Origin of the sequence: Winogradskyella vincentii (assembly GCF_020166345.1) — a bacterium.
Classification (GTDB): domain Bacteria; phylum Bacteroidota; class Bacteroidia; order Flavobacteriales; family Flavobacteriaceae; genus Winogradskyella; species Winogradskyella vincentii.
The window spans coordinates 230,686-346,028 of record NZ_JAIUJS010000001.1 but is presented as its reverse complement, the minus strand read 5'-3'; the positions used below and the strand labels follow the sequence as shown (position 1 = coordinate 346,028).

General features: G+C 33.3%; 112 protein-coding genes and 1 tRNA gene (2 of these 113 only partly in view). 63 read left to right on the top strand and 50 right to left on the bottom strand.

Features of this window, described 5'->3' with window-relative positions; translation table 11 throughout:
- Positions 1-841 carry the 5' portion of a lipid-A-disaccharide synthase gene (lpxB, locus tag LBV24_RS01670; protein WP_224476872.1) on the bottom strand. Its footprint begins 269 nt before the window's first position, so only the first 841 of its 1,110 coding nucleotides appear in the window; it begins with the start codon at positions 839-841; its stop codon lies beyond the left edge, outside the window.
- 12 nt (positions 842-853) lie between these two features.
- Positions 854-1,636 (bottom strand): 5'/3'-nucleotidase SurE, encoded by a 783-nt coding sequence (gene surE, locus LBV24_RS01665; RefSeq protein ID WP_224476871.1) that lies wholly within the window; start codon positions 1,634-1,636, stop codon positions 854-856.
- A 170-nt stretch (positions 1,637-1,806) separates the two neighbouring features.
- Between surE and LBV24_RS01660 the strand changes: the two genes are divergently transcribed.
- Both LBV24_RS01660 and LBV24_RS01655 read left to right on the top strand, forming a co-directional pair.
- Positions 1,807-3,984 carry a carboxy terminal-processing peptidase gene (locus LBV24_RS01660; RefSeq protein ID WP_224476870.1) on the top strand — a complete coding sequence of 726 codons (2,178 nt, stop codon included), beginning with the start codon at positions 1,807-1,809 and terminating at the stop codon, positions 3,982-3,984.
- An 8-nt stretch (positions 3,985-3,992) separates the two neighbouring features.
- Positions 3,993-5,087, top strand: coding sequence for an ABC transporter permease (locus tag LBV24_RS01655; protein WP_224476869.1), 1,095 nt, complete (start codon positions 3,993-3,995; stop codon positions 5,085-5,087).
- Here the strand turns inward: LBV24_RS01655 and yihA are convergent, their stop codons facing one another.
- Positions 5,088-5,705 carry a ribosome biogenesis GTP-binding protein YihA/YsxC gene (yihA, locus tag LBV24_RS01650; RefSeq protein WP_224476868.1) on the bottom strand — a complete coding sequence of 206 codons (618 nt, stop codon included), beginning with the start codon at positions 5,703-5,705 and terminating at the stop codon, positions 5,088-5,090.
- A gap of 39 nt (positions 5,706-5,744) precedes the next feature.
- Positions 5,745-6,509, bottom strand: a complete 765-nt coding sequence (locus LBV24_RS01645) for an alpha/beta fold hydrolase (protein WP_224476867.1) — start codon at positions 6,507-6,509, stop codon at positions 5,745-5,747.
- A gap of 286 nt (positions 6,510-6,795) precedes the next feature.
- Here LBV24_RS01645 and mraZ point away from each other — a divergent pair, with 286 nt between their 5' ends.
- The 16 genes from mraZ to LBV24_RS01565 all read left to right on the top strand — a co-directional run bounded on the left by mraZ (position 6,796) and on the right by LBV24_RS01565 (position 24,089).
- Positions 6,796-7,266, top strand: a complete 471-nt coding sequence (mraZ, locus tag LBV24_RS01640; RefSeq protein ID WP_224476866.1) for a division/cell wall cluster transcriptional repressor MraZ — start codon at positions 6,796-6,798, stop codon at positions 7,264-7,266.
- Positions 7,241-8,149, top strand: coding sequence for a 16S rRNA (cytosine(1402)-N(4))-methyltransferase RsmH (gene rsmH / locus LBV24_RS01635; RefSeq protein ID WP_224476865.1), 909 nt, complete (start codon positions 7,241-7,243; stop codon positions 8,147-8,149). Before mraZ ends, rsmH begins: the two co-directional genes overlap by 26 nt.
- Positions 8,146-8,466 (top strand): FtsL-like putative cell division protein, encoded by a 321-nt coding sequence (locus tag LBV24_RS01630; RefSeq protein ID WP_224476864.1) that lies wholly within the window; start codon positions 8,146-8,148, stop codon positions 8,464-8,466. The genes rsmH and LBV24_RS01630 overlap by 4 nt, the downstream gene beginning before the upstream one ends.
- A 7-nt stretch (positions 8,467-8,473) precedes the next feature.
- Positions 8,474-10,489: a penicillin-binding protein gene (locus tag LBV24_RS01625; protein ID WP_224476863.1), complete on the top strand. Its 2,016-nt coding sequence runs from the start codon at positions 8,474-8,476 to the stop codon at positions 10,487-10,489.
- Positions 10,486-11,949: a UDP-N-acetylmuramoyl-L-alanyl-D-glutamate--2,6-diaminopimelate ligase gene (locus LBV24_RS01620; RefSeq protein WP_224476862.1), complete on the top strand. Its 1,464-nt coding sequence runs from the start codon at positions 10,486-10,488 to the stop codon at positions 11,947-11,949. The genes LBV24_RS01625 and LBV24_RS01620 overlap by 4 nt, the downstream gene beginning before the upstream one ends.
- On the top strand, positions 11,950-13,191 hold the full coding sequence (gene mraY / locus LBV24_RS01615) for a phospho-N-acetylmuramoyl-pentapeptide-transferase (RefSeq protein ID WP_224476861.1): 1,242 nt from the start codon (positions 11,950-11,952) through the stop codon (positions 13,189-13,191).
- Entirely contained in the window at positions 13,191-14,522 is a 1,332-nt protein-coding gene (gene murD / locus LBV24_RS01610; RefSeq protein WP_224476860.1) for a UDP-N-acetylmuramoyl-L-alanine--D-glutamate ligase, read from the top strand. Before mraY ends, murD begins: the two co-directional genes overlap by 1 nt.
- Positions 14,523-14,573: 51 nt before the next feature.
- A complete protein-coding gene (locus LBV24_RS01605) occupies positions 14,574-15,770 on the top strand; it encodes an FtsW/RodA/SpoVE family cell cycle protein (protein WP_224476859.1) in 1,197 nt (398 codons plus the stop codon).
- Positions 15,770-16,867 (top strand): undecaprenyldiphospho-muramoylpentapeptide beta-N-acetylglucosaminyltransferase, encoded by a 1,098-nt coding sequence (gene murG / locus LBV24_RS01600; protein WP_224476858.1) that lies wholly within the window; start codon positions 15,770-15,772, stop codon positions 16,865-16,867. The genes LBV24_RS01605 and murG overlap by 1 nt, the downstream gene beginning before the upstream one ends.
- Positions 16,864-18,216, top strand: coding sequence for a UDP-N-acetylmuramate--L-alanine ligase (gene murC / locus LBV24_RS01595; RefSeq protein WP_224476857.1), 1,353 nt, complete (start codon positions 16,864-16,866; stop codon positions 18,214-18,216). The genes murG and murC overlap by 4 nt, the downstream gene beginning before the upstream one ends.
- A gap of 37 nt (positions 18,217-18,253) precedes the next feature.
- On the top strand, positions 18,254-18,925 hold the full coding sequence (locus LBV24_RS01590) for a cell division protein FtsQ/DivIB (RefSeq protein ID WP_224476856.1): 672 nt from the start codon (positions 18,254-18,256) through the stop codon (positions 18,923-18,925).
- A gap of 3 nt (positions 18,926-18,928) precedes the next feature.
- A complete protein-coding gene (gene ftsA, locus LBV24_RS01585) occupies positions 18,929-20,263 on the top strand; it encodes a cell division protein FtsA (RefSeq protein ID WP_224476855.1) in 1,335 nt (444 codons plus the stop codon).
- Positions 20,264-20,306: 43 nt separating this feature from the next.
- The gene (gene ftsZ / locus LBV24_RS01580; protein WP_224476854.1) at positions 20,307-22,241 is read left to right on the top strand and encodes a cell division protein FtsZ; all 1,935 of its coding nucleotides are present in this window, start codon (positions 20,307-20,309) and stop codon (positions 22,239-22,241) included.
- Positions 22,242-22,391: 150 nt separating this feature from the next.
- A complete protein-coding gene (locus LBV24_RS01575) occupies positions 22,392-22,844 on the top strand; it encodes a GatB/YqeY domain-containing protein (protein WP_224476853.1) in 453 nt (150 codons plus the stop codon).
- A gap of 10 nt (positions 22,845-22,854) precedes the next feature.
- Positions 22,855-22,928: transfer RNA gene (locus LBV24_RS01570), tRNA-Arg, on the top strand.
- 213 nt (positions 22,929-23,141) lie between these two features.
- Positions 23,142-24,089 (top strand): UDP-glucuronic acid decarboxylase family protein, encoded by a 948-nt coding sequence (locus LBV24_RS01565; protein ID WP_224476852.1) that lies wholly within the window; start codon positions 23,142-23,144, stop codon positions 24,087-24,089.
- 67 nt (positions 24,090-24,156) lie between these two features.
- Here the strand turns inward: LBV24_RS01565 and LBV24_RS01560 are convergent, their stop codons facing one another.
- The 4 genes from LBV24_RS01560 to LBV24_RS01545 all read right to left on the bottom strand — a co-directional run bounded on the left by LBV24_RS01560 (position 24,157) and on the right by LBV24_RS01545 (position 27,228).
- Entirely contained in the window at positions 24,157-24,729 is a 573-nt protein-coding gene (locus tag LBV24_RS01560) for a hypothetical protein (RefSeq protein ID WP_224476851.1), read from the bottom strand.
- Between the two features lie 94 nt (positions 24,730-24,823).
- On the bottom strand, positions 24,824-25,888 hold the full coding sequence (locus LBV24_RS01555; RefSeq protein WP_224476850.1) for a nucleotidyltransferase family protein: 1,065 nt from the start codon (positions 25,886-25,888) through the stop codon (positions 24,824-24,826).
- A 43-nt stretch (positions 25,889-25,931) separates the two neighbouring features.
- The gene (locus LBV24_RS01550) at positions 25,932-27,053 is read right to left on the bottom strand and encodes a phosphoenolpyruvate carboxykinase (ATP) (RefSeq protein WP_224476849.1); all 1,122 of its coding nucleotides are present in this window, start codon (positions 27,051-27,053) and stop codon (positions 25,932-25,934) included.
- A 16-nt stretch (positions 27,054-27,069) separates the two neighbouring features.
- Complete coding sequence (locus LBV24_RS01545; protein WP_224476848.1) at positions 27,070-27,228, bottom strand: hypothetical protein; 159 nt, start codon at positions 27,226-27,228, stop codon at positions 27,070-27,072.
- Between the two features lie 198 nt (positions 27,229-27,426).
- Here LBV24_RS01545 and gmd point away from each other — a divergent pair, with 198 nt between their 5' ends.
- From gmd to LBV24_RS01455, 18 genes are all read left to right on the top strand, one after another.
- Positions 27,427-28,542, top strand: a complete 1,116-nt coding sequence (gmd, locus tag LBV24_RS01540; protein WP_224476847.1) for a GDP-mannose 4,6-dehydratase — start codon at positions 27,427-27,429, stop codon at positions 28,540-28,542.
- A gap of 105 nt (positions 28,543-28,647) precedes the next feature.
- On the top strand, positions 28,648-29,583 hold the full coding sequence (locus LBV24_RS01535) for a GDP-L-fucose synthase family protein (RefSeq protein WP_224476846.1): 936 nt from the start codon (positions 28,648-28,650) through the stop codon (positions 29,581-29,583).
- Between the two features lie 69 nt (positions 29,584-29,652).
- A complete protein-coding gene (locus LBV24_RS01530) occupies positions 29,653-30,504 on the top strand; it encodes a class I SAM-dependent methyltransferase (protein ID WP_224476845.1) in 852 nt (283 codons plus the stop codon).
- A gap of 58 nt (positions 30,505-30,562) precedes the next feature.
- On the top strand, positions 30,563-32,002 hold the full coding sequence (locus LBV24_RS01525; RefSeq protein WP_224476844.1) for a lipopolysaccharide biosynthesis protein: 1,440 nt from the start codon (positions 30,563-30,565) through the stop codon (positions 32,000-32,002).
- Positions 31,995-33,110, top strand: coding sequence for a glycosyltransferase family 4 protein (locus LBV24_RS01520; RefSeq protein WP_224476843.1), 1,116 nt, complete (start codon positions 31,995-31,997; stop codon positions 33,108-33,110). The genes LBV24_RS01525 and LBV24_RS01520 overlap by 8 nt, the downstream gene beginning before the upstream one ends.
- A complete protein-coding gene (locus tag LBV24_RS01515; RefSeq protein ID WP_224476842.1) occupies positions 33,091-33,945 on the top strand; it encodes a sulfotransferase in 855 nt (284 codons plus the stop codon). The genes LBV24_RS01520 and LBV24_RS01515 overlap by 20 nt, the downstream gene beginning before the upstream one ends.
- Before the next feature lie 25 nt (positions 33,946-33,970).
- On the top strand, positions 33,971-35,026 hold the full coding sequence (locus LBV24_RS01510) for a glycosyltransferase family protein (protein WP_224476841.1): 1,056 nt from the start codon (positions 33,971-33,973) through the stop codon (positions 35,024-35,026).
- Positions 35,027-35,134: 108 nt separating this feature from the next.
- Positions 35,135-36,304, top strand: coding sequence for a glycosyltransferase family 4 protein (locus LBV24_RS01505; RefSeq protein WP_224476840.1), 1,170 nt, complete (start codon positions 35,135-35,137; stop codon positions 36,302-36,304).
- A gap of 3 nt (positions 36,305-36,307) precedes the next feature.
- Complete coding sequence (locus tag LBV24_RS01500) at positions 36,308-37,582, top strand: hypothetical protein (protein ID WP_224476839.1); 1,275 nt, start codon at positions 36,308-36,310, stop codon at positions 37,580-37,582.
- Positions 37,566-38,609, top strand: a complete 1,044-nt coding sequence (locus LBV24_RS01495) for a glycosyltransferase family 4 protein (RefSeq protein ID WP_224476838.1) — start codon at positions 37,566-37,568, stop codon at positions 38,607-38,609. The genes LBV24_RS01500 and LBV24_RS01495 overlap by 17 nt, the downstream gene beginning before the upstream one ends.
- A 95-nt stretch (positions 38,610-38,704) precedes the next feature.
- Positions 38,705-39,670: a class I SAM-dependent methyltransferase gene (locus LBV24_RS01490; RefSeq protein WP_224476837.1), complete on the top strand. Its 966-nt coding sequence runs from the start codon at positions 38,705-38,707 to the stop codon at positions 39,668-39,670.
- A 40-nt stretch (positions 39,671-39,710) separates the two neighbouring features.
- On the top strand, positions 39,711-40,901 hold the full coding sequence (locus tag LBV24_RS01485) for a delta-aminolevulinic acid dehydratase (RefSeq protein WP_224476836.1): 1,191 nt from the start codon (positions 39,711-39,713) through the stop codon (positions 40,899-40,901).
- A complete protein-coding gene (locus LBV24_RS01480; RefSeq protein ID WP_224476835.1) occupies positions 40,891-41,589 on the top strand; it encodes a WecB/TagA/CpsF family glycosyltransferase in 699 nt (232 codons plus the stop codon). Before LBV24_RS01485 ends, LBV24_RS01480 begins: the two co-directional genes overlap by 11 nt.
- Positions 41,590-41,598: 9 nt before the next feature.
- A complete protein-coding gene (gene wecB, locus LBV24_RS01475) occupies positions 41,599-42,708 on the top strand; it encodes a non-hydrolyzing UDP-N-acetylglucosamine 2-epimerase (protein ID WP_224476834.1) in 1,110 nt (369 codons plus the stop codon).
- Between the two features lie 62 nt (positions 42,709-42,770).
- The gene (locus LBV24_RS01470) at positions 42,771-43,862 is read left to right on the top strand and encodes an MraY family glycosyltransferase (protein WP_224476833.1); all 1,092 of its coding nucleotides are present in this window, start codon (positions 42,771-42,773) and stop codon (positions 43,860-43,862) included.
- Between the two features lie 72 nt (positions 43,863-43,934).
- Complete coding sequence (locus LBV24_RS01465; RefSeq protein WP_224476832.1) at positions 43,935-44,696, top strand: polysaccharide biosynthesis/export family protein; 762 nt, start codon at positions 43,935-43,937, stop codon at positions 44,694-44,696.
- Positions 44,697-44,699: 3 nt separating this feature from the next.
- The gene (locus LBV24_RS01460; RefSeq protein ID WP_224476831.1) at positions 44,700-47,036 is read left to right on the top strand and encodes a GumC family protein; all 2,337 of its coding nucleotides are present in this window, start codon (positions 44,700-44,702) and stop codon (positions 47,034-47,036) included.
- A 99-nt stretch (positions 47,037-47,135) separates the two neighbouring features.
- Positions 47,136-47,555: a CBS domain-containing protein gene (locus LBV24_RS01455; RefSeq protein ID WP_224476830.1), complete on the top strand. Its 420-nt coding sequence runs from the start codon at positions 47,136-47,138 to the stop codon at positions 47,553-47,555.
- A gap of 27 nt (positions 47,556-47,582) precedes the next feature.
- Here LBV24_RS01455 and rpe read toward each other — a convergent pair whose 3' ends face one another.
- From rpe to LBV24_RS01440, 3 genes are all read right to left on the bottom strand, one after another.
- Positions 47,583-48,245 carry a ribulose-phosphate 3-epimerase gene (gene rpe / locus LBV24_RS01450; RefSeq protein WP_224476829.1) on the bottom strand — a complete coding sequence of 221 codons (663 nt, stop codon included), beginning with the start codon at positions 48,243-48,245 and terminating at the stop codon, positions 47,583-47,585.
- A 193-nt stretch (positions 48,246-48,438) separates the two neighbouring features.
- Positions 48,439-49,302, bottom strand: coding sequence for a sigma-70 family RNA polymerase sigma factor (locus LBV24_RS01445; protein ID WP_114300575.1), 864 nt, complete (start codon positions 49,300-49,302; stop codon positions 48,439-48,441).
- Between the two features lie 96 nt (positions 49,303-49,398).
- Positions 49,399-49,773 carry a hypothetical protein gene (locus LBV24_RS01440; protein ID WP_224476828.1) on the bottom strand — a complete coding sequence of 125 codons (375 nt, stop codon included), beginning with the start codon at positions 49,771-49,773 and terminating at the stop codon, positions 49,399-49,401.
- A 196-nt stretch (positions 49,774-49,969) separates the two neighbouring features.
- Here LBV24_RS01440 and LBV24_RS01435 point away from each other — a divergent pair, with 196 nt between their 5' ends.
- Positions 49,970-50,494, top strand: coding sequence for a hypothetical protein (locus LBV24_RS01435; RefSeq protein WP_224476827.1), 525 nt, complete (start codon positions 49,970-49,972; stop codon positions 50,492-50,494).
- Positions 50,495-50,561: 67 nt separating this feature from the next.
- Here the strand turns inward: LBV24_RS01435 and LBV24_RS01430 are convergent, their stop codons facing one another.
- A complete protein-coding gene (locus LBV24_RS01430; RefSeq protein ID WP_224476826.1) occupies positions 50,562-52,823 on the bottom strand; it encodes a polyribonucleotide nucleotidyltransferase in 2,262 nt (753 codons plus the stop codon).
- Between the two features lie 199 nt (positions 52,824-53,022).
- Positions 53,023-53,292: a 30S ribosomal protein S15 gene (gene rpsO, locus LBV24_RS01425; protein WP_224476825.1), complete on the bottom strand. Its 270-nt coding sequence runs from the start codon at positions 53,290-53,292 to the stop codon at positions 53,023-53,025.
- A 182-nt stretch (positions 53,293-53,474) separates the two neighbouring features.
- On the opposite strand from rpsO, the gene LBV24_RS01420 reads away from it, so the two are divergent.
- Both LBV24_RS01420 and LBV24_RS01415 read left to right on the top strand, forming a co-directional pair.
- Positions 53,475-54,581: a sensor histidine kinase gene (locus tag LBV24_RS01420; protein WP_224476824.1), complete on the top strand. Its 1,107-nt coding sequence runs from the start codon at positions 53,475-53,477 to the stop codon at positions 54,579-54,581.
- Between the two features lie 70 nt (positions 54,582-54,651).
- Complete coding sequence (locus tag LBV24_RS01415; protein ID WP_224476823.1) at positions 54,652-55,497, top strand: hypothetical protein; 846 nt, start codon at positions 54,652-54,654, stop codon at positions 55,495-55,497.
- Between the two features lie 56 nt (positions 55,498-55,553).
- Here LBV24_RS01415 and LBV24_RS01410 read toward each other — a convergent pair whose 3' ends face one another.
- The 4 genes from LBV24_RS01410 to tamL all read right to left on the bottom strand — a co-directional run bounded on the left by LBV24_RS01410 (position 55,554) and on the right by tamL (position 61,494).
- On the bottom strand, positions 55,554-56,588 hold the full coding sequence (locus tag LBV24_RS01410) for a T9SS type A sorting domain-containing protein (protein ID WP_224476822.1): 1,035 nt from the start codon (positions 56,586-56,588) through the stop codon (positions 55,554-55,556).
- An 85-nt stretch (positions 56,589-56,673) separates the two neighbouring features.
- Positions 56,674-57,531, bottom strand: coding sequence for an acetyl-CoA carboxylase, carboxyltransferase subunit beta (gene accD, locus LBV24_RS01405; protein WP_224476821.1), 858 nt, complete (start codon positions 57,529-57,531; stop codon positions 56,674-56,676).
- 219 nt (positions 57,532-57,750) lie between these two features.
- On the bottom strand, positions 57,751-58,818 hold the full coding sequence (gene fbaA, locus LBV24_RS01400; RefSeq protein ID WP_224476820.1) for a class II fructose-bisphosphate aldolase: 1,068 nt from the start codon (positions 58,816-58,818) through the stop codon (positions 57,751-57,753).
- Between the two features lie 117 nt (positions 58,819-58,935).
- Entirely contained in the window at positions 58,936-61,494 is a 2,559-nt protein-coding gene (gene tamL, locus LBV24_RS01395; RefSeq protein WP_224476819.1) for a translocation and assembly module lipoprotein TamL, read from the bottom strand.
- A 125-nt stretch (positions 61,495-61,619) separates the two neighbouring features.
- Between tamL and LBV24_RS01390 the strand changes: the two genes are divergently transcribed.
- A complete protein-coding gene (locus tag LBV24_RS01390; protein ID WP_224476818.1) occupies positions 61,620-62,354 on the top strand; it encodes a TrmH family RNA methyltransferase in 735 nt (244 codons plus the stop codon).
- Here the strand turns inward: LBV24_RS01390 and porT are convergent.
- Positions 62,341-63,057 carry a type IX secretion/gliding motility protein PorT/SprT gene (porT, locus tag LBV24_RS01385; protein ID WP_224476817.1) on the bottom strand — a complete coding sequence of 239 codons (717 nt, stop codon included), beginning with the start codon at positions 63,055-63,057 and terminating at the stop codon, positions 62,341-62,343. The genes LBV24_RS01390 and porT overlap by 14 nt on opposite strands.
- 1 nt (position 63,058) lies before the next feature.
- A complete protein-coding gene (gene ubiE / locus LBV24_RS01380) occupies positions 63,059-63,790 on the bottom strand; it encodes a bifunctional demethylmenaquinone methyltransferase/2-methoxy-6-polyprenyl-1,4-benzoquinol methylase UbiE (RefSeq protein ID WP_224476816.1) in 732 nt (243 codons plus the stop codon).
- Positions 63,791-63,920: 130 nt separating this feature from the next.
- Between ubiE and trkA the strand changes: the two genes are divergently transcribed.
- From trkA to LBV24_RS01365, 3 genes are all read left to right on the top strand, one after another.
- Complete coding sequence (gene trkA / locus LBV24_RS01375) at positions 63,921-65,270, top strand: Trk system potassium transporter TrkA (protein ID WP_224476815.1); 1,350 nt, start codon at positions 63,921-63,923, stop codon at positions 65,268-65,270.
- Positions 65,271-65,272: 2 nt separating this feature from the next.
- Positions 65,273-66,775, top strand: coding sequence for a TrkH family potassium uptake protein (locus tag LBV24_RS01370; protein WP_224476814.1), 1,503 nt, complete (start codon positions 65,273-65,275; stop codon positions 66,773-66,775).
- A 162-nt stretch (positions 66,776-66,937) separates the two neighbouring features.
- Complete coding sequence (locus tag LBV24_RS01365) at positions 66,938-67,186, top strand: hypothetical protein (RefSeq protein ID WP_224476813.1); 249 nt, start codon at positions 66,938-66,940, stop codon at positions 67,184-67,186.
- Between the two features lie 75 nt (positions 67,187-67,261).
- Here the strand turns inward: LBV24_RS01365 and LBV24_RS01360 are convergent, their stop codons facing one another.
- Complete coding sequence (locus tag LBV24_RS01360; RefSeq protein WP_224476812.1) at positions 67,262-68,446, bottom strand: pyridoxal phosphate-dependent aminotransferase; 1,185 nt, start codon at positions 68,444-68,446, stop codon at positions 67,262-67,264.
- 18 nt (positions 68,447-68,464) lie between these two features.
- Positions 68,465-69,565, bottom strand: a complete 1,101-nt coding sequence (locus tag LBV24_RS01355; RefSeq protein WP_224476811.1) for a fatty acid desaturase family protein — start codon at positions 69,563-69,565, stop codon at positions 68,465-68,467.
- Between the two features lie 145 nt (positions 69,566-69,710).
- On the opposite strand from LBV24_RS01355, the gene rsmG reads away from it, so the two are divergent.
- Positions 69,711-70,337, top strand: coding sequence for a 16S rRNA (guanine(527)-N(7))-methyltransferase RsmG (rsmG, locus tag LBV24_RS01350; protein WP_224477149.1), 627 nt, complete (start codon positions 69,711-69,713; stop codon positions 70,335-70,337).
- Positions 70,338-70,346: 9 nt separating this feature from the next.
- Here rsmG and LBV24_RS01345 read toward each other — a convergent pair whose 3' ends face one another.
- Both LBV24_RS01345 and LBV24_RS01340 read right to left on the bottom strand, forming a co-directional pair.
- The gene (locus LBV24_RS01345) at positions 70,347-72,029 is read right to left on the bottom strand and encodes a DUF6029 family protein (RefSeq protein ID WP_224476810.1); all 1,683 of its coding nucleotides are present in this window, start codon (positions 72,027-72,029) and stop codon (positions 70,347-70,349) included.
- Between the two features lie 37 nt (positions 72,030-72,066).
- On the bottom strand, positions 72,067-72,549 hold the full coding sequence (locus LBV24_RS01340; RefSeq protein ID WP_224476809.1) for a TlpA family protein disulfide reductase: 483 nt from the start codon (positions 72,547-72,549) through the stop codon (positions 72,067-72,069).
- Between the two features lie 106 nt (positions 72,550-72,655).
- Here LBV24_RS01340 and LBV24_RS01335 point away from each other — a divergent pair, with 106 nt between their 5' ends.
- A complete protein-coding gene (locus tag LBV24_RS01335; RefSeq protein ID WP_224476808.1) occupies positions 72,656-73,738 on the top strand; it encodes an Omp28-related outer membrane protein in 1,083 nt (360 codons plus the stop codon).
- Between the two features lie 98 nt (positions 73,739-73,836).
- Here the strand turns inward: LBV24_RS01335 and pruA are convergent, their stop codons facing one another.
- Positions 73,837-75,462 (bottom strand): L-glutamate gamma-semialdehyde dehydrogenase, encoded by a 1,626-nt coding sequence (pruA, locus tag LBV24_RS01330; protein ID WP_224476807.1) that lies wholly within the window; start codon positions 75,460-75,462, stop codon positions 73,837-73,839.
- A 145-nt stretch (positions 75,463-75,607) separates the two neighbouring features.
- On the opposite strand from pruA, the gene LBV24_RS01325 reads away from it, so the two are divergent.
- On the top strand, positions 75,608-76,618 hold the full coding sequence (locus tag LBV24_RS01325; protein ID WP_224476806.1) for a DUF6695 family protein: 1,011 nt from the start codon (positions 75,608-75,610) through the stop codon (positions 76,616-76,618).
- Here the strand turns inward: LBV24_RS01325 and apaG are convergent.
- The 3 genes from apaG to LBV24_RS01310 all read right to left on the bottom strand — a co-directional run bounded on the left by apaG (position 76,615) and on the right by LBV24_RS01310 (position 79,761).
- A complete protein-coding gene (gene apaG, locus LBV24_RS01320; protein WP_224476805.1) occupies positions 76,615-77,001 on the bottom strand; it encodes a Co2+/Mg2+ efflux protein ApaG in 387 nt (128 codons plus the stop codon). The two genes, LBV24_RS01325 and apaG, sit on opposite strands and share 4 nt — an antisense overlap.
- 61 nt (positions 77,002-77,062) lie before the next feature.
- Positions 77,063-78,439 carry a pyridoxal phosphate-dependent decarboxylase family protein gene (locus tag LBV24_RS01315; RefSeq protein ID WP_224476804.1) on the bottom strand — a complete coding sequence of 459 codons (1,377 nt, stop codon included), beginning with the start codon at positions 78,437-78,439 and terminating at the stop codon, positions 77,063-77,065.
- A 71-nt stretch (positions 78,440-78,510) separates the two neighbouring features.
- Positions 78,511-79,761: a type IX secretion system plug protein gene (locus LBV24_RS01310; RefSeq protein ID WP_224476803.1), complete on the bottom strand. Its 1,251-nt coding sequence runs from the start codon at positions 79,759-79,761 to the stop codon at positions 78,511-78,513.
- Between the two features lie 163 nt (positions 79,762-79,924).
- On the opposite strand from LBV24_RS01310, the gene LBV24_RS01305 reads away from it, so the two are divergent.
- From LBV24_RS01305 to nqrF, 6 genes are read left to right on the top strand one after another with little or no spacing between them, the layout of a single operon-like run.
- Positions 79,925-81,277, top strand: coding sequence for a Na(+)-translocating NADH-quinone reductase subunit A (locus LBV24_RS01305; RefSeq protein WP_224476802.1), 1,353 nt, complete (start codon positions 79,925-79,927; stop codon positions 81,275-81,277).
- Complete coding sequence (locus tag LBV24_RS01300; protein ID WP_224476801.1) at positions 81,277-82,485, top strand: NADH:ubiquinone reductase (Na(+)-transporting) subunit B; 1,209 nt, start codon at positions 81,277-81,279, stop codon at positions 82,483-82,485. Before LBV24_RS01305 ends, LBV24_RS01300 begins: the two co-directional genes overlap by 1 nt.
- A gap of 2 nt (positions 82,486-82,487) precedes the next feature.
- Complete coding sequence (locus LBV24_RS01295; RefSeq protein ID WP_224476800.1) at positions 82,488-83,231, top strand: Na(+)-translocating NADH-quinone reductase subunit C; 744 nt, start codon at positions 82,488-82,490, stop codon at positions 83,229-83,231.
- 2 nt (positions 83,232-83,233) lie between these two features.
- Positions 83,234-83,878: an NADH:ubiquinone reductase (Na(+)-transporting) subunit D gene (locus LBV24_RS01290; RefSeq protein ID WP_224476799.1), complete on the top strand. Its 645-nt coding sequence runs from the start codon at positions 83,234-83,236 to the stop codon at positions 83,876-83,878.
- 47 nt (positions 83,879-83,925) lie between these two features.
- Positions 83,926-84,651: an NADH:ubiquinone reductase (Na(+)-transporting) subunit E gene (gene nqrE / locus LBV24_RS01285; RefSeq protein ID WP_224476798.1), complete on the top strand. Its 726-nt coding sequence runs from the start codon at positions 83,926-83,928 to the stop codon at positions 84,649-84,651.
- A gap of 1 nt (position 84,652) precedes the next feature.
- Positions 84,653-85,960, top strand: coding sequence for an NADH:ubiquinone reductase (Na(+)-transporting) subunit F (gene nqrF / locus LBV24_RS01280; protein ID WP_224476797.1), 1,308 nt, complete (start codon positions 84,653-84,655; stop codon positions 85,958-85,960).
- Between the two features lie 60 nt (positions 85,961-86,020).
- Here nqrF and LBV24_RS01275 read toward each other — a convergent pair whose 3' ends face one another.
- From LBV24_RS01275 to LBV24_RS01255, 5 genes are all read right to left on the bottom strand, one after another.
- Positions 86,021-86,470 (bottom strand): Na(+)-translocating NADH-quinone reductase subunit F, encoded by a 450-nt coding sequence (locus tag LBV24_RS01275; protein ID WP_224476796.1) that lies wholly within the window; start codon positions 86,468-86,470, stop codon positions 86,021-86,023.
- Between the two features lie 59 nt (positions 86,471-86,529).
- Positions 86,530-86,907 carry a cupin domain-containing protein gene (locus LBV24_RS01270; RefSeq protein ID WP_224476795.1) on the bottom strand — a complete coding sequence of 126 codons (378 nt, stop codon included), beginning with the start codon at positions 86,905-86,907 and terminating at the stop codon, positions 86,530-86,532.
- Positions 86,908-86,909: 2 nt separating this feature from the next.
- Positions 86,910-88,361 (bottom strand): SLC13 family permease, encoded by a 1,452-nt coding sequence (locus LBV24_RS01265; protein WP_224476794.1) that lies wholly within the window; start codon positions 88,359-88,361, stop codon positions 86,910-86,912.
- Positions 88,362-88,369: 8 nt separating this feature from the next.
- The gene (locus LBV24_RS01260) at positions 88,370-89,089 is read right to left on the bottom strand and encodes a DUF6090 family protein (protein ID WP_224476793.1); all 720 of its coding nucleotides are present in this window, start codon (positions 89,087-89,089) and stop codon (positions 88,370-88,372) included.
- A 77-nt stretch (positions 89,090-89,166) separates the two neighbouring features.
- Positions 89,167-89,502, bottom strand: a complete 336-nt coding sequence (locus tag LBV24_RS01255; protein WP_224476792.1) for a hypothetical protein — start codon at positions 89,500-89,502, stop codon at positions 89,167-89,169.
- Positions 89,503-89,816: 314 nt separating this feature from the next.
- On the opposite strand from LBV24_RS01255, the gene LBV24_RS01250 reads away from it, so the two are divergent.
- Positions 89,817-90,191, top strand: coding sequence for a Na(+)-translocating NADH-quinone reductase subunit F (locus LBV24_RS01250; RefSeq protein ID WP_224476791.1), 375 nt, complete (start codon positions 89,817-89,819; stop codon positions 90,189-90,191).
- 32 nt (positions 90,192-90,223) lie between these two features.
- A complete protein-coding gene (locus LBV24_RS01245) occupies positions 90,224-91,204 on the top strand; it encodes an FAD:protein FMN transferase (RefSeq protein ID WP_224476790.1) in 981 nt (326 codons plus the stop codon).
- Here the strand turns inward: LBV24_RS01245 and LBV24_RS01240 are convergent, their stop codons facing one another.
- From LBV24_RS01240 to map, 3 genes are read right to left on the bottom strand one after another with little or no spacing between them, the layout of a single operon-like run.
- The gene (locus LBV24_RS01240; protein ID WP_224476789.1) at positions 91,205-91,969 is read right to left on the bottom strand and encodes a class I SAM-dependent methyltransferase; all 765 of its coding nucleotides are present in this window, start codon (positions 91,967-91,969) and stop codon (positions 91,205-91,207) included. It lies immediately after the preceding gene.
- A gap of 6 nt (positions 91,970-91,975) precedes the next feature.
- Positions 91,976-92,299: a cupin domain-containing protein gene (locus LBV24_RS01235; RefSeq protein ID WP_224476788.1), complete on the bottom strand. Its 324-nt coding sequence runs from the start codon at positions 92,297-92,299 to the stop codon at positions 91,976-91,978.
- The gene (gene map / locus LBV24_RS01230; protein WP_224476787.1) at positions 92,296-93,114 is read right to left on the bottom strand and encodes a type I methionyl aminopeptidase; all 819 of its coding nucleotides are present in this window, start codon (positions 93,112-93,114) and stop codon (positions 92,296-92,298) included. Before map ends, LBV24_RS01235 begins: the two co-directional genes overlap by 4 nt.
- Positions 93,115-93,239: 125 nt before the next feature.
- On the opposite strand from map, the gene LBV24_RS01225 reads away from it, so the two are divergent.
- The gene (locus LBV24_RS01225; RefSeq protein ID WP_224476786.1) at positions 93,240-94,505 is read left to right on the top strand and encodes an acetyl-CoA hydrolase/transferase family protein; all 1,266 of its coding nucleotides are present in this window, start codon (positions 93,240-93,242) and stop codon (positions 94,503-94,505) included.
- Here the strand turns inward: LBV24_RS01225 and LBV24_RS01220 are convergent, their stop codons facing one another.
- From LBV24_RS01220 to LBV24_RS01210, 3 genes are all read right to left on the bottom strand, one after another.
- A complete protein-coding gene (locus tag LBV24_RS01220; RefSeq protein WP_224476785.1) occupies positions 94,506-94,916 on the bottom strand; it encodes a BT0820 family HAD-type phosphatase in 411 nt (136 codons plus the stop codon).
- Positions 94,917-94,957: 41 nt separating this feature from the next.
- On the bottom strand, positions 94,958-96,475 hold the full coding sequence (gene gpmI / locus LBV24_RS01215) for a 2,3-bisphosphoglycerate-independent phosphoglycerate mutase (protein WP_224476784.1): 1,518 nt from the start codon (positions 96,473-96,475) through the stop codon (positions 94,958-94,960).
- Positions 96,476-96,839: 364 nt separating this feature from the next.
- Entirely contained in the window at positions 96,840-97,607 is a 768-nt protein-coding gene (locus LBV24_RS01210; RefSeq protein ID WP_224476783.1) for a M48 family metalloprotease, read from the bottom strand.
- 136 nt (positions 97,608-97,743) lie between these two features.
- On the opposite strand from LBV24_RS01210, the gene LBV24_RS01205 reads away from it, so the two are divergent.
- Positions 97,744-98,169, top strand: coding sequence for a GNAT family N-acetyltransferase (locus LBV24_RS01205; RefSeq protein ID WP_224476782.1), 426 nt, complete (start codon positions 97,744-97,746; stop codon positions 98,167-98,169).
- 2 nt (positions 98,170-98,171) lie between these two features.
- Here LBV24_RS01205 and pepE read toward each other — a convergent pair whose 3' ends face one another.
- Positions 98,172-98,879 carry a dipeptidase PepE gene (gene pepE, locus LBV24_RS01200; RefSeq protein WP_224476781.1) on the bottom strand — a complete coding sequence of 236 codons (708 nt, stop codon included), beginning with the start codon at positions 98,877-98,879 and terminating at the stop codon, positions 98,172-98,174.
- A 136-nt stretch (positions 98,880-99,015) separates the two neighbouring features.
- Here pepE and LBV24_RS01195 point away from each other — a divergent pair, with 136 nt between their 5' ends.
- From LBV24_RS01195 to LBV24_RS01175, 5 genes are all read left to right on the top strand, one after another.
- Positions 99,016-99,831, top strand: coding sequence for a carboxypeptidase-like regulatory domain-containing protein (locus LBV24_RS01195; protein WP_224476780.1), 816 nt, complete (start codon positions 99,016-99,018; stop codon positions 99,829-99,831).
- A complete protein-coding gene (locus tag LBV24_RS01190) occupies positions 99,818-100,615 on the top strand; it encodes a carboxypeptidase-like regulatory domain-containing protein (RefSeq protein ID WP_224476779.1) in 798 nt (265 codons plus the stop codon). The genes LBV24_RS01195 and LBV24_RS01190 overlap by 14 nt, the downstream gene beginning before the upstream one ends.
- A 43-nt stretch (positions 100,616-100,658) precedes the next feature.
- Positions 100,659-101,165 (top strand): DUF6702 family protein, encoded by a 507-nt coding sequence (locus LBV24_RS01185; RefSeq protein WP_224476778.1) that lies wholly within the window; start codon positions 100,659-100,661, stop codon positions 101,163-101,165.
- Between the two features lie 66 nt (positions 101,166-101,231).
- Positions 101,232-103,526, top strand: a complete 2,295-nt coding sequence (locus LBV24_RS01180) for a M1 family metallopeptidase (protein WP_224476777.1) — start codon at positions 101,232-101,234, stop codon at positions 103,524-103,526.
- Between the two features lie 76 nt (positions 103,527-103,602).
- The gene (locus tag LBV24_RS01175) at positions 103,603-103,893 is read left to right on the top strand and encodes a Sec-independent protein translocase subunit TatA/TatB (RefSeq protein WP_114300617.1); all 291 of its coding nucleotides are present in this window, start codon (positions 103,603-103,605) and stop codon (positions 103,891-103,893) included.
- Here the strand turns inward: LBV24_RS01175 and LBV24_RS01170 are convergent, their stop codons facing one another.
- The 9 genes from LBV24_RS01170 to kynU all read right to left on the bottom strand — a co-directional run bounded on the left by LBV24_RS01170 (position 103,894) and on the right by kynU (position 113,127).
- Entirely contained in the window at positions 103,894-104,535 is a 642-nt protein-coding gene (locus tag LBV24_RS01170; protein WP_224476776.1) for an O-methyltransferase, read from the bottom strand. It abuts the gene before it with no gap.
- Positions 104,535-105,620, bottom strand: a complete 1,086-nt coding sequence (locus tag LBV24_RS01165) for an amidohydrolase family protein (protein WP_224476775.1) — start codon at positions 105,618-105,620, stop codon at positions 104,535-104,537. Before LBV24_RS01165 ends, LBV24_RS01170 begins: the two co-directional genes overlap by 1 nt.
- Complete coding sequence (locus LBV24_RS01160) at positions 105,613-106,149, bottom strand: 3-hydroxyanthranilate 3,4-dioxygenase (protein WP_224476774.1); 537 nt, start codon at positions 106,147-106,149, stop codon at positions 105,613-105,615. Before LBV24_RS01160 ends, LBV24_RS01165 begins: the two co-directional genes overlap by 8 nt.
- 33 nt (positions 106,150-106,182) lie before the next feature.
- Positions 106,183-106,965: an SDR family oxidoreductase gene (locus LBV24_RS01155; protein ID WP_224476773.1), complete on the bottom strand. Its 783-nt coding sequence runs from the start codon at positions 106,963-106,965 to the stop codon at positions 106,183-106,185.
- Between the two features lie 81 nt (positions 106,966-107,046).
- Positions 107,047-108,489: an aldehyde dehydrogenase gene (locus LBV24_RS01150; protein WP_224476772.1), complete on the bottom strand. Its 1,443-nt coding sequence runs from the start codon at positions 108,487-108,489 to the stop codon at positions 107,047-107,049.
- Between the two features lie 16 nt (positions 108,490-108,505).
- Positions 108,506-110,014 (bottom strand): M20/M25/M40 family metallo-hydrolase, encoded by a 1,509-nt coding sequence (locus LBV24_RS01145; RefSeq protein ID WP_224476771.1) that lies wholly within the window; start codon positions 110,012-110,014, stop codon positions 108,506-108,508.
- A gap of 20 nt (positions 110,015-110,034) precedes the next feature.
- Positions 110,035-110,439, bottom strand: a complete 405-nt coding sequence (locus tag LBV24_RS01140; protein WP_224476770.1) for a RidA family protein — start codon at positions 110,437-110,439, stop codon at positions 110,035-110,037.
- A 5-nt stretch (positions 110,440-110,444) separates the two neighbouring features.
- A complete protein-coding gene (locus LBV24_RS01135; RefSeq protein ID WP_224476769.1) occupies positions 110,445-111,863 on the bottom strand; it encodes an FAD-dependent oxidoreductase in 1,419 nt (472 codons plus the stop codon).
- Entirely contained in the window at positions 111,853-113,127 is a 1,275-nt protein-coding gene (kynU, locus tag LBV24_RS01130; RefSeq protein WP_224476768.1) for a kynureninase, read from the bottom strand. Before kynU ends, LBV24_RS01135 begins: the two co-directional genes overlap by 11 nt.
- Before the next feature lie 107 nt (positions 113,128-113,234).
- Between kynU and LBV24_RS01125 the strand changes: the two genes are divergently transcribed.
- Complete coding sequence (locus LBV24_RS01125; RefSeq protein WP_224476767.1) at positions 113,235-113,654, top strand: (4Fe-4S)-binding protein; 420 nt, start codon at positions 113,235-113,237, stop codon at positions 113,652-113,654.
- 143 nt (positions 113,655-113,797) lie between these two features.
- On the opposite strand, the gene LBV24_RS01120 is transcribed toward LBV24_RS01125, so the two are convergent.
- Entirely contained in the window at positions 113,798-114,475 is a 678-nt protein-coding gene (locus tag LBV24_RS01120; RefSeq protein WP_224476766.1) for a hypothetical protein, read from the bottom strand.
- Between the two features lie 22 nt (positions 114,476-114,497).
- On the opposite strand from LBV24_RS01120, the gene LBV24_RS01115 reads away from it, so the two are divergent.
- Positions 114,498-115,316, top strand: a complete 819-nt coding sequence (locus tag LBV24_RS01115; RefSeq protein WP_394371106.1) for a class I SAM-dependent methyltransferase — start codon at positions 114,498-114,500, stop codon at positions 115,314-115,316.
- Between the two features lie 26 nt (positions 115,317-115,342).
- Here the strand turns inward: LBV24_RS01115 and msrA are convergent, their stop codons facing one another.
- Position 115,343, bottom strand: partial view of a peptide-methionine (S)-S-oxide reductase MsrA gene (gene msrA / locus LBV24_RS01110; protein WP_224476765.1) — a 1-nt sliver only. It continues 662 nt past the right edge of the window; only 1 of the gene's 663 nt is visible here; its start codon lies beyond the right edge, outside the window — the gene reads right to left on this strand; only part of the stop codon is in view: it crosses the right edge, with 1 base visible at position 115,343.

Genomic DNA, 115,343 nt, shown 5'->3' with positions numbered 1-115,343 from the left:
TATAACAAACTACTTGTGGCACCTTATACAATGCTGTTTCTAATGTGGCAGTACCAGATGTTACAAGTGCAGCATTGGATATGCTTAACAGATCATATGTTTTATTAGATATAAAACTAACATTATCCTGTTTTATGAACTGCTTGTAAAATTCATAATCCTGACTTGGTGCACCTGCTATAACAAATTGATAATCTTCAAAGTCATTAACCAAACTTAACATCACTCCAAGCATTTTGGTAATTTCTTGTTTTCTGCTACCAGGTAACAATGCAATAATTGGTTTGCTACTTAGATTATTTGATGTTCTAAACTCGTTTTCGTCTACCTGTGGTCTATCGGTTATTCCATCTATTAAGGGGTGCCCAACAAAATTAACTTTATAGTTGTGCCTTTCGTAAAACTCCTTTTCAAATGGAAGGATGCAGTACATGGCATCTACATCTCTTTTAATTTTTTCAACTCGTTTGGCTCTAGATGCCCAAACTTGAGGAGAAATATAATAATGCGTTTTAAATCCTTGTTGCTTTGCCCATTTTGCTATACGTAGATTAAAACCAGAATTATCAATGAATACTATTACATCAGGTTTAAATGAAGCTATATCTGTTTTGCAAAACTTTATAAGACCTAGAATTTTTCTGAGATTAATAATCACTTCGGCAAAACCCATAAATTGACGTTCCTTATAATGCTTAACCAAAGTTCCACCAGCTGCTTGCATTAAATCGCCACCCCAAAATCTTATGTCTGCTTTTTCATCTTGCTCATAGAGTGCTTTCATGAGATTAGATCCGTGTAAATCTCCTGAGGCTTCACCTGCAACTATATAGTACTTCATGCTAAAAACTTATTAGTTGTCTTCTTTATTGAGTTGCCATGTATTTAAGCTCTGAATGGTATGATGTGCTGTAAGATCAAATTGAACTGGTACAACTGAAATATATCCATTTGCTAAAGCCCATTCATCCGTATCCTCACCATGATCCATGTTTACAAATTTTCCCGTTAGCCAATAGTATTCGCGTCCCATAGGATTTGTGCGTTTGTCAAATTCTTCCTTCCAATTTGCACGTGCTTGCCTACATACTTTAATTCCTTTTATTTCCTTTTTTTGAAGTTTTGGAATATTCACATTTAAGACAACACCATCTGGTAGTCCGTGTTTTAAGACCTCTCTCGTAATAGTTTCAATAAATGATTCGCTTGGCTCAAAATTGGCGCTCCAATTGTAATCTAGAAGTGAAAAACCAATGGCAGGTATACTTTCTATTCCGGCTTCTAAGGCTGCACTCATTGTGCCAGAATATATTACATTGATTGAAGAATTAGAGCCATGGTTAATACCAGATACACAAATATCTGGTCTTCGGTCTAAAATTTCATTTACAGCTAATTTCACACAGTCTGCAGGTGTGCCAGAGCAACTATATTCAGGTTGGATTCCATCAATCGTAACCTTTTCAATATGTAATGTAGAATTAATAGTAATTGCATGTCCCATTGCACTTTGAGGGCTGTCTGGTGCAACAACAACAACATCTCCGATTCCATTCATAATTTTAATTAAAGTACGCAATCCAGGTGCAGTGATACCATCATCATTTGTAACTAAAATTAAAGGGCGTTGAGACATTGTAATCCTTGTTTTTATTATTGATGTAAAAATACTAAAAAGGTTTACAATCCTTCACGGTATGCATCTTTAACAAAAAATTAGTGCATTGTTTTTTTATGGCACGATTTTTTCTCACTATTTTAGTGAACTTTTGATAAAGTAATTAATAGCAAAAAAATAAAGAGATTATGAGAGGGAATTATAAGTTTTTTCTGTTAGCACTATTAATAGCATTTGCATCTTGTAGCTTCACTAGCAAGACATTTGATAATCCTGATAAAGACAAATTATTAATTCAGTTAATAACCTACGTTTTAGATCAAGGACATTTTGATCCTCAGGAGTTAAATGACGATTTTTCGGCCAATGTATTTGAAGACTATCTATCGCAATTAGATCCATTCAAACGTTATTTCTATGCTTCAGATATTGAAGAATTTGAAGTTTATAAAGATCAAATAGATGATCAATTAAGAAACTATGATGTTTCGTTTTTCAATATAACTCATCAAAGATTACTTGAACGTATCGAAGATTCTAAAAAGTTATATGCAGAGATTTTAGAGGTTCCTTTTGATTTTAGCAAAGACGAAACGTATACTTCTGAATACGAAACATTATCGTACGTTAAGAACAAAAAGGAAATGAAGGAACGTTGGAGACAACAACTTAAGTTTTCCACAATTGCAAATTATGATGAAGCCGTTTCTCAACGTGATTCTGAAATTACAACGGTGGAATTACCTGAAAGCGTTTTTTCGGCTGCAAATGAAAAATCGCAATCGAAAGAAAAAAAATCAATGGCAGAGCTTGAAAAAGATGCCCGTGAGACGACTAAGCGTTCTTTAGATGAATTATACGACTTTATTGATGATAGACAGCGTAAAGATTGGTTTGCTGTTTACATTAATGCAATTGTTGAAGAATTTGATCCACATACATTTTATTTTGCACCAGAAGATAAAGATCGTTTTGATGTGGCCATGTCAGGTAACTTTGAAGGTATAGGTGCAAGACTGCAAAAAAAGATGGATGCTATAGTAGTGAATGAAATCATTAGTGGTGGTCCAGCATGGAGAGCAAATGAATTAGAAGTTGGAGATCATATACTTAAAGTGAAGCAAGAAGATGAAGAGGAGGGAGTGAATGTGGTTGGCATGAGATTAGACGATGCTATCAAATTTATTAAAGGCCCAAAAGGTACAGTTGTTACACTAACTCTTAAAAAGGTTGATGGTACAATAGAAGATATTTCTATAACAAGAGATATTGTGGAATTAGAGGAAACTTATGCAAAATCTTCAACCGTTGAGAAAGATGGCAAAACATTTGGTGTAATTAATTTACCTAAATTTTATGTTGATTTTCAAAGTTATGACAATCGCAATGCAGCTTCAGATATTAAACAAGAGATTATTCGTCTTAAGGAAGCTGGGATGGAAGGTTTGGTATTAGATCTAAGAAATAATGGAGGTGGATCATTGCAAACCGTTGTTGATATCGTGGGATTGTTTATTGAGGATGGGCCAGTAGTTCAAGTTAAAACTACCGGAGAGCCAAAAGAGGTACTTAGAGATAGAGATAGAGCAATTGTTTGGGATGGACCATTAGTAGTTTTAGTAAATGAGCTTTCAGCATCGGCTTCTGAGATATTAGCCGCTGCTATGCAAGATTATAAGCGTGGTATTGTAATTGGAAGCAAGCAGACTTATGGGAAAGGAACCGTTCAAAATGTATTAGATTTAAATAGAATGGTGCGCAATAATTCTAATGGAGATATGGGTGCACTAAAATTTACTACACAGAAATTCTATAGAATTAATGGAGGTTCAACCCAATTAGAAGGTGTTAAAAGTGATGTAGTTGTTCCAGATCGTTATAGCTATATTAATATTGGTGAGAAGGATCAAGAGAACCCATTACCATGGGATAAGATTGATGCAGTTGATTACGAAGTTTGGGGTAATTACTTTGACTACGATACAACAATAAGTAAAAGTAAAGCTAGAATGGCGGCGAATGAGCAGCTTAAACTAATTGATGCTAATGCTCAATGGGTTAAAAAAATTAGGGATCGCGAAATCTATTCTTTGAATTATGAAAAGTATAGAGAGGAGATGGAGCTCAATGAGCAAGAAGCTAAGCGTTTTGAACAATTGTCTGAATATAAAACTGACCTTACTTTTAACTCGTTGCCATATGAGCTAAAATTAATGGAACAAGACACAATTTTGAAGGAAAAACGTAAACGTTGGCATACAAATTTGTCTAGAGATGTTTATATCGAAGAGGCATTAAATGTTTTGAATGATTTAAAGATGACTTACGCTATTAAGAATAAAGTTGCCACTTCTGTGAAGAATTAAATCACTAAATGAAAATAGAAAACAATTCACTAACAAGTTTAGCGCTTCAAAAGTTTAAAAGAAACTTTTGGGGCGTTTTTAGTATAGTGCTAATTGGATTAATAGGCCTTGTATCTGTTTTCGCCTATGTATTTGCACCTGATGCTTCTAAAAATGCAAATCAGATGCATTTATCTATTCATTCTAAGACACCTGGTTTTCAAGTTCAAATGCTAACTATTCCTTCTAGACAAACATCCAATCAAAGTTTCTTTTCAAAACTGTTTTTTGGTGTTGATAATTTAGATACCGAAATCCCCATATCATCATATAGTATAAAAGAAGGTATGTTATCCTATATGGAATATGCTGTTAATGGAGGGGAAGGTATTGAAAAGCAAATAAGTTTAAGTAATTTTCCAAATAATGATTATCAAAAATATATCGATACAAGAACATTTATTTTTGGTACTGACAAGTATGGTAGAGATTATTTGAGTAGGATTCTGATTGGTTCTAGGATCTCCTTTTTCATTGGATTTGTAGCAGTCTTTATTTCTTTAATTGTAGGCTTAATTATGGGTAGTCTGGCGGGTTATTATGGAGGAAAAATTGATGCTGTCATAATGTGGATAATAAATGTAACATGGTCTATACCCACCCTTTTATTAGTTATAGCCATTACTTTGGCACTAGGTAAAGGTTTCTGGCAAGTTTTTATTGCTGTAGGATTGACAATGTGGGTTGAGGTTGCAAGAGTGGTAAGAGGGCAAATTATAAGTGCTAAGGAAATGCAATACGTTACAGCGGCAAGGGCTTTGGGATACAAGGATTATCGAATTATCACCAAACATATATTGCCCAATATTTTTGGCCCTTTAATTGTTATTTCAGCAGCTAATTTCGCAGCAGCTATTTTAATTGAAAGTGGGTTGAGTTTTTTAGGTATTGGTGCACAACCACCAATGGCTAGTTGGGGAGCTATGATTAAAGATCATTATAATTATATAATTCTAGGGCAACCTTATTTAGCTCTTATACCAGGAATATGCATTATGCTTTTGGTTATGGCATTTATGTTGGTTGGAAACGCTTTCAGAGATGCTTTAGATGTTAAGACCTAATCATTTATTGTTTCTTAAGGCCTCAATTTCATTATTTGTTTCTTCAATAAAACTTAGAACCTCTTCTTGACCAATTTTTTTACTTGATGATGTTATAAAATAAGGAGGTAATTCTTCCCAGGTTTTTAAAAGTTCCTCACAATATTCTTGTACGTGCCTATCGATAGCCTTTGGTTTCAATTTGTCTACTTTGGTAAAAATAATTCCAAATGGGATACCACTTTCGCCTAAATATTGCATAAATTCTAGGTCTATAGGCTGTGGTTTATGTCTTATATCAACCAATACAAATGCGGAGACAAGTTGTGTCCTTTGTTCAAAATAATTGGTAATAAACTTTTGAAATTTCTTCTTTGAAGTTTTTGAAACTCTTGCATAGCCATAGCCAGGAAGATCTACCAAAAACCAATTATTGTTTATTATAAAATGATTAATAAGTTGAGTTTTTCCGGGACGCCCAGAAGTTTTGGCTAAACTCTTACGGTTAGTCAACATATTAATTAATGAGGATTTCCCAACATTACTTCGTCCTATAAAGGCATATTCTGGTAATGGCTGTTTTGGACATTTAGCCACGTCAGAATTACTCACTACAAAATCAGCTGATTTTATTTTCATCTTTAGTTCCTTGTAGATAGGAATATTTATAGTTAAATTTTAGAATTGGCGGCTTTCTAACCAGTTGTTTAGGATTTTGTTGAACTCTTCTGGATGCTCCATCATGGCGGCATGCCCGCATTTATCAATCCAATATAGATCAGAATTTGGTAGGAGGTGATGAAACTCTACCGCCACATCAGGAGGTGTAACCGTGTCGTTTTTACCCCAAATTATACATGTTGGAGTGTGCATTTTTGGAAGATCACCAGCCATATTATGTCTTATGGCACTTTTAGCGATAGCCAAGGTTTTAACCAATTTATTTCTATCATTTACAGTTGCATAAACCTCATCAACAATTTCTTTGGTTGCAACTTCTGGGTCGTAAAATACGTCTTGTGCTTTCTTTTTGATGACTTCATAGTCACTACGCTTGGTATACCCACTTCCCATAGCACTTTCGTAAAGCCCTGAACTACCAGTGATTACAAGTCCTTTAACTTTTTCAGGGTACATTTTCGTGTGGTACAATCCTATATGACCGCCAAGGGAATTTCCTAACAAAATGACTTCTTCAAATCCTTTGAAATCGATAAAATCTTTTAGGTAATTAGCAAAACTCTTTACATTGGTTTTAACTAGGGACATGGTATAAATAGGTAATTCTGGTATAATTACTTTGTAGCCATTTGAGCCAAAATAATTAGTTACTGCATCAAAATTACTTAGTCCTCCCATTAATCCATGGAGCACTATAATTGGTGTGCCTTCTCCTACTTCAATATAACTATAATCCTTCTCTTTTTTTAAAAGGTGTGCCATTTATAATGTTAGTGCTTTCGTGTTAAAAACAAATATAACTAAATCCTTTTGAAATTAAAGTTTACGCAGAAAATATCAATTTTTTAGGGAACTTAATCTTTCTCATCTAGTGTTAATAATTACCACATGAAAATTATTACTCGACATGCTGATTTTGCTGTATTCCACGAAATTTTTTATCGATTAAAAATAAAACTTATCAACAAATGTGGGATTATGTGGTAAAATGTGGTGTTTTTTTCAATATATTTGAAATTCAATCGTTAAAATTTGGATTACTAATTAATTGAAATCATTCATAGGAACATACGAGTGTAAAGCAGATGCCAAGGGAAGGTTGATGATACCAGCTGTATTAAAAAAGCAGCTTTCATCTGCATTGCAGGATGGTTTTGTTTTGAAGCGTGCAGTTTTTCAACCATGCTTAGAACTTTATCCAATGGCTGAATGGAATTTGCTAATGGATAAAGTGAACAAGCTAAATCGCTTCAAGAAAAAGAATAATGATTTTATAAGACGATTCACTGCAGGAGTAAAAATGGTAGAGGTGGATAATGCTGGGCGTCTTCTCATCCCTAAAGATTTGATAAACTTTTCTGGTATAACAAAAAATGTGGTACTAGCATCTGCTGTTAACATTATTGAAATTTGGGACAAAGACAAATACGAAACAGCAATCGATGATGCAACATCAGATTTTGCAGATTTAGCTGAAGAGGTAATGGGTCAAGATGAGAATGACAATGGCTTATCATAATGCGGTATTACTGAAAGAAACTGTTGATGGTTTAGATATTAAACCAGATGGAATTTATGTAGATGTCACTTTCGGAGGAGGTGGTCATAGCAAAGAAATACTATCAAGATTAGGTAAAGATGGGAAGTTGTTTGCGTTTGATCAGGATAAGGATGCTTTAGCAAATTCTATTGATGATGACAGGTTCGTTCTCATTAATGAGAACTTCAGGTTTATAAAAAGGTTCTTAAGGTTTTACGGAGTTAAGGAAGTTGATGGTGTGTTAGCCGATTTCGGTGTTTCATCTCATCAGTTTGACGTGGCTGAGCGAGGTTTTTCAACCCGATTTGAAGCTGATTTAGACATGAGAATGAATCAACAGAATACTTTGTCTGCATTTGGGGTGATAAATACCTATGATGAAGAGCAACTAAAGCAAGTTTTTTATCAATACGGTGAATTAAGACAAGCACCTGCAATGGCAAGAGAAATTGTTTCGGAAAGGACTAAAGAGGAGATTAAAACTAGTAAGCAATTAAAAGCTGTTCTAAAACGGTTTTTAAATCACAAAAAAGAAAATAAGGTATTGGCGCAGATTTATCAGGCAATTAGAATTGAAGTCAATCAAGAAATTGAAGCATTAAAAGAACTGCTTCTGCAAATGCCCGAAATATTAAAAAAGGGAGGTCGGCTTGCTTTTATTTCTTATCACTCTTTAGAGGATAGATTGGTTAAAAGATTTATTAGAAATGGTTTGTTTGAGGGAGAACCAGAACGCGATGTGTTCGGAAATTATGAGGTGCCTCTAAAAAAAGTTGGTGGTTTAATAATACCATCACAAGAAGAAATTAAAATTAATAGCAGAGCCAGAAGCGCAAAATTGAGGATAGCTGAAAAAATATGAAGAAAAACATCTATAGCATATTACGTGGCAAATTTCTCATAAGTGATGATTCGTTCAAAAATTGGCGCATTATCATTTTTGTTTCTGTGCTAGCAGTTGTGATGATTGCAAGCTCTCATAGTGCCGATAAGAAAGTACATGACATAGCAAGATTGACAAATGAAGTAAAAGAGTTAAGGTCTGCATTTGTTGATGGTCGTTCCAAATTAATGCGCCTGAAAATGGAATCAACCATAATCAATAAAGTGGTAGATAAGGGTATTGAAATATCCGAAATACCACCAAAAAAAATAAAAGTTAAATCACAAAGTGAGTAATTAGAGATTGGCAACCACAGAAACTAACATATTAAATAGATTATACTTTGTTTCGGGATCGTTATTTGTTTTTGCGCTTGCTGTTGTGTTTAAGTTATGCAGTATTCAGTTTATTCAAGGTGACGCATATAGGGAGTTAGCGGAGAAAAGAACGGTAAAAGATTTTGAGATACCTGCAAATAGAGGTAACGTGTATTCTGCTGATGGTAGTTTATTAGCAACTTCAATTCCGAAATACGATGTTGGGATTGATCCTGTGACTTCATCTAACAAAAATTTCGAGACATATATAAGGCCTTTATGTGATTCTCTCGAGGCGTTTACGGGTAAATCAGCCTCCAGCTTTCAAAACAAATTGAGAAAGGCAAGAGAAACCGACAACCAATATGTTTTGTTGGCAAGAGATTTATCCTATTCTGATTTTATAAGATTCAGGGAATTTCCTTTGTTGAATCTCGGAGCGATCAGAGGTGGATTTGTTTTTAGTCAAAAGACCAAACGTGAGCATCCAATGGGTAGAATCGCCGAACGGTCTATTGGTTATGAAAAAATTGACGAAAATGGTTATGCAACTAGGGTTGGTATTGATGGTGCTTTTGGAATAAAGTATTTAAGAGGTGAAAACGGCAAACGATTAAAGCAGAAGATTGGTAATGGTCAATGGAAACCAATTGCAGATTTTAATCAGATAGAACCAAAAGATGGATACGACGTATATACGACTATTGATGTAAACATTCAAGATATAGCACACCACTCACTATTAGGACAGCTTGAAAAATATGAAGCAGATCATGGTTGCGTGGTAGTTATGGATGTTAAGACAGGTGAAATTAAGGCTATATCAAATTTAGGTAGAAATAAGAATGGTTTCTATTATGAAAGGTTAAACTATGCTGTAGGAGAAAGCCATGAGCCAGGCTCCACTTTTAAGGTGATGGCTGTGATGGCAGCTTTAGAGGATAAGGTTATAGATACGTCTACAATAGTTGATACCAAAAACGGTATTAAATATTTTTATGGAAGAACTATTAGCGATTCACATAGAGGAGGATATGGTAAAATTTCGGCTGCAAAAGCACTTGAGGTGTCTTCAAATATTGGATTGGCCACAATTATAGATGATAATTATTCTAGTAGCCCAAATAAATTTCTGGATAAACTCAATAAATGGCGGCTAGATCAGCCATTGGGAGTCTCAATTATTGGAGAAGGCAAGCCTGATATTGCTAAGCCAGGAGCATCTAATTGGAGTAAAAACGCACTTCCTTCCATGGCATATGGTTACAACCTAACTCTCACGCCTTTGCAAACTCTAGCATTTTACAATGCAATTGCCAACAACGGTGAGCTTATTAAGCCACGATTTATTAAAGCCGTTAAGTCTTTTGATAAGGATATTGAGGTGTTTGAAAAAGAGGTTTTAGTTGATAATATATGTTCAGACAAAACCCTCTTAGAAATTCAGGACATTTTAAAGAATATTGTTATTCGAGGTACTGGACAAAGAATGTATTCTGAAACTTTCTCCATGGCAGGTAAAACAGGAACAGCAAGAACCGATTATGCGAATTTTGAGGAGTGGAAAAAAGACAAGAAATATGTCTCCTCATTTGCTGGCTATTTTCCAGCCGACAATCCTAAGTATTCATGTATTGTAGTCATCCACGAACCTAGTACAGAGGTTGGGTATTATGGTGCAGACGTGTCTGGTCCTGTCTTTAAACGCATTGCACAAAAAATTTATACAGACACTCCAATAATTGAGGAGGTTCAATCTCTAGATTTCAAAAATAATATTGTCAATGAAGATTTTGGCAACTATAACGACATGGCTAATAAGTACAAGCAGTTAATGCCATATGTTGTGGGTATGCCAGCAATGGATGCTATTGCTTTATTAGAGAATCTTCAGGTAAATGTAAATGTAAAATTAAATGGCAGTGGAGTTGTTAGAAAGCAGTCAATCGATAAGCATCAAAAATTAAAGCCAAATCAAACTATTGTTCTCGAGGCATCATGAATGTTTTAAAAGACATATTATACAAGGTCACTTTAAATGCTGTAGTTGGTAGCACTGGTATTGACATTGAAAAGATTGAATTCGATTCACGTCAAATTTCTAGCAAAGATGTATTTGTAGCTATAAAGGGAGTTCTTTCCGATGGACATGATTATATAACGAAAGCTATTGAGCTTGGTGCAATTGCAATTGTTTGCGAAAAATTACCAGATCAATTAAATGAAGGAATCACCTATGTGGAGGTTGCTAATTCAAATCAGGCATTAGCCTTTATGGCAGCAAACTTTTATGAGCATCCTTCTCAAAACTTAAAACTTGTAGGAGTAACGGGTACAAACGGTAAAACAACAGTATCAAGTCTTTTATATCAATTATTTAAAAAAGCTGGTTATAAAGTTGGATTGTTGTCTACAGTTAAGATAATGGTAGATAACAAAGAATATAAAACTACTCATACTACACCAGATTCCTTAAGTATAAATAAGTATTTAAAGTTAATGAATGACGAGGGTGTAGAATATTGCTTTATGGAGGCAAGCTCTCATGGCATTCATCAAAGTAGAATAGAAGGGTTAAGTTTTGCTGGTGGTATTTTCACTAATCTTTCTCATGATCATCTAGATTATCATAAGTCGTTTGCCGAATATAGAGATGTTAAAAAGACGTTTTTTGATTTATTGCCAAAGACTGCATTTGCACTTTCCAATATTGATGACAAGAATGGATTGGTTATGCTTCAAAATACGCAAGCCAAAAAATTCACTTATGCGTTAAAAAACTATGCTGATTACAGAGCTCAAATTCTTGAGAATGATTTTAGCGGTTTGCTACTAAAGCTAAACGATAATGAATTATGGACCAAGTTAATAGGGGATTTTAATGCTTATAACATATTGGCAATATATGGTACAGCTGAACTCCTAGGACTTGAAAATAATGAGATATTAAGACTTATAAGTGAGCTGGAAAATGTAAGCGGTCGTTTTCAGTACTTTATTTCTGAAGATAGAATTACGGCAATTGTGGATTATGCTCATACTCCTGATGCGTTGAAAAACGTGCTTGAAACTATAAACAGTATAAGGACCAAAAATGAGGAGTTAATTACTGTTGTAGGTTGTGGTGGTGATAGGGATAAAACCAAAAGGCCAAAAATGGCTCATATTGCCTCAGCCTTAAGTACCAAGGTGATTTTCACTAGTGACAACCCTAGAAGTGAAGATCCTGATGCCATAATAGCAGATATGGAAAAAGGTGTTGAGCCTCAAAATTTCAAAAAGACTTTATCAATAACCGATAGAAAGCAAGCTATTAAGACAGCTTGCCAGATGGCATCATCAAAAGATATAATCCTGATTGCTGGTAAAGGACATGAAACTTATCAAGAAATAAAAGGCCAACGATTTGATTTTGATGATTATAAAACGGTTCAAGAACTATTAAAACAATTGCAAAAGTAGATGCTGTATTACTTATTTGAATATTTAGAACAACAATTTCAGTTTCCAGGTGCGACCTTGTTTGGGTTCTTGACTTTTAGGGCGGCTATGGCAATTATATTGTCTCTGCTAATATCTACTATATACGGTAAACGGATTATACGGTTTTTACAAAGACAACAAGTTGGTGAGACCATACGAGATTTAGGGTTAGAGGGGCAGGTTGAAAAAGCAGGTACACCAACAATGGGTGGTATTATTATAATTCTCGCCACGCTTATTCCTGTTTTACTATTAGCTAGACTTGAGAATATCTATATCATTTTACTTATAGTTACCACTGTTTGGATGGGAACTATCGGATTTATTGATGATTATATTAAAAAGTTTAAAAACGATAAGGATGGATTGAAGGGTAGATTTAAAGTCTTGGGCCAAATTGGATTGGGAATTATAGTAGGTGTAACACTTTATTTTCATGAAGATGTAACAATAAAGGAAAAACTACCAATTGAGCAACAAAAAGTTCTTTTGGCTGAAAACCCTGACTTACCTGCTGCAAAGCTATTTCAAGCTGAAGATAAATCTACAAAAACAACAATTCCTTTTGTAAAAGGAAATGAATTTGATTATTCGAGTCTTATAACTTGGATAAGTCCGGATTTAAAAAAATACGCATGGATTATATTCATTTTAGTGAGTATTTTCATTATCACAGCAGTCTCAAATGGTGCAAATTTAACCGATGGAATTGATGGATTGGCAGCAGGGTCTTCAGCAATAATAGTTCTGACTCTTGGCATTTTTGCATGGGTTTCTGGTAATATCATATTCTCAGATTACCTCAATATTATGTACATCCCAAATGTTGAGGAGATAACCATTTATATCGCGGCGTTTGTTGGAGCTTTGGTAGGCTTTTTATGGTACAATGCTTATCCAGCTCAGGTTTTTATGGGAGATACTGGAAGTTTAACTATTGGTGGTATAATAGCCGTCATTGCCATTGCAGTTAGAAAGGAATGGTTAATCCCTGTTTTATGTGGCATTTTCCTAGCTGAGAATTTATCTGTTGTAATGCAGGTAAGTTACTTTAAATATACACGGAAAAAATACGGAGAAGGTAGGCGAATATTTAAGATGTCACCTCTGCACCATCACTATCAAAAATCAGGATATCACGAGAGTAAAATTGTAACACGATTTTGGATTATAGGAATACTCTTGGCCATTATTTCTATAGTCACACTGAAGATAAGATAATGAAGAGGTTGGTAATTCTTGGTGGTGGAGAAAGTGGTGTTGGTACAGCGCTTTTGGGAAAGGAAAAAGGATTTGAAGTTTTTGTTTCTGATAAGGGAACAATTAAGAAAAAATATAAGGACGTTCTTTTAAATAATGAGATTGAATTTGAAGATGAGAAGCATACAGAATTAAAAATTCTGAATGCTGATCTTGTAATGAAAAGTCCAGGAATACCAGATAAGGTAGAACTGATTAAAAAAATCAGATCTGCTAATATCCAAGTGGTCTCTGAGATTGAATTTGCTTCAAGATATACTGATGCAACATTGGTAGCTATTACAGGTAGTAATGGTAAAACCACAACTGCAACGTTAACACATCATATTTTAAGCCAAGACCTAGATGTTGGTCTAGCTGGGAATATTGGTGATAGTTTTGCGAAGCAACTGTTAATGGAAAATCATCAAAACTATGTGCTTGAGGTAAGTAGTTTTCAACTTGATGATATTTCGCAATTCCAACCAAAAATTGCGGTTCTAACCAATATAACACCAGATCATCTAGATCGGTACGATTATAAATTCGAAAATTATATCGCATCAAAATTCAGAATAGTAGAAAATCAAACTTCTGAAGATTATTTCATCTATGATGCTGATGATCCAATCATTACTAATTGGTTGCAAGACCATTCAATTCGATCAAAATTATTGCCTTTTTCATTGAAAAATGAGATAAAAGAAGGTGCCTATTACAATAACAACGAGATAACGATAACAATAGATAACAACAAGCTAATTATGCCTACAAAGAACATTACACTAGAGGGGAAACACAACATTAAAAATGCAATGGCAGCATCTACTGTTGCACATTTATTAAAAATCAGAAAACAAACAATCAGGGAAAGCCTAGAAAATTTTCAAGGTGTTGAACACAGATTAGAGCATGTACTAAAAATAAATAAGGTACAATACATCAATGACTCTAAGGCAACAAATGTAAATGCAACATATTTTGCATTAGAGAGTATGGATGCTCCTACGGTTTGGATTGTTGGAGGAGTAGATAAAGGCAACGATTATAAAGAGTTGTTTCCATTTGTGAATGAAAAAGTTAAAGCTATCATTTGTTTAGGTGTAGACAATTCAAAGCTGTTTGAGGCTTTTGGTAATATGGTAGATATAATTGTTGAAACTCAATTTATGAGTGAGGCGGTTAAAATTGCATATAAGGTTTCAGAGGCAGGTGATAATGTTTTATTGTCTCCAGCATGTGCGAGTTTTGATTTGTTTGAAAATTATGAGGATAGAGGACGTCAATTTAAGTACGCAGTACGTAATTTATAAATATTAATGACCATTTGAATTAGGGGCTCATTTGGTTACTGAGGGTTAAGCATGCAGAAATTATTAACACAAATAAAAGGGGATAGAGCAATCTGGGCGATTGCAACGTTGTTGGCTATTTTTTCCTTTTTACCTGTCTATAGTGCAGCCAGTAATTTGGCTTATACTCGTGGTGCAGGTAATACCTTTTCTTTTTTTGTTAAGCATTTTATGCATTTATTTCTTGGATTTTCTATTATGTATGGAGTTCATAAGGTTCCATATAGGTACTTCAGAGGATTGTCAATGATAATGTTGCCAATTGTATTTGTATTGCTTTTGGTAACCTTATTACAGGGAACAACAATAGATGGCGCAAATGCAAGTAGATGGATAAAAATACCCATTGTAAATATGTCATTTCAGACATCTACACTAGCGGCTGTTGTGTTAATGGTTTATGTAGCACGTTACCTGTCTAAAATAAAGGATAAAGTTGTTTCATTTAATGAAACTATTATTCCTCTTTGGGCACCTGTATTTCTAATTTTAATATTAATACTTCCTGCAAATTTTTCAACAACAGCTATCATATTTACAATGATTATGATGTTAGCATTTATAGGTGGTTACCCAGTAAAATACTTATTGATAATAATTGGAACTGGAATTTTGGCGCTGACAATGTTTGTCCTAGTGGCAAAGGCTTTTCCTGAGGCTATGCCAAATCGAGTTGATACTTGGATGAACAGGATTGAGAACTTTGCTAATGGAGAGGATACTGAGGCAGATTATCAAATTGAAAAAGCTAAAATTGCTATTGCTTCAGGAGGTATTCAAGGAGTAGGTCCTGGAAAAAGCAGGCAAAAAAACTTTTTGCCACAATCATCGTCAGATTTCATTTTTGCAATAATCATTGAAGAATACGGCTTATTGGGTGGCCTATTCTTATTGGTACTTTATAGTTGGTTGTTATTCAGAATTGTAATTGTATCTCAAAAAGCTGATACCATTTTTGGTAAACTTTTAGTTCTAGGAGTTGGATTGCCTATTGTATTTCAAGCATTAATTAATATGGCCGTTGCCGTGGAGTTATTTCCAGTAACAGGGCAAACACTTCCTTTAATAAGTAGCGGAGGTACTTCCATTTGGATGACATGTTTGGCAATCGGAATAATTCTAAGCGTTAGCGCTAAAAGACAAGAAATAAAGAGCAAGGAAGAAACAGAAAACGATAATCCTTTAGATATTTTAAGCGAAGCGATATAATGGGAAACTATAAATTCATATTATCAGGTGGAGGCACAGGAGGACATATTTATCCTGCCATTGCTATCGCTAACGAATTAAAGGAGCGCTATCCAGATGCTAAATTATTGTTTGTAGGTGCATCCGATAGAATGGAAATGGATAAAGTGCCACAAGCCGGTTATAAAATTGAAGGACTTTGGATTTCTGGAATCCAAAGAAAACTTTCTCTGAAGAATTTAATCTTTCCTTTTAAGCTTATTGCTAGTTTGCTTCGTTCAAGGAAAATTCTAAAAACTTTTAAACCCGATGTTGTTATTGGCACTGGAGGATTTGCAAGTGGGCCATTATTGAAAGTTGCAACAGCTAAGAAGATACCTAGTCTTATTCAAGAGCAAAACTCTTTTCCTGGAATTACTAATCGACTTTTGGCTAAGAAGGTTGATAAAATATGTGTTGCATATGAAGGGTTAGAGCGATTTTTCCCGAAGGACAAACTAAAACTTACTGGCAACCCAATTAGAAAGGACTTACTAGAACTTCAGAATAATTCAATAGAGGCAAAAGACACCTTTAAATTGAGGCATAATAAGCATACATTGCTTGTCTTGGGTGGTAGTTTGGGCGCACGGAGAATTAATCAACTTATTGAGCATAATATAGAATTTTTTGAAGATCAAAATGTTCAAGTAATATGGCAATGTGGTAAGTTGTATTACGATCAATATAAGATTTACAGCAAATTAGATCATATTCAAGTTCATGCGTTTTTAAACCAAATGGAAATGGCCTATGGTGCGGCGGATGTCATTATTTCTAGAGCTGGTGCTATTTCTGTATCTGAAATGTGCGTGGTAGGTAAACCTGTGATTTTTGTGCCCTCTCCCAATGTAGCAGAAGATCACCAGACAAAAAATGCAAAGGCAATTGAGGAAAAAAATGCAGCAATATTAATTATTGAAAAGGACTTGGATGCTAAATTTCAAGACGAATTTTCAGAATTAATTTCTAATGATAATAGAAGGCTTGAGTTGAGCTCAAATATTAAGAAGTTGGCACATACGAATGCAACTAATGAAATCGTAGATGAAATTGAAAAGCTATTAGAAAAGGCATGAATTTGAGTAACATACATAACGTGTATTTTATAGGGATTGGGGGAATTGGCATGAGCGCCATTGCACGTTATTTTGTAGCAAATGGAAAACAAGTCGCTGGTTATGATAGAACGGAAACGGCATTAACAAAAACACTCCAGGAACTAGGTATTGAGATACACTTCAATGAAGATGTAGGCGCAATAGATAATAAGTATAAAATCAAGGAACAGACTGTTGTTGTTTATACGCCTGCCGTGCCTAAAACACATTCTGAATTGATGTTTTTTAATGATAATGATTTCGAGGTATATAAGAGATCCGAAATCTTAGGAGCAATAACACAACACACTTATTGTTTGGCGGTTGCAGGTACGCATGGTAAGACTACTACAACAAGCATGTTGGGTCATTTACTGAACGATTGTGGAGCTCCAGTTACAGCATTTCTTGGTGGAATAAGTGAAAATTATAATTCAAATCTAATTCTAAACGGAACGGAAATAACCGTTGTTGAGGCAGATGAGTTTGACAGATCGTTTTTGACTTTGTCTCCAGATTTGGCTTGCATCACTTCAATGGATGCTGATCATTTGGATATTTATGGAGATGCAACAGAATTAATAAAGTCATTTAAAGACTTCGCTAATTGTATTAAACCAAATGGTAAACTGTATGTAAAAAATGGTTTACCACTTAATGGAATAACATATGGAATTGAAGACTCATCGGATTATTCCGCACAAAACATAAAAATAAATAACGGGAGTTATGTTTTCGATTTTAAAACACCTCTCGAAACTTATAAAGATTTCAGGCTTAGCCTACCTGGTAGACATAATCTGTCGAATGCAATAATAGCCTTGGCGATGGCTGTCGAATACGGGTGCCCTCTCGATCAGCTCGCCAAGGGTTTAGCATCTTATAAGGGTGTTAAACGCAGATTTACCTACCAAATCAAAACTGATGATTTTGTTTTTATTGATGATTATGCCCATCATCCTGAAGAGATAAATGCAGTTTATGATGCAGTTCGGGAAATGTATCCTGGTAAAGAAGTATTAGCAGTTTTTCAGCCTCACCTTTTTAGCAGAACCAAAGACTTTGCAGATGAGTTTGCGCAGAGTCTTTCAAAATTTGATGAGATTATGTTGTTAGATATTTATCCTGCACGTGAGTTGCCATTGGAAGGCATAAGCTCGAACTGGCTTTTAAGCAAAATTAAGAACCCAAATAAAAGATTGATTCAGAAGTCTGGGTTGATCAATGAAATAAAAAATTCAGATGCTCAAATAGTATTAACAATAGGCGCTGGTGATATAGGCGAAGAAGTAGAACGAATAAAAGAAGCACTTTCAATTGCGAATTAATTATAACTATATAAAAATCATTGGTTTAACCTTATTGGTGGGTTTTCTTTTTGCGTTTTCCAATCAAAGAAATAATGCCAGAAAAGTAGATTTGAAAGCACCTGCATTTATTGGTGAAAATAAATTATTCATCACTGATGAAACTGTTAGTAAATTGTTAATACAAAATCAACGGCCACTTACGGAACAACCTAAAGATATTATAGATTTGAACGAATTAGAAATAGCCCTTAATTCTAATTCGATGATTAAGAAAGCAGAAGTGTTTATGTCAGTAAACGGTGAGCTTTACACGGAAATTGAACAGAAACGACCTATTGCAAGAGTAAGCTCAAATGCATCGTATTACATCGATGATGAGGGTTCTTATATGCCTTTATCAAGTAATTATACGGCTAGAGTTCCTCTAGTTACTGGAAACGTTAACAAAAATAGTCTTGAGACAGTTTATGAATTTGCAAGCGCTGTTGATCAAGATGAATTTTTAAAAAAACATGTCATTGAGATTCGTCAGAATGATGACAACACTATAGATTTTAGAATCCGCAAAAGTGATTTAATTGTTCATTTAGGAACATTGAAAAAACTTGATAAGAAAATAAACAATTTTAAGGCCTTTTACCAGAAGGCATTTAAGAATAAAATATTAGAATCTTATACACGGGTTAATCTAAAATTTGATAAACAGGTGATTTGTACCAAAAAGTAAACTATGGAAAATCATAACATAGCGGTAGGATTAGATATTGGAACTACAAAAATTGTGGCCATGATTGGTCGCAAAAATGAATACGGTAAACTTGAAATCCTCGGTGTAGGAAAATCCAAGAGCCTAGGTGTTCATCGTGGAGTAGTTAACAATATTACACAAACAATACAATCTATACAGCAGGCTGCGCAAGAGGCTGAGGTTGCGGCAGGTGAGAAGATTGCTGATGTAACTGTAGGAATTGCTGGTCAGCATATACGAAGTTTACAACATAGTGATTACATCACACGTGCAAATTCAGAGGTTGTAATTGATGAAGCTGATATTGATCGATTAATAAATCAAGTTCACAAATTGGTAATGTTGCCTGGAGAAGAAATAATTCATGTACTGCCACAAGAATTTAAAGTTGATGGTCAAGCGGAAATAAAGGAGCCTATCGGAATGTATGGAGGGAGATTAGAAGCCAATTTTCATGTAGTTGTTGGTCAGGTTTCATCTATAAGAAACATTGGAAGATGTGTAAAAAGTTCCGGGTTACAATTAGAAGGGATTACTCTTGAACCACTTGCATCGGCAAATGCAGTTTTAAGCCAAGAAGAAAAAGAAGCTGGTGTTGCTTTAATTGATATTGGAGGTGGTACTACAGATCTTGCGGTTTTTAAAGATGGCATAATTAGACATACAGCGGTAATTCCTTTTGGAGGTAATGTAATTACTGAAGATATAAAAGAAGGCTGTTCAATAATCGAAAAGCAGGCCGAACTTTTGAAAATTAAATTCGGTTCCGCATGGCCAGGAGAAAATAAGGATAATGAAATTGTTTCAATTCCAGGATTAAGAGGAAGAGAACCGAAGGAGATAACACTTAAAAATTTGTCTAAAATTATACACGCAAGAGTAGTGGAAATTATAGAACAAGTATATGTTGAAATAAAAAATTACGGTCACGAAGAGCAAAAGAAAAAATTGATTGCAGGTATTGTTTTAACAGGTGGTGGAAGTCAGTTAAAACATTTAAAGCAATTAGTAGAATATATAACCGGTATGGATACCAGAATAGGTTATCCTAACGAACATTTAGCAGGAGATAGTGACGATGATATAGCTAGTCCGTTGTTTGCTACTGCTGTTGGTTTAGTAATGGACGGTATTAAACGGCAGGAGCGTAAGCAAGCAGAAGATAATGAAGAAATTGATATCGTACTATCTGAGGAATCAGAACAAGCAACTGAAAATGAAACATTAGCATCTAAAGAGGGAGTTGTTAAAGAAAGACGTTCGTTTTTAGATAAGTTAACCGAGCGTGTTAAAGAGTTTTTAGATAACGCAGAATAATAATTAATTAATCATCATATAAAATCCCATAATCACAAGTAATATGAGTAATAGCAACGAATTTGGAAACATCTCATTTGATTTACCTAAACATCAATCCAACGTTATTAAAGTAATTGGTGTTGGTGGAGGTGGTAGCAATGCCATAAACCACATGTTTCAGCAAGGTATCAAAGGTGTAGATTTCGTTATCTGTAACACAGATGCACAAGCACTTCAAAATAGTGGTGTACCAAATAAAATCCAACTTGGAGTAAACTTAACCGAAGGATTAGGAGCAGGAGCAAATCCAGATGTAGGAGAACAGGCTGCAGTAGAAAGTCTCGAGGACATTCGTAGAATGTTAGACACAAATACCAAAATGGTATTTATAACGGCCGGAATGGGAGGTGGAACTGGAACTGGTGCCGCACCAATCATCGCAAAAATGGCTAAAGAATTAGATATCTTAACTGTAGGTATTGTTACAATGCCATTTCAGTTTGAAGGTAAAATGCGTAATGAGCAGGCTCAAAGAGGGATTGAAAATTTGAGACAACATGTTGATTCCTTAGTTGTGATAAACAATAATAAGTTACGTGAGGTTTATGGGAATTTAGGTTTCAAAGCTGGTTTCTCTAAAGCTGATGAAGTATTGTCAACTGCTTCAAGAGGTATTGCTGAGGTAATAACTCATCATTATACACAAAATATTGATTTACGTGATGCTAAAACCGTTTTAAGTAATAGTGGTACAGCAATTATGGGATCAGCTGCTGCTTCAGGTCAAACAAGAGCACAAGAAGCCATAATGAAGGCGTTAGATTCTCCACTATTGAATGACAATAAAATTACAGGAGCGAAAAATGTATTATTACTTATTGTGTCTGGATCTCAGGAAATCACAATTGATGAAATAGGAGAGATCAATGACCATATTCAGAACGAAGCTGGGCATGGCGCAAATATTATTATGGGTGTTGGTGAAGACGAATCATTGCAAGAATCTATTTCTGTTACAATAATCGCGACAGGATTTAATATTGATCAACAAAATGAAATTTCTAATACAGAGGCCAAAAAAGTAATTCATGCTCTTGAGGAAACACCTAACGAAGAAATAAGTACATCAGAAAAGGAGCCAGCCATCATAACTCCAGATATAGTTTTAGAGGAAGATGTTACAACTCCAATTGTTCGCCACACACTTGTAGATGAAGATGAAGTAGAAAACAATGCTTTAGGCACTGAAGATGTAAATATGGATATAATTCCAACAACAGATTTGTTAAAAAACATGAATGTTGTGTATGAAGAAGTGTTGGATAAAAAACCGGTTGTAAATGAAGAAGAAGATTTTATCATTACTCCAATAGAAAATATTTCTGAGGAAATAATTGATGAGCAAGAGGAGCAAATAACTTTAACTTTTGATTTACCGTTGTCTTCTAATGAGCCAGAAAAAATTGAAGAACCGGGTTCTCAAGAAGAGACAATTTTATTTAGTTTAGATGATGAAGTTAAGGAAATGGATGTAAACGAACCTGTTGAATTAATTTCAGTAACAGAAGTCAATGAAGATGGTGAAAAACGTTATGCGTTAGATGATTTTGAAACATTTGAGTCTTCTATGAATACTGAAGCTAAAACTGCTGAAGTTAAGGAAGAGGTTGTTTTTGAGAAGAAAGTTTTGCCTGTTGAAGAATCAGAAGAAGTTATAGAGGAGGAGATTGATCCTATGAATAGTCCAATTTCTGAACTTATAAAAGCACGCGCTGATGAACGAAGACGTAAAATGAAGGATTTTAATTATAAGTTCAACAATGCAAAAATAGATGAAATAGAAAAGGAGCCTGCTTATAAAAGACAGGGTGTGAATTTAGAAGATGTACAACATTCTTCTGAAGATAATACTTCTAGAATGTCCATCGGGACAGACGATAACGATGAAATTCAGTTAAGAAGTAATAATTCATTCCTGCACGATAACGTCGATTAATAGCAAATCAGATTAATGTGTTAACGCACCTAAGTCTAGCCCAAAAAGTCCCTCAGCTTTTTGGGTTTTTTCATTTCATTTTTAAATAATATAGTAGCAGAAAAGAAGCTAAATCTTTAGTATCTTCGTATTCCAAAATTTTTTAAAATTATGAGTTTACAAGACGATGTAATGACTGCCATGAAAAAGGCAATGAAAGAGAAAGATCAGACAGCTCTAGCGGCGTTAAGAGCTATTAAATCTGCTATATTATTAGAACAAACATCATCAGGCGGTAGTGAGGAATTAACTGAAGAGCAAGAGTTGAAACTATTGCAAAAGCTTGTGAAACAACGGAAGGATAGTGCGGCAATTTATCTTGAACAAGATAGAAAGGATTTGGCATTGCCAGAAATAGACCAAGCAGAAGTTATAAGTCAATTTTTACCAGAAGCTTTAAGTGAAGAAGAAATAGAGAGAATAGTAGTAATGACTATTGATGAAATTGGAGCGCAAGGAATGAAGGATATGGGTAAAGTAATGGGAATTGTAAATAAAGAATTAGCTGGTCGTGCTGACGGTAAAACCATTTCGACCATTGTAAAAGCTAAACTAACTCAATAATATAAATTTAGGCCACGTAGCTCAGCTGAATAGAGCACTGGATTTCGGCTCCAGCGGTCGTAGGTTTGAATCCTACCGTGGTCACTAATATTTTTAAACATATAAATTTCTAAGCATCCTTGAGAATTTTTCTTTGTTTAAAATGAATACAAATGGTCATTCCATCAATAATTTTGAAAGCAATTAAATAGCTCCGATTTGGGAATTAAATAATTACTTCAATTTATTACAAAAGTTTTTATTTGTTGAAACACATAAAAAATAAATAAAGCTTATTTTTGGGAAAAATCTATTTTAATGAAAAGAATTTTAGTTACAGGAGGTGCCGGATTTGTTGGTTCTCATTTGTGTGAGAGATTGTTAAAAGAGGGTAATGAAGTAATTTGTTTGGATAATTACTTTACTGGCTCTAAACGCAATATAGAACATTTGATGGATCATCACTATTTTGAATTAGTTAGGCACGATGTCACATCACCTTACATGATTGAGGTTGATGAAATTTATAATTTAGCTTGTCCAGCCTCTCCAGTTCATTATCAATATAACCCTATTAAAACAACAAAGACTTCTGTAATGGGAGCGATTAATATGTTAGGTCTTGCTAAACGTGTTAAAGCAAAAATATTGCAAGCGTCTACTAGCGAGGTTTATGGAGATCCAACTGTTCATCCTCAAAAGGAATCGTATTGGGGTAATGTGAATCCAATCGGATTGAGGTCATGCTATGATGAGGGTAAGCGTTGTGCTGAGACTTTATTTATGGATTACCATATTCAAAATCAAGTAAAAATTAAAATTATAAGAATTTTTAACACCTATGGACCAAGGATGCATCCTCAAGACGGAAGGGTGGTTTCCAATTTTATTGTACAGGCGTTAAAAGGTGATGATATTACGATATTTGGTGATGGTTTGCAGACAAGAAGCTTTCAGTATGTAGATGATTTGGTCGAAGGTACTGTGAGGATGATGAATTCTAGAGAAGGATTTTTAGGACCTGTGAACATTGGAAATCCAAATGAATTCACAATGCTTCAATTAGCACAGGAAGTTATTGATTTAACTGGCTCAAAATCAAAACTTACATTTAAGCCATTACCTCAAGATGATCCTATGCAACGTCAACCAGATATTAGTTTAGCCTATAAGGAATTGAATGGTTGGGAACCAAAGGTACAACTAAAGGAAGGACTAAGACATACGATTGAGTATTTTGATAATCTTTTGAAGGAAGGATATTAATAAAACAATTATTTTAAGAATATAATTATAATAAAAGTCTCCTTAATTGGAGACTTTTATTTTTCCTTTATAAAGCAAAGAAAGCTTGTATATGGGTTTGATAATGATTATTATCAATACCACTATCTGAATGATCTAGAGCAAATTTACCAATTACCTGAGCTCTTATCCCAATAGTTTGTCTTCTGTTTAACCAGAATAAAATTCCACCACCTAAATTAAAGGATAGGTTTGTGTTTTCAATACTAAATAGTCCAAAACCAGAATTAGCATAAAAGTCTATCCAATCTGCCTCAGGAAAAATATGTTTACCAAAATAATATTTGACATGGGTATCAAATGATAGATATGAATAATCTTCTAGGAGCAATATTCCGTCTATATCGTCTCCCTCTTCAAATGAATTAATAGTAATAGATTGTTCCACCGCAAGGCCAGAATTCCATTTTAATTCTACAGCAGCAGATACAGGTATGTTAATTGCCCAATCACCCATGCCACCAACAGGAGATTTTGTTCCTTGGCTATTAATAGCATTTAAACCGGCACCTAGAAACCACTCCTTTGTGTTACTTCCTTGTTGAGCGATTATATTAGATGAAATAGTTAGGAGTGCTAATACTATTAAGAACTTTCTCATAAAGACTTTTCAAATAATTATAAGCCAAAGTTAAACTTTAAAAGCTATAAAACAAATAGTTAAACTCATAACTCTTTAGCAAAAAGAAACGTGACTACGTCTTTGATAATAATTTTAATCTTAAATGATTAATTATTCGTTTTCTGTCCTTCCATGTGGCGCCTCTATAATCGCTATTAATTACAAAGAATACAAATCTTGGAATTAATTCACCTAAATATGAATAAACAGATAAAGTTTTATACCAAACTTTATGAAACCACTTATTGTTAAGTTTAAAATTTAAAAACCGAGTAGACTTAATTGTTGTTATATTATTAAAGTCTTTAAAAAATCCATTTGAGCGATAAACATATTGTTTGACTAATTTTGTGTTAAAATAGTTTTTTGTTAGATCAATCTCATATTTTTTGTTTAAGACAAGTGTGTCAAATGATGCTCTAAAATTTAATCCTTTATATAAATGCCCTTTGTCATTAATTTGATAGTTAAGTATATTATGTAGCGACAAGTGTTGTAAGCTAGGTATGTATAAACTTTTGTAAATTACTTTATTATCTATAATATTTGAATTCGTTAGATACTTATGTTGATATGAAATAAATAGTTTCCTATGCAGTTCCACAGCACAAATATGCTTTTTTGTTGTAAGTCTAGGGAGATGCTTGTGCTCAAAAAAATGGTTTCCTAAGGTTTGTTTTAATGGTGTATAGGACTCGTTTTTGAGCAATTCAAATGCCTTTTCTAAATCTGATTCTGCGATAAGTATATCAATATCACCAATCATTCGTTCAGAGATATCATCATAATAATCGCCCACGAGTAGTGCAGCCCCTTTTAAAAAGACATATTCAATATGATGTTCATCTAATAATTGAGCTAAGTTCTTTACTTGTACTATTATAGCTAAATTTCTTTCACGATTTAGTTCTGTAATTTCTTTTAAATAGGCCTCTAATTCTTCCGGAATAACATCTAATAGTTTTTTTGATTTTAGCCTACAGTAAATAGTAGGTAAGACCAAATGGCTACTACCAACTTTTACCAATGAATCCCAATCTAAAGTGTTACTCTTTAATTGCGATTTCAAAGACCCATCCTCAGATTCAAAACTTAAGATGTCTGCTATGAGTCGATATGTATTTAAAAGGCTTCCCATTTATTTAGGATAAATATACTAATGAATTAGAGCTGTATTGTTTTTATGATTCAAATAACTCGTTAACCGTGTCAATCATACTTTTGTTGTCACTGTAAGTTAATTTGTACAGTCTAACTGTTTTTAGCCATTCTAAAAACGCATCAGCATGTTCTGGTAAGGGAGAAAGCCATGACTCTGGAATTAAGGTTTCCAAAATGTCTTTAACGGAAATTTCCAAAAGTTCAGTATTGGTATTTGGTGTGTAGTTAACCAGTACAATAGATTTGCATGGATAATAATTCTTAGGTGGTTTTGGGCTCGGAAAATATCTTAGAGGGCCTTTTGATGTATTAAATTCTGTGATAGGGATATCTTCGAAATTATCAATTAAAGGCTTTAAAACTTCGGTTGCTCCAGACTTTAATGAAATTCCATTAGGATTATGGTAAATAGAGGTATTTTTAGCAAGCATAGGGGAAACATCGTCAGCAAGTAAATAAAATCCATTGGTTACTAAAATACTGCTCAATGTACTTTTACCGCTACCTGATTCTCCTATAAATAAAATGCATGTTTTGTCATCTGTAATTGCGGACCCATGAAATGTCCCTAACCAGTCAGATTCTTCTTTTTCATATATTTCACATAGAATATGCATAGTAAATTTACCTCTAAGGAAATGATAATCTTTCTTAGGTGTTTTTAAAATACAGGATTGATTCTTAAACAATAGTAAATGATCATCTCTAAGAAAAATATCGAATACTGAATCAGCAATTCTATTGGAATCACATTCTAAATGAGCAATAGCAGGATGAATAATTTTTGCGACAAGTTCTGAGTCAAAGTAGACTTTAATTATTTTGCCATTGATTTTATATGTTTTTTGAATTTTTCTATAATCAGCAATAAAAGATTCGTTCAGTGAAGTCTCAGATTCTGACCTCGTATTACAAGCTATTAAGTAGTTTTCAATATCATTAAGGATATTCTCAATTAATTCAGTTGACTTAAGAGATGTAATTTTCTCCTTAAAACTAGATTTTGAGTTCGATTTTAAATAAGTGTCCAAGGTCTTTTTAAACCCCTCATCAACAACACTGTAACTGTTTGAAATAGCATACCACAGCACCCAATTATTGCCATATAAATACTCATATGTTGGTGCTAATTCATTTTTCAAAATTATATTTGTAAGATTAACCTAAAGGATTTCCTCCTGGATCCGGAGGAGTGGAATCCGCCTGCGCCTTGAGTGGATTTAAAATTGAAAATGTACCTACGGCAGTAATAGCGGCATATTTCCCCATTTTTTTTATGGCTTCTTTACGCGTTAGTATTTTTTTTTCTTCGTTCATAGTATGGGATCATATTTATCTCAAAAATAGTAAAATTAATCATTTTAATAAGTAAATTATGTAAAAGGATAAATATATGATACCACTTAATCAAATATTATTCTGTTAATTAGTTTAATTGCCTTTATACGGTAAGTCCCCTAAAATATTTTAGATTTGTGTAGCATCAATAATTTGATGATAATATAAATTTTAATAATGAGCAAAGTCGCATTTATTACTGGCGTTACTGGTCAAGATGGAGCCTATTTAAGTGAGTTTCTTCTTAAGAAAGGATATGTCGTCCATGGTCTAAAAAGACGCTCATCACTTTTTAATACAGATAGAATAGATCATTTATATCAAGATCCGCATGTAGATCACCAAAATTTCTACTTGCATTATGGCGATATGACGGATAGTACTAATCTTATACGTTTAATAAAAGAAATACAGCCAGATGAGATCTACAATTTGGCGGCAATGAGCCACGTAGCCGTGTCTTTTGAAATTCCAGAATATACAGGGAATACTGATGGTTTGGGTACTTTGCGAATTCTGGATGCTGTGCGTTTACTTGGTTTGGAGGAGAAGACTAGAATTTATCAGGCTTCAACCTCAGAATTATATGGTAATGTACAAGAGGTGCCACAATCTGAAAATACGCCATTTTATCCTAGGTCACCTTATGCTGTAGCCAAAATGTATGCCTACTGGATTACTGTTAATTATAGAGAAGCATATAACATGTTTGCTTGTAATGGTATTCTGTTTAATCATGAATCGCCAATTCGTGGAGAAACATTTGTAACTCGAAAAATTACTCGTGCCGTGAGCAGAATAGCATTAGGATTACAAAATAAATTTTACCTGGGTAATTTAGAAGCCCAACGTGATTGGGGCCATGCAAAAGATTATGTTCGTATGATGTGGATGATCCTTCAGGCAGATGAGGCTGAGGATTGGGTTATAGCTACAGGTAAAACAACCAAGGTCAGAGATTTTGTGAAAATGAGTTTTGCGGAGGTTGGGATCGAACTTAAGTTTAAAGGAGAGGGCGCAGAGGAGAAGGCATATGTCTCAAAATGTAATAATCCTGATTATCAATTAGTGATTGGTAAGGAGGTATTGGTTGTAGATCCAAGATATTTTAGACCAACTGAAGTAGATTTGTTGGTTGGTGATGCTTCAAAAGCAAAGCAAAAATTAGGTTGGGAATGTGAATATTCCTTAAAAGATTTAATTAAGGAGATGATGCAGAGTGATTTAAAACTAATGCAAAAGCAACAGTACCTAGAAGATGGTGGCTATACAACGATGAATTATTTTGAATAGGGCCGAGCGTTATAAATGCATCCAGTGGATGTATTTAGCGAAGGAGCCAGCTGGCGCCAGGAATAATACTATTTCGCATCAATCTGAGGTTTTTTATTTTACAGTATGACAATTATTAATAATGATTCAAAAATTTATATCGCTGGCCATAATGGTATGGTTGGTTCTGCAGTTTGGCGAGCGTTAGTAGCTAAAGGCTATAACAATATCATTGGTAATTCGCGTAAGGAATTGGATCTAAGAGATCAAAAGCAGGTTATGGATTTTATGCAATCTGAACAACCACAAGTTGTTGTAGATGCAGCAGCAAAAGTTGGTGGGATTTTGGCCAATAGTGAAAATCCTTACCCATTCTTAATGGAGAATTTGCAAATACAAAATAATCTAATTGATGCGGCCCATAAAAATGCTGTGCCGAAATTCGTCTTTTTGGGCAGTTCTTGTATTTATCCGAAAATGGCACCACAGCCTTTGAAAGAACAGTATTTATTAACAGATAGTTTAGAACCCACTAACGAGTGGTATGCCATTGCAAAAATTGCTGGCGTAAAGGCCTGTGAGGCGATTCGAAAACAATACGGTAAAGATTTTATGAGTCTTATGCCAACAAATTTATATGGACCCAATGATAATTTTGATTTAAAGTCGTCACATGTCCTACCTGCTATGATTAGGAAATTTCATGAAGCAAAACTAAACAATCATACCACTGTTATATTATGGGGAAGTGGTTCTCCCCTGCGCGAATTTTTGCATGTAGATGACTTAGCACAAGCCGTTGTTTTTTCCATAGAAAACAAATTACCAGAACATTTATACAATGTAGGTTATGGTGAAGATTTATCTATTAGAGAATTAGCAACAACTATCCAAAAAATAGTTGGACACAATGGAAAAATTGAATGGGATAGTACTAAACCAGATGGTACACCCCAAAAACTTTTGGATAGCTCCAAATTGCAGGCTTTAGGGTGGAATCCAAAAATAGGTTTAAAACAGGGAATTAAAAAAACTTACGAGTGGTATTTGAGGAGTTATTGATGAATAATATTTTTCAGTTAATTGAGATGATAAGAAAGGGTGAAGGATTTAGTATAAAATTCAGTCTTAATGAGTAGGGTTTATAGTTGTGATTTATGTGATAGTGGTAGTTTTCATACTAAGTTAAAATTAACGCGTAGTTTGGGAATTACTGATGACGCCAAATTTAATGTAGTTAAATGTAAAGCTTGTGGATTGCATTCTCTACATCCAATTCCTGATGATGATGAGTTTAAACTAATATACAAGTATTATGCCCAAAAGGGAAATAGGCTTGATGTAGAGAATAAACGTCTAAAGGAAGTATATCCACGAAAGGTTGAATTTATTCAGAAGTATTTTAAAGATGCTAAGACTGTATTAGATATTGGTGCGGGAAACGGTGGATTTGTCTCTTTGGCCTCGTCAATGGGATATGATGTTATTGGAATAGAACTAGAGAAAAGTCAGGTTGAATTGGCAAAACAAGTCTTTAAGGTTGACTTAATCCACTCTTCAATTGAAGATTTCTCTAAAATTGAACATCGGAAGTTTGATGTAATAAACCTGCATCATGTTTTTGAACATGTTCAAGAACCTTTTAATATTCTCATGATTATTAAGAGGCTTTTAAGTCCAAATGGAATTGTTCTTATTGAAGTACCTAATCAGTTTTTTAGATTTCCAAACAAGTTATATTTTGAGCTTGGATTGAAAGATTATAGAAAACCTTATAATCCATACCATCATTTATATTTTTATTCTAAAAAACATTTGCTAAGTTATTTTAATAAAACTGGTTTTGATGTAGTATTTTTTAACGATAAAATGCCTGCAATTAATGTGAAACATCGCGCAAAAAACTTAATTTCAAAAGCATTTAATCTTTCTCCTTCTCATATTTTTGAGATGGTACTTCAAAATAAATTAAATAATCTATAGATTAATACCTTTAATAAGGTCAATAAAATTGGAATCTTTTTCAGAGGATTGTATATAAATGAGTAGAAGTTTAAAACATTACAGTTGGAGCGCAATACAAAAATTGGGTACTCAAATTATCAGCTTTATTGGGAATGTTTTGATTGCTCGTCAATTATCACCAGATGATTATGGTCTCATTGCCATGCTAGCCATATTTATGAGTATAGCTATGAATTTTACCGAATCTGGATTTGCAGATTATCTTATTCGAGATGCCAACGCAACTTCAAAGGAATTTTCAATTGTTTTTGTTCACAACTTGGTGTTTGGAGTTATGTTTTTTCTTTTACTTTTTAGTTTGGCACCTTTAATTGCCAAATTCTACGAAAGACAGGAAATCATTGAAATTACAAGAGTTCTTGCACTTAATATTATCCTAAAAGCACTTTATCTGTCTGAGTTTACTAGAATGCGAAAGGAGTTGGAGTTTAAAAAGCTAGCCATTATTCAAATAATTTCTGCGGCCCTTTCAGTTTCGATTGGCTTTACTATGGCTTTGGATGGATGGGGTTATTGGGCACTAGTAGCCCAAATTTTAAGTATGAGTTTTGTTTCAATAATAATGATTTTTGTTTTAAACAATTGGAAACCAGAGTTATATTTTGATTGGAATTCGTATAAGGTTATGCGCAGATTTGGGAATAATATGTTGATATCCTATTTTACAAATCAAATAGGAGCAAATCTATATTCGGTCATTATTGGGAAAGTTTACAGCTCTGCGATATTAGGGTTTTACAATCAAGCAGAAAAAATTAATAAGATAGGTTTTCAAAGCATCAATGGTGTTTTACTTACAACGTCTTATTCTTTATTGGCGAAAGAGCAAGACAAAACTAAACGACGTGGCATGTACATTACCCTTCTAAGTCATTTTGTGTTTGTACATTTAACAATAAGCGCCTTACTTATTACTGTAGCTCATCCATTTATTGGATTGGTGTTTGGTGTAAATTGGTTGCCCACTGTGCCTTTCTTAAAATTAATTCTGCTTTCATTTATCATGCAACCTTTAGTTACTGTAAATGCTAATATCATTAAAATAGAAAACAAACCTCAATTGTACCGTAACTTAACATTTTTGAGAAACGGATTAATGTTTATAGCCTTGGTATTTACCTTTAATTATGGTGTTTCTACTATGATTATTGGACAAATTGGTGCAAGGGTTGTATCTGCCTTGGCAGATGTTTTAATTTGTGGTAAATATGTAGGTTTATTTCCTAAGCTTCAATTAAGTATTTTCATAAAACAGCTTGCCGTCCCTTTTATATCATTTGCGTTGGCTTATTTTTCACTTTTACGCCTAGAACCGGATTCATTTTTTATGAAACTTTTTGTTTCAGCGATAGTGTATCTCGTATCTTTGATAATATTAAACTTGGTTTTAAAAAATAATACATTTATTGGAATTTTAGAAAAACTGAATCTTCTAAATCGGAAAATTTATGAGTAAAAAAGTACTCATAGTGCACTTGGGGCATTGGGATCAATTGCAGGGAGGAGCAGAACAACAACTTGAATATTTGACGAAATATTTAATAAGTATTGGTAATGAGGTCCATCGGATTTTTTTAAATGTGAATAATAAGCCAATTAAGAGTTCAGAAGTTAGTCATTATTCAATAACACTTAAGCAGAAACTCTCTATTATTGGAAAAAATTGGTTTATATATAAAGAAGAAATTTATGGAATTGCAAAGCAAATTGATCCGGATTTGCTTATAACGAGGTCATATACATCATGGGCTGGTATAGTCGCAAAATTTGCTGGTCAAAGAAAAAAGAAACATTTACATTTTATTGCGAGCGATATTGAATTAAATTTTTCTCTTAAAACGATTAATTGGTCAAAACCATTGAATTTAATCGAACATTATTACTATAAGAAAGTCTATCATTTTAATTCAAAAATTATAGTTCAAAACGAATTTCAAAAAGAGGCTTTAAGTAGATGGTATTCAAAGAATGGACATAAAATTACTCAAGCTTGTCCGATTAGTGATGAAAGGTTAATAGAAAAAGATACTGATGGACTTAAAATTGTATGGATTGGAAATTTTAAGGCAATCAAAAGACCAGATTTATTTATAACAATTGCGGATTATTTCTCAAACAATTGTAATTACAAGTTTACCATGGTAGGAGGTTTTGTAGAGAAGAGGTATGAAAACCTACTTAAAAGTCATATCAATAATTTGAACTTTGAATATACAGGTGAATTAAGTAATGATCATGTAAATTCTATTCTAAATAAATCTCACATTCTTATCAACACAAGTTTTGTAGAAGGCTTTTCTAATACTTTTTTACAAGCATGGATGCGAAAAAATATTGTGATAAGCTTGAATTCAAATCCTGATGATATTTTAACTAACAATGACTTTGGATTTTTAACTGGAACGGTTGAAAATACTGTAAGAACCTTAAAATATGTTTTCAAAAACAGATCTTCTATTACCCAATTGGGAAATAATGCACGAAATTATACTATTCAAAACCATAGTTTTGAAAAGGTGTATTCTAAGATTTATGAATTATTAAATGAAGAGAACAATCATTAATATTTTAGGTGCAGGAAGGTCTGGTACGACAATGCTGGATCTAATGCTTGGAAATGACCATAAATCCTTTTCTTTAGGAGAAGTCCATGCCTGGTTCAGACCGTTTAGAAAGCATCATTTTTATATTGATTGTAATTGTGGTAACAAGAATTGTGAATTTTGGAAAAAAATCAAAGATTTTAACGAACAAGAATTTCACAAAAAAGCATTTGATTCTCTTGGAGTGAAGTTTTTAGTTGATTCTTCAAAATTTTTACCTTGGGTTATAGATGTTAATTTATATTATGCCAAGTCAGAAATTGAAACGATAAATCTTATTATTTATAAACCAATTATAGACTACGTATATTCAGTCTGGAAAAGAGGTGAGGAAATTGATGTTGCAATTAAACGATTTAAAGCCTACTACCAAAGATTTTTAGAATCAGGGATTGAAGCATACTCCATTAACTATTCCGAATTGGTTGAAAATACAGAAGTAGTTTTAAATAGAGTGGTTACATTAACTAATCAACCAAAAATTGAAAATAGGTCGCATTTTTGGAAAAAAGACCACCACCATTTATTTGGAAGTGGAGGTATTAGAAAACAGGTTAGAAAAGGAACGTTAGTTATTAAAAAAGATGTAAAATATTCTAATGAATTTAATTTAGTCAAGGAAGAAATTATTGGAAAGATTAAGTTAGATCGACAATTGAATTATATTCTTCAGGAATTAAGAAAAATAGATATTAATACCACCTCAAGGGAACTTGGACAAAAAAGATTGAAAAAACCCTTGTGGTATTATCAATTAAAAATGAAGAATAAAATAAAGTCTATTTTACCAGAATAAAGTCTACTTGATTGGATAGTAAAGAATGAAATCAGTCCTAATAGTATCTAAAAGACAATATGGTTATCATACCGATTCTTATGAGTTGGCAAAGTTTCTCGCCAGGGAGTTTGATGTACACTATTTTTGTTTTGACGCGTATCAAGAAAGAATTGAAGGAAATGGAGTAAATGTTATTTACGTGTCGAGTAAAGGCCATTATTTGATAAAAGCACTCAGATTTATAAGATATGCAATCAAAGAAGTTAAAAAAGACTACAGTTTTAGGTTTATGGTTTATTTTAGTTTTTGCTCTTTGGTTAGATTATTCTCAAGAAAAAGAGTAGTTCTTGATATTCGAACAGGCAGTATACAAGAATCAAAAATACAACGTAAGGTAGATAATTGGTTTAGAGGCTTTGAATCTATCTTCTTTAACAGAGTAACGATTATCTCAAAAGGTCTTAGAGAAAAATTAAACATACCTGTTAAGAAAACTTATATTTTACCTTTGGGAGCAAACTCTATTTCTAAGGTGATAAAAAAATTTGACTATCCAAGATTGTTCTACATCGGAACATTTTATAATCGTAACATTCAAGATACAATAATTGGGTTATCTATATTTTTAAAAAAATTCAATCACTTAAAAATAGATGTATCCTATGATATTGTTGGTTCAGGTTCAGGTTCAGAGATTTTGGAACTAAAGAAGTTAGTTAAGAGACTTAATTTAGAGAAAAATGTTGTTTTACATGGAAGATTAAACCACAATCAGGCTCGGCAATTTTTTGATGTATGTAATGTTGGTATTTCATATGTTCCTTTAACTACATATTTTAATCATCAACCACCAACAAAAACCTTTGAGTATATCCTATCTGGTATAGCTTGTTTGGCTACAAAAACGCATGAAAATGAACGCCTTATTGGCAAAATAAATGGTATTCTCCACGAGGATTCGCCAGAGGGATTTGCCTTAGGTTTGGAAGAAATTTATTCTTCGTTTGCAAATTATGATTCTAAGGTTATCGCAAATTCGCTTCCTGAATATAACTGGGAATCAATATTTAAAAGATTTAGAACTGAATTTATGGGTTGATGACTAATAATAAATTTTAGTAATTAGAATAAATCATCAAATAAGACTAATTATGCTATATGATTACCTCCATAATTTTATTTATGGATAATTTAACTTTATTTATTTATGAGATTTAACAAGTATGATTTGGCGGTTATTTCACCCGGATACTCACATTACAATTTTCACTTCATTGATGAGCTTAATAAGCTGTCGGTAAGGGGTTATAACATTAAAGTTGTTTTCATAAGAGGGATTAGGGAGAATACAGATTTTTATAGCTACCATAATATTAATGATAATCTGGTAATTAAATCATGCAATTTTAAAGGTTTAAGAGTTAATCATTACTCACTTTTTCAAGCTTTAAATCTATTTTTAATTTTATTAAAAACCTTAGTTCAAAGTAAATCAATTCTGACATCGACTCAGGCACCATTGCATAGCAAATTTGCTTATATAATTTCAAGATTATTAATCAAAAGACTTGCCATAATAGTAGAACAATGGGAAGATTATGAAACCAAAAGTTTCTTCATGAAATCTTACAAACAATTTGGGTATTATTTGATTAAAACGGCTCATACGGTTTTTGTTCATGGAAAAGCGCAGGAAAATTTTGTGTCTGATTTTTTAAAAAGAAAAAAAAGAGTTGAAATCTTACCATTTCTTTCAAAATCAACGAATACTAATAAGAATTTTGGTAAAAACAGAAATATAATTACCATCTTGTATTTTGGTAGAATAACAGAACAAAAGGGCTTAGATATTTTGATTCAAGCATATAATTTAATTTCAACAAATCAGAAAACGAAACTACTAATTTGTGGTGGAGTTGATGAAAATTTCTTTTGGGAAAGTGAGGAATCTAAAAATTTTCTAAAGTACTGTAAAGAACTGGCTAAAACAAATCAAAGCATTGTTTTTAAAGGTCATGTCAAACCTGAACAAAAAGATGAATTTTTTGGTCAAGCTGATATTTTTGTCCATCCCCACAAACTTTTTAAGAATAAATCTGATGGATGGGGTTTGGTGGTCAATGAGGCATTATCTAATGGCCTACCCATAATAATTACTAATAGGGTTGGTAGTGCAACAACTTTAGTGAAGCATAATAAAAATGGTTATATTATAGAACCTAGTGATATCAATCAATTGAAGAGAAAGTTGGAAGTGCTAATAGAAAATGAGGATTTAAGAAAGAATTTTTCAAATTTCTCCTTAGATATATTCAAAGAATATCACAAGCCAAGTAGGCAAGGTGAACTTATAGAATCATTCATACTAAAGAAGTAAAACTTGGCGGTTTATAGATTAAATACCTTAATAATAAAAATACTAAAAGGATATATTATCATATTCCTTTGTTTAGGCTGGATGATAGATCAAGGAATATTAACTCATAATCAGCTCCTTGTTTTTCAGCTTATGCCTTTGGCCTTGTTTATTATTGTATTGGCCAAAAGAAAGGGGGCAATCAATTCAAAACCTAAATTAATAACTGTTTTTTTTCCATTGATCGTTGTTATTTCTGGCTTAATTAATAATGTCAACACCTTATCAATGTTGCTTGATATCAGATGGTTGATTTTACCACTTTTTGTATACTTAACATTAATTAATCTCAATTTAAAACAACAGGAGTTGAAGGGGTTGATAAAGTTTGTTTTTATCCTGGGCATTCTTCACATACCAATGGCATTTTTGAAATATTTTATTTTAGAATGGCATGGAGAAACAACATTAGGATTAATTTCCCATAGTGGTTCTACGTACTTTGTCACAATAGCTTTTGCATTTATTCTGTCTTTCTCATCAAATAATAGTCTGTTAAGAAATTTGATTCTTTTCTTTGGTTTTATATTAGTTGCAGTTTCAAGTGCAAAAAGAGCAATTATATTCATGCTGCCCATAATTTTTGTTGTGTTCTTGTATTTAAACCGAGATAATTCTAAAAATAGCTTAAGAACTTTTAACTATAGTTTTTTTCTCCTGCCATTATTTGTCTATTTACTCGTTCGGTTAAGCCCTACACTAAATCCTAGCAACAAGATTTGGGGTGTATTTGATTTGGAATTTGCAATTGACTATGCTCTGGAGTATGAATCAATTGATAGAGAAACTTTTAATAACACTACTGCGAATAGGTTAGGAACAACAGCTCTTATTTTAAACCAAACATTCAACTCCCCAATTAATTTTATTTTTGGATATGGAGGAGATAAACTATCAAAAAGTTATATTAGCTCAAGTAGTTCAAAAGATTTCACTAAACAGGTTGAATATGGCTATAATGGACTTACTTGGCTCTTATATCAGTATGGCATCATTGCCTCGTTAATATGGTTTTTATTCTTTTTCAGATTTAAAAAATTGTCAGAAGTGATAATGAAAACAACTAATTCAACTTTTTGGATATCTTATGCTAAAGGAATTTACATTACAGCAATTATTATGTCAGTTTTTCAGTTTGGATATTCTCCTGAGTATAAAAATCTAGAGCTCATTTCACTAGTTTATATATTATTTGCAGTGGCTTATATATATCAAAAAAAATATGCGAATATTAATTAATATACCTAGTCTAAAATTGCTTGGAGGTGTCGCTAATCATTATAAGGGGCTTGAGTCTTTATGGGAGGAGCAAGTAAAATATAATACAGTTGGTAGACGCAAAAACATCCCGGGTGTCATAATGCTAATCTATGATTATATAAAGTTTTGTTTAATTTGCTTTTTGGGAAAATATGACTTAGTACTTTTAAATCCATCACTTGGTAAAACATCTCTAATCAGGGATGCTTTGTTTCTCAGAATAAGTAAATTTTTTAATATTAGAACTATTGTTTTTTTTCATGGTTGGAATAAAATGATAGAAGAAAAAATTAACAAAGACCCAAAGGCTTTCAAGAATAATTTTAATAAGGCGGATTGTTTTTTAGTATTGGCGGAATCATTTAAACATCAGTTGATTAATTGGGGTATTAACAAACCTGTATTTTTAACAACTACGAAAGTAGACGATGTTTTATTAAAGGGATTCTTCATAGATTCCAAGTCATTTGATCCTAATATTCTTTTCTTAGCGAGAATAGAAGAAAATAAAGGTGTATTAATTGTTTTAGAAGCCTTCAGAAATGTACTTGACAACTTTCCAAATGCCACTCTAAAAATAGCCGGTGATGGTCCAGCATTGCTAAAAGCGAAGGATAGAGCCAAGGAATTAATGCTTGAGGATATAGAGTTTTTAGGTAATATAAATGGGGAGTTACTTGTTGATACTTTTATTTCGTCATCAATTTATGTTTTGCCTACTACTCATGGTGAAGGAATGCCGACTTCGGTACTAGAGGCTATGGCGTTTGGATTAGCTGTCATTTCAAGACCTGTTGGAGGCTTAGTTGATTTTTTTGAAAACAGAAAAATGGGATATTTGATTGATAGTTTGGAATCGAATATTTATGCCGATACTATTCTTGAACTATTAAATAACCATGAGAAACTAAAGGCAATGGGAAAACTTAATCATGAGTATGCCAAACAATATTTTTTGGCGAGTAAGGTGACAAAACAATTAGAACGAATACTTACTAAAGATTAATTGTATTTTTTCCAATTAGTATACTTTCAATCTTTAAAGCTATGCATAGATTAAAAAATTGAAAAGATATAAATGAATATTAAAAACTTTCATCTATGAAATTGAGCTACTTGCATCCAATTCATAAAACAGTTGCTTCAACTAATAATGATGGAACTCTATTCTTTGAAGATACTAGAGAAGTTCTTCAATTAGACGATGGGTGCTTAGATTTTATCGTTTTAGGGGATGTTAGTGAAGATAAGATTCACTATGATGAATACTATATTAAGTATTCAAGAAACCACTTTCCTGCCATATCAGAGGAATATTTAAAAAAACTATGGCATAAAAACTCTGCTTATTCAATGTTGTATGAATCTATGGGTGAATTTAAAGATAAAAAGATACTTTTATTAGGTAATGGTGTTTCTTTAAAAGAATTATTATTCATAATTAAAGGGGGAAAAGTAGTCTATACTGATATATCAATTGAAGCTGTTAAGTGTATTAAGGAATTGTTTGCAAAATCGAAATTCTATGAAACCTACAAGTATAATATTGAATTTCAAGCTATTGACGCATTTAATCTTCCTTATAAAGATGAGACTTTTGATATTATTTATGGATGTGCTTTTGTTCATCATCTAAATGACTTACCTCAATTTGTTACGGAAGTATCAAGATGTTTAAAAGCAGACGGAGCTTGTCTTTTTTTAGATGACGCCTATTCAGGTTGGTGGCAATTTTTAAAACGGACAATTTTAAGGCCTATTCAAATTTATTCGCATTGGAAAACAGGAATTTCACCAGAAGATAAGATTGCAACTATAAAAGGTGGATACAAAGAGACAGAGGTTAATCTATTACTTTCAAAATATGGATTTAATTCAATAATTTTTAAGAGAGTTTCTTTATTTGAGCATTTATTTCGAAGAGGAATATTGAAATTAACTAGTAAAAAAGTAAATAGACCATTTGTTTGGTTAGGGAAATTCATTGACAAAAAATTACTGGGTAATAGGTTTATAGAAAAGGTAGGTATGAATTTAGTTTGGGGAGGAAAGAAGTTAAAGGATTGAACCTTATAATAAATAATCATTGAAGATATCAAATTTATTAATGATAGAGAGAAGTTTATCTAGCCTAAAATCCTATTGTGAAAAAGAAGCTTTTAAAGGTTGGGATCCCTATGATGGTATGAATTCCAAGGTATTTCAGGTCATGCCCTTAAAGCATTGGGATTTGGCGCGATTGGCTTGGATACAGGGCTTTAAAAGGAGTCCTATAAATTTTAGACCACTGTTATTGGTGCCCAAGGAGTATAACGCCAAAGGCGTTGCCCTTTTTTTGTTAGGTTATTGCAGATTATTTCAGGCCACGAAACGAGGGCATCAAGATTTTGGTAATCAACAAGACCTATTGGTAAAAATAAAACAATTAACTCAAGTGTTGTTGGATATAAAGGTTGAAGGTTATTCAGGAGCCTGTTGGGGCTACAATTTCGATTGGCAAGCTCGGCGTTTATTTTTGTTTAAAAAAAATACACCAACCGTTGTGGCTACAGGATTTTGTGTTGAAGCTTTGTCGGAGAGTTATGAAATTACAAAAGATAGTAATGTTTTGGAACTTATAGTTTCTTCTGCTGATTTTGTGATCAAAGATTTATCGCGTACACAATATAAAGACGGATTTTTATTTTCTTACAGTGTCATAGATGGCAACAATACTGTCATTAATGCATCACTTTTGGGTGCAAAGATTTTAAGCATTGCGTATAGTTATACAAAGAATGCTACTTATAAAAAATTAGCAACAACAGCCGTAAAAACTGCTTGTGAGCTTCAAGCCAAAGATGGTTCCTGGATCTATGGGTTGTTACCCATGCAATCTTGGATTGATAGTTTTCATACTGGATTTAATTTGGACGCCTTAGAAACCTATAAACACCTAACTGGTGATAAAACCTGTCAAAAGTATATTGATAAAGGTTGGAACTATTATATAGCAAACTTTTTTGAAGCAGATGGTAGACCGAAATATTATCATAACAAAATCTATCCGATAGACATTCATAGTCCAGCACAATTTATAGTAACGGCATCAAAATTGAATCGCTTTAAAAAACATAAAGATTTGTTAGAAAATACTTTACTTTGGACTATCGAGAATATGCAAGACAAAAAAGGATATTTCTACTATCAGATAAAAAAGGGAATTAGTTCCAAAATTTCATACATGCGCTGGAGCAATGCATTTATGTTTAATGCCATGGCACATTATTATATAGAATCAAAAAAGGATGCGATCTGAACGTTTAAATAATATAATGACCTATGCGCCTGAGACGAGGGAGGAGCTTATAGAATATGCTTTTGAGCATCATAAGATTCTAGTTGCGGTAAATGCTGAAAAGATTTTACATGCTACAGAGGAAAGTAGAGCCGTCATTAATAGAAATTTAGGCTATCCTGATGGTTTTGGTGCGGTATGGGCTTTGCGCAAAAAAGGACATAAAACTGCTGTGAAAATACCAGGTTGCGAATTGTGGTTGGATTTGATTTCGGCAAACTATAAAACCAAATCTTTTTATTTGGTAGGTTCTAAAGAATCCGTAATTCTTACAACTGTTAATAAACTAAAAACAGATTATCCGGGAATTACCATTTGTAATTTTAAAAATGGGTATTTAAAAACGGAAAGTGAAGAACATGCGCTTATTCAAGACATTAAACATAAACGCCCAGATGTTGTTTTTGTAGCGATGGGGTCACCAAAACAGGAACTGCTGATGGAACGTATGCAAAAAGAGCACCAAGCCTTATATCAGGGGCTTGGCGGAAGTTTTGACGTCTATGTGGGGCATGTTAAACGTGCACCAAAATGGTGGATTTCCAATAATTTAGAATGGGCTTATCGCCTTCTAAATCAACCGGCTAGAATAAAACGTCAAATACATTTGATACGTTTCTTTATTAATCTAACTTTAGATCGATATTAATAATGCTTTATGAGTTATAAAATAACTATTATTGCTGGTGCTAGACCAAATTTTGTTAAAATTGCACCGATCATTCATGAGTTAGAACAAGTAAAATCCGAAGGAGCTACTATTAATTATCGCTTGGTACATACTGGACAGCATTATGATAAAAACATGTCAGGTAGTTTTTTTAATCAGCTTAAAATACCTCAGCCACATGTAAATTTAAATTGTTATGGTGGTAGTCATGCTACACAAACGGCCTCGATTATGGTGGAATTTGAAAAAGAACTACTATCTAATCCTGCTAATCTAGTCTTGGTTGTTGGAGATGTGACTTCTACTATGGCCTGTGCTATAGTTGCACAGAAATTACACACTAAAGTTGCTCACATCGAGGCAGGTATAAGATCTGATGATTGGTCAATGCCAGAGGAAATTAATAGGTTAATTACGGATAGCATTACGAATTATTTTTTTACAACATCTGAAACTGCAAATAAAAACCTAATTAATAATGGTATTTCTAAAGATTATATATTTTTTGTTGGTAACACCATGATTGATTCATTGTTAAAGCACAGACCTCATTTTTTTGCCCCGCCTATTTGGAATAAACTGAATTTAATAGCTGATAATTATATGGTATTGACATTGCATCGGCCAGCAAATGTTGACGAGGAGAATAGATTAAAATTCACGATTGATTCTATTTTGGCTCATAGCAATAATATACCTATTATATTTCCAGTGCACCCTAGAACTAAAAAAGTCCTAGAACGTTTGGAAATTTCATACCCAAAACTTTATTGTATAGACCCATTGAGTTATTTAGAATTCAATTATTTAGTTGAGAATGCCAAAGCGGTCTTAACAGATTCTGGAGGTATAACTGAAGAAGCATCAATTCAGGACATCCCTTGTATGACATTAAGGGATAATACAGAACGTCCAGAAACAATAACGTTAGGCACAAATGTTTTAGTAGGTATGGATCCAATCAAAATTAAACCTCATTTAGCTAGACTTTTTAAAGGTCAATGGAAGCGAGGGCAACAAATACCAAAGTGGGATGGTAAAGCCTCAAAGCGTATAGTAGATGTGTTTTTGGAATTACAAAAATCAGAGGATTTATAAACGTCTCTACCCCTAATAATTTTGTATATTTCAGAATCTATTTTTTAGAACTAACCCCAATCATGTTTAAAACTTTATTTGAAGATTTTAATCCCGAAAGTATTCCATTTATCTGGCTGATAATAGCGTTTTTGCTGGCTTTTTATATTGCATTTCAGTCGTTTCCTACAATATTATATGTGGCAAAAGAACGGCATTTAATGGATGAACCAGATGGAAGGAGTTTACATGCAAACAAAACACCTACACTTGGAGGAATTGGTATATTTTTAAGTCTTATCGTTGTAATGACTTTAGTTGGTGCATTTTTAAACACCAAAGTTCTTTTATTGGTAATGGGAGGGCTAACTATTTTATTTTTCTTAGGGCTTAAGGATGATTTAACCGTTTTATCTGCAACGAAGAAATTTGCAGGGCAAATATTGGCCTCTGCATTATTAATAATATTTACAGATACTAGAATTATTAGTTTTTCAACGATTTTAGATATTGATGTATTACCATATTGGGTCTCAATTGGTTTCACTCTTTTTGTTTATATATTAATTATTAATGCTTATAATTTAATTGATGGAGTGGATGGGTTAGCTGGCTTATTTGCACTAGTAGTGAGTGGTATATTTGTTTATTTTTTTGTGAGCGCCAATGATTTAAGTTTAGCTACTATTGCAATTGCCTTATGTGGAGCGTTAATAGCTTTTTTAAGGCTTAATTTTTCAAATACCAACAAGATATTTATGGGAGATACAGGATCTCTCATTGTTGGATTCTTGCTGGCATTTTTTACCATTAGTTTTATTAATATGGCCCAGTCAGATGATCAATCTATGTATTATAGTGATGCACCTGCTTTAGCATTCGCCTTGTTATTTTATCCACTTGCTGATACTTTGAGAGTGTTTTTTATTAGAATTTTTATTCATAAATCTAGTCCTTTCAAAGCAGATCAAAATCACATACATCATAGATTTATTGGAATTGGATACAATCATGTAAAGACTACTATTTCGATTGTCTCAACAAACTTTGTTATTATTTTGATAGCTTTTAATTTAACACATCTAGTGTTAAATATTCAGATATTTTTATTGCTTGCCTATGGTTCGGCATTATATCTAGTGCCCTTTGGAATCAGCAAACTGATGAAAAAGTAATGTTTATATAAAACATCACTTTGTTTGTGAATTAAATGCGGTTATATTTGTCTAATATCCAATGAATAATAGATGAAACTTAGATTAATTGGTCTTTTAATGTTGTGTGTTTTTGCTTCTTGTGCTTCAAAAAAACAAGTACTATATCTGCAAGATGCTACTGTTGAAGGGATTGGTAAAATAAATTATCAGTCGGCAAAAATTCAACCTAATGATATATTAAAGATAACGGTAGAAAGTTCAGTGCCGGAAGCTGCCATTCCTTATAATAAGAATATTACTCAAGGCCCTGTTGCTCAGAATATTCAAATATTGCAGTTAGAAGGCTATTTGGTTTCTACTAATAATACAATCAATTTCCCAGTTTTAGGCGAATTATCCACGGCAAATCGTACCACTGAGGAACTTCAGAATCATATTAGTCAAATACTGAAATCAGGTGGTCATTTAGCAAAACCTAACGTGAATGTTAGACTAATAAATGCAAAGGTTACTATTCTTGGAGAAGTTAATAAACCTGGCACCTATAATTTTACAGAACAGAATATTACCTTGTTACAAGCATTGGGTTATGCAGGTGATTTAACAATAAATGGTAAGCGAGAAGATATTTTACTTACTCGCGAAGTGGATGGTGTTAGAAAAATTACTCATATAGATTTGACTTCAGCATCATTTATGAACGGTGATTTTTACTTCATTAAACCTAACGATGTGATTGTTGTAAACCCTAATAATCCAAGAGTTAAAAATGCTGGTTTTATAGGCGATATAAATAATGTTTTAACTATAGCTTCTCTGCTATTAAGCGTTGCTATTTTGGTTTCACGTTAAATTATGGATAATTCAATTAAAAGCATGATGGCTTTTCAAGAGGAGGAAAGTATAGACCTGAAAAAGGAGGTAAACCGTTACCTTAATTTTTGGCCTTGGTTTATTCTAGCGACTATAATTATGGTTTTTAGTGCATATGTATATTTAAGATATGCACCGAAAATTTATCAAACGAATGCCAAAGTTAAAATTTTAGATGAGTCTGACGGATTAGAGTTACCAACTTCAGCATTTATTTTTAAGCGATCAAATATCAATCTAGAAAATGAGATTGAGATTTTAACATCCTATATTATTATTGAGCGTGTGGTTAGAGAATTAAATCTAAACACCAAATTTTTTGAAGTAGGTACAATTCAGACTTCCCCAGTAGCAAATTTGCCCTTTGAATATGAACAATTGGTGCATCAGGATAGTATTATTAAAAGTTCTACATATGAAGTGAATATTGAAAATTCAAAGTTTAGAATTGTCAATAATACTAATGAAAAAGTTTATGAGTTTTCAAATCATAACACCTTTTCATCAGAACATGATTTACCATTTAATATTAGATATAATACTGAAGCTTCAAGTGAGGATGTCATAGGTAAAACATTTTTGATCAATTTTAATACGGTTAAAATGGCAGCACTTTCTCTCAAATCACAAATAGAGGTTGAAGCCATTGGGGAACAGAGTGATCTTTTACAATTGACATTAAGGGGTGAGAGTTTTGAGTTATCTGAGAATATTATTAATACACTACTAGATGTATTTAATAAAGATGGAATTACAGATAGACAATTGGTTTCGCAGAGGACCATTGATTTCATAGATAACCGGTTTGAATTTTTGGCAAGTGAATTGGACGATATTGAGGTTGATCGTCAAGAATTTAAACAGAAAAATAATCTCGTTGATTTAGGGACAGATGCTGAACTTGGTTTAGAACAAAGAACCAAATCAGATGAGGAGGTCTTTAGGATTGAAAATCAACTAGCCTTAGCAGAATTGCTCAATGACGCACTTGTTTCAACTAATGGGTCGAGTCTTTTACCTGCAAATTTTGGTTTAGATAATCAGGGTATTAATAATTTAATTAATGAATACAATACAGCTGTTTTAGAACGTGACAAACTTACCAGTAGTGCTGGTGCTAACAATCCATCGGTAAAATTGGTGGTGAGTACAATCAATGACCTAGAAACAAATATTAAGCGGTCATTGACATCATACATTACCCAACTAAAAATGTCTCAGGGTCAAATAAAATCACGTAATAGACGCTTTATAGGTCAAGTTTCTCAAATACCAGAGAAGGAAAAATTGCTTAGAGCAATAGAGCGCCAGCAAAAAATTAAAGAAAGTCTATACTTGCTTTTATTGCAGAAGAGGGAAGAGGCCGCTATTAATTTGGCAATTACAGAGCCATCAATTAAAGTGGTTGAAAACGCATTGTCGAGTGTTAAACCAATTTCCCCTAAATCGAGTATTATATATGCAGGAGCATTGTTGGCAGGTTTGCTCATACCTTTTGGTTTCTTGTATTTAATGTTTATGCTAGACACTAAATTACATGGTAAGGATGATATTACAAATATTACCACAGATATTCCGGTAATAGCTGAAATACCAGATTTAAAAAAGAAGGAGAATATAATTTTTACAGATCCTAATGATCGTAGTGCGCTTGCAGAGTCTTTTAGGATCTTAAGTTCAAATGTTGACTATATTCTTCCAGTAAAAGACAACAAGAAAAGTAATGTAATATATTGTACGTCTACGATAAAAGGCGAGGGTAAAACACTAGTAAGTTTAAACTTGTCCTTAGCCTTGTCAAGTATTAATAAAAAGGTATTGTTGATTGGTGCGGATTTAAGAAACCCGCAAATTCATTCTTACATTAGTGAAGATAAGCACAAACCAGGATTATCTAATTATCTGCATGAAATTGAATTTAATTGGAAAGATGCAATTATAAATGGATTTGATAAACATCCAAACCACCACATAATTCTATCTGGTAGTATACCGCCAAATCCTGCACATCTATTAACCAATGGCAGATTTAAGGACTTAATTGAGGAGGCTAAGAAAGATTATGATTTTATTATCGTAGATACTGCACCAACTATTCTAGTTACGGATACAATGTTAATCTCACAATTAGCTGATGCTACTATTTATATTGCCAGAGCAAATTATACCGAAAAGAACTTGCTTAACTATTCTAAGGAGTTACATGAATCTGGTAGAATTAAAAATATGGCATACGTTTTAAATAGTGTAGGAGCTAGTAAATCCTACGGTTATGGCTATAATTATGGCTATAACTATGGTTACGGCACCAAATCATAATTTTATACTGTTATCTAATTGGCTTAATACATGATATTTATCATACTATTTTTTTGTTTTATAGGGTACTTTTAATAGTGAATTATAAAACCGATAGTCATGAGATATGTTCCGTTAATTTCCGAAATAATGACCAAAAATATCATCGCTCTTAATAGAGATGATGATCTTGAAACAGCTGAGATGCTTTTTAAGCGCAATAAAATAAGACATATTCCTGTTGTTGCTGAAGAAGTAATAATTGGTATGCTCAGCTATACTGACCTTTTAAGAATCAGCTTTGCTGATGCTGTATATGAAACTGAAGAAGAAGTAGATACTTTAGTTTACAATATGTTTACTATTGACCAAGTGATGGCTAAAAATGTCGTTACCGTACCATCAACAGCAACCATAAAAGAAGTTGCAAAAATTTTAGCAGAAAATGAATTCCATGCTTTACCTGTAGTTGATGACGGCAGACTTGTTGGTATTGCAACCACTACAGATTTAATTAACTATCTCTTGAAACAATTATAAAGTAAAAAAGCGCCATTGGCGCTTTTTTTATGCATTTGATAATGCTTTTAATCTTTTAATTGTTTCAGTGGGATTAGGACTCTTAAAAACATGGCTTCCAGCAACAAAAGTATCAGCACCTGCCTCAACTAGTTTTTCAATATTCTTATCGGTAACACCACCATCTATTTCAATCCGTGTATCTAGCCCTTGTTCATTGATCATTCTCCTTAGCTTTTTAACTCTTTGATACGTTACATTTTCAAATTTTTGACCTCCAAACCCTGGATTTATAGACATTAATAGTATCATGTAACACTCAGGTAAGATATCCTCTAAAACCGAAATAGGTGTGGTGATATTTAATACAATACCAGCCTTACAGCCTGTATCTTTGATTTGTCTTAATGTTCTATGAAGATGTACTGTAGATTCGTAATGTACAGTAATGATATCAGCTCCAACTTTAGCAAATTCTTCAATATAGCGTTCAGGTTTTTCAATCATTAAGTGCACATCTAAAGGTTTTGTGGCATGTTTCTTAATGGCTTGTATAACTGGCATCCCATAAGATATATTTGGTACAAAATGACCGTCCATTACATCAATGTGAAACCAGTCAGCCTCACTATTGTTAACCATTTCTGTATCGCGTTGAAGGTTGCCAAAATCAGCAGCAAGTATTGAAGGAGCAATAATTTTTGAAGCCATTTATTAAGTTGAAATTAAGTTTGACGCAAAGGTAATTAAAAAAGAAATCTCTTCTCTTTATATAGCAATGAGAATATGTAAAAAGTGAACCCACGGTAATCAGCCGTGGGTTCTTTCATCAATCAAAAAACGAACAGTTATGTTTTGTAACTGTTGTTACCTTTATTAGGTTGGTCGTTAAATATACAAAATACTAACCTAAATATGTCTTTAATATCTTACTTCTAGAAGTATGTTTTAACCTTCTAATCGCTTTTTCTTTTATTTGTCTTACGCGTTCACGTGTTAAGTCGAATGTTTCACCAATCTCTTCAAGAGTCATTGGGTGTTGGTTGCCTAAACCAAAATAAAGACGAATTACATCTGCTTCACGTGGTGTAAGCGTTTCTAATGCACGTTCAATTTCAGTTCTAAGAGACTCATGTAATAATTCCTTATCAGGATTTGGTGATTCACCACTACGTAATACATCGTATAAGTTTGAATCTTCACCTTCAACCAATGGAGCATCCATAGATACATGACGACCAGAATTCTTCATAGATTCCTTAACATCATTAATAGTCATATCTAATTCCTTTGCAATTTCTTCAGCAGAAGGAGGGCGTTCATGACTTTGCTCTAAGAAGGCAAACGTTTTATTTATTTTATTAATAGAACCAATCTTATTTAATGGCAGTCTTACAATACGTGATTGTTCAGCCAATGCTTGTAAGATAGATTGTCTAATCCACCAAACAGCATACGAGATAAACTTAAATCCACGGGTTTCATCAAAACGTTGAGCCGCTTTGATCAACCCTAAGTTACCTTCATTAATTAAATCTGGTAATGTTAATCCTTGATTTTGATACTGTTTTGCTACCGAAACAACAAAACGTAAATTGGCCTTTGTCAGTTTTTCTAGTGCGATTTGATCACCTGCTTTGATACGTTGTGCCAATTCAACTTCTTCATCTGCAGTGATAAGATCTACCTTACCAATTTCTTGTAAATATTTATCTAATGAAGCAGTTTCTCTGTTAGTAACCTGCTTGGTGATTTTAAGTTGTCTCATTTATTTAAAAGATTTGTGCAAATTCTAACAACCTTAGGTTGCTTCTTGTTATACGTAACAATATGATGAAATGTTACAAAATAATATAAAAAACTTTTAAATCTTTAATAGCTTTATGGAGTCAAGATTGATATCCTCAATGGTTTCATTGGTGAATTTATAGTGTCCCCTCGTAGTAATTAACCTAAATCTGTATGATTTAATAGTGCTTAAGGTTTTGAGAAACAACCACTTGGATTTCAGTAATCTAGGTTTTTGAGATTTTAAACTTAAATCAAAAATGTGCTTTCGGCCTTCTTTCTCTGCAACAATATCTGGTGTTATGGCTATATTACTTCCCTTTTTTAAATAAGATTTTGGTGTTTCGAAACCTGCAATATCAGCCTTGATATTAGAATACCCTAAATTCTCTAAATAAGAAATGGAATGACTTAACTCTTCTTCGTATTTATCTTTGTCTTGTGTTATCATAGTCAAAGAATATAAGGATTTATAAGAAAAATATCAAGTTTTATTGAGAAGACCTTGTTAAACTTTTTCTTTTTAGGTTTACTCTATATGATTTTACGACTGATTTTTTATTGATACCTGATAAATATCAGTGCGCACTTTTATTGTGCTTCTTACATTTATGGCTGCTATTAATAACACTTTAAATAATTAAATCATGAAAACTTTTATCAGAATTACAATGGCACTTTTACTCATGATAAGTTTCACCTCTTGTGATGAGTTGGATGAACTTACAGAGGTTGATTTTGACACGACATTAAATGAGAATTTAAACGTTTCCGTACCTGTAGGAGATAACTTAGCTCTTAATGAAACTATGGTCGTAAATATGATTAATGATGATACTGAAGATTATATGGATCTACTAGAGAGCGTAAGGATTACTAGTTTTACTTACCAATTAATAAATTTCACAGGTGATGCTGAAGGTACTATTGTAGGTACCTTTGAAGCTGATGGTGTTACGTTATTAAACCATGATATGGTTGTTAAGGATGAGGTAGATGCTGGTACAGTGTTTGAAGTTACAGATGTTTCCTTATTAAATTCTATTGCATCTAAACTTAAAAATGGAAATAATGTATTTATAGGAATTGCAGGAAATTCTACTTGTGAAGAGGAAATGAATTTTACTATAGCCATGACCATTATGCTAGACATTACTGCAGATGCTTTATAATTTCAAAACATCAGAATAAAAAAACCACTTCAATTTTGAAGTGGTTTTTTTATTGGTTTTAAAAGAATTAATCTTCTTTTTTATCCTCTCTTGGTTTTCTATCGTCTCTGCGATTATCTCTATTTCTATTATCACGTCCTCGATTATCTCTACCTCGGTTGTCTCTACCACGATTATTATCTCTTGGTGGTCTAGGTTTCCAACCTTCTGGTTTTGGTAAAATAGCCTTTCGAGATACTTTTTCCTTACGTGTTTTAGGATCTATACCAAAATACTTTACATCAAATACATCTCCCATATTTACCACATCAGTAACGTTTTCCGTTCGTTCCCAAGCAAGTTCACTAACGTGTAAAAGGACTTCGTTTCCAGGTGCTTCAGTGTATTCTACTACGGCACCGAAGTCTAACATTTTAATCACTTTTACTTCATATACACTGCCGACTTCTGGTTTAAATAGTAAAGAATCAATCTTAGCCATTACAGCATCAATACCAGCACTACCAACACCTAAAACTTCAACAATACCTTCTTCGGTAACTGGATCTTCGTTTATAACGATAGTCGTATCGGTTTCTTTTTGTAATTCTTGAATTACTTTACCGCCTGGACCAATCAATGCACCTATAAATTCGTTAGGAATACGTCTAGTTACCATTGTTGGTGCATGATCCTTAACATCTTCATTAGGGGCTGCAATAGTATCTGTAAGTTTACTTAATATGTGTAAACGACCATCACGTGCTTGGTTTAAAGCGTTTACCAAGATTTCATAAGAAAGCCCTTTTACTTTAATGTCCATTTGACATGCTGTGATACCATCTTCTGTACCTGTTACTTTAAAGTCCATATCACCAAGATGATCTTCATCACCTAGGATATCTGATAATACAGCATATTTTCCAGAATCTGCATCAGAAATTAATCCCATTGCAATACCAGAAACAGGTTTTTTAAGTTGAACACCAGCATCCATTAATGCCATTGTACCTGAACAAACTGTTGCCATTGATGATGAACCGTTAGATTCTAATACTTCAGATACAACACGTACTGTGTATGGGCAATCATCTGGTACCATTCCTTTTAAGGCACGTTGTGCTAAATTACCATGACCAACTTCTCTACGAGAAGTCCCACGAATAGGCCTTGCTTCACCTGTTGAAAATGGTGGGAAATTATAGTGTAAATAGAAACGCTCTTCACCTTCGTAAGATGGCATGTCTATTTGGTTAGCTTCTCTAGATGTTCCTAAAGTAACTGTTGCTAAAGCTTGAGTTTCTCCACGAGTAAAAATTGCAGAACCATGTGTTGATGGTAAATAGTCTACCTCACACCAAATTGGTCTTATCTCATCTGTTTTACGCCCATCTAAACGTAAGCCTTCGTTTAAGGTTAAATCTCTTACAGCGGCTTTTTCTGCTTTACTGTAATATTTAGATACTAAACCACCTAAATCTTCTAATTCTTCTTCAGAAAATGAGGCTTTAATTTCTTCTTTTATTTCAGAAAATGCAGCACTTCGTTCATGCTTAGCAGATCCTGCTTTTGCCACAGCATAGACCTTATCATAAGCCATGTCATGTATTTTCTTTGCTAATTCTTCATCTGTTCGTTCAGGATCGTACTCACGTACTTCTTTTTTACCAACAGCTTCAGCTAATGCAACTTGTGCAGCACATTGTACTTTAATAGCTTCATGAGCAAACTTAATTGCTTCAGTCATTTCCTCTTCAGAAATCTCATCCATTTCACCTTCTACCATCATAACTGAATCAGCAGAAGCACCAATCATCATGTCAATGTCAGACTCTTCTAATTGAGAACGTGTTGGGTTAATTACAAATTCACCATTAACGCGCCCAACTCTTGCTTCAGATATAGGACATTCAAATGGAAAATCTGATAATTGAATAGCTGCAGATGCAGCTAAACCTGCCATAGCATCTGGCATTACATCATCATCATGAGACATTAACTGAATCATCACTTGAGTTTCAGAATGATAATCTTTTGGGAATAATGGACGTAATACACGGTCTACTAAACGCATCGTTAATACTTCCCCATCACTTGGTCTTGCTTCTCTTTTAAAGAAGCCGCCTGGATAACGACCGGCAGCAGCAAATTTTTCCCTGTAGTCTACCGTTAAAGGTAAAAAGTCAACATCTGCTTGTTTGTAATTGGAAACTACCGTACATAATAACATACATTTTCCTGATTGAACAACAACGCTACCATGCGCCTGTTTTGCTAGTTTTCCGGTTTCGATAGAAATTTCTCTACCATCACCTAGGTCAATGACCTCTTTGTAAGTCTTTGGAATCATAAAATTTAATTCTTAAAAATTGGGTATAATATTGATTTTTCCAATAGTATACTCGTTAAACAATGGTCGTTGTGTTGTTGTGTAGTTGTTTGTGACCAATGAAAAACTAAAAGTAGCTTCTTCAATTCTAATTTTATTCTCTTTAGATTGAGTGGTGTAAAAATAAAAAAACCACGCAAAAGCGTGGTCTTATATTTAATTATTTTCTTAATCCTAATTCTTTAACTATCGCACGATATCTTAAGATATCTTTCTTAGTTAAATAATCTAGTAGTGCTCTGCGCTTACCTACTAACTTAACAAGAGAACGTTCAGTGTTAAAATCCTTACGATTATTTTTTAAATGCTCTGTTAAGTGATTAATTCTGTGCGTAAACAACGCAATTTGACCTTCTGCAGAACCAGTATTACTTTTGCTTTTACCGTATTTTGCGAAGATTTCTTCTTTCTTTTCTTTTGATAAATACATTCTAATATTATTGTAAATGATTGTTATGTACTGTGAAAGTCTTTCTTTCAGGGCGCAAATATAGTGTTTTTTTGGGATTTGCCATTTTTTTTGTAACTTTTCTATTGATTATTAACAAGTTAATTATCAACCCCTTATTAACTGAACAACGCTTTCAATATTAATCCTTTAAAATCAAATGGATGAAAGCATATCAACTTCAAAATAACTTTGAAGCCAGCAACGATTTATTAGAACGTATTTTCAATAATACATATAACGGTATCGCATTGGTAAGCCTGTCAGGTAATTGGCTTAAAGTGAATGATAGTGTTTGTCATTTATTGGGTTACAGTAGATCTGAACTATTTAATATGGACATAGACAATATTGTCTTTATTGAAGATTTAGGTGTACATGAAGAGAAATATGAAAAACTTGTTTTAGGTGAAATCGATAAATACAGAGTTAAGCAACGATATTTCCATAAAGATGGTTCCTTGATTTGGGTATTGATTTATGTTTCTCTTGTTTATTTCAAAGAGGGTAGGCCTCACATGATTTGGCAATTTAATAATATAACCAAGCAAGAAAAAAATAAGGCTAAACTGAGAGCAATGCTTGAGGTTGCCAAGGAGCAAAATGAAAGGTTAACTTCTTTTGCCAGAATCGTAACACATAATCTTAGGTCTCATTCTGGTAATTTATCTACTATAACCGAATTTTTAGAGGAAGATTTTAAGAATATTAAAACTAATGAAAATTATAAATTACTTAAAAATGCAGTTGAAAGTCTGCAAGAAACAGTTTCTCACCTTACCGAAGTAGCCAAAATAAAGAAGACTGATGAAAGTGAAATGCAGAAATTGAACCTTTATAATTATGTGCAAAAAGCAATGTATAGTATAATAGCAATGGCACAGAATGCCAATGCTATTATTTATAATGAGATTGATGAAGATGAAAATGTATTAGCTGTGCCAGCATATTTGGAGAGTATTATTCTGAATTTTTTGACTAATGCAATTAAATACAGATCTGATAAAAGAGCACCAGTTATAGAATTGAGCTCTAAAATAGTAGAGGATTTTGTTGTATTGAAAATAAAAGATAATGGTCTTGGTATTGACATGAAAAAATATGGAGACAAGATATTTCAGATGTACAAAACTTTTCATCGCAAAAAAGATTCCATTGGCGTAGGTCTTTTTATTACCAAAAACCATATTGAATCCATGGGAGGAAGAGTTGAAGTCATAAGTAAAGTGGATAAAGGAACAGAATTTTTTGTTTACCTACCGAAAGCATAATTTTTTTATTGAATTAAACCTTTTTGAATTACTGTGGTCTTAACAGTATATTAACAATAAAAAAGTAATCATGAAAAATTTTAATGCAATTAGAAAAGGGATTTTAAGCCTTGTGGTTTTAGGTTTAATCTTTACATCGTGTAGTGAAAGCGAAGATATTTCAGAGCCAACAAACCAAGTAGAAGACACATTAGAGGTACAACGCTCAGCTGAAATTGATCAGGTAGACAATATTTTGGGTGATTTGGTTATTGATGCTTATGAAGGGCAAGAGGTAAGCGAAGAAGGTCGTGGTACATATGCTGGTGATATTCCAGAATGTGTTACAATAACTGTTGTAGCACAACAAGGTTATCGACAGGTAACATTAGATTTTGGTACGGATGGTTGTCTTGTTAATGGTCATATTTTGAAAGGACAAATCATTTTTGATTACACTAGAGACCCAGAAGCCCAACAAATTTTCATTAATTATAATTTAGTTGACTTTTATTTTGACAATAAAAATGTAATAGGAAGTCGTTCCATCCTAAAAGAGCTATCTAATGAAAATGGTAATCCACAGTTTACACACAATTTAGATATTACAGTAATTTGGCCTAATGGTGTACAAGCATCTAGAGAAGGTACAAGAATTAGAGAATGGGTAGTAGGATTTGGTAGTGGAATATTTAGTGATAATGTATTTGAAATAACAGGAAATTGGACCGCAACTTTTGTTAATGGTAATACACATACCTATGAGGTATTGGTACCATTACGTAGAGAAGTAATTTGTGCATATTTTGTAAGTGGATCATTTGATGTTCAGCGCACTAATTTTGGTGGTGTGTTTGATTATGGAGAGGGAGATTGTGACAACCAAGCGACATTTACATTTAATAATGGACAAGAAATTGATATAACCTTGAATTAGTGGTTTATTTTAGGTTGATTGGAAAAAGAGCTACAAATGTGTAGCTCTTTTTTATTTTAGTTTTTGAAAAATTTTCTTGAAAAACTACCCTTGTCAGTTTGTATTTGAATGATATATAATCCTGAAACCAATCTAGATACATCAATTGAATTATTGGTTACTGTATTCATGTCGATTCGCCTTCCGTTCAAATCAGAAACTGAAATTTCATTAATTTGAATATCATCTGAAATATTAATATTTAAGACAGCTGAAGTCGGGTTTGGATATAATTTGAGTGTTTTAGCACTGAGGTTAAATTCATCTGTACTCAATAAACTTTGATTCAGGGCTTCATATAGTATTATGGTTTCATTGACCACATTACCCAAAAAATCAATGTCTATGACATTGGTGGAAGTTCTAAATACTAAACTACCATCTGTATCGTCATAATAATAGTAATTTGTTTGATCAACAGTACCAATATTAAAAATTCCAGCAACCACAAGTGAAATACTCAAATCCGTTTTTAGTCTTGTTACATTGCCGCTATATGCACCTAATCCATAAACATTTAGATTTAATGTACCATGAGCATCAACATCAGTATCCATTGTTCCGGAGAATGTGCCATTAACATTTGTGCCATTTGCGTTACCACTAAAATCACCACTTGTAGCGTCTGTATTTGAGAAATTAAAATTTAGTGGGAAAGTACCCAGAGTGGCATTATTACTAAACACTAAGGTTAGGTCACTACCTTGTTCAGCTCCTGTTAATGATATTTCTCCAGAATTATTTCTTATAAATATTTTACTAACTACAGGTGGCATTCCATCAGTTGTAATACTCAATACCTCCGTAGTATTTGGATAAGAGCTTACTTCAGTCGGTGTTGGTGCTGCATTAGTATCAGTGTTTGTTCCAATTTGAGAAAGTGTTGTGAAATTCCAAGTTAAATCAGAGCCAGTAGCACTTTCGTCAATTGGGTTTGTTGAATCTACAATAGCGTATTCCGTTTCTGAGCTATTAACAAATTGGTTAATAGGCGCTTGTGCAATTGATACATGCGTAATGATAATTAATAATGAAAGTAGTTTTAGCTTCATATTCCAGATTTTGGTTAATTGCGGATTACTAAATTAAAGTAAATAAATAAACAAATAAAAAAAGGCCTCAAACGAGACCTTTTAGTTAACTTCTTAATGGTTGATTTTTTATCAAATCAATGTAAAGATTTATTTTATGTTTTAAATCTTTTCTATGAGAGATAAAATCTAGAAAGCCATGCTCTAATAAAAACTCTGAAGTTTGAAAACCATCAGGCAATTCTTGTCCTGTAGTATCTCTTACCACTCTTGGTCCAGCAAATCCAATTAAAGCTCCAGGCTCTGCAATATTTATGTCGCCTAACATTGCAAATGATGCAGTTGTTCCACCCGTTGTTGGGTCAGTACATAATGAGATATAAGGAATTTTGGCTTCCGCCAATTGCGCTAGCTTAGCCGAGGTTTTAGCAAGTTGCATAAGAGAATAGGCAGCTTCCATCATTCTAGCTCCGCCAGATTTACTAATAATCATAAACGGAATTTTTTTCTTTAGAGCGTAATCCGCTGCACGAGCTATCTTTTCACCTACAACACTACCCATTGAACCACCAATAAATGTAAAGTCCATACAAGCTATGACTAAGTCTTTGCCCATAGATTTTCCTACTGCTGTTCTTACCGCATCTTTAAGTTTTGTCTTAGCTTGTGCGGCTTTTAAACGTTCAGGGTATTTTTTGGTATCCTCAAATTTCAGAGGATCTCTTGAACCCAAATTCGCATCTAATTCTCTGAATTTGTTATCGTCAAAAAGTATTTCAAAATACTCCCTACTGCCAATTCTAACATGGTATCCATCTTCAGGACTAACATAGAAGTTTTGCTCTAATTCTTTAGTGTCAATTATTTTACCAGTAGGAGATTTATACCAAAGCCCCTTGGGTGTATCTTTCTTTTCTTCGGTTGAAGTTTGTATTCCTTTGTCTTTTCTTTTAAACCAAGCCATTTGATTTATTTTTTTAGATATTTCAATTTTAGAAATAGAAGCTCTAAAATCGAAGGTTTTAGTTAGTTAGTTTTTTTTGGTATTTCAATACATACAAAATTACCATATTATTATTAACCACAAAAAAATGAATGTTAACATCCATTTTACCTTAAATATAAAAAACCCATTGAAATTCGTATTTTATTTCAATGGGTTTGTTTAATTAAACAGTAGATATTATAAGGTGTCTACATTATTTAAATCTTCAAATGCTTTTTTAAGTCTAGTTACAAATGCTTCTTCGCCTTTGCGCAACCATACTCTAGGGTCATAGTACTTTTTATTTGGAACATCATCACCATCAGGATTACCTATTTGGGTTTGTAAATAGTCTGTTTTTTCTTCTACATAATCTCTAACGCCACTCAGGAAAGCCCACTGCATATCCGTATCGATGTTCATTTTAATAACACCATAGCCAATTGCTTCTCTTATTTCTTCAACAGTTGAACCAGACCCACCATGGAAAACAAAATCTATATGGTTGTGTTCAACACTGTATTTTTCAGTAACATATTCTTGTGAATTCTTTAAAATCTTAGGTGTAAGCTTAACATTTCCTGGTTTATATACACCGTGTACATTACCAAAGGCTGCAGCAACTGTAAATTGATCACTTACCTTACTTAACTCTTCATAGGCATAGGCAACTTCTTCAGGTTGAGTATATAATTTAGAATCGTCAACATCTGTATTATCTACACCATCTTCTTCTCCTCCTGTAATACCAAGCTCAATCTCTAAAGTCATGCCCATTTTACTCATGCGTTCAAGATATTGCTTACAGATTTCAATATTTTCTTCAATTGGTTCTTCAGATAAATCAATCATATGAGAACTGTATAATGGCTTACCAGTTTCTTTAAAGTGAGCTTCACTTGCATCTAGCAAACCATCTATCCATGGCAATAATTTTTTGGCGCAGTGATCCGTATGAAGTATTACTGGTACACCATAAGCTTCAGCCATTTCATGCACGTGTTTTGCTCCAGCAATTGATCCTGCAATTGCGGCTTTTTGACCTTCATTACTTAATCCCTTACCTGCATTAAATTGTGCGCCTCCATTTGAAAACTGTATTATTACAGGTGCATTTAATGCCTTTGCAGTTTCTAGAACACCGTTAATAGTGTTAGAACCAATTACGTTTACAGCTGGTAATGCAAATCCTTTTTCTTTTGCCAAGTTGAAAATATCTTGTACTTCTCTTCCTGTTGCAACGCCAGGTTTTATATTATGACTCATATTATTATGATTGAAAAATTAGACTTCAAAAATACGCAATTTTGAAATTTAATTCATCAGTTTATGAAGATAAATGCAGGATAAAAAGCGAAAACGATGTCGTTAAATGTGGCTTATTTAGAATGGATAGTTGATACCAATATTATATACAGCATTTCTAAAATTGTAATCTCTAAACCATCTGTTATCAATTTCTTGTGCTGGGTCATAAGTTTTAAAACCAACATCAAATCTCAGGACAAAAAAGTCGAAATCATATCTTAAACCAAAACCAGATCCAACAGCAATATTTTTTAATGACTTGAATCCTGTAAAAGTTGCGTCTTCATCTTCAACATTGTCTAAGACATTCCAAATATTTCCGACATCTACAAAAAGTGCACCTCGCAAGTCACCAAATAAACCGAAGCGTTGTTCTGCACTTAAATGGATTTTAAAATTTGCTTCGTTAAATTCATTGGTATTATTTGAGCTACCTGGTCCCAGGTTATAAGCAGTCCATGCTCTATTGTCATTTGGTCCACCACCAAAGAAACTTTCAGCAAACGGAATACTATTAGAATTGCCGTACGGTATAGCAATACCTGCATAACTTCTAAATGCAAATATATTATTACGACCAAAATCAAAGTACTTTACATAATCAATTTCGGTTTTAAAGTATTGTGAAAATGCAACTCCAAATACTTCGTAATTACCATTATCATTTTTTGATGCTCCCAATGCTTCAGAAAGATTGGATAATAAGTTACCCGCTAATTCAATTCGCCATTTAAATACTGAGAAATCGTTATCAAATATATTCTGTCGTTTGTCTTTTTTGTAATCAAAACTGGATGAAAAAATCAAGTTGTTTTCTGTTAAACGCTCTTTACGCTCATCAATATTGCTTACTGCTACATAATCTTCATCTTGAGGTGTTAGTGATGTGCTACCATTTATTACATCATCGATAAATACATCTGCAGGATCAAAATTATTCGCAGGATTCTCCAAACTCTCATTTTGATTGATATAACCAATATCTTGAGCTATGTCATTTAGTCTTTCAAATGAATTGGTGTAGACTCCAAAGTAATTATCTGTGTTTAGATTTTTTACAAATTGAACATTAAATAATTCTACGGTATTTGAAACTGTATTTTTAGGAGACCAGTTATAAGCAACAATACCAGCTAGTGTCTGTTTGTCTAGACCAATGTTTTGCTGGCTAGTAGTAGAGAGGTTAATCACTGTACTAGGTGACATATATTTTGGAATAATCCTGTCCGTATTAAAAGGTGTAAATAACCGTGGAAGAGTAAGTCTTATATTTCCTCCATATTCATTAATATCAAAGAAAGCTGAAGCATCATCAGAGCGATCTTTTGAAGCGCCAATAGCTGCAATCCCTGTGACTTCTAGAGTTTCTGCACCTCTAAAAATATTTCTGATTTTTAAGCCAGTGCTAAATGAAAACCCAATGGTCTGGATATTACTCTGATTTATTTCTGGGTCAAAGCTTAAGGTATATTTTTTTCTGGGTTCTAAGTATATATTGGCAGTCAAAGTAGAATCTTCCTCATTTTCAACATAGTCAATACTAGGGTATCTAAACATTTGTAAATCGTTAAGATATCTCGATGTTCTACTTCTTGCTAAATCACTATAGATATCACCTTTATTCAGAAAAACCGCATCCGTTAAAGCCTTGGGTCTAAACTTTAATTTGTTTTTACTGTATAGGGTATAGTCTTTGTAGATAGTTGTATCAGATATAGCTTTAAATCTATTTTCAAAATTATCATCAGTGAATACGTTTATTTCTTTAATCTTGTATATTTTAAAGGGTCTAGTAATAACAGAATCTTCAGCCCTAATTGACCTGTCCGCAATAACTAATTCAGTATTCACCTTATTATTTGTTCCGATGGTATCAATCACCATACGTATGTAATCTTGGCCAAAATGATAGAAACCAGAATTTCTAAGGTAGGTATTAATGCGCTCTCGTTCACGCTCATAATTATCTTCATCAAATTGATCTCCTTCTTTTAAGTAGGAGGCTTTACTGAAATCACTATACAATGAGTCAATGGCAGGACTGCTGATAAAAGGTTTTATTGAATCTAGTGTATAAGGATTGTTTTTAACTACCTTGTAGGTCACTTTTGCCCTTTTATTGCTGTCTTTGTTTACCTCAAAATCCACTGTATTATTAAACCAACCTCGCTTTGCATAATATTTATTTAGGTTGCTTGCCGTCTTTTCTGTCTTGTCTTGATTGTAGATAACGGGTGCTTCTCCTGTACGTTTTAACCAAGTATTAAAGTCTCTCTTTGATTGTATGTATTTATCAAATTGCTTTTTTGATAAAAGATTTGTTTTACGTCTTACCTTGTTGGGATTGCTTAAGATTTTTGCATCGATTATAGAATCGATATTAGGTCTAGCCAGATTATAGATATGTAATTTTAATGGATAATTAAAAATGCCCTGCATCCCAGAATTAACCTTCTGAATAATAATGTTGTTAATACGTTCTTCTTTGGTTTTCTTATTGTCCTCTAAGATGACATTTTCAGTGACTAGATGCTTACCCGACTTAACCCTTTTGACTATATTACACGAACTTAATAAGGACAAAAAAATAACAAAAGCTATAGCATTAGAAATAGTTCTGTATCTTAATTTCATTAAAGCAATGCAATCTGCTAGTCTCAAAAGTCTTATTGTTAATTTAGATATGAATCTGTTTGAACAAAAATTAGTCCAAAAAAGGTTTTCTTTGTACTTTCTCTAACAAAAGTAAAGACATTTTAATGTTATCAAAGAATCAAATAAAGTTAATTAAAAGTTTAAGCCAAAAAAAACACAGGCAACAAGAAAGATTATTTGTTGTTGAGGGTATTAAGGGCATTAATGAATTTTTAAACTCCGAATTTGAATTAGTTTGTCTTTACACTACTAAACCGATATTTGACGTCATAGATGATAAAGTAATTTTGATTAGTGATACCGAGCTTAATAGAATATCAGCATTAAAAAATCCAAATACAGCATTGGCTATATTTAAAATACCAGCATTCCGTAACAAATTAGATTTTGATTTGGCTATTGTACTAGATGATGTTAGAGATCCTGGTAATTTGGGTACAATTATAAGGCTTTGTGATTGGTATGGAATTAAACAGCTTATCTGCAGTGAAAACACAGTAGATTGTTATAATCCAAAAGTAGTGCAAGCGACAATGGGATCGTTAGCAAGAGTTAGTATTAACTATGTCAATTTATTAGAGTATTTAAAAACAACTAATGTGGAAATATTTGGCACTTTTATGAAGGGTGAAAACATTTATACTGCAGACTTGCCAAAAAAAGGATTAATAATTCTTGGTAACGAGGCTAATGGAATATCTGAAGTAATAGAAGATATGGTTGATAGAAAAATTACCATTCCTCAATTTGGTGATGTAAAAGATACAGAAAGCTTAAACGTTGCAAATGCAACGGCTATCATTTTAAGTGAATTTAAAAGACGGTTTACTGAAAAGTGAAATTTATAAAAATGCCTCTTGTTTGCATTTTTGCAACATTACCAGTCCAAGGGCTGTTCGGATCGGCATCCCTAACAATTTCATCATTAATTGCAAAAACTCCGCGTATAGATGGTGTGAATTTAAAATAGAGTAAGTAAAGATCTATACCAAAACCAATTTCATAAAAGTAGGTTCCTTTTTTCATTCTAAACTCGCCTGAACTGTTATCATCAGGATTATCTTGATTACTAGATAGATTTAGAGCAGCCGAGAACCCTCCAACTATAAAAGGTTTAAAATTATTAATTCGTTTGGTTGATACCTTCAATAGAAGAGGTACATGTACGTAGGTTGATTTTACTTCCCTCAACAAATCAGCATCCGAAAACGTCGTACCGTTAAAGTAACTTTCATCGTACATTATATTTCTAGTAGTAAAGTAAACACCAGGCTCTAACCTTAAATTCATGTAGTCATTTATTCGCATATCACCAATTAAACCTAGGTGAAACCCGAACGATTTGTCTACCAAAATATCCTCAAGATTTTCATTATACTCAAACTTAAAGTCATATTGGTTAAATCCTAAAAAATAACCCCATGTCAAAAATTTCTGATCAATATTGTTAATATTATTCGGTACTTTTTCTTTAGTAAAAAGCTGTGCCGAAGCATCTTGAAATACCAATAGAAATCCTACAATGAATATTATTCGCCTCATATTATGCTTTAGATGCTGTATAAATAGTTGCTACTCCCATAGTTTGTGGTTTGTCTACGACATTAATAAACCCGATTTTTCTCAAAATATTGTTTAATTCTTCGCCATATGGAAATACTGAGGCAGATTCACTTAAATATTTGTAAGCAACTCTATCTTTTGAGAATACTTTACCTATGACTGGCAAAATATATTTTGAATATGTGTTATATCCAAATTTATATATAGGATTTGTTGGCACAGATGTTTCTAGAATTACAAAAATTCCGTTCGGCTTAAGGACTCTCAAAATTTCTGCCAGTCCTTTTTCAAGGTTTTCAAAATTCCGCACTCCAAAAGCGACTGTTATAGCATCAAAAGAATTTTCTTCAAATGGTAGATCTTCTGAATCGCCAATAACCATAGAGATTATGCCATCAAGATTTTTTGAACTAATTTTTTTACGACCTACTTCTAGCATGCCGTCACTTATGTCTAATCCAATAATTTCTTTAGCTTTGGTTTTAGATAAATTAATGGCCAAATCACCAGTACCTGTGGCAATATCTAAAATATTTTCAGGATTAGTTTCAGAAACTAACTTAACAACCTTATTGCGCCATTTAACATCTATTCCGAAGGAGATCACTCTGTTGAGGCCATCGTATTCTTTTGATATGGTATCAAACATTTTCGTGACCTGTGCTTTTTTAGAAGCCTCACTATCCTTATAAGGTTTTACTTTTTCAGCCATTAAAAATTTTTTGCAAATATACGGTAATAAGAGTGTTCTCTATAATTTGTAATTGTAATTATATCATTTTTAAAATTGATACCAGCATTAAATAATATGTATATTTGTACGCCTATTTGAAACAAATTCGATGAAAATAATTATCGCAGGTGCAGGAGAGGTAGGATTTCATTTAGCTAAATTATTATCCTACGAGTCGCAAGAGATAACACTTATTGATACTAGAAAGGACAGCCTTGCCTATGCAGGCGAACATTTAGATATTAAAACAATAAAAGGTGATGCTACTTCCATTTCTATTTTAAGAGAAGCTCGGATTGGCACTGCTGCACTTTTTATTGCAGTTACATCTTCAGAAACAACCAATATTACAGCTAGTGTGCTTGCAAAGCAATTAGGTGCTCAAAAAACTATTGCTAGAATATCAAATACAGAGTTTATTGATGACAAGGAGACGATTGGGTTTTCCAAATTTGGTATTGATGAACTTATTTCCCCAGAGTCTCTAGCCGCTGGTGAAATAGAGTTATTATTAAATCAATATGGATTTAATGACACTTATGAGTTTGAAGAAGGTGCGCTTACCATGTTAAGTTTAAGATTATCAAGAACTGCAACGTTTGTTGGTAAAACTGTACGTGAGGCTGCAGAATTATATTCAGAATTACATTTTATACCTATTGCCATACAAAGATATGGAACACAATATACGATTATACCAAGAGGAGACACTCAGTTTAAAGAAGGCGATACAGTAGTTTTTATGACCTCTAAAGGAGGAGATGAAGAATTATTTGAATTGTCTGGTAAGGTCAAGGTTGGGATAAAAAATGTAATGATTCTTGGAGGAAGTAAAATTGGTTACAAAACGGCTAGGGATTTATGTGCAAGTAAATTCAACGTAAAACTTATAGAGAATAAAAAGACTGTTGCAGAAGATTTAGCTGACCAATTACCAAATGCCTTAGTTATTTATGGTGATGGTAGAAACGTTGAAATACTGCAGGAAGAGAGTATATCTGAAATGGATGCCTTCATTTCTGTAACAGGTAATTCTGAGACCAATATAATGTCGTGTCTTTTAGCCAAATCTAAGGGTGTAAAAAAGACAATTGCTTTAGTTGAAAATATGGACTATTATCAATTATCTCAGTCCATTGGTATTGATACCCTTATAAATAAAAAATTATTAGCAGCAAATAACATATTTAGATATATAAGAAAGGGTGAAGTCGTTGCAATGACTAAACTAACCAACATGAATGCTGAACTTTTGGAGTTTGTTGTTAAACCTGAATCTAAAATTACTAACAATCAAATAAAGGATTTGCAATTTCCTAAATCTGCCATTTTTGGTGGAGTAATTAGAAATGGTGAAGGATTAATTCCTTTAGGAAGTTTTACCATAGAAGCAGGTGATAGGGTAGTTGTTTGTTGTTTGCCTCGCTCTATTTCTGAAGTAGAAGCATTTTTCTCATAATTATGTCGCGACTGCATTTAAATTATAAAATCATTTTTCACTTTTTTGGCTTATTACTGCTATTTAATGGTGGTTTTATGATGATTGCTACATTAATTAGTTTGATCTATGAAGATGGAGTTACAGTGCAACTATTGTTAGCTGGTTTAGCAACTTTATTAATTGGCTCTTTTGCCATGGTCGGTACAAGAAATCATCGTAAGGAAATGAACAAACGCGAAGGATACATAGTTGTAGCCTTTGGTTGGATCGTTATGTCTTTAACAGGTACCTTACCCTATTTAGTTACTGAAGCAATACCTTCGTTTACCGATGCTTTTTTCGAAACTATGTCTGGCTATACAACTACTGGTGCGAGTATACTCAATGATATAGAAATAATACCAAAAGGCGTATTGTTTTGGCGTAGTACCACACACTGGATAGGTGGTATGGGAATAATTGTATTAGCTATTGCAATTCTTCCTTTACTTGGTGTGGGTGGTATGCAGTTATTCGCTGCTGAGGCACCTGGTCCAGGAGGTGATAAATTACACCCAAGAATTACAGATACTGCTAAACGCTTATGGTTAATTTATGTTGGTTATACAGTTGCTGAGACTATATTACTTCAAATTGCTGGTATGTCTTTTTTCGATGCAATTAATCATGCCTTGAGTACATTATCTACAGGTGGTTTTTCAACAAAAAATGCCAGTATTGCCCATTGGAATGATAATCCTGCCATACAATATATCATAATGTTTTTTATGTTTTTAGCAGGAACCAATTTTGTTTTAAGTTACTATCTGTTTAAAGGAAAGGTATCTAAGATTACAAAAGACGATGAGTTTAAATTATATTTTAGATTCATATTGTGTTTTACTCTGGTTGCGGCATTACTCATTTATTTTAGAGCTGATGTCTCTCAATCTTCGGTTGCTCATCCTATGGTATTTGGTGAAGGTGAAAGTGCTATTAGGCATGGATTGTTTCAAGTTTTAGCCATAGTAACTACAACTGGATTTGTTACTGCAGATTATACAATGTGGACACCGTTCTTAACCGTGTTTTTCTTTGGTTTAATGTTTTTAGGAGGTTCTGCTGGTAGTACAGCAGGAGGCGTTAAAGTTGTACGTCATTTAATACTTATTAAGAACGGCTTTTTAGAATTTAAGCGTGCTCTCCATCCTAATGCAATTTTACCTGTCCGCTATAACAAAAAATCTATTTCCGGTGATATTGTATTTAACATACTCGGGTTCTTTATACTTTATATGCTGTCATTTATTATTGGAGCTGCGATATTTTCAATGTTCCAAATGGATTTTGAATCTGCAATTGGACTTTCTGCATCAAGTCTAGGAAATGTTGGACCTGCGCTTGGGGAATTTGGTCCAGTAAATAATTATGCCGCGCTACCAGCGCTCGGTAAATGGTGGGCTTCATTTTTAATGTTATTAGGACGTTTAGAACTCTTTACGATTTTAATTTTGTTAACACCTTTCTTCTGGAGAAATCGATAATTTCAGAGAAATATTTTCTTATTCCAAAATTTTAGCCAGCCTATAATTTTACTGATATATTTTGTGTTTAGCAACTCAATCTGTTGCTATAGTTGAGATACGAGGTGTAACATTTTTGATTATTGTCCGTCATATTTACGTAACCAATTAAAATCATCAATCATGGAATTAGTATTAAATCAAGAATTAGAATTTGTATCAGAACCCATTGAGGTACCTCATTTTACAACACAAGGATTATTAAATTCGAACTATAAATCCTTAGTGAAGAAGAATTTCAGCAAGACTACGACAAAGTCATTGTTTGGAATAAGACGCAGACTTAGATCTTCACAATTGAATGTTGTGAACCATACAGCGACCATTTTAAGAATTTCAATATTTGCAATCATCTTGGTAGCAATTTTCTAAAACTGAATCATAAAAAAAGCTATAACAATACAAAGACTGTTATAGCTTTTTAAAAAAGGCGATTGATGTGTAATATTAACTTAACGCATCTTTTATACGTTTAATTGCCTCTTTAATGTTTTCTTCTGAAGCGGCATATGAAATCCTAATACAATCAGGGTTTCCAAATGCTTCTCCAGTAACCGTTGCAACTAGAGCTTCCTGTAATAAAAACATAGACATGTCAGTTGCGTTATTTATGGTTGTTCCTTTAATTGTTTTTCCGAAATATGCTGAAACATCTGGGAATACATAAAACGCACCTTCTGGCTCATTTGATTTAAACCCGTCAATCTCATTTAGCAAACCCAATATAAGTTTACGTCTTTCCTTAAATTTTTCTACCATATAGGAAATGCTAGAAGGGTCAGTTTCTAAAGCTGTAATTACGGCTCTTTGTGCAATACAGTTAGCACCACTTGTTACTTGTCCTTGCATTTTATTGCAAGCTCTGGCTATCCAATCTGGTGCACCTATATACCCGATTCTCCAACCTGTCATTGCAAATGCTTTCGAGACACCATTTACAGTAATTGTTCTGTCGTACATATGGTCAATATTGGCCATACTAAAGTGTCCGCCTTTAAAATTTATGTGTTCATAAATTTCATCAGAAACCACAAATATATTAGGGTGATTTTCAAGAACTTTGGCTAACGATCTTAGCTCTTGCTCACTATATACTGATCCACTTGGATTACATGGTGAACTATACCAAATCATTTTCGTTTTTGGTGTTATCGCAGCCTCAAGCTGTTCAGCCGTCATTTTAAAGTCTGTCTCTATTGACGTTTTAACTTCTACTGGAATTCCGCCATTTAATTTTACAATGTCACTATAACTTACCCAATATGGACATGGTAGGATAACTTCATCACCTTCATTAATTAAAACTGCAGCTACATTTGACAATGATTGCTTTGCACCTGTAGAAACAACAATTTGAGCAGGTACATAACTAAGATTATTGTCTCTTTTGAATTTAGTGATTATGGCATTTTTAAGATCACCATAACCATCTACAGGAGTATAACTATTATAATTTTGATTAATTGCTTCAATGGCAGCGTCTTTAATAAAATCCGGAGTATTAAAATCTGGTTCTCCTAGGCTTAGTCCAATGATGTCTTTACCCTCTGCTCTGAGTTCTCTGGCTTTTGCTGCCATAGCAAGGGTTGCTGAAGTCGATAGATTATTAATTCTATCTGAAAGTTGGTTCATGATATAATAATAAATGAATTATGCCTGCATTGCTGGTCGCATTCCCATTTCCTTAAGAAACCTAAAGTGCGCGGCAATTGCTTTTCTTGTAGTTTTATATTCTTTATAAGGTAAATTAAATTCTTTAGCTGTATCCTTAACAATCTTGGCAATTTTACCATAGTGGATATGGCTTATGTGAGGAAATATATGATGTTCAACCTGATGGTTTAAGCCACCAGTATACCAGTTAATTAACCAGCTTTTTGCCCCAAAATTTACAGTTGTTTTTAACTGGTGAATTGCCCAAGTATTTTTCATTGTACCATCTTTCTCTGGCATTGGCATTTCTGCTTCGTCCATGACATGGGCCAACTGAAATACAACACTTAAAATGAGACCAGCAACATAGTGCATTATAAAGAAACCTATTAAAATTTTATACCAAGCAATATCAGTTAATACAATTGGTAAAACGATCCACATGGATAAATAAATAAGTTTTGTTATTACCAGTTTACTCCAATTAACAAATGGATTTGGTAATTTCCCATAAGACAACTTACGCTTCATGTAACGATGCATTTGCTGAAAATCAGTAGTGATAGCCCAATTAATTGTTAATAAACCATATAATAAAATTGAATAGTAGTGCTGAAATTTATGGTGTTTGCGCCATTGAGTATGTTTAGAGAATCGGAGTATTCTTCCGGCTTCTAAATCTTCGTCGTGACCATGAATATTTGTGTAGGTATGATGTAGTACGTTATGTTGAACCTTCCAGTTGTATACATTACCAGCTAGGATATAAATACTACTTCCCATTAACCTATTTATCCATTCTTTGTTTGAGAATGAACCATGATTTCCATCATGCATAACATTCATACCAACACCAGCCATTCCTATACCCATTACAATGGTTAAAAGAATCTGAGCCCAAGTGGGAATATCTAAGGTTAGCAATAAAAAATAGGGTGTTAAAAATAAAGCGAACATAACTATGGTTTTTACCCAAAGTTGCCAATTTCCGGTTCGTTTTATATTGTTTTCCTTAAAATAGTTATTCACTCTTTTGTTAAGGGTTCTGAAAAATTTTGCCGAATCGGATCTTGAAAAAGATAGGGTTTGATTTGCCATATAATTCCTAGTTTTTTATTCTAATGATTAGGGTTAAACTGCATTAAAACTCGTCAAAGATAAATAATAATTAAAACCAACCATTATCCTTAAACGTTAATTTTATCCAAAGTAAAAAAATGTATTTTTGCCAAAAATCAATAAAGTGGAATTAATATTAAAATACTTTCCTCATTTATCCGACTCTCAGATTCAACAATTTGAGGCTTTGGAGGCATTATATAAAGACTGGAATTCAAAGATAAATGTTGTTTCGAGAAAGGATATCGATGAATTGTATTTAAAGCATGTTTTGCACTCACTTGGCATTGCAAAAGTTATTGAATTTAAAGATAAAACATCAATTTTAGATGTTGGAACTGGAGGTGGATTTCCTGGTGTACCATTAGCTATTTTATTTCCTAATTGCCAGTTTCATCTTGTAGATAGTATTAATAAGAAACTAAAAGTTATCGATGCGATTGCAGAAGCGATTGAATTAAAAAATATAAGAACCACGCATAGTAGGGTAGAAGCCATTGACGAAACTTATGATTTTATAGTTAGTAGAGCTGTGACCGCAATGCCGGAATTTACCAAATGGGTAAAAGGTAAAATAGCCAAAAAACAAAAGAACAGCTTGAAAAATGGAATTCTCTACTTAAAAGGAGGAGACTTGACTGATGAATTAAAGCAGTATACTAACGTCAAAGCTTATTTATTGTCTGATTATTTTGAAGAAGATTTTTTCAAGACAAAGAAGGTGATTTATTTACCTTTAAAATTTAAATAAGCTTAATCTTTAAAAAGACATTAATAAACTTGCTGACAGACCTGTAGCCTCAGGTACAAAACGGCAAACACCACCAACACATACCAATCCTGCACGTTGCCTTCCGTAATTTAACGAGAAGCGTGTTGTCCCCTTATTATAACTTCCGCCAAAATTGTAGTAATGGTTTTCGGAAGTACTGCTATCCATTCCACTGTTATAAATATCATTGACATAAAACGATAGTCTTGGACTGACGTTATATTCAAAAGTACCTCCAATCCAATCATGATTGTCAGAATTAGACCAGAGCTTTTGAAATTCTAAACGTACTGATTGCCCAATCCTACCAAATTTGTAAATAGTCTCACCAACAACAATATTTGTTTTAATCTGTTCTCCGGAAAAGTTGTCTTCTATGGTTCTTTGATTATAATACTGATTGACATAATAGAAAATGGAATTAACTTTTTTATTCCATTTTTTTCTGATTTCCAAACTTATATCAGAGAAATACTTCTCACCAAAGCCAAAATAATCAACGTCATAAGATAAATTATTATAATCATAATCTCCTTTTAAACCAGCCCAGTAAGATGCATTAAAGGCTAATTTGGTACCGTATTTACCACCTAAGCTAGTCCCTTTTTTAATATTATAGAACAAATCTACTTGCCCACCAATTTCACCAGCTTCCATTAGTTGTGGATCAGCAAAAACAACCTGTGATTGAGCTTGATAAACAAATATATTTGTCAATAAATAATCGTGTTGTTTGGTTAAAGCAGGTGTAAAGTTGATATTGTTTTCTAAAAATACATTTCCTGTCTTTTCACGCTCAGAGTAGAATCCCATATTTTCTAATCTCCTAAAAGTAGCGTCAATACCAAATCCCTTTTGAGAAAAACCAGTATTTAACAATAATGCGTTACCGGGATTAACAAAGTTATCAATGAGCTGACCTGCGATCACAGCCACATCATCAGTTTTTGTGACATATTCTGCATTCGCGTAAAAATTACCTTCAGTAAAATCAATACGGCCAGAAAAAGCATTGGTTAAATCATCAAAATTTGGATCCTCGCTATCTGCTGTTTCATTTCTACCCACATAACTAAAACCTAGATTTAATGATGAGTTTTCAAAATTGAATATGTTAGATAAGTCTAGTTCGGTATTAAATCCAAAAATATCGCTATCTGCTGTTTCAAAACCTACACGTTGTTTACCGTACAAGGCGGTAAGTGCTAAAAAGTCTAGAGGCATATATTTCATTCGTCCACCCAAAAGTGCATTGTTTAATCCTAGTTGCCGATCTTCCCAGTTTCTCAGAATCATTCCGCTACCAAATTGCTCATAGTAATGACCTGCGCTTGCTTCAAGTTTATTGCTTTTATAGTTTAAAGAGTATATACCAAAATTAGTACCTTCAAAGTTTGGTGAATAATTCAATAATGCTAATGGTTCATAAGATTCTATCTGAACTGTAGCAGTGAAATTTTTTAGAAAATCGTAATCTAATTTCAAATAAGAATTTACTCTAACGTGCTCGTCACCATCATTATTTTCTTCATCAAAAAAGGCACCTGTTCTCTTATCATCATTATACCAAGCCATATTAGATTCTAGTCCTAATCTTAAATTATCTAATAACTGAGCAGAAGCTTGATTTAATGACAAACAAAAAATCAATAACAATATTAATTTTCTCATGTGTGAGTTTATTTAATCTGGTTATCGCAATTAGCTTTTATAATTTGGCATTTTCCTTGACAACTTCGTAGAGTTCATCTTCACTACCAGGTGTATATCCTGTTCTGGTGTGAACAATTTCGCCATTTTTTACTACCATTATATAAGGCAAGACATTGATATTTAATGCACGTTTTAGATCTTGGTTATCATCAATTAGTATTTGATATTCCCAATCCTTTCCATTAACAAGCGGAATTACTCTTTTTTTAGTTCTTGCATCATCAGTAGAAATCGCTATAAGTTCTACATTGGTTTCATCTTGCCATTCTTCATAAACATCGGCAATAGCATCTAATTCATTAATACAAGGTACACACCAAGTCGCCCAAAAACTAAAGATTTTTATATCGTTGGAATTTGCCAGTTTTTGAATTGATACTGATTCATTCTCTAAATTTTTTAAGATGACATTTGGAATGTCCTGAGCATATGATAATGAAATAGTAAATAGTAAGATTAGAAGGAAAGTACGCTTCATATTGATTGTAATTTGTTCTTATTTTTGGCAATTATACAATAATAATACCAAAAGATTTAAAATATATTATATTTGGGCTTCAATTAATATAAATAATCTCTAAATCATGAAAATTAATTATCTTTTTAAATCCTTATTTTTTGCATTAGCTTTAGTTTTTACCAGTTGTGGTAGTGATGGAAATGATGACTCTGATGGAGGTGATACCAATGCAATAACAAGTATAACTATATCTTTGAAATTTGATTCAGATGTTTATGCTGGGGATTTGATTTTCTTTGACGTAAAAGGAAACAACAGTGAAGTTGTAACTAACTCAGCAACGATAACTTTAAACGGTGAAGATATAGGTGGAAATATCTATACAACTCAAGCACCAGGTGTTTTAAATTTTGTTGCAACTTATGGTGGAATGACAAGTAATACGCTTCAAGTTACAGTATTAGAACCACCTGTAAAGTTTGCGCAAAATGTATTAATTGAAGACTACACTGGTACGTGGTGCGGTTATTGTCCAAGAGTATCTTACGGTATTGAACAAGTAAATCTAGCAACAGACAGAGCGGTTACAGTAGCAATCCATAGAGGTAACACAGATCCTAACGGTAATAATCATGATCCATACAATTTTAGTGCAGGTGCATTGGAGAATATGATTAATCTATCTGGATATCCAACAGCAATGTTAAACAGAACTACGGAGTGGGCTTATCCAGAACCAAGTAATGTTAGTCAGGTAGTTGGGTTGACTAATTCTGATGCAGATTTGGGACTTGCTTTATCGCCAACATTAGATGGCAATACTATATCAGTTGATGTTGATATTAAGTTTGGTCTTTTATCAACAACAAATGCAAAACTAGTAGTCTATATTTTAGAGGATGATTTAATCTATGATCAGGTTAATTATACAAGTTATTATGGTGGTGGTAGCGTAATTTCAAACTTTGAGCACGATCATGTTTTAAGAGATGTTTTGACAGATTTATTAGGTGATACAATACCTGCTGATCAGGTTGCTGAAGGAAATGTTTATTCTACAAACTTTTCTGTGTCAGTACCGTCTAATGTGTCAAACACTTCTAAAATGACCGTTGTTGCTTTTGTTGTAAACGGTAATACTAATGCAGCATATAATGTGAGATCAGCAAACTTTGGAGATACTCAAACTATAGAAGAATTAGACTAAGAAAGTAAATTTGAATATTAAAAAAGACCTGTAAATTTTTACAGGTCTTTTTTTTGTTGCGTAAAATACTTTGTATTAAGTAATAATGTCTACTTAAGTTACCCTAAAAATGGATACCTGTAGTCCGTTGGTGTTACAAATGTTTCTTTTATCAACCTAGGAGACACCCAACGCAATAAGTTTTGAGCACTACCAGCTTTATCATTAGTGCCTGATGCTCTTGCTCCTCCAAATGGTTGCTGGCCAACCACAGCACCTGTTGGTTTATCATTTATATAGAAATTACCGGCAGAGTTTTGAAGAGCTTTTGTAGCTTCGTCTATAGCATATCTACATGTGGATAATACAGCTCCTGTCAATGCATATTCACTTGTTTCGTCTACAAGTTTTAAAGTAGCGGAATAGGCATCATCTTCATAAATATAAATAGTAATTACAGGTCCAAACAATTCCGTACACATCGTTGTATATTTAGGGTCAGTTGTTACCACTACAGTTGGTTCGATAAAATACCCTTTGGATTTATCACATCCACCACCTGCAATTATTTCAGCATCAGAATCTGCTTTAGCCTGATCTATGTATTTGGCTAATTTGTCAAAAGAACCTTCGTGAATTACCGCAGTAATGAAATTACTCATATCTTCTGGTGAACCCATTTTAAATGATTTTATATCATCTAACAAGTATTGCTTTACATCATTCCATAAACTTTTAGGTATATATGCTCTTGATGCTGCACTACACTTTTGTCCCTGAAATTCAAATGCACCACGAGATATTGCGGTAGCTACTTGTTTTGCATTTGCAGATTTATGTGCAATGATGAAATCTTTACCTCCCGTTTCCCCTACAATTCTTGGGTAAGTCTTATAGTTGTGAATATTCTCTCCAATTTGTTTCCATAATTCTTTGAAGATAAATGTAGATCCAGTAAAATGGAGACCAGAAAAATCTGGATTTGAAAGTACTGTATTTGTAATCATTACAGGATCACCAAAAACAACATTGATAACTCCTTCTGGTACACCAGCCTCTTTAAATACATCCATTATTACTTTAGCCGAATAAACTTGGCTGTCACTTGGTTTCCAAACCACTGCATTACCCATTAATGCCATACATGCCGGTAAATTACCAGCAATTGCCGTAAAGTTAAATGGTGTTACAGCATAGGTAAATCCTTCTAGGGGTCTATATTCAACTCTGTTCCATGCATCACTTGTACTTTCTGGTTGTTCCATGTATATGTCAGTCATAAACTGAACATTGAACCTTAAGAAATCTATAAATTCACAAGCTGCATCAATTTCTGCTTGATGAATTGTTTTTGATTGAGCAATCATAGTCGCTGCATTAATTTTTGCTCGGTATGGTCCAGCAATTAATTCAGCAGCTTTTAGGAAAATCCCAGCACGTTGTTCCCAAGGCATTTGAGACCACGTTTTACGTGCTTCTAAAGCTGTGGAAATCGCATCTTCTACATGCTTTTGTTCTGCTAAATGATACTCTCCAACGACATGTTGATGGTCGTGAGGAGGAGACATTGTTCTGGTATTACCAGTTTTAATATCCTCACCATTAATATATAAAGGAACTTCAACTTTGCTGTTGATCATTGTTTTGTATGCCTTTAAAACAGCATCGCGTTCAGGTGATCCTGGTGCATAAGATTTAACGGGTTCGTTAACTGCAATAGGAACATTAAAGATACCTTTTCCCATGATTTAAATTGATTTTTTGTTTTTGAATTTTTTGAAAGTGCAAAGTTACGATTTTTATCCTTGGTTTTATGATTTGAAACGTTATAGAAATCATAATGAGACATTATTATTTTTTGTAAGTTGCCCATCGAAAAATAAAATCGATTTGGGAGTTAAAAACAATGCCTTTATTTTAACCTTAGCATACCCTGAAACTATTGTTTCTCATGCAGATGAGTGGTATTCTAAGTATTTGCGGTATGCATTTATTGGTAACAAAAACCATGTAAGAGCAGGTCATGCAGCATTAGTTTTAATTGATAAAATCTCCGGTGAGTTAGAATATCATGACTTTGGCCGTTATATAACCTCGGAACCCAATGGTCGAGTAAGAGGTAGGCAAACCGATTTTGAACTTCACTTTCCCCTCAAGGCACAAATTGAAAATGATCAAATTGTTAACTTGGAGGCAATACTAAAGTTTTTGGCAACTAACCCAAAGTTAACACATGGCGAAGGCCATTTGTATGCATCGGTTTGTAATGCTGTAAATTATGAATTAGCAAGAAAGCATATTGATATTATGCAGTCTACAGGTCTAATTAGATATGCTGCTTTTATTAAAGATGCTTGCAATTGTGCTCGTTTTGTGACAGATGCTCTTATTGCATCAGTGACGGATTTAAAAATTAAAAAACGGTTAAAACGGTCTAAATGGTTTACGCCAAGTACAATAGGCAATGTTGTAATTGCCGATACGGAAAATCATATATACCTCTTAAATGAAAGTGGAGATATCAGAGAGTTCCAATCTAGTGTTAGTAAAGAAAATAGACGTCTATTCTTAGATACTTTAAATGGTTACAAGCCAAGTTTGGCAGGTACAATGTTACCACAAAAAAACAATGTTGTTTTAGAACATGCGCAGTGGTTAAGTGGAATTGCTGCTGGAGCGTGGTTTGAGATTTATGATTTGGATCACTATAAAGAATTTAGATATAGAAGGATTTCACCGTATGGTAACATTGATTGTGATGCAATTTATCAAATAGACGACACTTCATTTAATATTAATTCAGAATACCAATTTGTACATTATTCTAATTGTGCTTTCTTTCATATAGAACAAAATGAAAGTCTTTATAAATTTGAATATTTAAAAGATTTTAAATCTTAGTTAAGTGCAAAAGGTGCACTTAACTTAAAGGCAGGGATATATACTTTGAATTTGCTTGCCTTTGTGAAATTTACCATGTTATAGTGTCCTTGCATAGCACCAAATGGAGAGGATAATAAACAACCAGAGTTGTAAGTATGAGATTCTCCAGGCTTAAGTACAGGTTTTTTACCAATTACACCTTCGCCTTCAATAATCTCTTCATTGTTAAGAGCATCAAGTATTTTCCAGTACCTAGAATTTAACTGTACAGAATCTTTACTTTGATTTTCAATAGTCACCTTATAACCAAAGGCAAAGTGCACTTTATAATTTTTATAAAATGTTCCTTCGAAATTAGTTTCGACTGAAATCTTTATGCCACTTGTGACTTGTTGTACCATAGTTCTCGGGAAAAGAATACGCTAAAATAAGATATTTTTTGAATGAAGCCTTTATTTTAGGCTAACTGACAGGTTTTTTTAACAATTTTTCAGAAACATGTCGCTCTAATGTTTCAAAAAAGTTGTCAATATCAGGTTTTTGTAAAGTCGTATTTATAGTAACCATTCTTACAAATTCTACATCATTATGTTTGCCAAACCCAACCATCAAGTCTGAATTTTCGTATAATGAAGTACATAATTCTTTGGCAGATATATCTTTATAATTAAAGCAAACAGAAATGGAGTCCTTAAAGCTATAAAGTTTGTAATTATTATTTCTTAAAATATAGTCTCTTGCATATTGAGCAAGTTCAAATTGTTTATCTACTATTTTTTCTAAACCCAATGTACCAACAGATTTCCAAAGCGTCCATATTTTAAGTGCATCATTTCTTCTGCCGCATTGTAATGATGTTTTGCCCAAATTGAAATCATCACCATCCGTTTGGTATAAGTAATCAGCCTCGTTTGAAAATGAATGATGTAACTGTGCTTTGTTTTGTGTAACAATTATTGAACAACTCAAGGGTGTTCCCAGCATTTTATGTGCATTTACACTAAAAGAATCTGAGTACTCCAATCCACTTATCAAATGTTTATACTTTTTACTGAAAATAACACCTCCGCAATAAGCACCATCTACATGCAACCACAAATTATATTTCTTACATACCTTGCTGATAGTATGAATATCATCAAAAGCACCTAAAACAGTGGTGCCTGCTGTAGCATTTACAAAAAATGGAATGTAATTGTCCTTAAGATCGTTCTTAATTAATTCTTCAAGATGGTCGCTTAGCATTTCACCTTTTTCATTGGTATTGACATACCTGACCTGATTTCTGCCGATACCTGTTAATGCTGCATTTTTTGATATAGAATAATGAGATTCATTGCTTGTGTATAAGGTCATGGATTGTTGTAACCCAAGGGTTCTAATTGATTCGTTTTTGAAGTCTCTGGCCATTATCAAAGCCATCATATTACTCATTGAACCTCCTGGAGCGAACGTGCCGTTGCTGTCTTCGCTATAACCTGCGAGTTTACATATGTTTTTAAGAACTTGTTTTTCAACTCCAACTTGTGGGCCTGCAACCTTATAGGTATACATGCTGTTGTTAAACATAACCGATAATAAATCTCCTAAAGTTGCTTTGCCTATTCTACCACCAAAAAGTTGATTGAAAAAATTTCTTGATGCAGTTTTTGGAGTCTTTGAAATAATATCTTTTAACACTCGCTTTAATTCATCATCAATTACACCCTCTTCATTAAGTGTTAAATCTAGCTCTTTGTAAAGATTAGTTGTAGCAAGATGCTCTGCAACGGGTTGATTTTGTTCTGCATTGAAAAGCTCATCACATAATTCAGAAAATAGGGCAATATCATTTTGCATTTCAAAAGATTATTTGTCGATTTGAAAGATAATTGAAAATTTATCAAATAAAAATTTAGAAGTTTAGACTTCTAATTTGAAATATTAACAGAACTTGCTTCACCATAACCAATTAACTTGTCGTACCTAGCACCTAAATCCCTATAGTAGACTAGTACCTTGTAGTTGTTTTCTGTTTGCCAAAAATTGCCACTTATAAACCCTTCGTCTAACTCGTTGGTTCTCTTATCAAGTGCAACAAATTTGTAATTATAAAACCCTTGTTTTAGCCTAAGCATCCCTTCATATTTGCCACTCTCACGGTTATAGTAAAGCTTAGTTAAAGGTTCTATGGCAAAGGCATTAAAATTTCCATAAACATGAATGTCTTTATCCATTAATTCCTCGTACAACAAGGAAAAGTGAACCATCGTATAATCTGCCTCAACATCAACATCGCTTCGGTCTATTGCAGTAATCTGAAAATTACCATTAATGTCAGGATTGTAAGTGTATGGTCTATCGTACCTGGCAATATTGGTAAATAAATAACTGTGATAGATGTCTTTTAGATCAATAAACTGAACGCCAACATTTGCAGCCCTAGCATCTTTATTCTCAAAAAAGAGATATTCATTTCCTCCCCAAAAGGCCGACTCGTCAACGTATTTATAAATTAGCCTATTGCCTAAAGTATATTGCGGTCTTAATCCTGAGATTGAAGAATTTAAATTATTGTTTTGAATAATTACAGTGTTAATGGTTTCAAGAGGGTTATTAAAATTGATACTATTGGTTGAAATTGTCATATCAACAGATTGCTTTTGTGCAACGTATTTCACATCTCTTGATCGCTTTACATTAACGCCAACATTAACAAGGTCTTCATAAACCATAAATTTTCTGCTAAACATCAATTCGTCATAATCATCATAAATGGAAATCATATAGTTTCCGGTTTTAAGAATAGCACGTGTTTGAATATTGGGAATCTGTAATTTGTAATGTGAATAAACTTGATATGTATTGAAGGAATTGTAATATTCTAAGATTCTTTGATTGTCCAAACCACGCAAATATTCAGCTTTTGCAAGTACTGAAGGGGTCCAGTCATAATTAAAATGTTCAATTACATAATAAAAATCCTCTTCGTTTGCATTAAGTGCATCAAATTCTAATACTAAAGGCTCCCCAAGTTGTAAAATAGGAAGTTGTCCTTGTGTAGTATTACTTTTAAATTTTATGGTTTTTATAAAATCCGGAGGACTAACTTCTTCCACCTGTCCAGTCAATATAAATGGTAAAATCAAAAGAAATAAAAGGGAATATGCCTTATTTATCATGTAAATGTTAATTCAGAGTTTAAAGATAATCAAAATCTGTGCCTATCATATATTTAAGTTATTTATAATCACTATAAATAAAAAAGATGTTTTAGAATGAAATATTTTTAATCATTAATTCGTAAATTTGCACGGATTTTTAGATAACTAATCGTTAATATTTATGTCAAAAGACATCAGAATTAAGAAAGGTTTAGACATAAAGCTGGTAGGCGAAGCCGAAAAAGCTACAGAAAATGCTATAATTAGCAACTTTTACTCAGTCAGACCTGAAGATTTCCACAGTATCATCCCAAAACTTGTTGCAAAAGAAGGAACACGTGTTAAGGCAGGTGAAACCTTATTTTATAATAAGGATATAGAGGCGATGAAATTTGTATCTCCTGTTTCTGGAGAGATAACAGAGGTACAACGTGGACCAAGGAGACGAATTGATGCTATTAAAATAACTGCTGATAAAGAGCAAAGTTATGTAGAGCATGGAAAGTTTGATTTATCTAGTGATGCAGATAAAGTAAAAGCACATTTGCTAGAATCAGGCTGTTGGGCATTTATTAAACAAAGACCTTACGATGTTGTTGCAAATCCAGAGAATTCGCCAAAAGCGATTTTTATTTCTGGTTATGCAAGTGCACCATTGGCTGCTGATCTTGATTTCACATTAAAGGGTAAAGAAGTAGAGCTTCAAGCGGCTGTAGATGCCTTAGCTAAATTGACGGATGGTGGAGTTCATATTTCAATAGGGAAAAATTCAGATTCTCCTTTGGCAGGTTTAAAAAACGTATCTATTTACAAGGTAAGCGGACCACATCCTTCGGGCAATGTAGGTACACTAATTAATAAGGTAAACCCTATTAATAAAGGTGAAGTTGCTTGGACAGTAAATGCACAAGACTTGGTAATTATTGGAGAATTGCTATTAACTGGTAAGTTTAATGCAGAGCGTGTAATTGCATTTGCAGGATCTTCGGTTAAAAAACCAAGATACTTCAAGACTAAAATAGGTGCTGAGGTTTCAACAATGATTTATGATAATGGTGTTGAAAAGGGCGCTAATGACCGTATAATTTCAGGAAATGTATTATCAGGTAAACAGGTTGCTCCAGATGGTAACCTTGATTATTACAGTAACGTTATTACTGTAATTCCAGAAGGAGATGATTATGAATTCTTCGGTTGGAACAAACCTGTATTTAATAAGATTTCTACTTCAAGAGCATTAACTTTTTCATGGTTGAACCCAAAGAAAAAGTACGATTTAAATACAAATACAAATGGTGAGCATCGTGCGTTTGTTACTACAGGTACTTATGAAGAAGTTTTTCCTTTAGACATATACCCAATGCAGATTCTTAAAGCTTGTATGTACAAGGATTTAGATGAAATGGAAGCGCTAGGAATGTACGAGGTGGCACCTGAAGATTTTGCACTTACAGAATTTGTGTGCGTATCTAAACAACCACATCAAAAAATAATAAGAGAAGGATTAGACTTAATGCTTAAAGAGATAGGATAATGGGTTTAAAACAAAATTTACACAATTTTAAAGTAAAGAATAAAGACAAGAAATGGCTTCCTGGTTTTAATGCTCTTTTCACGTTTTTATATATGCCTAATGAGACAACCCATGGAGGAACTCATATTAAGGCAGCCGATGATTTAAAGCGAACAATGAATACCGTTATCATGGCATTAGTTCCATGTTTAATTTTCGGGATGTTTAACGCAGGTTATCAGCATTATTTGGCATTAGGCGAAATTGATGCTGCAAACGGGTTTCTAGGAGCCTCATTTTGGACATGGGATAACCTTGTAATTGGTTTATTGAAAGTTTTACCATTAGTAGCCGTGTCTTACGGAGTTGGTTTAGCTGTAGAATTCATATTCGCTATCATAAAAGGCCACGAAGTAGAAGAAGGTTACTTGGTAACGGGAATGCTTGTGCCATTAATTGTTCCTATAGATATTCCACTTTGGATGTTGGCTGTTGCGGTAATTTTCGGAGTTGTAATTGGTAAAGAGGTATTTGGAGGTACAGGGATGAACATCTTAAACCCTGCATTGACAATACGTGCATTTTTATTCTTTGCTTACCCAACTTGGATGTCTGGTGATAAAGTATGGGTTCACGGTGCTGTTGAACGCGCAGGTACACCAGATGCAATTTCGGGTGAAACACTTTTAGGAGCCTATGCTCAAAACACATCTCTGGCTGGCATTGACTATATGGATATGTTCTGGGGATTAATACCTGGATCAGTCGGTGAAACCTCAAAATTTTTAATAATCGTAGGTGGACTATTCCTAATATTCACAAAAATTGGAAGTTGGAGAATAATGTTAAGTACCTTAGTTGGTGCCTTAGCAATGGGATTAATTTTCAATGGAGTTGTAGATGCAGGTTGGATTGGAGAATCTAGTAAATTTTATGGTTTAATGAGTGTACCATTCTGGCAACATTTAATTATAGGAAGTATACTATTTGGTGCTGTTTATATGGCTACAGATCCTGTGACAGCTTCACAAACAAATAAAGGTAAATGGATTTATGGATTCTTAATTGGATTTATATCAATTATGATTCGTGTTTTTAATCCTGCATATCCAGAAGGAGTATTCCTTGCAATCTTATTAATGAATGTATTTGCGCCAACAATTGATCATTACGTTGTTCAAGGCAATGTTAAGCGCAGAATGAAACGTCTAAAAGCTAAAGTAGCATAGTTATGAGTAACAAGACAGATTCAAATATTTATACAGTTTTATTTGCTATTGGAATGGTGATAGTCGTAGGTGCACTTTTGGCATTTACCGCTTCATCATTAAAAGAGAGAATTACTGAAAACAAAAGGCTAGAGAAGCAACAAAATATTCTCTACGCAATGGGAGTTAACGAAAACTCTGAGAATAGTGCATCGTTCGTGTCAACCGATAAGGCTCCAGAATTATTCAAGGAATATATTAAGCAACAATTGGTTATTACCAATGGTAATGATATCAAGGAAGATGATAATGCTTATCTAATTGATGTAAAAAAGGAGCAGGATAAAGCTAAAAAAGGTGGTGTTAGACAATTGCCATTATTCGTTGGTGTTAAGGATGGGAAATCATACTATATAGCACCTATACGTGGTAAAGGATTATGGGATGCGATATGGGCTTATGTAGCTATGGATGAAAATATGGTAATCCAAGGTGCATATTTTGATCATAAGGGTGAAACTCCAGGATTAGGAGCTAATATCAAAGAACGTTTCTTTATGGACGATTTTATTGGTGAGCATTTAATGACTAGTGGAGAATTTAAAGGTGTTACTGTTTCTAAGAGTAATGCAGATCCAACTAATAAAGATAAAACAGATCACGAGGTTGATGCAATAGCAGGTGCAACTATCACAGGAGATGGTGTTGCAGCTATGATAAAGAAAGATTTAGCATTGTACGTACCTTTTTTTAAATCATTAAATTAATTATGGGTTTACTTTCAAAAAAAGACGCAGCTTTAATAACAGATCCATTAGCGGATAATAACCCTATTACTATACAGGTTTTAGGAATATGTTCTGCACTTGCGATTACTGCGCAGCTAAAGGCTTCTATTGTAATGGCCATTTCGGTTTTATTTGTAATGGGTGTTGGTAATGTTGTAATTTCTGCTATTAGAAATATCATTCCTTCTAAAATTAGAATCATTGTGCAATTAACAGTTGTTGCAGCATTGGTAATTATTGTAGACCAGGTATTGAAAGCATTTGCTTATGAGTTGAGTAAGGAATTATCAGTATTCGTAGGTCTTATTATTACAAACTGTATCATTATGGGTCGCTTTGAAGCTTTTGCACTTGGTAATGGTTTATGGCGATCGTTTTTAGATGGTATTGGAAATGCCTTAGGTTACGGTATAATCCTAATAATCGTTGGATTCTTCAGAGAATTATTAGGTTCAGGTACTTTATTGGGAATTCCTGTATTAGGAGATCCTATAGCAAAAACTGGACTTTACAGTATTGGTTATGAGAATAACGGATTTATGTTGTTATCACCAATGGCATTAATTGTTGTCGGAATAATAATTTGGGTACAACGTAGTAGAAACAAAGCATTAATAGAAGACTAATAAAAATGTTGTCCTGAGATTTTTGCAGGACTACAAATAAAAGATATATGGAACACGTAGAATTATTTTTTAAATCAATTTTTATAGATAACATGGTATTTGCCACGTTCTTAGGAATGTGTTCATACCTTGCTGTTTCTAAAAAGGTAAGTACTGCAGTAGGTTTAGGTGCGGCAGTAATATTTGTATTGGCTATAACGGTACCATTAAACTGGTTATTAGATCAGTATATTTTACAACCAGGTGCATTAGAATGGTTAGGCCCTGAGTTTGCTGAATACGACCTTAGTTTCCTTTCATTCATCATGTTCATTGCGACTATCGCTACTATGGTGCAATTAGTTGAAATTGTTGTCGAGAAATTTTCTCCTGCCTTATATAACTCATTAGGTATTTTCTTGCCTTTAATTGCTGTAAACTGTGCAATACTAGGTGGTTCTTTATTTATGCAATCACGTGAAATTGCAAGTTTAGGTTTAGCACTTAACTACGGTATAGCTTCTGGTATTGGTTGGTTCTTAGCTATTTTGGCCATTGCTGCAATTAGAGAGAAAATAAGATACTCTAATGTACCAGCACCTCTAAGAGGTTTAGGGATTACATTTATTATCACAGGACTTATGGCAATTGGGTTTATGAGTTTTGGTGGTATGTTAACAGGAGGAGATGAAGAGGCGAAAAAAGATGATGCTACAGTAAAAGTAGAACAAACAATAGAGTTGTCTGAAGAAGATAAGGCTCTAGCTGATAACTTAAACAAAGTAAGTGAATAGTATGGTATTAGCAGTTGATTTTGGAATTATTGCAACAACAGTTGCAGCATTTTTGGTAGTAACCTTGTTATTAGTAGCATTGTTATTATTCGTAAAGCAAAAATTATCACCATCTGGACCAGTAAAGATTACTATTAATGGTGAAAAAGAAATAGAGGTTGCCTCTGGAGGTACACTTTTAAATACTTTGGGTAGTAATAAAGTATTCTTACCATCAGCTTGTGGTGGAGGTGGTACTTGTATACAATGTGAGTGTCACGTATTATCGGGTGGAGGAGAAGCTCTACCAACGGAAACACCACACTTTTCGAGAAAAGAATTAAAGCATGGTGCACGTTTAGCCTGTCAGGTTAAAGTTAAGCAAGACATGGAGATTACAATTCCGGAAGAAGTATTTGGAATTAAGAAATGGGAAGCAACTGTTGTACGTAATTATAATGTAGCATCTTTCATTAAGGAATTTGTTGTTGAGATTCCGGAGGATATGAACTATAAAGCAGGTGGTTATATTCAGATTGAAATTCCACCATGTGAAATAAAATATTCAGATATTGATATTACAGCACACCCTGAAGAGCATGAAACTGCAGATAAGTTTCAGGCTGAATGGGATAAATTTGGATTATGGCCATTAGTAATGAAGAATACTGAAACTGTAGAGCGTGCATATTCAATGGCTTCTTACCCAGCAGAGGGTAGAGAAATTATGTTGAATGTACGTATTGCTACGCCACCATGGGATAGAGCCAAGAACCAATGGATGGATGTAAATCCAGGTATAGCATCTTCTTATATTTTTGCCCAAAAGCCAGGTGATAAAGTTACTATTTCAGGTCCTTATGGTGAGTTCTTTATAAACGAATCTGAAAGTGAAATGCTATATGTTGGTGGTGGTGCAGGTATGGCTCCAATGCGCTCACATTTATATCACTTGTTTAGAACAATTAAAACTGGTCGTAAAGTAACCTATTGGTATGGAGGACGTTCTAAAAGAGAGTTGTTTTATATTGAACATTTTAGAAAACTAGAAAAAGACTTCCCTAATTTTAAATTCTATATGGCGCTTTCGGAGCCGTTAGAAGAAGATAATTGGAAGGTTAAGAAAGATATTAGTGATGAAGCTGGTGATGGTTTCGTTGGATTTATACATAATTGTGTAATCGATAACTACTTAAACCATCATGATGCTCCAGAAGATATTGAATTGTATTTCTGTGGACCACCATTAATGAACCAAGCTGTTCAAAAAATGGGAGAAGATTTTGGTATCCCAGATGAGCATATCAGATTTGATGACTTTGGAGGATAAAATTAAAGACAAAAAAAACCAGCTTATTAAAGCTGGTTTTTTTATTTAATTCTATTTGGACTAGTCTTGACATTGAAGAGACTGAGATTCAAATTTAAATAGTTTAGAACAGTCCATAATATCAACTATTCCATCTAATTCACATAAATAAGTAACTACTGAATTTAGTCCATTAAAAAGTATGTTTTTATCAGTTATATTCTCTGGTCTATAAAGTCGATTGTCTTTACTAAAACCTGTATAGCCACAACCTTTTAAAAATGACTTTTCAATATGGAGAAGTTCTAGTGGGCTATAACCATTAAAACGTCTTCCTAAATTTTGATGTAATATACCCAGGTAATTGAGTTTTGTTGAGCCATGTTTGTCGGTTAAATGTTTCCAACTGTCATTATTATCTAAGATGTTACCAACAGCACATAGCTTACAATCATCAGGATTTAGCCTATTATTATGAAAAGCTTGATATAACTTTTGGATGGCGAGATCAAATCTTTTGGTAGTTTTCATTTTCTTTCTTTTTCATACTGAAGATACAAAAAAATGATTTTAGATTTAAAAAGGCACTCTTATTTGTATTCCATGATGAGAAACTCTGCAGTTGTGTCACCTATATTTAATACTTCGTGCCAATCTATTCTGTCATTCTCAAAACTAAATCCTGTTGGGATATCTACCTCTCTTGTACCAGTTGTATCTACAATTCTGAATTTACCTCCAGCTAATGTATAACCAACATGTGCATTATGGTAATGACGTTCATGTCCAACATTAGGAGGAAATATGCATTTAAGGACACGCAACTCGGAATTATCTGAAATAACTTCGCATATTACTTCACCTTTCCAACCAGCTTCTAATGGATCAGGCAGGTTTGATGATTCATTACAATTGCTAAAAAGAATAATATAAATAAAGCTTCCAAGGATATAAAAGAGTCGTTTCATAATTAGAAAAATAGAGGCACAAAGTATTTAAACATCAAAATAAGAAGGATTACAGAAATGACATTCAGAAAAAAACCAACCCTAGCCATATCCTTTACTTTTATATAACCACTTGCAAATACTATTGCATTAGGAGGTGTTGCCATGGGAAGCATAAATGCACAACTACTGGCAATTGTTACTGGAATGAGTAAATGTAACATCGGAATATCTAGTCCTATTGCAATACCTGCAACCACAGGAGCTAGAACTGCCGTTAGGGCAACATTGCTCATAAGTTCGGTCATGAATAACATTAAAATTATCAGGAAACTTGCAGTGAGTAAAATGCTTATATCACTATTAGAAATTGAAGTTGCAACTAAATCAACTATTCCCGTAGTAGACATACCTTGGGCTAATGCTAATCCGCCACCAAAGAGTATTAATATGCCCCAAGCAAGTCTACTCGTGTCTTTCCATTCTAAAATAAATTCACCACGTTTTAAATTGAATGGGATGGTGAACAAGGCTAATGCTCCAAAAATACTAATCATCGTATCGTTAAGCTTAAGTTGTGGGAAAATTGAATTAATTAGAGTGCGAAATATCCATAGCGAAACAATAATTGCGAAAGTGATGAGTACTTGTCTTTCTCTTGGTGTTACTTTTCCTAAAGATTGTAGTTCATTCTTTATGACACCATGCGTTGCTTTAAACAATAACCCTTTATTGGGAAATAAATTGATAAGAACCACATATATAATTCCAATTAATAGCATTGAAAAGGGAAGGCCAAGCATCATCCAGTTTACGAAGGATATTTCGGTATTATATTCATTTTCTAAAAGTCCAATAAGAACAGAATTTGGTGGTGTTCCTATTACCGTGGCTATACCACCAGCGTTCGCTGAAAAGGCAATACCCAACATAACACTCAAAGCAAAATTGCGATCTTTTTTGGTAAATCCGTCTTCATCATCAATAAGCATTTTAATTACTGACATAGCAATTGGCAACATTACAACGGTACTCGCCGTATTGCTAATCCACATACTCATAAAGCCGGTAGCAATCATAAACCCTAAGATTACACGATTTGGAGATGTGCCGGTTTTACTAATTATTGTCAGTGCAATTCGTTTATGAAGATTTACTTTCTCTAAGGCTAATGCTAATACGAAACCACCGAAAAATAAAAATACAATTGGGCTTCCATAGTTTGCTCCTACATCACCCATAGGCATAATTTTAAGTAGTGGGAATAAAAGAAGAGGTAACAGTGATGTAACTGAAATTGAAACAGCTTCGGTAATCCACCAAATTACCATCCAAACAGCTATGGCAATAACACTATCTGCCTGAGAATTTATAATCTCTAATTTTGAAAAAGTTAGAATTAAAAATAGAATTGGACCAATTAGTAGCCCTACACGTTTAGATGGAGTGTAAGAATTCATCGCATTAAATGTCATACTACTTATTATTGAATTGCATCAAGTTCTTTTTCAATATTAGAAAGAAGTTCTTTTGTTACACCTTTTATGGCCAATAAATTATTAGAAAGTGATTCGTTAATCCAATAGTGGCCAGCTGCATTTCGCTCTAATAAGTCCTTGTTGTCCAAGATACCCTTAATTGCATTGTCTAGGTTTTTATGTGCAAATAATTGCCTAGTATTCGGGTCTAACTGAAAGGCTGGCGTTTCTTGTGCTACTTCGATATCTATTGATGTAATCCAATCTTTATTAATGCTATTAGATTTTTCTATTATATCAATGTAACCGTAATATTCAATTATCTGATCTACCAATTCTGAATTATCTATTATTTTCATATTTCCAGTCTGAGAAAGATCTGTATAGGTATTAGATATTGGTGAGAATTCTGAAATAATCCAACCTCTTTCAAAATATGAAGTTACTGCACTATCTAAACTCACAGTGTTATTTTCAGTTCCAATAGTTTTGATGAAATTAGAAATACAATCCTGATTTTTATTTATTTCATATACTACTTTATTAATATTTAAGGTATCCTGCTTAATATCGTTAGAAAGACGTTCTAGATAATTTATTTTAAGTAGTTTCTGCTTCCTTAGTTCATTCCAATTGTTTATTTGAAGCGCAATTAAAATACCAATAACAACTAGTATAATTTCACCAATAGCATACTTTAGATATTTAGTTGACTTTTTTTCCAAGAGTAGTTTTCGGCGAATATTTCTATAAAAATGAATCATACATAAACCATATAGTTATGTATTTAAAAAATGTGTTTTTAATATAAGATGTTATCTAATATTCTATCTAAGCTTTGCTCTTTACGGTGAAACTTACTATCAGTTAGGAATAGTTTGTAAATCTCTTGCCTAAATTCAGCTAATTCCATTTCTGTGAACTCATGTATATGAATGCATTCTTCAATTTTATCTATACTTTCTTGTTCTGAATGTGCTGAAAATGCTTTGAGCATTTTATTAAAAGTATCTGGCGTTGTTTTGGATTTTATAAGGTTCATTTCATCTTCAGTTGCATCAGAGTCGACGCTTGCGCAAAATATAAGAATGTAAACTTTTAATTCTTCTTTTGTCAATTGGGATGTTCTTGTAGTCATCATTTAATGATTTAGCTAATTATTTTAAAAATGCTATTAATGTATCCAAAAAAAGCTACATAAAACTAAGAGTTAATGCTTAAAATTACAAGCTTAGGGAAGGGTATTTAGTTTACTTAATTGTTAGGGTTATTGTAACTTAGAGTAGCCTATAAATGTTTTGTACTTCTCAGTTACGTTCTTAAAGTTACGTATTTTTTATTTGTAAAGGGTAATTAATCAGTTTTATCGAGGTGTAAATTAATTATTGAGTAGACGTGATGTACCTTAATAATTAAGATAATTTTAAGTAGTCATCTTTGTATCTTTGCAAAATGAAAGCACTTACAAAACAAGAATTACATAACCTTGCAATGAATCATGTGGGTAAGGACTTGGAATCTCGTGGTTTTGAGTTTGTGGCTGTTAATAGCAAATTAAAAAAACACCCGCAATTTGTTTGTATAGACAAAAATAAGGAGTGGTTTTTTGTAATTGTCAGAGCAGTGATATTGCCAGAAAACCCTAATAATTATGATGTTGTTTGGATGGAAACCTTCAAGAAACATGCTTTTGATAAAAATGCAAAGGTGCTATACGCAGGTGTTGGCTTGGGTAATCCTAATGGTGAGGATTTACCAATTTACCTTAATGAAGAGTATCTAATAGAATACAATGGAATTCAGGTAATTGAAATGAACTTAAATTAGGAAATGCTGTAGCTGATCTTCAAAATTAAAATATGAAAAATATATCGTTTGCCTTACTTTTTTTAATGGTCATTTGTTGTAAAACGAAGCCTCAAGAAAACATTAAACTATCTGGTCCTGTTTTTGGTACAGCATTTAATATTCAATATCTGTCAGATGACAATACAAACTATATAAATGAAATAGATAGTTTGTTTAATGTAGTTAATCAATCGCTTTCAACTTATATTTCAGATTCTGATATTTCAAAAATAAACAGAGGCGAACTAGATAATGTGGATCTACATTTTATAAATGTTTTTAAAGCTTCAAAAGATATCTATGAAAAAACCAATGGAGTTTTTGACCCAACAATTGGTAATGTTGTTAATGCGTGGAATTTTGGCGCTGAGCAAAACAAGTTTCTTACCGATAGTACAACTATAGATAGTTTAATGGCATTTGTTGGTTTCAATAAATTGTCACTTTATAATAACAAAATTACTAAACCAAAGGAGACTTATATAGAATTTAATGCCATTGCAAAGGGTTATGGTATAGATGTAATTGCTGATTTTTTAGAATCAAAAGGAATTGAAAATTATCTTGTTGATATTGGTGGTGATATGCGTGTTTCTGGATTAAATTTAGAACGGAATAAACAATGGCAAGTAGGCATTGACGATCCAAATTTTGATGGGACACAGTCTTATTCTAAGGTTATTGCTTTAAAAGATCAAGCAATGGCAACTTCTGGTACATACCGTAAATTTAAAGTTGATGAAGATGGGAATAGATATGCGCATATAATTAATACCAAAACAGGTTATCCTACCAAAACAAATATTCTGAGTAGTTCAGTAATTGCTGGAGATTGCATGACGGCAGATGGTTATGCAACGGCATTTCAGGCCATGGGAGTTGAAGGTGTAAAACAATTTGTAAAATCAAACCCAGAGTTAAAAGCTTATCTCATTTATCTTAATGATAATAACGATTTGCAAACACTTGCTTTAAACGGGTTTCCGGAATAGTTATTTTCTAACCAAAGGAATTAACTCACCTTTAGCCAATCGGTATTTATCAATTTCAGATTCAGATAATTTAGATGTATAATCTATAGCCTCTACCGTAAAACCAATAGATCTTAGCTTGTCAAAATAATCTCGGCCGTACACCCTAACGTGGTCGTATTGCCCAAATATTTCTGCGCGTTCTTTCTTATCGGTTATTGAGTCGTCTTCAAAGGTTGTTTCTCTATTTAAATCTTGAGGAATTTGAAATATTCCCCAACCTCCTGGTTTTAATACACGATAAAGTTCTTGCATGGCTTTAGTATCATCAGGAATATGTTCTAAAACATGATTACATAAAATAACATCGTAACTATTGTCTTCAAAAGGGAGATTGCAAATGTCTGCTTTAATATCAGCGATTGGCGATAAAAGATCTGTGGTTGTATATTCTATATTGCTAAGTGACCTGAATCGTTTTAAAAAACATTGCTCTGGTGCAAAATGTAATACTTTATGTTTCGCGCTAAAAAATGTTGTTTCATTTTTAAGGTAGAGCCATAAAAGCCTGTGACGTTCTAAAGACAGGGTTGATGGTGATAAAACATTAGGTCGTTGTTCGCCATAACCATAAGGTAAAAATCGTTTAAATGATTTTCCGTCAATTGGATCTATAAAATTATTACCTTTTAAAATCCAAGCTAAAATAGGACGAATGGCATAACTCATCCTAATGAGAAATGGTCTAGGAAATACGTTTAAGAAAAATTTGAAAACTGATTTCAAAATCAATTATTTATAATCTTCTCTTACAGGATTGAAGATGTCTAATATTTTACAAGGTGTTATTGCTTTACCTGAATGCTCAACATTTGATGGAATTACAAGAACCGAACCTGGTTTGTGAATTTTGATTTCACCTCCAATATTCATTTCAAATTCACCGTCTATAATTTGTGAAACTTGCTCATGAATGTGATTATGTAGCGGTATTTCTGCACCAGCCTCAACTTCCCAAAAAGCAATGGTCATGTTCTCTGTATGAACAAATCTTCCTTTGTATCCTTTAATAATTTCTTTTGGTTCAATTTCAGAAATTAGTTGATCAACTATCATAGAACTAGAGATTTTTGTCTAAATTCATCTTCTTCGTTAGTAGTTATACCCAATACTTCATGTACATACGCAAACGTAGATAAGATTTCCGGCTTTCCATCAATAATCGCAACATCATGCTCAAAATGAACGCTTGGCTTGCCATCTTGGGTTACTATTGTCCAACCATCTTTTAATTGCTTGACTTTATGTGTGCCCATATTTATCATAGGTTCTATAGCAACGACCATTCCTTCAATGAATTTTTTTCCTCGGCCACGTCTACCATAATTTGGCATCTCCGGATCTTCATGCATTTTACGACCTAATCCATGACCTACTAATTCTCTTACTACCCCATAGCCATGAGCTTCGCAATATTGTTGGATTGCATAACCAACATCACCTACGCGATTTCCAATTTTTAGTTGCCTTATACCTTCGTAAAGTGACTCCTTTGTTATTTTAATGAGTTTTTTAGTTTCTTCTGCAACATTACCAATTTCAAAGGTGTAAGCATGGTCGCCATAAAACTCATTCATTAATGCACCACAATCTATAGAAACAATATCACCATCCTCCAGAGGTTTGTCTGTAGGTAATCCATGTACTACTGCTTCGTTAACACTACAAAGTAGGGTAGAAGGGCAGTCATACAATCCTTTAAAACCAGGTAAAGCACCATGGTCTCTAATAAATTCTTCTGCAATTTTATCGAGATGATTAGTTGTAATACCCTCCTTTACCTCTTTGGCCAACATACCCAATGTCTTGGATACAACTAAAGCACTTTGGCGCATTAATTCAATTTCCTCTCTGGTTTTTACAATTATCATAACTCTTTAATTAAGTGGCAAAGATAGGTAATTATGACAATTTTTAAATTTTATAAAAACATGATAAATGACAGTCTTTTTATATCTTTTGTGAGGTAAGTTTGTAATCTTAAAAAATTATTTCAATGTATAGAACAGTAAGCGCAGAAGAAGCATTAAAAGTTGTAAAATCTAACGACAAAGTATACTTACAAGCTGCTGCGGCAGTACCTTCAGTTTTGGTAAAGGCATTGGCAGACAGGCATGAAGAATTAAGAAATGTAGAGATATGTCAATTGCACACCGAAGGAGAAGCACCATATGCAAATCCCGAATTGGCTGAAAGTTTCCACGTGAATTCTTTTTTTATAGGTAGAAATGTACGGCATACACTTCATGCAGGTAATGGGTCTTATACTCCTGTTTTTTTAAGTGAGTTGCCTCTGTTGTTTAAAAGAAATATTATAGATCTGAATGTAGCATTAATTCACGTCACTATTCCAGATAAACATGGTTATTGTTCCTTAGGTGTATCAGTTGAAGCGACCTTAGCGGCAATTGATAATGCAGATTATGTAATTGCACAAGTAAATAAACAAATGCCAAGAACCTTTGGTGATGGCATCATACATGTATCAGAAATTGATTCTTTTGTAGAAGTTGATGTGCCACTTCCTGCGTTTCCAGTTTCTCAACCATCCAAAGTGGAAACAAAAATAGGTGATTATGTGGCAGAACTTATTGAGGATCGAAGTACCTTACAAATGGGTATTGGGAATATACCTAATGCCGTTTTAACAAGATTACATAATCATAAAGATCTAGGACTGCACACAGAAATGTTTTCTGATGGTGTGATTGATTTAATATTAGAGGATGTTATTAATGGTAATCACAAGGGCGTGAATCCAGGTAGAGCCTTAGCTACATTTTTAATGGGATCAAAGCGTTTGTATGATTATGTCAATGATAATCCATTTGTTGAATTACGTTCCTCCGATTATGTTAATGACGTTTCTGTAATAAAACAAAACCCAAGAATGGTAGCTATAAATTCTGCAGTTGAAGTGGATGTTACAGGTCAGGTTTGTGCGGATTCAATTGGTTCAAAAATGTATTCTGGCGTTGGTGGACAAATGGACTTTATTAGAGGTGCATCTCTGAGTGAAGGAGGTAAAGCAATAATAGCATTACCATCAGTAACAAAACATGGTATAAGTAGAATTGTGCCGACATTAAAACCTGGTGCAGGTGTGGTTACAACAAGAGCACATATACATTATGTTGTTACAGAATATGGTGTTGCAAATCTATACGGAAAAACTATTAAGGAACGGGTTAAAGCACTCGTGGAGATCGCTCACCCGGACCACAGAGAAGAAATCGATAGAGCTTATTTTCAGTTAGTTTAATTATTTAAACCAACCAAATAAACCGCCTTTACGCTTAGATGCTCTAATATCTGGTATCTCATTGGTTATCATTTGATATATTTCACCCCAACCAAGGATACCGCCTATATTTCTGTCATCAATAAAAAGGTCAGCATGAATTTTTCTACTTCGACTATAGTCGTATTTTTCTTCAGGAAAACTAGCATTTACGGCATAAAATTCTATTCCGTTTTCTTTACAGAAATCTACTGCTTCTTTTAGTTTAGCCCCATTTCTATATGTCCAAAGAATTAATCTATGACCATCATCTTGTAGCCTTTTAAGAGTTTCGAAAGCGAAAATTCTTGTTTTACCAATTTGAGGGTAGGCATCTTCTACTATGGTACCATCAAAATCAATTGCTATTATCAGTCGTTCATTAAAATTCATTGCTAAATCAATTACAATATAAATATATCAAATTACCACATTTAAACAATGCTATGCCTTGTCATCGAGTCTGGTTGGGGAATTCCCAATAATTTTAAGATAGTTGGTGCAATGTCGCCCAAAATACCATCTTTTACTTCCTCCAAATCTTTATCTATTAGTATAACCGGAACAGGATTCGTTGTGTGTGCTGTATGAGGTGTTCCGTCAGGATTTACCATGGTTTCACAATTTCCGTGATCTGCGATTAAAATTGTGGTATAGTCATTTTCTAATGCTGTTGTAATTACGTCTTTAACACATTCGTCAACGGCTTCACAGGCTTTAATTGCCGCTTCCATAACTCCTGTATGACCCACCATATCACCATTTGCAAAATTTAAACATACAAAGTCTACATCGCCTTTTTCCAATTCTGGTACAAGTGCATCTCTTAGTTCATAAGCACTCATTTCTGGTTTTAAATCGTATGTGGCAACTTTTGGTGAATTACGTAATATTCTGGTTTCATTTTTAAACGGTTCTTCTCGTCCGCCAGAAAAGAAAAAGGTCACGTGAGGGTATTTTTCAGTCTCCGCGATTCTAATTTGATTTTTGTTATGTCTTTCCAGAATTTCCCCTAGAGTCTCACTCAAATTATCTTTCTCAAATACAACATTAATGCCTTTAAAATTATCATCATAGTTGGTTAATGTAACATAATGAAGATTTATTTTATGCATGTTATATTCATGAAAATCTTCCTGAGATAAAACTTGAGTAAGTTGCCTTCCTCTGTCTGTCCTAAAATTGAAGAATATAACTACATCGTCTTCCTCAATTTTAGCAGTTGGGTTACCTTGTTCATTATTAATAACAATGGGTTTAATAAACTCATCAGTGATGTTTTCTTCATAGCTCTCCCGTATAGTTGAAAGGACATTAGTTGAATTTACGCCTTGTCCATGTACAATAGCATCATATGCAAGCTTAACACGTTCCCATCTTTTATCTCTATCCATTGCATAATAACGTCCAGTAACTGTGGCAAGTTTACCAGTTGTTTTTTCTAAGTGATCTTCTAAATCTGAAATAAAACCATAACCTGATTTTGGATCAACATCTCTTCCATCAGTGAATGCATGTACAAAAACATCTTTTAAGCCATAATCATTCGCTGCATCAATTAATCCAAATAAGTGATTTATGTGAGAATGAACACCTCCATCGCTGACCAAGCCAAGTAAATGAACTTTTTTATTGTTGTGCTTTGCATAACTAAAAGCTTCTTTTAATACAGTTTCATTTTGCAGTGTTTTGTTTTCAACAGCAAGGTTTATTTTAACCAAATCTTGATAAACAATGCGCCCAGCACCTAAATTCATATGTCCAACCTCGCTATTGCCCATTTGACCTTCTGGAAGTCCAACGTGCAATCCATCTGTTCTTAAACTTGCATTTGGATATTTTGTATAAAGTGAATCTATAAATGGTGTTTCGGCATTATCTATGGCAGATACTTTAGGATCTGGAGATTTCCCCCATCCATCTAATATCATTAAAATAACCTTCTTGTTCATATCTATAATATTAAGGATATCAAAGATACTATATCAAAGTTGATAACAAATTTCAATCGTAAAAATTTTTATAATCTTCATTTACCCATTCAAATGGTACTATAGTTTTTAGAATGTCTTAACATATTTGTTTTCAAACTGTTAATTATCTGTTATATAATGGCACAAATTGTAACAGACGGTAATTTTAAGCGTTTAATAGATGAATGAAATGATTACAAAGAATTCTGTTTTTTTGCTTAAACTGAGTTAATTAAGTAAAAGCGAATATTAAAGAAACGGTACAGTTTTTGAAAAGTATAAAAATATAAGTGTCTACTTAAGACAATTATTTGAGTTAGTTAGTTAGAAAATGCGTCTTTACTTAAGACGCATTTTTGTATTTTCTAATTGACTCTTTAATGTGTTCAATCCTGTTTTCGGGATCTGGGTGTGTACTTTGAAATTCCGGAACCCGATTTGGCCCAGCAGCTGCTTTTAAAATCTTCATTACACCAATCATTTCTTCAGGATTATATCCAGCATCAATCATAAAATGAACTCCCAATTCATCACTTTCTAATTCATCACCTCTACCATTTTTCAGGAGTGTCCCTTGGCCAATTTGTTGAGCAACAGCACCCATATCTATGGCACCAGCTCCCATAATCAGGGTTTGCCAATATTTTGAGTTGGTAATTCTTTCGTTAGAATGTTTTCCCAGAACATGTCCTATTTCATGCCCTAAAACACCTGCTAATTGATCTTGATTTTCCAACTTAGAAAATAGGGCATAGGTTATAAAAATTTGACCTCCTGGTAAGGCAAATGCATTAATTGTTCTCTCGTCAGCTAACAAATGAAATTCATACTTATAAGGTGTATTTTTAGCAATACTGCTTTGTACTAACTTATTACCTATATCATCCACAAGCGCTTGATACCTATTGTCTGGGTGTAAACCGCCATGTTGTTGTGCCATGCCTGGTGCACTTTGCAGTCCGATAGCAATTTCCTGTTCTGGAGATAGTGAAATGGCTTGTGTGCGTCCAGTATATGGATTAACCTCTTGTTGGCTACAACGACGAACAAAAGCAAAAGCGACAATTGCTAGACCAATAATCAATCTAACTTTAAAATTTCCTCTTCTCATATAAGAATATGTTAGTTGTGTTCAATTTACAAAAGTTTGACACAAATTTTATTTAAAAGTCATCTCAATTGGCATTAAAATATGGATTTGGTGTGAATATCATTTAATTTTAGCATTACTAAATAATTTTTAAAAGATGGATTTTCAGTTTAGCATAATTCCAAAAAATGAGATCGAATCAGTTGTGCCTTTGGTTTATGATTTGAATGAAGCAAAAATATCAATGGAAATTTTACGAGAAAGATTTAATGAAATGATCGAACAGAATTATGAATGCGCTGGTATTTATTTAGGAAATGATTTAATTGGTGTTTCTGGTCTTTGGTATTTTACAAGGCATTACGCGGGTAAATCTGTAGAGATTGACCATGTATTTATAAAACCAGAATATAGAGGATCTGGTTTAGGAAAAAAGTTTATGAATTGGATAAGTAATTATGTAATGAACAAAGGTTATCAGACTATGGAACTTAATACATATGTGCAAAATTATCCTTCACATAAGCTTTACTATAATGAAGGATTTGAGATATTAGGATATCATTTTTTTAAGAATTTGTAATATTACTTTAGAAAGAACAAATCATTGTTTGTCGTTAATTCATAAGGTTCTTTTTTGTATTCAAATATTCTTGCATTAAGATCCCCTCTTAGTTTAATATTTTCACCTTTTACTTCGATCCAACTTCCTTCTCGTAAACCAATTACTGGTTGCGTATTAAATGCATGAAACTCTTTTATTCGTGTTTCACGGGTTTCACCCATATGCTTACTTTTTGGATCTGGATCCAAGTAATGTGGATTTATATTAAACGGGACTATGCCTAAAGTTTTGAAACTTGGAGGGTAAATAATAGGCATGTCATTAGTAGTATTCATGGTTAAACCACAAATATTGCTACCAGCACTAGTGCCTAGATAGGGTGTACCATTTTCAATGGCATTTTGAAGGCTTGCCAAAACATTATTTCTATATAATTGATTTACCAATACAAATGTATTGCCACCACCTGTGAAGATTCCTTTAGCATTACTAATTGCATTTTGTAGGTCCTTAAATTCGTGGATACCCTTTACTTTTTTACCTATTTTTTTGAAGGCAGAATTTGCAATGGTGGTATATTCGTCATAACTGACGCCACCTGGCCTAGCATATGGAATAAATAGAATTTCGTTGCAGTCTTTGAACAATAATTCTAATTCATCAAAAAGGTATTCTAAATACCCACTACCATGCACAGTAGAAGTACTTGCTATTAATAAATCCCTCAATTCTTTTTTTTGCTAAGATAATTAATCTAAAATAAAGCTGAAAAAGAGGTTAAATCGCATTTAACAAAGATTTACCAACAATTTTTTATGAGAATTAAAGATTATGTTCGTATTTTAATATTCTTAATGCTATAAAATGAAGAAAATAATACTTACGCTTTTTTGCACATTTTCAATAATTGCATATTCACAGGATATTGATCGTATAACTATTAATGGTAGAATTATAGTATCTGCTCAAGATAAGGAGGGTGTGACGGTTTATAATACTTCTTCCAATAAGGGTACTGTTACAGATGAAAAAGGTGAATTTAAAATCGACGTTGCTCTGAACGATGTTGTAGAATTTGGAGCACTTCAGTTCAAAGATTTTACGGTTGTTATTTCAGAACAAATATTACAATCTAAACAAATGACTGTTATTTTAGTAGAGGAGGTGAATAAACTTGACGAAGTAGTATTATTGCCTTTCGGATTAACCGGAAATTTAAATGCTGATTTAGAAAATGTTAGAACCTATAATGTTAGCCTAGATGCTGTATATTTTGGTTTAGACCATATTGAGGATTTTCAGTTTTCAGCAGATTATAATACAAAGGCTGAAAATGTTGCATTTAATGAATACAATCCAAGAGTAGATAATATGCTAAACTTGGTAAATCTTGCAGGATTTTTAGTGAGCCAAGTGGCAGATATTGATGGTGAAAAAATGACTAATCAAGACAAAGCACTTAACAAAACACCTTTTAAAAAGGCTTTAGAGCAATACAGTGTTAATTTTATTCATGTAAATTTTGATATTCCTCTTGATGAAATGGATGCTTTTGTTGACTATGTTGAAAATAAAGGTGTTGATGAATCCTTATTAGCAAAAGACAAGGAAGTTCAATTTTTAGAACGCATAAATCAGCTCAGTCAGTCTTATCTAAAATCTAAAGGTGATAAGAATTAAATTCGGTTTTACATTTTATTTCATTCTATATAGTCTTATTGTTTTTGGACAACGCAAAGATTTAAAGGGCCAGCTCATTGCAAATGGCGATGTGGAAGGTATCCATATATTGAATAAAACTGCTCCAAAATATACTGTATCAGAAGAGGACGGATCTTTTATAATACCAGCAAAGGTTTCTGATACTTTATTTATATCTGGGTTAAAATATGAATCAAAAGAAATTGTAATAACGAACACAATAATAATTTCTGGCATATTAAGAATAGCACTAGTTGAAAAAATCAATGAGTTAGATGAAGTCATAGTAGGTAAAATATTGACTGGTAGTTTAGAATCGGACCTTCAAAATTCTGATGCAAAAACAGAAGTGAATTTCTATGATCTTGGAATTCCTGGTTATATAGGTAAACCACTGACAATTAATGAGCGTAAATTGCATGACGCGGATGCAGGTCCATGGGGACATATCGGTTTAGGATTTGGAGTTAATTTTCATAAGCTACTAAATAGAATAAGTGGTAGAACTAAAAAATTGAAAAAAATAGTTGATTTAGACTCGAGGGATAAATGTATTGAAAGGCTTAAAAGAGAGTATGAATCAATTATTTTTGAGAATGAATATCTTGCAGAAAACTTAACAACTGAATTTTTTCTATTTTGTCAGGAGGATGAGGGGTTTTTAGAATTATGCAATAGAAACAACGATATTGAAGCTATTGAATTCTTAAAATTGAAGTTAAAAGCCTATAATAACAACAGAAAGTCTTCATCTAATGATTAATTTTGGAATAATTTTTGGTTTAAGTCAGACCAAGCCTTTAATAATGAGCAAAATTAAATCCCTGTTTTTATTACTTGTAATTCCCCTTTTTCTTTCAAGTGGTTACCTCCATGAATATTATGTTAGTGTCACTAAAATTGAATTTGTTAAGGAAGAAAAATCAGTACAAATAATAACTCAAATATTTATTGATGATTTTGAGACCTTGATAAGGGAAAGATTTGATGATAGGGTCACCTTGGGTGATGAAAATGAATCATTATTAGTTGAGGAATACATGCAACGTTACTTATCGGATAAACTGAGGGTAACACTTAATGGAATGCCAGTAGAATTCAATTTTATAGGTAAAGAATATAAAGACGATATTGCTTATTGTTATCTAGAGATTGAAAATATATCAGAAGTAAAAAGTATTGAGGTTAAGAATAGGGTTTTGTTTGATGTTTTTACCGATCAACAAAATATTATTAGACTCAAAATCAATAATAAAAACAAGAGTTTTTTATTGATTCCAGACAACGACAATTGCTTGTTAAACTTTAATTAAAACACTACTAAAGCTAAGTTAATTTAGCTATTTTCGTCATCATTTTTATAAACGACACTAATTCACATGAAAATTTTAAAGTATTTCCTATGCGCTACAATGTTTATTTCTGCGAGTGCATTAGCTCAAAATGAAATTAAACCAGAGCGTAAACCAGGTCACACCAACGAAAATAAATTTAAACAGCTATACGATGAATTTTCTACACCCAATATGTTTAGAACTGGGAGTGGAGCGCCTGGACCAGCTTATTATCAGCAACAGGCTGATTATAAAATGGATATTGAAATAGATGATGAAAATGCAAGATTATACGGTGATGAAACTATTACCTATACAAATAATTCTCCTGATGTGTTGACATATTTATGGGTTCAGCTAGACCAGAATATGCGTTCTAGAGATTCTAAAACTCCTTTAATTAATAGCACAGGGATTGGTCCTGCAACATCTTCGTCTAGAGCCGTTAGATCTTATTTAAAAGAACGATTTGATGGTGGGTTTAATATAGAGCATGTTAAAGATGTAAATGGTAATGATTTACCTCATATGATTAATCGTACCATGATGCGAGTAGAATTACCGAAACCAATGGAGACAGGAGATAAGTTTTCATTTCAAATAAAGTGGTGGTATAATATAAACGACCATGTTAAAGATGGAGGTCGTTCAGGTTATGAATATTTTGAAGAAAACGATAATAGAATTTACGTAATGGCACAGTTCTATCCTCGTATGGCAGTTTACAACGATGTGGAAGGATGGCAGAATTCTCAATTCTGGGGTCGTGATGAGTTTGCATTGCCATTTGGAGATTTCGATGTTAATATTACGGTTCCTGCAGATCACATTTTAGATGGTACAGGTTATTTAACTAACAGAGAAGAGGTCTTTACAAAGGAAATGATGAAGCGCTACAAAAAGGCTAAGAAATCCTTTGATGAGCCTGTTATGATAGTTACAGAAGAAGAAGCACGTGTAACTGAGAAAACAAAAAGTTCTGATAAGAAAACTTGGAAATTATCTGCACAAATGGTTAGGGATTTTGGTTTTGCAACCTCACGTAAATTCATTTGGGATATGATGGCTGTAAAACTTGACAGCAAAGAAGTAATGGCCGTTTCTATGTATTCAAAAGAAGGTAACCCTTTATGGGAACAGTGGTCTACTAGAACTGTTGCAAGTACTTTGAAATCATACTCTCGTATGACTTTTGACTACCCGTACCATAAAGCAATATCTGTTCATGCACCAATGGGTATGGAATATCCTATGATTTGTTACAACTTTGGTCGACCTAATGAGGATGGAACCTATTCTGATAGAACTAAATTTGGAATGATTGGTGTAATTATTCATGAAGTTGGTCATAATTGGTTTCCAATGATCATTAATAGTGATGAGCGTCAATGGACATGGATGGATGAAGGTTTAAACACTTTTGTTCAGTATGTTGCAGAACAAGATTTTGGTGAAAGTAATCCTAGTGCCTTGTCACCAGGACAGACCAAATATCCTTCTAGACGTGGACCTGCCAAGAATATTGTGAGATACATGGGAGGAGATCAAGATTATATTGCTCCTATTATGACAAAAGGATTAAATACGTATCAATTTGGTAGCAATGCCTATTCTAAACCAGCAACTGGTCTCAATATTTTAAGAGAAACAGTAATGGGTAGAGACTTGTTTGACTATGCATTTAAAGAATACGCAAATCGTTGGAAATTTAAACACCCGACACCTGAAGATTTCTTCCGTACAATGGAAGATGCATCAGCGGTAGACTTAGATTGGTTCTGGAGAGGATGGTTTTATACAACTGACTACACTGATATCGGAATCAAAGAAGTTAAGAGGTACGCTGTAACAAATACACCAAATGAAGAAGGTAAAAGACTTGCTGAACGTTATAGAATGGATTCAAATAGTCTTGTTTATTTTATTGAAGAAGGAAAAGAGGGTTATGAAACAGCTAAAAATAGTGGTGGCATCAATGATTTACCAACAGTGAAAGAATATTTGATGGATAACTTCACGCCTGAACAAAGAAATGAAATGAAAACTCCACCAAAGTATTTTTATGAAGTAACATTTGATAAACCAGGAGGACTTGTTATGCCATTAATTGTTGAGTATACTTATGCGGATGATACCAAAGAGAGAGTAACATATCCTGCACAGATTTGGAGATTAAATGATAAAGAAGCTCGCAGGGCAATAGCAAGTGATAAAGAAATTGTAGCTATTACTGTAGATCCAGATTTAGAGACTGCAGATGTAGATACATCAAATAATTCTTGGCCAAGAGAAGTACAACAGAGTGATTTTGATAAATTCAAAAATCAAATTAAAAACTAAACAAACATTTATAATATTAAGCCGACTTTAACGAGTCGGCTTTTTTTATTACATAAAGTCACTCTATATTTGCAATGTGATACACCAAACTATATTTTTATTTATTGGAGGCACTGAAATAGTTTTTATACTATTTATAGTTGTACTGGTATTTGGAGCTGATAAATTACCCGAGATTGCACGAGGCATGGGCAAGGGTATGAGAACTTTAAGAGATGCTACCAATGATATTAAACACGAGGTTACTAAAAGTGCCAAGGAAAATAATATCGTAGATACTGATGTTACTAAAAATATAAATGAAGAGCTTAATAAAGTAAAAGACGACCTCGAGGATTTTACAGGTTCTTTAAAAAGGGACAATTAGTTATTTCTTTCTGCTAATAGTTAAGCCATCACGAACTGGAAGTACTACCGTTTCAATTCTAGCATCATTTTTTAAAAGCTTATTGTATTCCAACACTGCCTTCGTTGAACTATCTTTAGGGTTCAAGGACTCTACTACCTTTCCATGCCACAAAACATTGTCAGACAGAATTATACCACCCTTATTTAATTTGTCAATAACCAAATGGAAGTAGTTGGAGTAATTTGGTTTATCGGCATCAATAAAAACCAAATCAAACGTATGGTCTAATTTTGGTATAATATCAAGGGCATTTCCTAAATATTGTTTTATTTGATCTCCATAGCCCGATTTGTCAAAATACTTGCGTTGAAAATCTACTAATTCTTCATTAATATCAATAGTATGTAATTGACCCTCTGTATCCAGTCCTTCCGCAAGACAAATTGTGGAATAACCTGTAAATGTTCCAATCTCTAGGATTGATTTTGGCCTAATTAATTTTGAAAGTATGCTAAGTACACGTCCTTGATAAGGTCCACTCAGCATAATCGGTTGTAATACTTTTTGGTAGGTCTCTCTAGTAAGTTGTTGCAGAATAATTGGTTCTTCTTCAGAATGATCTACTACATATTTATCTATAGGCTCTGGTAAAAAATGCATTAACCCAAAATTCTGTTTACTAATGATTTTTTTGCTTCTTCGTCTTCACCAAAAAGCCATTGCAAAACATTATCCTCCCAAATGGCATCGCGTTCAGTCTCATTTATAATATCCCTGTCTATTGCAAGGTCTAGAATTTTTCCAGGATAGGATGATTGTTTCTCACTTTCCATTTCGCCTAGTGGATAAGGATCGTCCAAGCCCATTATAACTTGTTTCGAAGTCTGATTTTTTATTAATAATTCAAGCGATCCTGTATCATGAACTAACGTATCAAAGAAAATGTTTTTATGGCCAACGGCTTTTCTAGGATGACTTTTTCCTTCAAATAGATCAGGTCTGCCATCAAAACCTTGGATTCTTCTGCCCAAGTTTATTTGTGCTAACTGACCACCATGCGCAAAACAAACACGCATGTTTTTATACTTCTCATAATAACCATTTAAAGTTAAAAAGTGGTAAGCATCGGCACATTGTGCAAGCATCCAAATAAGATGAAAACGCCAAGATGTATTCTCTAGTTTTATAAATTTTTCACCATCGTATGGATGTATTTCTACAGCGAGGTTGTATTTGTCAGCAAGTTCGAAAATTGGTTCGTTTTCCTCATCGAAAATACAACGCCATGTTCCAATAGTATCCATATAATGAGTTGGTAAGCACAAAAGACGCATACCTAAAACTTCTACACATCGCTCAATTTCCCAACAAGCACCACGTACAAACCCAGGATGTACAACAAACCCGCAAGTAAATTTACTTGGATTGTCACGCTGAATCCTAGCATTGAAATCATTTTGAAATCTTAAGGCTTGTTTCATTTCTTCTAAACGAAGACCGTTTCCATATAATTGAGAAAGATTAAGAACTACTGCATGGTCAATTTTAAAATGGTCCATCCATGCTAGTTTCTCGTCCAAGAAAAAACTCGAATCAGTAATTGGTCGATTCCAATCTTTTTGAAGCATAAATTTTCTGTCTTTATCCACCCAAAAAATCCCTTTATCTTTCATAAAATCAGGAATCTCTTCTGGATAAGGAAGAAGATGAGAATGACCGTTTATTCTTAGTTTTCTTTTAGTCATTTACTTCCACTTTCTTTGGAGGTTGCATAACTTCACCGCAATTTGGACAAGAGCGTTTATCCTTATCACCGTAGTATTTATCAAATATACCAGGCATGTCTGTTTCTATATTGTCTAGTGTAAAGTCTTCTTCATATAGTTTTGTTGTACAGTTTTCACAAAACCAAAGTAAGGCATCTTTTACACCTTTTTCTCTCGGATATTCAATAACCAGTCCCACTGTATTTGCACCTCGTTGTGGTGAATGTGGTACTTTTGGCGGAAGTAAAAATATTTCACCTTCTCTAATGTGAATATCCTTAGGAGTGCCTTTGTCAATTACCTTGAGGACAATGTCGCCTTCAACTTGATAAAAGAATTCTGGCGTTTCATTATAATGATAATCTTTTCTGCTATTAGGTCCTCCTACAACCATTACAATAAAGTCACCATCTTTCCAGACTACTTTATTACCTACAGGTGGTTTTAAAAGATGTCTGTTTTCTTCAATCCATGCTTTAAAATTAATGGGTGGATATAATTTACTCATATCTTAATGATTTAATTAGGTAATTCTATAAAGTTACAAACTTTTTGTTCGTCCACCATCAACAGGAAGGTTAATTCCATTAATATAACTTGCTCTTTTACTTGCCAAAAAAGTAATGGCATCTGCAAGTTCTTCAGGCTTGGCAAATCGTTTAGCAGGAATTGTATTTTTCATCGCATTAGCTGATTCCTCAATAGACTTACCTGTTTTATTTGATTTGTTTTTAATGATTTCAGAAAGACGTTCTGTACTTGTAGCACCAGGTAGTACATTATTAACTGTAATACCAAAAGAGCCTAATTCGTTAGCCAAGGTTTTACTCCAATTTGCTACAGCGCCTCTAATTGTGTTGCTTACTCCCAATCCGTCTAAAGGTTGTTTAACAGAGGTTGAAATAACATTTATAATCCTTCCGAACCCTTCATCTTTCATAAATGGAACTAATGTCTGTGCTAACACATGGTTGCATTTTAAATGTTGCGTAAAAGCTTTCTCAAATTCTTCTATATCCGCACTAAAAACTGGGCCACCTGCAGGTCCGCCAGTATTATTGATTAAGATATGGAAGCCATGATTTTCATTAATAAAAACTTTAACCTTTTCTTTTAACTCAATTGGATTTGAAAAATCTGCAACAATGTAATTATGGTCGCGTTGCTGAGGTAATTCAGAAAGAGTAGTTTTTAATTTTTCTTCATTTCTTGCTATAAGGGTAATTATTGCACCTTCATTTGCAAGTGCAATAGCAGTAGCTTTTCCAATTCCGGCTGTGCTTCCACAAACAAGAACATGTTTATTGTTAAGTTCTAAATTCATATCTATAATCCACTAAAAGTGGGTTCATTTTTAAGTTAGTATTTACTAAAATTATAATTCCCTAATTAAGCAGGTACTTTACTAATATTTTATACAAACATTTTTAGGTTCAGTAAAAAAGCGCAACGCTTCAAACCCGCCTTCTCTGCCAACACCTGAGGCTTTGACGCCACCAAACGGAGTTCGTAGATCACGCATCATCCATGTATTTACCCAAACAATTCCCGCTTGCAATTTATTGCTCATGCGCATTGTCCTTTTTAGGTTATTTGTCCAAAGTGTGGCTGATAAACCATATTTCACTTTATTAGCCATCTTTAAAACGTCATCTTCAGTTTTAAAAGGCATAATCGTAACAACTGGACCAAAAATTTCTTCTTGATTGACTCTACATTCATCATCGTGAACTTCTATTACGGTTGGTTCTAAGTAATAACCATTCTCATATCCTTCAACAATAACTTCCTTACCACCACAAAGGATTATCCCATTTTCATCTCTGGCAATTTGTATATATTCTTTTACTTTTTCTAAATGTGGTTTTGAAACCAAAGCACCAATATTAGTTTTAGTATCAGATGGATGACCAACTTTTAGATTTTTGACCTTCTTCACAAAATCTGTCTTAAACTGCTCGTATATAGTGGCTTCAACAAAAATCCTACTGCCACATAAGCAAATTTGACCTTGGTTGGCAAAAGAAGATCTCACTGTGGTTTCTAACATGTCCTCATATTCACAATCTGCAAAAATGATATTTGGATTTTTACCGCCAAGTTCTAAGGATAGTTTTTTAAACATAGGCGCAGCGACTTTAGCAATATGAGCACCTGTTGCAGTACCACCTGTAAATGAAATAGCTTTAATATCAGGATGTTCAACAATGGCTTGGCCAGTTGATGTTCCCAACCCATGAACAATATTTAAAACGCCTTTTGGTAAACCAGCTTCATTACAGATTTCACCTAATAGATAAGCAGTCATTGGAGTTACTTCACTAGGTTTAGCAACAACACAATTACCTGTTGCCAATGCAGGTGCAATTTTCCAAGTAAATAAATAGAGTGGGAGATTCCATGGTGAGATGCACCCAACAACTCCTATAGGTTGACGCAACGTATAGTTAACAGCATTTTGACCTACACTTTCGTGACTTTCACTTGAGAATTGCGTAATAGCATTTCCAAAAAACCTAAAATTGCTTGCTGCTCTTGGAATGTCTACTGTTTTAGCTAAAGAAATGGGTTTGCCATTATCCATGCTTTCAGCTTTAGCAAAACGATCCAAGTTTTCCTCTAATAATTCTGAAATCTTAATTAGAACACGACTTCTTTCGTCTAGAGTTGTATTGCTCCAGTTATTAAATGCAGATTTAGCGGCCTTATATGCATTTTCTACATCTTCTTTTGATGAATTTGGTATTTGCCCATAAACTTCACCATTTGAAGGGTCATAGTTTTCAATCCATTCATTCTTAATGGGACGTTCAAATTTACCGTTAATGTAGTTTTTGATATTGTTCATAATAATAGTTCACTACCTAAATCTTACTCTGTAATATAGCAATACATGTTTTAATACCTTCTCTGATATTACCAATTCGTATGTTTTCATTAGGACTATGTTGATTATTGTCCATATTTACAGTAGGTACAATGATTGCAGGTACATCTAAAGTTTTAACTGCAGATATAATTGGTACAGTACCTCCCATTGTTCTTATAGAAATAGGTACCTCTCCAAAAATTTTAGTCAGGTTTTCTCTTAGTGTCGTTCCTAATTTAGAATTTAAGTTTGTTCTAAAAGCATTTACGCCATTAGATCTTGTAAACTTTACAATTTTAGAATATTTAAGGCGTTCCTCATCAGTTGGGTCTCTGTCTAAAACAGTATAACCTAAATTTTCTATATGAGCTTTCACTTTATCGAGTTGTGCTTTGCCGTCGGTTTCTACAACTAATCTAACATCAATATTGGCCATTGCTATTTCCGGGATGACCGTTTTGGGTTTGTTCCCTTTCCAAGACGTTTCGATTTGCCTCACATTTAAAGATGGATACTGCAGTGCCTCTTGGTAATTATTGCCAACCTTTTCAGGTTGTTTAATACCCAACCTATTGTTTAGAACTTTTGTGTCATCAGGTACGTTATTGAGTATTTGCTGTTCTTCAGAAGAAAAATAAATGCCAGAATAAAAATCTTTAATGAGAACTTTACCAGTTTCATCTTTCATACTCGAAAGAATACTTGAAAGTGAAAATACAGGATTTGGAACATAGTTCCCGTAATGCCCACTATGCTGTGGCAATTTTGCACCATATGTCGTAATTGTACATGTGGCAATACCACGACAACCAAATGTCAATGTTGGCTTATTAGACTCATGTGCTGGCCCATCCATAATAATCATAGCATCTGCATCATAACGCTCTTTATAAGTGTCAATAGTTGATAAAAATGCATTTGAACCATATTCCTCTTCTGGATCGAAGACAATTTTAATATTGAATTTCGGAGTTATACCCTCTGTATTTAAGAATTTTAGAGCATTTAATAACATCACAATTGGCGCTTTATCATCTGCAGCTGCTCGTGCAAAAATTCGCCATTCGTTATCAATATTTTGATTGATAGCATCCCAGTTTAATGTTTTCCACTTGCCTTTTTCATCTCTGCTTTTTAGAACTGGTATAAAGGGGTCTTCTTGATCCCAGTTATTCGCATCTACTGGTTGGCCATCAATATGAAAATAAAATAATACTGTACTGAACTCTGGATTATATTCTTTCTCTAATAGAAGTAGTGGAAGTGAAGAAGATTCTAATAAACTGACTTTAAATCCAAGAGTTTTGTAATTGTCTCCTACCCAATTGATATTCTTGAGCATTAGGTTTTTATTCTCTGGAAGGTTAGGAATGCTTACAAAATCTTTATGTTCTTTGATTATTTCCTTTAAATGTTCATCTATTAATTCGTCCCAGTTGGTTTGAGAATTTAAACAAAAGTTAATTATGAAAAGTGGTACGAATAATAGAAATTTAAATTTCATGAAATAAAAGTTTATGACAATTAAGACTTCTTATAAGCCATTACTTTGATTTCTACCACTAAATCTGGGTGTGGTAATTGATGTACTGCAACGGTTGTACGTGCTGGACCAGTTTCTTTGTCAAAAAATTCTGCATATGCTTTATTGTAATCCGCAAAGTCGTTCATGTTTACTAAAAATGATGTTACATCCACAACATCTTTTAATGAAACACCTTCCTTAACTAAATTACGCTCGATATTTTTTAAAACTTCTTGTGTTTGTGTATATGCATTGAGTTTTTTGGTACCCATTTCATCAATAATATCCACTCCAGCAATTGAATTATCTGGTCTTCTAGAACTTGTGCCAGAAACGAAAATAAAATCACCAACACGTTTTGTGTGTGGATAAGCTCCTCTTGGTGTTACTGTTTTTTCACTCATAATAATTAATGTAATCCAGCAATTTTATCATCTTCTAAAACTGCCTTAGTTTCATTTTGAATTTTTTCTAGAATCTGATGTAATTCATCAATGTTAGACTCGTCATAAGGTGTATTAATATCCCTATCAACTAACATGTTTAAAATGGCTTTGTCTTGAGCTCTTCCTTGTAGCATTGCTTCCCTATAACCAATTTCTTCATTAAAGGTAACTAAACTATATTTTGAAAAATAGGTATTAGGAAAATGATTTTCTAAAGCCATTTCAATTTTACGTTTTTTCTGAAATAATGGATTGGCTACATGGTCTTTCATTTCATGAAAATTATCTATTGCCAAATCAGCAATGGCATCAGTGTCTTTTTTTCTGGTTTTACTAAACTCGGTAAACACCTTTTCCCAATCACCATCATGATTCTCTAAGATTGCGTCAAATTCTACAACATCTTCAAATGAAGCATTCATGCCTTGTCCATAAAATGGAACTATAGCATGTGCTGAATCTCCCATTAATAGTGTATTGCCTTTATAATGCCATGGTGTGCACTTAACCGTGCCCAAGGGTGCTGTTGGATTTTCAAAGAAATCGTCAACTAAATTTGGCATTAGTTCCAATGCGTCTGGAAATTCTTTTTTGAAAAACTCAGTAACGCGTTCTGGCGTTGTTAGATTATTGAAATTGTATTCGCCTTCATCATAACTTAAGAATAGAGTTACAGTAAAACTACCATCTAAATTTGGTAATGCAATAACCATAAACTCTCCTCTTGGCCAAATATGCAATGCGTTTTTGTAAGTTTTGTAACCTCCATTTTTATCAGGTAAAATGGCCAGTTCTTTATAACCATGGGTTAGATAGTTCTGCGAGAAGCTAAATAGAAATTTTTTACCTAGATAATAACTCTTTCTCAATGCCGATCCTGCACCATCTGTAGCAATTATGCAATCTGCATCTTCAATAAATTCATCTTTAGTGAGATAATCTTTAAAGAGAGCTGTTGTATTTTCAAAATCAACAGACTTACATTTTTTGTTGAAGTGAATTTTTACGTTTGGATGTTTTTCTGCTTCATCTAAAAGAAGCGCATTTAAGCCACCGCGAGAAATAGAGTTTATATATTCATGTGTGCGACCACTATAATTTGAAAGAAAGGTATTTCCGTCTTTGTCATGTAGCATTCTGCCATTCATTGGGATACATAATTCTTGGACTTTCTTTTCTAGTCCAACCAGTTTTATACCCTTATTACCTCTATCTGAGAATGCCAAATTAATGGAGCGTCCTGCAGAAATATCTGTTTTACGTAAATCTGGGCGCATCTCGTAAACATTGACGTTATAACCTCTTTGTCCCATGCGCAATGCCAGCAGGCTTCCGCAAAGGCCAGCACCAATGATTAATACGTTTTGTTGGTTATTTTTCATTTAAAATTAATTTCAATCTTTCAACCATGTTATAAATATCTTCAAACGAGTTGTAAAGCGGTACAGGTGCACAACGTATTACATCTGGTTCTCTCCAATCGCTTATGATACCTGCTTTTGTTAATTTCTGATTTAAGTTTCTGTCGGCATTTTTCACTTGGATAGATAACTGGCAACCACGTTCATTTTCATTAGAAGGTGTAATTATCTTAATATTATCATTATTTAATTCGTTCAATAAAAATTCGAAATAAGCAGTTAAATCCTTTGATTTTGCAACCAAATTATCCATTCCTGCTTCTGCAAAAACATCTAAAGAGGCTTTTATGGCTGCCATTGATAATATTGGTGGATTACTTAATTGCCAGCCTTCTGCACCAGGAAGCATATCAAAATCATCACGCATTTTAAATCGTGTCTCTTTATTGTGGCTCCACCAACCAGTGAACCTATTAAGCTCCTTGTTGTATGCATGTCTTTCATGAACAAAAACACCACTTAAACTGCCAGGACCTGAATTTAGATATTTATAACTGCACCAAATTGCAAAGTCTGCTCCAGAATTATGTAAATCCAAGTTTACATTTCCTGCACCGTGAGCACAATCAAATCCAACAACACAGCCATGCATATGTCCTAATTCAGTGATACGTTTAAGATCAAAGAATTGACCTGTATAATAATTAACTCCACCGACCATAATTAAAGCAATTTCATCACCATACCTTTCCAGGATTTTTTCTAGATCTTCATATCTAAGCAATTCTTCTCCTTCTCTCGAATTCCACGATATCAGGCCTTCCTTATCATCATAACCATGGTGTCGCAATTGAGATTCAACAGCATATTTGTCTGAAGGAAAAGCATCACCTTCAATCACTATTTTATATCTTTTTTTAGTTGGCTTATAAAAAGAAACCATCATGAGGTGCAAGTTTGTAGTTAAGGTATTCATAACTACCACTTCAATTGGTTTTGCACCAACAATAGAAGCCATATTATCTGTTAGTAATTCATGATAAGATAACCATGGGTTTTTTCCGTGTACATGGCCTTCTACACCTAACTCAGCCCAGTCTTTTAGCTCTTGATTAATATAAGATTGAGTAACTCTTGGTTGCAAACCCAAGGAATTGCCACATAAGTAGATGCAATCCTTTCCATCAGTATGTTTAGGTATGTGAAATTGATTTCTGAAATGAGAAAGTTTATCGTTTCTATCGAGTTCAAGAGCAAAGTCTAAACCTGTTTTGAAATTGGTCAACGCTAAGTGATTTATCGGTTGTAAACAAAAATAAGAATTAAAGATGAGGCAGTAAAGCTAATTCTTCACTCCTGAAAATTCATTATCTTTAAAGAAAGCGTAAAGTAATGGGAAAGATAAAAGAATATAGCAATGGCGAAGTTACGGTTGTTTGGGAAGCCGAAAAGTGTATCCATTCTGCCATGTGTGTAAAAGGTTTACCAAATGTTTTTAAGCCAAATGATAGACCTTGGATAGATATTGATGCGGCAACATTTGAGGACTTGGTTAATACGGTAAAAAAGTGCCCTTCTGGTGCTTTGAGTTTTTATATGAATGATAAGACAGATATGACATCTCAAAAACTTGAAACTCAAGTTGAAATTTTGGAAAATGGACCATTATTGGTATACGGAACACTAAATGTTACACATAAGGACGGCTCAAAGGAAACCAAAAATAGAACCACAGCATTTTGTAGATGTGGAGCATCTCAAAATAAACCATATTGTGACGGTGCGCACGTGAAGCATGAATTTAGAGGATAAAAAAGCGCTTTGAATACAAAGCGCTGGTGAAAATATATAGACGCCCTAAGGCGGAAAATGTAAGCTATACGTTTTAAGTCGTAATGAATACGTGAAACTTACATTATAGATTGCAAAAGTAATGCCAAAAATTTAATTCAGTGTTACTCTAATGTTATGCTTACGTCAGTAAAGTTTAAATTCCATTTACCATCATCTTTTTTGTGGTTTATGGCAACTTTAATTCCATTAAAGTCTTGATAATTCTCAAATGTTGTAGACATATACGGTTTGTCAGAATTCTTTGGTCTATATGACCATTCTTTGATTAAATAATTATCATCATAAAAAATATCATACGCATCACCAGGTGTGTAGCCACCTTCAGCAGGATAGGTAATTGTTATCTTTGAAAGTTTTTCTTTACCTAAAGGTGATTCTTTTTTCACTGGTTCTGAAATAGAAGCTGTTTTATCCCAAACTAATTGAAAAGGTACTAAAAACCAATATTTATCGTTTGTAAATGCTCTATCTGCGCCCATATGTGTGCTATCTACTTTATGCCTATTATAACTTACAACTGCGCTACCCATTACCATATTTACGTCATTGATTTTAGGGTTCCATATCCAAGAGCGACCGTTCCCTTTTATGGTATCTCTATCTACTCTAAAAGTGAATCTAACTTCAGTGACTTTATTCCAATTTTCAAAACCATGTGCATTTGCAATTTTTTGCGCAATGGTTAATTCATTTATTTCTTCTACTGTAGATTTTTTTACTTCGGAATTACAAGAAGTGAATGCTATTAAACAAATTAAGATTACAGAGATATATTTCATTTTAAAACTTATTATAATTTAGATGCAAAATTACACAAGGATGGAAGAGCATACTAATTTTTTTGAAGTTAATAAGGACACATGGAATAAGAAGGTTGCCATACACGCTCAAAGCGAAATGTATGATATGGAAGCTTTCAAGGCAGGTAAAACATCTTTAATGCCATTTGAATTGGATGCTCTTGGAAATGTAAAAGGAAAATCTTTATTGCATTTACAATGTCACTTTGGCCAAGATACCCTTAGTTGGAGTAGGATGGGAGCACGATGTGTAGGTGTTGATTTAAGCGATGAAGGGATTAAGCTAGCACAAAAATTAAATCAAGAATTGGGTTTGCATGCTGAATTTATATGTTGTAATGTCCTTGACACCTCAAATTATATTAAGGATACATTCGATATCGTTTATACAAGTTATGGAGTCATCGGTTGGTTGCCCGATTTAAAGCCCTGGGCAAAGATGATTTATGAACGGTTAGAACCAGGTGGTTTTTTCTACATTATTGAATTTCATCCCATACTTTGGATGTTTGATTATGTTGATGGTAAAACAGAAATGAAATATCATTATAATCAAGATAAGGTGATTTATGAGGAATATGAAGGGACCTATGCAGATCAATCTTCAAAAATGGTTAGCAAAGAATATGGATGGAATCATGGCTTAAGCGAAGTAGTAAATGCTCTTATAGAAGCTGGTTTAAAAATTGACTACCTCAATGAATATGATGAAAGTCCTTATGATGTTTTTCCGTATTTAGTGAAACAAAGTAATGGTCTCTATAAAATGAAAGATCAACTATTCCCAATGCTTTTTGAGATAAAGGCTACAAAAAAATAAAGCCTGATTTTTGATCAGGCTTTCAAT

Excerpts from the sequence above, each read along its gene's own strand:
- LBV24_RS01490 (WP_224476837.1), top strand. The coding sequence starts at position 38,705 with ATGAAATTGAGCTACTTGCATCCAATTCATAAAACAGTTGCTTCAACT.
- murD (WP_224476860.1), top strand. The coding sequence starts at position 13,191 with ATGAAGAGGTTGGTAATTCTTGGTGGTGGAGAAAGTGGTGTTGGTACA.
- murC (WP_224476857.1), top strand. The coding sequence starts at position 16,864 with ATGAATTTGAGTAACATACATAACGTGTATTTTATAGGGATTGGGGGA.
- LBV24_RS01160 (WP_224476774.1), bottom strand. The coding sequence starts at position 106,149 with ATGAGTAAATTATATCCACCCATTAATTTTAAAGCATGGATTGAAGAA.
- LBV24_RS01555 (WP_224476850.1), bottom strand. The coding sequence starts at position 25,888 with ATGGGAAGCCTTTTAAATACATATCGACTCATAGCAGACATCTTAAGT.
- LBV24_RS01365 (WP_224476813.1), top strand. The coding sequence starts at position 66,938 with ATGGAATTAGTATTAAATCAAGAATTAGAATTTGTATCAGAACCCATT.
- LBV24_RS01165 (WP_224476775.1), bottom strand. The coding sequence starts at position 105,620 with ATGACTAAAAGAAAACTAAGAATAAACGGTCATTCTCATCTTCTTCCT.
- LBV24_RS01210 (WP_224476783.1), bottom strand. The coding sequence starts at position 97,607 with ATGAGAAGAGGAAATTTTAAAGTTAGATTGATTATTGGTCTAGCAATT.
- LBV24_RS01225 (WP_224476786.1), top strand. The coding sequence starts at position 93,240 with ATGTATAGAACAGTAAGCGCAGAAGAAGCATTAAAAGTTGTAAAATCT.
- gpmI (WP_224476784.1), bottom strand. The coding sequence starts at position 96,475 with ATGAACAAGAAGGTTATTTTAATGATATTAGATGGATGGGGGAAATCT.
- LBV24_RS01355 (WP_224476811.1), bottom strand. The coding sequence starts at position 69,565 with ATGGCAAATCAAACCCTATCTTTTTCAAGATCCGATTCGGCAAAATTT.
- LBV24_RS01510 (WP_224476841.1), top strand. The coding sequence starts at position 33,971 with ATGAAATCAGTCCTAATAGTATCTAAAAGACAATATGGTTATCATACC.
- nqrF (WP_224476797.1), top strand. The coding sequence starts at position 84,653 with ATGGTATTAGCAGTTGATTTTGGAATTATTGCAACAACAGTTGCAGCA.
- LBV24_RS01205 (WP_224476782.1), top strand. The coding sequence starts at position 97,744 with ATGGATTTTCAGTTTAGCATAATTCCAAAAAATGAGATCGAATCAGTT.
- LBV24_RS01655 (WP_224476869.1), top strand. The coding sequence starts at position 3,993 with ATGAAAATAGAAAACAATTCACTAACAAGTTTAGCGCTTCAAAAGTTT.
- LBV24_RS01245 (WP_224476790.1), top strand. The coding sequence starts at position 90,224 with ATGAAAAATATATCGTTTGCCTTACTTTTTTTAATGGTCATTTGTTGT.
- LBV24_RS01520 (WP_224476843.1), top strand. The coding sequence starts at position 31,995 with ATGAGTAAAAAAGTACTCATAGTGCACTTGGGGCATTGGGATCAATTG.
- LBV24_RS01315 (WP_224476804.1), bottom strand. The coding sequence starts at position 78,439 with ATGCAAAATGATATTGCCCTATTTTCTGAATTATGTGATGAGCTTTTC.
- rsmH (WP_224476865.1), top strand. The coding sequence starts at position 7,241 with ATGAGAATGACAATGGCTTATCATAATGCGGTATTACTGAAAGAAACT.
- tamL (WP_224476819.1), bottom strand. The coding sequence starts at position 61,494 with ATGAAATTAAGATACAGAACTATTTCTAATGCTATAGCTTTTGTTATT.
- LBV24_RS01575 (WP_224476853.1), top strand. The coding sequence starts at position 22,392 with ATGAGTTTACAAGACGATGTAATGACTGCCATGAAAAAGGCAATGAAA.
- trkA (WP_224476815.1), top strand. The coding sequence starts at position 63,921 with ATGAAAATAATTATCGCAGGTGCAGGAGAGGTAGGATTTCATTTAGCT.
- LBV24_RS01535 (WP_224476846.1), top strand. The coding sequence starts at position 28,648 with ATGACAATTATTAATAATGATTCAAAAATTTATATCGCTGGCCATAAT.
- LBV24_RS01455 (WP_224476830.1), top strand. The coding sequence starts at position 47,136 with ATGAGATATGTTCCGTTAATTTCCGAAATAATGACCAAAAATATCATC.
- LBV24_RS01140 (WP_224476770.1), bottom strand. The coding sequence starts at position 110,439 with ATGAGTGAAAAAACAGTAACACCAAGAGGAGCTTATCCACACACAAAA.
- LBV24_RS01630 (WP_224476864.1), top strand. The coding sequence starts at position 8,146 with ATGAAGAAAAACATCTATAGCATATTACGTGGCAAATTTCTCATAAGT.
- LBV24_RS01135 (WP_224476769.1), bottom strand. The coding sequence starts at position 111,863 with ATGAAAAATAACCAACAAAACGTATTAATCATTGGTGCTGGCCTTTGC.
- pruA (WP_224476807.1), bottom strand. The coding sequence starts at position 75,462 with ATGGGAAAAGGTATCTTTAATGTTCCTATTGCAGTTAACGAACCCGTT.
- ftsA (WP_224476855.1), top strand. The coding sequence starts at position 18,929 with ATGGAAAATCATAACATAGCGGTAGGATTAGATATTGGAACTACAAAA.
- LBV24_RS01270 (WP_224476795.1), bottom strand. The coding sequence starts at position 86,907 with ATGAAACGACTCTTTTATATCCTTGGAAGCTTTATTTATATTATTCTT.
- LBV24_RS01370 (WP_224476814.1), top strand. The coding sequence starts at position 65,273 with ATGTCGCGACTGCATTTAAATTATAAAATCATTTTTCACTTTTTTGGC.
- LBV24_RS01305 (WP_224476802.1), top strand. The coding sequence starts at position 79,925 with ATGTCAAAAGACATCAGAATTAAGAAAGGTTTAGACATAAAGCTGGTA.
- rpe (WP_224476829.1), bottom strand. The coding sequence starts at position 48,245 with ATGGCTTCAAAAATTATTGCTCCTTCAATACTTGCTGCTGATTTTGGC.
- LBV24_RS01420 (WP_224476824.1), top strand. The coding sequence starts at position 53,475 with ATGAAAGCATATCAACTTCAAAATAACTTTGAAGCCAGCAACGATTTA.
- LBV24_RS01115 (WP_394371106.1), top strand. The coding sequence starts at position 114,498 with ATGCAAAATTACACAAGGATGGAAGAGCATACTAATTTTTTTGAAGTT.
- surE (WP_224476871.1), bottom strand. The coding sequence starts at position 1,636 with ATGTCTCAACGCCCTTTAATTTTAGTTACAAATGATGATGGTATCACT.
- wecB (WP_224476834.1), top strand. The coding sequence starts at position 41,599 with ATGAGTTATAAAATAACTATTATTGCTGGTGCTAGACCAAATTTTGTT.
- LBV24_RS01145 (WP_224476771.1), bottom strand. The coding sequence starts at position 110,014 with ATGAAATTTAAATTTCTATTATTCGTACCACTTTTCATAATTAACTTT.
- LBV24_RS01250 (WP_224476791.1), top strand. The coding sequence starts at position 89,817 with ATGAAAGCACTTACAAAACAAGAATTACATAACCTTGCAATGAATCAT.
- LBV24_RS01235 (WP_224476788.1), bottom strand. The coding sequence starts at position 92,299 with ATGATAGTTGATCAACTAATTTCTGAAATTGAACCAAAAGAAATTATT.
- LBV24_RS01645 (WP_224476867.1), bottom strand. The coding sequence starts at position 6,509 with ATGGCACACCTTTTAAAAAAAGAGAAGGATTATAGTTATATTGAAGTA.
- LBV24_RS01495 (WP_224476838.1), top strand. The coding sequence starts at position 37,566 with ATGCGAATATTAATTAATATACCTAGTCTAAAATTGCTTGGAGGTGTC.
- LBV24_RS01440 (WP_224476828.1), bottom strand. The coding sequence starts at position 49,773 with ATGATAACACAAGACAAAGATAAATACGAAGAAGAGTTAAGTCATTCC.
- LBV24_RS01295 (WP_224476800.1), top strand. The coding sequence starts at position 82,488 with ATGAGTAACAAGACAGATTCAAATATTTATACAGTTTTATTTGCTATT.
- mraY (WP_224476861.1), top strand. The coding sequence starts at position 11,950 with ATGCTGTATTACTTATTTGAATATTTAGAACAACAATTTCAGTTTCCA.
- LBV24_RS01185 (WP_224476778.1), top strand. The coding sequence starts at position 100,659 with ATGAGCAAAATTAAATCCCTGTTTTTATTACTTGTAATTCCCCTTTTT.
- fbaA (WP_224476820.1), bottom strand. The coding sequence starts at position 58,818 with ATGAGTCATAATATAAAACCTGGCGTTGCAACAGGAAGAGAAGTACAA.
- rpsO (WP_224476825.1), bottom strand. The coding sequence starts at position 53,292 with ATGTATTTATCAAAAGAAAAGAAAGAAGAAATCTTCGCAAAATACGGT.
- LBV24_RS01605 (WP_224476859.1), top strand. The coding sequence starts at position 14,574 with ATGCAGAAATTATTAACACAAATAAAAGGGGATAGAGCAATCTGGGCG.
- LBV24_RS01560 (WP_224476851.1), bottom strand. The coding sequence starts at position 24,729 with ATGAGAAAGTTCTTAATAGTATTAGCACTCCTAACTATTTCATCTAAT.
- LBV24_RS01290 (WP_224476799.1), top strand. The coding sequence starts at position 83,234 with ATGGGTTTACTTTCAAAAAAAGACGCAGCTTTAATAACAGATCCATTA.
- LBV24_RS01470 (WP_224476833.1), top strand. The coding sequence starts at position 42,771 with ATGTTTAAAACTTTATTTGAAGATTTTAATCCCGAAAGTATTCCATTT.
- LBV24_RS01620 (WP_224476862.1), top strand. The coding sequence starts at position 10,486 with ATGAATGTTTTAAAAGACATATTATACAAGGTCACTTTAAATGCTGTA.
- ftsZ (WP_224476854.1), top strand. The coding sequence starts at position 20,307 with ATGAGTAATAGCAACGAATTTGGAAACATCTCATTTGATTTACCTAAA.
- LBV24_RS01255 (WP_224476792.1), bottom strand. The coding sequence starts at position 89,502 with ATGACTACAAGAACATCCCAATTGACAAAAGAAGAATTAAAAGTTTAC.
- yihA (WP_224476868.1), bottom strand. The coding sequence starts at position 5,705 with ATGAAAATAAAATCAGCTGATTTTGTAGTGAGTAATTCTGACGTGGCT.
- LBV24_RS01415 (WP_224476823.1), top strand. The coding sequence starts at position 54,652 with ATGAAAAATTTTAATGCAATTAGAAAAGGGATTTTAAGCCTTGTGGTT.
- LBV24_RS01435 (WP_224476827.1), top strand. The coding sequence starts at position 49,970 with ATGAAAACTTTTATCAGAATTACAATGGCACTTTTACTCATGATAAGT.
- LBV24_RS01265 (WP_224476794.1), bottom strand. The coding sequence starts at position 88,361 with ATGACATTTAATGCGATGAATTCTTACACTCCATCTAAACGTGTAGGG.
- LBV24_RS01465 (WP_224476832.1), top strand. The coding sequence starts at position 43,935 with ATGAAACTTAGATTAATTGGTCTTTTAATGTTGTGTGTTTTTGCTTCT.
- LBV24_RS01220 (WP_224476785.1), bottom strand. The coding sequence starts at position 94,916 with ATGAATTTTAATGAACGACTGATAATAGCAATTGATTTTGATGGTACC.
- ubiE (WP_224476816.1), bottom strand. The coding sequence starts at position 63,790 with ATGGCTGAAAAAGTAAAACCTTATAAGGATAGTGAGGCTTCTAAAAAA.
- porT (WP_224476817.1), bottom strand. The coding sequence starts at position 63,057 with ATGAGGCGAATAATATTCATTGTAGGATTTCTATTGGTATTTCAAGAT.
- LBV24_RS01195 (WP_224476780.1), top strand. The coding sequence starts at position 99,016 with ATGAAGAAAATAATACTTACGCTTTTTTGCACATTTTCAATAATTGCA.
- LBV24_RS01390 (WP_224476818.1), top strand. The coding sequence starts at position 61,620 with ATGTTATCAAAGAATCAAATAAAGTTAATTAAAAGTTTAAGCCAAAAA.
- nqrE (WP_224476798.1), top strand. The coding sequence starts at position 83,926 with ATGGAACACGTAGAATTATTTTTTAAATCAATTTTTATAGATAACATG.
- LBV24_RS01410 (WP_224476822.1), bottom strand. The coding sequence starts at position 56,588 with ATGAAGCTAAAACTACTTTCATTATTAATTATCATTACGCATGTATCA.
- LBV24_RS01360 (WP_224476812.1), bottom strand. The coding sequence starts at position 68,446 with ATGAACCAACTTTCAGATAGAATTAATAATCTATCGACTTCAGCAACC.
- LBV24_RS01300 (WP_224476801.1), top strand. The coding sequence starts at position 81,277 with ATGGGTTTAAAACAAAATTTACACAATTTTAAAGTAAAGAATAAAGAC.
- LBV24_RS01660 (WP_224476870.1), top strand. The coding sequence starts at position 1,807 with ATGAGAGGGAATTATAAGTTTTTTCTGTTAGCACTATTAATAGCATTT.
- LBV24_RS01180 (WP_224476777.1), top strand. The coding sequence starts at position 101,232 with ATGAAAATTTTAAAGTATTTCCTATGCGCTACAATGTTTATTTCTGCG.
- LBV24_RS01125 (WP_224476767.1), top strand. The coding sequence starts at position 113,235 with ATGGGAAAGATAAAAGAATATAGCAATGGCGAAGTTACGGTTGTTTGG.
- LBV24_RS01485 (WP_224476836.1), top strand. The coding sequence starts at position 39,711 with ATGATAGAGAGAAGTTTATCTAGCCTAAAATCCTATTGTGAAAAAGAA.
- LBV24_RS01120 (WP_224476766.1), bottom strand. The coding sequence starts at position 114,475 with ATGAAATATATCTCTGTAATCTTAATTTGTTTAATAGCATTCACTTCT.
- LBV24_RS01460 (WP_224476831.1), top strand. The coding sequence starts at position 44,700 with ATGGATAATTCAATTAAAAGCATGATGGCTTTTCAAGAGGAGGAAAGT.
- LBV24_RS01565 (WP_224476852.1), top strand. The coding sequence starts at position 23,142 with ATGAAAAGAATTTTAGTTACAGGAGGTGCCGGATTTGTTGGTTCTCAT.
- LBV24_RS01430 (WP_224476826.1), bottom strand. The coding sequence starts at position 52,823 with ATGATTCCAAAGACTTACAAAGAGGTCATTGACCTAGGTGATGGTAGA.
- apaG (WP_224476805.1), bottom strand. The coding sequence starts at position 77,001 with ATGGTACAACAAGTCACAAGTGGCATAAAGATTTCAGTCGAAACTAAT.
- LBV24_RS01545 (WP_224476848.1), bottom strand. The coding sequence starts at position 27,228 with ATGAACGAAGAAAAAAAAATACTAACGCGTAAAGAAGCCATAAAAAAA.
- map (WP_224476787.1), bottom strand. The coding sequence starts at position 93,114 with ATGATAATTGTAAAAACCAGAGAGGAAATTGAATTAATGCGCCAAAGT.
- LBV24_RS01155 (WP_224476773.1), bottom strand. The coding sequence starts at position 106,965 with ATGAATTTAGAACTTAACAATAAACATGTTCTTGTTTGTGGAAGCACA.
- LBV24_RS01340 (WP_224476809.1), bottom strand. The coding sequence starts at position 72,549 with ATGAAGCGTACTTTCCTTCTAATCTTACTATTTACTATTTCATTATCA.
- LBV24_RS01525 (WP_224476844.1), top strand. The coding sequence starts at position 30,563 with ATGAGTAGAAGTTTAAAACATTACAGTTGGAGCGCAATACAAAAATTG.
- LBV24_RS01275 (WP_224476796.1), bottom strand. The coding sequence starts at position 86,470 with ATGAAAACTACCAAAAGATTTGATCTCGCCATCCAAAAGTTATATCAA.
- LBV24_RS01170 (WP_224476776.1), bottom strand. The coding sequence starts at position 104,535 with ATGCATTTTTTACCAGAGCCTATAGATAAATATGTAGTAGATCATTCT.
- accD (WP_224476821.1), bottom strand. The coding sequence starts at position 57,531 with ATGGCTTGGTTTAAAAGAAAAGACAAAGGAATACAAACTTCAACCGAA.
- LBV24_RS01505 (WP_224476840.1), top strand. The coding sequence starts at position 35,135 with ATGAGATTTAACAAGTATGATTTGGCGGTTATTTCACCCGGATACTCA.
- gmd (WP_224476847.1), top strand. The coding sequence starts at position 27,427 with ATGAGCAAAGTCGCATTTATTACTGGCGTTACTGGTCAAGATGGAGCC.
- LBV24_RS01150 (WP_224476772.1), bottom strand. The coding sequence starts at position 108,489 with ATGAACAATATCAAAAACTACATTAACGGTAAATTTGAACGTCCCATT.
- LBV24_RS01530 (WP_224476845.1), top strand. The coding sequence starts at position 29,653 with ATGAGTAGGGTTTATAGTTGTGATTTATGTGATAGTGGTAGTTTTCAT.
- LBV24_RS01480 (WP_224476835.1), top strand. The coding sequence starts at position 40,891 with ATGCGATCTGAACGTTTAAATAATATAATGACCTATGCGCCTGAGACG.
- LBV24_RS01345 (WP_224476810.1), bottom strand. The coding sequence starts at position 72,029 with ATGAGAAAATTAATATTGTTATTGATTTTTTGTTTGTCATTAAATCAA.
- LBV24_RS01335 (WP_224476808.1), top strand. The coding sequence starts at position 72,656 with ATGAAAATTAATTATCTTTTTAAATCCTTATTTTTTGCATTAGCTTTA.
- LBV24_RS01445 (WP_114300575.1), bottom strand. The coding sequence starts at position 49,302 with ATGAGACAACTTAAAATCACCAAGCAGGTTACTAACAGAGAAACTGCT.
- LBV24_RS01310 (WP_224476803.1), bottom strand. The coding sequence starts at position 79,761 with ATGATAAATAAGGCATATTCCCTTTTATTTCTTTTGATTTTACCATTT.
- murG (WP_224476858.1), top strand. The coding sequence starts at position 15,770 with ATGGGAAACTATAAATTCATATTATCAGGTGGAGGCACAGGAGGACAT.
- LBV24_RS01515 (WP_224476842.1), top strand. The coding sequence starts at position 33,091 with ATGAAGAGAACAATCATTAATATTTTAGGTGCAGGAAGGTCTGGTACG.